This window comes from Paenibacillus sp. HB172176 (assembly GCF_011947265.1).
GTDB lineage: Bacteria > Bacillota > Bacilli > Paenibacillales > Paenibacillaceae > Pristimantibacillus.
Genome location: NZ_JAATHD010000015.1, coordinates 1 through 115,343, shown reverse-complemented (window position 1 = coordinate 115,343; position 115,343 = coordinate 1). Strand labels below are relative to the sequence as shown.

Sequence of the window (115,343 nt, the reverse complement as noted above, 5' to 3'; positions counted from 1 at the left end):
TTTCACCACAATCGGAATCAGCACTTGGCTGCTGCTTAATTTATCGGCATAGACAAGCTCAGAGAAGACAGAGTTCGGCAATATCCTTGTGACATAGGGGGCGTCAAACTGCGCTTTCCAAAAATCGTATGAATAGTCTTGGCTGACATAATAGCGTCCGAACATAACGTCCGCGTCAGCACCCCGCGATTTTTCCAAGGTAACGCCGCTTTTCTCGTAGTAGACAATCATGTTTTCAAGAAAGAGCGATTGGTTGGCCAGGAAAATCTGGAGCTCGTCCATCAACTGGCTGCCGGATGCATAATTAAATTCAGGTTTATTGAATTCCGTAACTTTTTCGTTTAAAGAGAAGGTCAGGACAGAGTTCTCGATGAGCTGAAAGGTGGCTTCATAATTTTCTGTCGTGTTTTTCAAGTTTGCGTTGTTATAGGTAATGAGCTCATTTTTAATATGACCTCTGAAGAATAAAACCGAATACAAAGTGAATGAAACGAGGAGCATCACGATGGTCATAAAGCTTAGTAGTAGCCAGAAGAACAAAGAATATGACTTTGCGCCGAACTTGGGTAGCTTCTTCAGCTTTGTGATCATCTCTATGCGAACAACTCACTTCCGTCAAGGTTTTAGTTGCAAAACCCGATTTAAATTATTTTATTATTCTAGTAGATTGTCCGCCGTCGAGCAATAGTCACATTTTAATAAGCTCACTACAATTTTGGGTACTGCAAATAAAATGAATGATAACAAATTCTGCTCGTTTCTTTGACGGAAGCGATTCGTTAAAGTATGGACAAGAAGCGAAAAAAGAATCGCTCTGAAGGGAGGGACGTCAATGATAAGAACCATTCGACCCCAAGAGATTGAACAATCGCTTAAGCTGACTCAGGTTGCGTTTGGGGTTCAGTTCTCGGACGAGCAAGAGAAAGAGCGCAGAGACCAAATGAATACGAATGAGTATTTGGGCTTTTTCGTCGACGGTTCTCTTGCATCACAGCTCGCGATTCTCCCGCTTCGCATTTATTTGCAGGGAGCCGTGCTGGAAATGGGCGGAATAGCACATGTCGCTTCCTATCCGGAATTGCGTAAGCAGGGAATGGCAGGAAAACTGCTAGCAAGCAGTTTAGAAAAAATGAAAACAAACGGGCAGTCTGTCTCCATGTTAAATCCGTTCTCATATGCGTTCTATCGCAAATATGGATGGGAATACTTTGCCGTCGAAAAGACGTATACGTTCGATATGTCGGTAATTCCGAAGCATATGTCGCCTGAAGGAGGAAGCGTCAAGCGAATGAAAGCATCGGATTGGCGAACGGCTAAAATAATCTATGACGCTTACGCCCTTCGTTATAACGGGATGCTTGTTCGCGACGAGCGTTGGTGGATAAGCCAGGTGTTCAAGCGTAAGCCGGGATATTTTACCGTCTACTATAATGTGAAAGGCGCTCCAATGGGTTATTTGCTGTTCGATATCAAAGCTACATTCATGAATATACATGAGATCGTATACTTGGATGAATCCGCCAGACGCGGATTATGGCAGTTTGTCGGCAATCACTCTCCGATTGTTAATCGCATTGGCTTTCATGCGCCGATCGACGATCCGTTTTTGTTTACAATGTCCGAACCAAAGCTTCAGCAAGAGCTTTCTCCTAAATGTATGGTCAGAATCGTCGATGTCGGCGCATTTATCGGTCAGTACCGCTTTGCTCACGAGAGAGCGCCTGCCAAGCTGACAATTCGCTTGAAGGATGAGCATGCGGAATGGAACCGAGGCTTATGGGATATCGTCATACACAGCGATGGAAGCGGAAGCGCCGCTCGCTGTGAGGATGACCGAAAAAGCGTGGTCAGCTGCGATATTCAGACCTTTTCGACGATGATGATCGGCTGTCAACGCCCGGAGCAGCTAGCTCTGCTCGGGAGCTTGCGCGGGAACGCCGAAGAAATCGGGAAATGGGAAAGGGCCATTCCGCGGCGAATTTCCTATTCGTCCGATTTGTTCTAAGCAAACGGAGGAGTGGGGAGCAAGCTTGTATTGCGAATCGAATTTTAATTAATAGGGGGATATATACATGGAAATTCATATTTCAATCGACGCGAAGCAATTGGGAATAAGGGCGGCCGAACACGCCGCCGGCATTTTGCAGGAGGCAATTAATCGGCAAGGAAGCGCCAGACTGCTTTTGTCAACCGGATCTTCTCAATTCGAGTTTTTTCAATCGTTCGTCAAGCAGCCTATTGAATGGGACAAGGTTGTCATGTTCCATTTGGATGAATACGCGGGCATAGCGGATTCGCATCCGGCAAGCTTTCAACTGTATTTGAAGGAGAGGTTCATTCGCCATATCACCACCCTGGGCGGCTATCATCTAATCGACGCTTCAGGCGATATTCAGGAAACGATCGTTCGATTGAATGCGGCGGTGACTGAAGCGCCTATAGATCTCGCGCTGATCGGCATCGGAGAAAACGCGCATATCGCGTTTAACGACCCTCCGGCGAACTTTACAACAGAGGAGCCCTATATCGTCGTCGATCTGGATCATGCTTGCAAGCTGCAGCAGGTTGGCGAGGGTTGGTTTAATAACGTAGACAATGTGCCCTTGCAGGCCGTTACAATGAGCGTTCGTCAGATTATGAAGAGCAAGGCCATTATTTCTTGTGTTCCGCATGCCGTGAAAGCGGATGCGATTAAGCGAACGCTCGAGAGTGACATCAATCCGCTCGTTCCTGCCTCGATGCTGAAGACGCATCCCAATTGGAAACTCTTTCTGGATCGGGATTCTGCCGCTCATGTGGTTAAAAAGAATGAATAGGAACACGGGGACGTTTCGTAGTCTGAATCAAGGTCCATTCACGATCCATCAAGACGAAGGATGGCGAACGTTAGCCGCAACAACGCCATCCAGAAATTATGCTCGTAATATTGGCTACGGTTTTATCGGATATACGTGGGAAGAGAACGGCCCTTCGCTAGCTGTGCGAAATGGCGAAGAAACGCTGGAGACACATGTGGAAAATGTGGCATCAATGAATATAACCGATGTTTTGTATATAAGATGCGATTGGCGAGACGTTCAGAAGCGTCCAGGAAGGCTGGATTTGCATCCCGTTTGGGAATTGACGATGGATGCGGCGCGAAGGCATGGATTGCGCGTCGCCTTTCGCGTTCAAATGTCCAGTCCGAATTTCCAACCGCAACGTCTGGCTTTGCCCGATTTCGTAGCGGATAAGGTTCCAATGGTTGATATTGGAAATCATGCCGGAAGTTCATTCGTGTATGTTGAGCCCAGGTACGATCATCCGAAATTTCAGTCTGCTTTTCGCGAGTTGAACGAGCTGTTGGCCGATCGCTTTGACAATCAACCGAATATGGAGTTCGTCGACCTGATGATGTACGGCTTTTGGGGAGAAGGCCATACAGGAGCCTTTCCTCATCCCTTCCCCGACTATTATACAGCTGAAACGACATGCCTTGCGATGGCGGAGCTGCAACTCGATATATGGCGCAAAGTTCCACTCGCCGTCAATACGCAGACCGATATTAATGGCGTCGGCAACGATGCCGTCAGGCAATTGGCTCTTGCTCAAGGCTGTTGGCTCCGCTCCGACAGCATTCTTATCGAGGAGCCTGAGCAGATCGGACAAATTGCGGGACGCCCGCCGGGAACTGCGGTGATTATGGAGGACGGCGATTTCCGCCATTATCGCATGGAGGATATTCCTGAAGATTCAGCCGGTATCAGCAGAATGGAAAACGCCATGCTTCATGTTCCCGATCTGGGAGCCAATTACTGGTCTTTATGGACGGAAGCGGCTCAGGTTCGCCGCTTCGCCGAGCATAATCCATACGGATTCCAGCGCTTGCGTGAGAGAATGGGGTACCGAATCAGACCTTCATGGATCTGGCAACGCAAGCGCCATGGCACAGACGAGATTATTGTCGCCATCGCCAACGATGGCGGATCAGGCATGCCGGGTGTGCTCTGGTTACAATTGGAGAGTGTGAATGGGAGGTTATGTATGACCGGCAGTATAGACAAAGGCCAGCCTTTTGGGGGCCAGCTTCGGCTTGCATCCTTTGTTCTGCCGCCCGATTTCGGCTGCAAGGAACTGCTGCTGCGCGCCATGCTGGAGACAAAGCCAGGCGTTCTTCATTCGGTTCAATGGAGCTGCGCACAGCTTCTGCAGTCTGATGGAGCATTCCCGATTCGCTTGGCCGGGCACGAGGGTGAGGGATGGCGCAAGGGGGTATAACCTAGGGGCCAAGGGCAGCCGATAAACGCGTAAAAAGGAGAATATCATACATGAGCCATCAGATTATTAGAGTCGGCATTATCGGATTAGGAAGAAGCGGTCGCGACATCCATGGGCAGTCCCTGTCCAGGCTGTCGCAGCAATTCCATATCGCTGCAGTTGCTGATTCCATTCCCGAGAGGCGTCTTCTGGCGGAGAAGGAATATGGATGCAAGGCTTATGCTTCCTGGCAAGAGATGGTGGAAAACGAGCAACTCGGCTTGGTCGTCAACGCGTCTCCCAGTCATCAGCATGTACCGATTTCATTGGCATTGTTAGCGATGGGCATGCATGTTCTTTGCGAGAAGCCTCTGGCGGGAAGCGTGGAAGAAGTTGATTTGTTAATAGAAGCTTCCGAGCGATTCGGCAAACAATTAGCCGTATTCCATCAGGCTCGTTATATGCCGGCTTATGTTCGCATTCGCGAAATTATCGAATCCGGTGTTCTGGGGCGCATTGTCCACATTCACTTCACTTCAGGCGTTTTCGCGCGCAGATGGGACTGGCAGACGCTGAAGCGAAATAACGGTGGAACCCTGCTAAATACAGGCTCACACATAGTCGATCAAGCGCTTCAATTATTCGGGACGGAGCTTATGCCTGATATTACATGCATCATGGATCAGGCAAATTCATTCGGGGATGCGGAAGACTTTGTAAAAATTCTTATGAGAGGCGGGGGACGCCCTGCCGTCGATCTGGAAGTATCTTCATGCAACGTATTTCCTGGCCCCATGTTCGCTATTCAAGGTACGAACGGCGGGTTGCAAGGCAGCAATGAACGGTTGGAGTGGAAATATTTCAAACCCGATGAGGCTCCTGCTCAACATTTAATTACACAGCCTTTGGTAGATCGTAAGGGTATGCCGTCCTATTGTCGCGAAACGCTAATTTGGCATACAGAGAATTGGAAACTGGACTTGCCGGAAGGGAAGAGCGAGTCCGAAGAAATGACTGAACAATTGTATGCCATGCTTTATCGTTCACTGGTTCACGGGGATGAATTAGCAATCAAGCCGCAACAGGTTCGGCAGCAATTAGCTCTCATAGAAGAGTGCAGACGTCAAAATCCGCATATTTATTGAAGGAATCACCTCTGCGGCATCTGGAAGAGCAACGGGAGCCTATCGGCAGAGAGCTGAAACAAGCAAACGCCGTGGCTGGCCAGAGGCGAGGATATAGCCGGATATTCATTCGATCATGTATAATGGCTAGTAGAATAACGGTTGGAGGAAGAAAGCGGCATATGGAGTCGCCCGAGAGGCTGCTGGAAAGCAGTATCGATCGGACATTCAAGTAGAAATTCGGCTGTTCGTTTGGGGAATATAGGAATTATGCGAATGTATGGCGAAGAGGCGGGAGTTAATCGTCTGCTGGCCCTAGTGAAGGGAGAGGATGTTATGACACGATATCAGGATATCCAAATGGAGCAAGAGCTGATCTTCGAGGATAAACTAGCCACCTTCACGGAGCATGACGTGCATTTGCATGATGCGCTTGAGATTAGCGTGCTGATTGAGAATGAGGCCATCTACCGTTTGTCGAAGGGAGATCTGGTCGGCGCCCCAGGAGATGTATTCCTGTTTCGTCCATTCGAGTCGCACTGGACTCTTGTAAGGGAGCAAGACCGACCCGCTCGTTGGATCATGATCTTGTTCATGCCCGGATTTGTTCGTCATGTACCCGATGGCTTTAAGCTGCTGGCGCCTTTCTACGCCATGGACGGCATCTCGCCGCTGCTCCCGGCATCGAGCCCTTATGCTCAGCGCATAAGGGCTCTTGCCCGGCAAGGCGTCGAGGAGACACGCTGCCGGGAGACAGGCTGGAAAGCAAGGCATCACGCCATCTTGATTGAGGTGCTGGTCGCCATTAACCGCTGGTATCGGGATGCGATTGCTAATCAGCAACGGGAAACGGAGCCTGGCGTCATCCGCGCAGTGGAGTATATGCTTCAGCATTACGGGCAGGACATCGCCTCAGGCGAACTGTTGGAGGTGTCAGGTATGAGAAAAACATGGTTCTACCGCAAATTCCATGAAGTGACAGCGTTATCGCCGCATGATTTCATTACCAGGCTGCGGCTTCAGCATGCTTCCTATCTGCTCCGAATTCGGGTTCCAATCGTTCCCGTCGCTGAAGACGGTGGAGCAATTCACCGAGGAGAGCGACCGCAACATCTTCACGCACGTGATGGAATCGCATCAGAAAAACCCCGGAGGCAACGGCAAGATTCTCCATGGCATCTCTGAAAATTTCTTGTATCCGAAGTCCTTCGATTCGCTGCTGTACGTCTCACAGCTGCTTCAAGCGGAGGCCATGCGCTACGGCGTCGAGCATTGGAGAAGAAATCGCGGGCGCTGCATGGGCTCCGTCTATTGGCAGCTTAATGATTGGCTGGCCGGTAGCTTCGTGGTCGAGCTTGGACTATTACGGCAGATGGAAGGCGCTTCATTACAGCGCCAAGCGCTTCTACGCGCCGCTGCTGATTTCGGCCGAAGAGGAAGGAACGAGCGTCGCGATAAGCGTAACGAACGATACGTTGGAGAAGGTAAGCGGGGCAATGGAATGGAAGCTGCGAGATCAATGATGATTTTGAATAAGGTTGCCGCACTTCCACAGAGGCATAAGCGTTATTATCAGCATAACAAATTCGATTGGAACTCGCTGTATATATTTTTACTCCAATATCAATTTGTCAAGCAGCTCAAAGCGTTGATGCGGTTACTTCCAATTAATTCTGTGTTTCGCCAATATCGAGGTCAGCGCATGAATCGCCGTCCGAACCCGTTCGGGATCGGTGGCGTTCGGCAAATACTTGTGCATATGAGGCTCGACAGACAAGAAGCCGCTGAAGCCGCGCTCGTTCAGCGCCACTATTAATTCCTCCACCTTGCCTTGACCGACTCCGGCAGGCACGAACTGCCTTGGCTCGCGTATCGCGTCTTTAATATGAACATAGCCGATATGCTCGGCAACGACCGGATAAGCTTCCCCCATGGGCTCGACATCCGACAGCACATAGTTGCCCGCATCAAAAGCGAATGTGACGGCAGGCGACTGACAATGCTCGATGATGTCCATACCGCCCTTATAGTTGCTGCCGTACATATCGTTGTCATTCTCGAGCAGCAGCGTAACGCCGCCCCGCTCGGCCGCTTCCGTAAGTCGTTTCATGCGATACAGAACTTCGTCGCGATAGGCTTCGCGCGGCTCATTCTCAGGCAGATAGCAAGAGAAAATGCGAATATTCGGCGTTTCGAGCGCATGCGCCGCAGCCATGGCTCGTTCCATCGCTTGGAGTTGAGGCTCGAAGGGTGAAGTAACCGGGTACTTGCCGATTGGAGAAGCGATGGAGGATACGGCAAAGCCTCTATCCTTCAGAATCCCTCCAAGCCGGGTCAACTCCTCCGAACTAAGCTCCAACACATTTTTATCCCAAAGCTTTCGAATTTCAAGATGGCGAAAGCCCTCTTGCTCCAGCACATCCAATTGTTCATTCAAGTCCGAAGAAATTTCATCTGCAAAGCAAGTTAATAGAAATGGGCTCATATCGCGCTCGCTCCTTCTAACCATTACTTCCGAAGGAAGCAGACAAATCGTCATTTCCTTCCATCGGCTTCACAGTTTTTTTGACATACTTCGAATTTGCGGCCAGTTCCTTGAGCGTGGCCTCGAACGCATCTGTATCGAATGGCACTGCGAGCGCTTGACCGGAGAAGGAAGACAGCATGATGCCATTAGCAAGTACAAGCGATCTTGGGCCTTCCCAGCCTTCTGCGACAAGTTTTTCTGTACCGCCCTTCAGTCGGTCGAAGAACCGGGAAGCGACATATTCATGCGGATTCGGCAGATTCTGCTCCAGCGGAATGGCGATTCGTTCCGGCTTCACCGTATTGAATTTTTGATCGGTTTCCCGCGAATGCTTCAGCATGGACTTTGGATTTTTGTGGAATACGAGTTCGCCTTCCTCCAGCACAAGCTTACCATGCTCGCCGATAATTTCCAGGCGATTCGTTCCCGGGATTTCCGCGGTCGTTACGATGAGATGCCCGATCATTCCGTTATCATGCTCGAAGTAGGCGGTCACCTCATCCTCCACCTCGATATCATGATATTTGCCGATATGGGCATGTCCCGAGATCAGCGTCGGCAGACCGAAGAGCCATTGGTACATATCGAGCGTATGCGGACATTGGTTCGTCAGAATGCCGCCGCCTTCCCCTGCCCAAGTGGCGCGCCAGTCGCCGCTGTCATAGTAGGTCTGGCTGCGGAACCATTTGGTATGAATCCATGTCGCTCGCGTGAGCTGCCCGAGCTCGCCGCTCTCGATCATCTCTTTGACCTTGCGGTAGCCGGGGTATGTACGTTCCTGAAACATCAAGCCGAACTGCAGGTCGGGATATTGCCGCTTGGCGTCCTCATAGGCGGCGAGCATCCGATTGGCATCATTCAGATGAACGGCGATTGGCTTCTCGCAGAGCACATGGATGCCTCGCCCGAACGCTTCGATTGCAACAGACGGATGATCGAAGTGGGGAACCGCGATAACGACGGCGTCCAGCTCCGCTTTCTCCAGAAGCTGCTTGTAATCGTAGTAGGCATCCGCACCGTATTCGGCAGCAATCGCATCCGCTTTGTCCTTCATCACGTCGCACACGCCGACCAACCGCACGCCTTCGGCAGTGTTAAGATACTTGGCATGAATGCCGCTTCCAATGCCGCCAAGGCCAACAAGTCCAATTTTAATTAATTTTGAGTTCATGATAAACCTCCTGTTTCGCTTTTTGTATGAAATGACTTCTATTCCTCCTCCTTCTTATTGTAAAATGATTAAATCACAACTTCTTGGTAATGTTTGCTCAAAATATTGGAATTATTGCTGTTTCGCCGAAGAGGAGGAGCCTTCCAGATGGAGCGTTATTTGCATGACATGAGTAAAAGCGTTAAGTATTCGCATATGACCAAAGCCGTGCATAATGTTGATTTTCATCTTCATGCGGGATGTGAAATTTATGTATTACTTCAAGGCGATGTGCGTTATTTTGTGGAAAAAACGGTGTATCCGCTGCAATATGGAGATTTGATTATTACGAACGAGCAAGAAATTCACAAGCCCTCCTTCAATTCCGATGAGCTGTACGAGAGGGTAACAATCGAGTTCAATCCTAATATGGCCAAGGCATTCGCGACTTCCGATTACAATCCGCTTGCTTGCTTCTATGATCGGAATAACGGCAAGGGCAACAAGCTGTCGCTTACCTCGAAGGAAATGTCGCAAATATTGGAGCTGTTCAAAAAGTACGAAAGCATTGACCGGATCAACGCGGACGGCGCGGCAGTGCTTAAGCTGGCTTGCATCATGGAGATACTGGTTGCGATCAACAATATCTACTATCGCCGAACTCATGAACATCATGAATTGGATATTCATCACAAGCTGACGCCGATCCTGGATTACATCGAGCTGCATCTGCATGAACCGCTGACACTCGAGCTGCTGCAGAACCGTTTCTTCATCAGCAAATATCATTTGCTTAGAGTGTTCAAGCAATATACGGGCAGCACGGTGCATGAATACATTGTGACTAAGCGAATTGCGATGGCCAAAAAATATTTGTCGGAGGGCATGAGCGTGCTCGATGCAAGCTTGCGATGCGGATTCAATGACTATACCAGCTTCCTTCGCATGTTCAAGAAAAAAATCGGAGTGCCTCCGAAGGAATATCAGCAGGGAGCTAGACTCGGGCAATCGGCACCACGCGACAGGTAAGCGGACCTGGTTAAGGAGAGCGCCGAGCCATGCTGCGTAGATATAACAATAATCCAGCTTTTCATTTCTTTTCTTCATGTACCCCCATGCGGCCGCGTTGTAAAGTAGAGGTAAATAAGCGGTTGCATGAAAACCATGAGGAGATGAAGACGATGGCAAAACCACGAATTATTGACACGGATGTCCATAACGCGATTGCCCATTCCAAGGATTTGCTTCCCTACTTGCCGCGTGTTTGGCATGAATATTGGAAGAAGGCGGGAGCTGGTTACGGCGGAGGCTGGCATTCCTCGGTGGGCGTAATGCGCTCCGACGCGGTGCCGGAAGACGGCGGCGTTCCCGGCAGCGATCCTCAGTTTATGCTGAAGCATCATTTCCAGAGGTACGGAATTGATTATGGCATTCTGACCGGCTCTGGCATTCTGGGCATCTCGATTAATCCGAATCCGGATTACGCGAATGTGGTGGCGAGCGCGTACAATGACTGGCTTGTAGAGACTTGGCTGAATGCGAGTCCGGTGTACAAAGGCTCGATTCTGATCAATCATTCCGACCCTGGGGCGGCGGCCAAAGAGATTGACCGCATGGCCGGCAACAAAAATATGGTGCAGGTCATTATGTGCAGCGGCTCGCGCATGCTGTACGGACAGCGCTTCTATCATCCGATCTACGAAGCGGCGGAACGAAACGGATTGCCGGTTGCCGTTCATCCCGGCACGGAAGGACGCGGCATTACGGGTCAGCCGACGCCGTCGGGCTATCCAACTTCCTATTTCGAATGGCATAATATTCTTCCGATTAACTATATGGCGCATGTCAACTCCTTGGTGTGCGAAGGCGTGTTCGAGAAGTTTCCGAAGCTGAAATTCGTTGCGATCGAGGGCGGCATCGCCTGGCTGCCTCATCTAATGTGGCGCATGGATAAAAATTATAAAGGGCTGCGCGATCTCGTGCCGTGGTTGAAGCGTCTGCCGTCCGAATACATTACGGAGCATATCCGCTTGACGACGCAGCCGATTGAGGAGCCTGCGAACGGCGAGTATTTGAATCAAATCCTGGATATGGTCGATGCGAGCAAAACGGTCATGTTCTCTTCCGATTATCCGCATTGGGATTTCGACAATCCGAAGATGGCGCTTGCGCCGATTCGCAAAGATTTGCGACAGCGCATCTTGGCCGACAACGCCATGGAGCTGTATGGCCTGCATGAAGCTCCGGCTGCTGCGAAGAAGGAGGCGTAGGCATATGGCAAAACTGGAGACGCGTTACGAGGTAGGCTCGGTGGAGGAACTGAGGCAGAAGGGCAGAATAATCGCAACGGTCAAAGGCATGGAGCTCGGCATATTCGCGGTTGGCGACGACTATTACGCCTGGCGGAATCTGTGTCCGCATGGAGGCGCCCCGGTGTGCGAAGGGGTCGTGTGCGGCACGAGGCTCCCGTCGCTTGTCTACGAATACAAGTATGGCAAGGATCGCGAGATTCTAAGATGTCCGTGGCATGGCTGGGAGTTCGATTTGCTGACGGGGCAGCATCTGGTCAATGACAAGGTGAAGCTCAGGGGATATGGGGTCGTAGAGGAAGACGGCCAATTATATGTAGTCGTATAAGGACAAAAGAGATAACGGAGGCAATTATACGTGTCTGGAAAATATAGCAAAGAGCAACCTGTAGATATTCTCATTATCGGGGGCGGGCCATCCGGCTTGTTCGCGGCGTTCTACGGCGGCATGCGGCAGGCTTCGGTGCTGCTTGTCGAGAGCATGCCGCAGCTCGGCGGCCAGCTTGCTGCCTTGTATCCCGAAAAGTACATTTACGATGTAGCGGGATTTCCGAAAGTGACGGCGCAGGAACTGGTCGATCGGCTGAAAGAGCAGCTTAGCCATTTCGATACCGACATCGCGCTCGAGGAGAAGGTGCTGAACGTCGTCAAGCTTGATGAGAGACTGTTCGAGGTGGCGACGGATAGAGCGGTTCATTATGCCAGGTCCGTTATTATTACGGGCGGCGTCGGAGCGTTCGAGCCAAGGCGGCTGGAGCTGATTGAAGCGCCGAGATTTGAGCGGAGCAACTTGCATTATTTCGTAAGCGATTTGCAGCAATTCAAAGGGCAGAAGGTGTTGATCAGCGGCGGCGGCGATTCGGCGGTGGACTGGTCGCTCATGCTCGAGGGGATCGCGGAGCAAGTCACGCTGATTCATCGCCGGGACAAATTCCGAGCTCATGAGCATAGCGTAGAAGCGCTGGGGCAGTCCAAAGTACAGGTGATTACGCCTGCTCAGCTGTCTGCGCTCCATGGGAACGAGCGAATCGAAGCGGTGACGCTCAGCGATATGAAGTCCGGGGCAGAGTTGCGGCTTGATGTCGATGCTGTCATTGTCAACTTCGGCTTCGTATCGTCGCTCGGTCCGATTGCGGAATGGGGCATTGACATTGAAGGCGGTTCAATTGTCGTCGACACCCGCATGGAGACGAGCGTGCCCGGCATTTTCGCCGCAGGCGATATTACAACATACCCCGGCAAGCTGAAGCTGATCGCGGTAGGGTTCGGGGAAGCGCCGACGGCAATCAACAATGCCAAGGTGTACGTCGATCCGACAGCGAAGCTGTCGCCCGGTCACAGCAGCAATATGAAGCGGGTTTAGCAAGAAGCGATTGTCGCCGTCAGAGCGATGATCGCTTCTTGCTTTCTTTCGTTTCAGGACGAATAGAATCACTATTTTATGATGTAAACGCTATATTCTGTGTTTACAAGAGAGAAACGATATGTTAAGATCTATTTGTAAAGTTGCTAAAACGATTTAGCTAAACGTTCTAGCATAACGATTTAGCAATCTGTGAAAAGATGACATGACATGAATGGCAAGGATTGGAGGGGGAAGACATAGCCAGTATTAAGGAAATAGCAGAGCTTGCGGGTGTATCAAAAAGCACGGTCTCGATTATACTCAACGGCAAGGCCAAGGAGTATCGCATATCCGAGGCGACGCAGGCGAAGGTGCATAAAGCTGCTCAGCAGCTTGACTACAAACCGAATATTTCGGCCAAGCGTCTTCGTACGAGCGGGGAGACGGTCAAGCCGATTATTGCGTTGTTCTGGACGGTTGACGCGCGGACACAGCTGATTAACCGATTTTTGAAAGCCATTCAACATACGCTTAACGAAAGTGGCAACGAGTATGAGCTGCTTATTCAACCTTATGTCGGATCGCGATTATGCGATGAAACAAGCTTGCTCACAGGAACAAGGTTTAACGGCGCCATTATTGCGAATGCTACTGTGGAAGACGAGTTATTTCTTGCAAACACGGACATCAGCGTGCCGACGGTGCTGTATTTGCGCGATTCCGACAAGTATTGCTGTGTCAACATCGATCATTACAAGGCGGGCAAGGAAGTGGCTGCTTTGTTCGCGGCAAGGGGGCATCGCCGGATCGGGGTAGTTATTCCATCTGTATCCTCCCATGCGATCGATTCCAGGGGAAGAGGATTTATGGACGGTTGTGCCGAGTTTGACCTCGATTTACCCGAAAATCGCATTGTGTATGACCAATATACGGAAGAAGGAGGATACCTCGCGGCCCGGACCTTAGCTGCCTGTTCAGAAAGGCCGTCGGCGGTATTTTTTCTAAGCGATCAGATGGCGATTGGCGGGTTGCATGGGTTTCATGAGCTTGGTATATCAATTCCGGGCGATATTGAGATTATTGGACACGACAACGAGAGCGCTTCTCGCTATTCTATTCCGTCGCTAACTACCATGCACTTGCCTGTCGAGGAAATGGCGTCCGCCTGTTTCAAGCTGATAGTTGACTTAATGGATCACAAGCTCATGTCGCCGCAATCGCAGAAATTTGATTACTATCTGGCCGTCAGGCAGAGCTGCGGGGCTGCTGTAGAACATTAAATAACAGAATATTCCGACTTTAAAGCAGGGGAGGATACGGGGATGGTTGAGAATAGTCGATGGTTGCATGCGCGCAGAAACATAATCAGAGGCAAGTATCTGTATTTAATGCTGCTTCTCCCTATCGGTTATTTCGCATTGTTCAAGTATGGACCGATGTACGGCGTTCTGATCGCGTTCAAGGACTTTAAGGTTTATGACGGAATCTGGGGCAGCAATTGGGTGGGTTTCAAATATTTCTCTCAATTTTTATCCGATCCGAACTTCTGGGTATTGGTGAAGAATACGATACTCCTTGGCTTGTATATGCTGTTGTTTGGGTTTCCTGCGCCAATCATCTTTGCGCTTCTGATCAATGAAATTCGACAGAAGTGGTACAAGAAGACCGTACAGACGATCAGTTATCTGCCGCATTTTATTTCCATGGTTGTTGTTTCGATGATTGTTACCTTCGTCAAGGAAGACGGGCTTATTAATCAGTTGACCGGAGTGTTCGGCGCAAAGCCGATTTCCTTTCTGCTGCACGCGGAATGGTTCCGATCTATCTTTGTGGCAAGCGAAATATGGCAAACGGTTGGATGGAGCTCAATTATTTATTTGGCGGCATTGTCCAATGTCAATCCGGAGGAAATTGAAGCATCGGTTATCGATGGCGCCAATCGTTTGCAGCAATTGCGATTTGTTACGCTGCCGGCTATTGCGCCGACTATTCTAATTATGTTTATTATGAACGTCGGCTCCATCCTGGACGTGTCGTTCGAGAAGGTGCTGCTGCTGCAAAATTCGTCGATTTACGAGACTGCCGACGTCATTTCGACTTATGTATTCCGAAAGGGTCTCGAAGGATTCCAGTACAGCTACGCTACGGCTGTCGGCCTGTTCAATTCCGTTGTTAATCTGATGTTCCTGGTTGCGGCCAATCAGTTGTCGCGCAAATTCGGAAGCACGAGTCTGTGGTAGAGGAGGGGGCGTTGTGAGTATACGCCAAAGCTGGACGGAAAAAACGTTTGAAGCGATAAACCTGTTGCTGATGCTGGGTATATCGATAGCAATGCTTTATCCTTTCTATTATATGTTCATTGTTTCCATAAGCGATAATGTGTCGGTTATGACCAATCAGGTTAAATGGCTGCCCGTCAATTGGTCTTTTAGGGCATACGCTGCCGTATTCAAGGACCCGTTGATCCTGAGAGGTTTCCTAAATTCGTTTACGTACATGATCGTGGGAACTGCGCTTAATATGTTAATGACCGCGCTTTGCGCTTATCCGCTGTCCCGACATGATTTATATGGTAGAAATATGTTTATGAAAATGATCGTATTTACGATGTTCTTCAGCGGAGGATTGATACCGCTGTTCCTGCTGGTGTCCAATCTCGGATTAATTAATTCGATCGGAGCCGTTGTGCTGCCGGGGGCAATCAGTGTCTTCAACATGATTATAATGCGTTCGTTCTTCCAGTCGATTCCATTTGCCTTGACGGAGTCGGCGCATATTGACGGAGCAAACGATGTCTACGTGTTCGCCAAAATCATTCTTCCGCTTTCCATGCCGATTGTGGCGACGCTTATTCTGTTCTATGCGGTCGCGCAGTGGAACGCCTTTCTCGGTCCGCTCATGTTTCTCACGGAAAAAGCCCATTATCCCATTCAACTCTTTGTCCGAAACATTGTCATTGAGGGACAAACAGCCGATATCGGAATGGCAATTAATGAGACGGCGGTCGCGGGCGCAACTGCAGAGAAGTCGATTAAGTACGCGATTATACTTGCCGCAGCCGCTCCTGTTATGCTTATTTACCCGTTCATTATCAAGTATTTCGAGAAGGGGGTGATGGTGGGATCGGTCAAGGGTTAACGCTTCATTCCTTTCAATTCTGACACTAGGGGGAGTTCAAATGAAAAGTTCGAAGTTGGCAAGCAAATGGATAATTACGGCTATGGCGGTTGTGTTGATCGCAAGTGGATGTTCTTCTAATAAAGGGAATTCTGGAAGCAATCCGTCAGCTTCAAATGGCGCGGCATCAAGTGCGCCGAGCGAAGCGGGAGAGAATGCGAGCGGCAAGCTGACTGACAAGGATGTCGAATTTACCATTGCCCTGAGCGAAAATGCGTTGCAGCCAATCAATGCGGATTCTCCGTCATTGCAAGTGATTTATGAGAAAACAGGCATAAAGCTGAAGCCGGTTGTTATTCCCGGCGCAGATTATGCTACGAAGATGAACACCCTGCTGGCGGGCGGCAAGCTGCCGGATTTCTTCCTGCTGTGGGGCGAACCGATGGAGATTTACGATTCGGGCGCGTTGCTGCCGATGCGAGAGCTGATTGAAAAGAATGCTCCCGAAATACAGAAGTATTATGATACGGTAGAAGGTCTCGACCGTACGATGATTATGAACGATATTTACACGCTTCCCATGATTAGAGCGGATGAAAACTATGAAAAAGGCACGTTGCCGATTATCCGTACCGACTTGCTCGAAGAGCAGGGCTTGGATATTCCAACAACTTGGGATGAATTATACGACGTATTGCTCAAGCTCCGCGATGCGTATCCAAATTCAATTCCATACGGCGCGCGCGGCGATAATCGTCTGTTGATCGACACGTTAAGTCCTCTTCGCAGCCTGGGCGCGCATTATGATCTGTATCCGAACACAGACGGAGTTTGGGAATTGGGACGAACGCAGGACTCCTATAAAGGCGCGCTTGAAATGTACAATAAAATGTACGAAAACAAAATTCTTGATAATGAATATTTGCTGGTAGACACACAATCCTGGCTTGAAGGCTTGTCGAGCGGAAAATATCTATTCTTCTATGATAATCCGGTATTTATTGACCGTGTCACACAACCGCTCAAGCAAATTCAGCCTAACGCCAAATTCGAGCCGCTGCCTATTCTGGCTAATGCTGACGGCGAACGCAAAAATTACAAGCAGCCTGATCATTATTTCAATCGTTGGGGCGTTAACAAAAAAGTCAGCGATCCCGAGCTGGCTGTGAAATTCTTGAACTGGCTCTACAGCGAAGAAGGCATGCTTGCCCTCAATTATGGGGAAGAAGGCGTTGATTACGAACTGGATAGTGAAGGCAAACCGCAATGGAAACAAGAAATCGTCGACAAATACAGCAGCGTTGAAAATGGATTCTATACCCTGCAATCGGATCTCGGCGTAGGCGAATTGTTCTTCTCGCCTGTATGGCTGTCTGCCGCTGCTGATTTGTTCCGTGCGCCAGCCGAGGACAGCATTAGTCCACTGTATGTGCATAATCTGTATAAGGACGATCCGGCTATTATTTCGATCCCGCAGCTGCCGCCGTTTACACAGGAAGAAGGCACGCGTCTGAAGGAAATTCGTCAAACGATCAACGATTATTCGCAAGTGCAATTGAACAAATTTGTGAGCGGTGAGAAGGATCTGTCGGAGTTTGAAAGCTTTGCTCAGGAAATCATGAGCAAGGGCGGCAAGGAGATGGAGGAAATTGCCAATGCTGCTGAACAAAGGTTCCAGGAAAATAGATAAGATAGCGGGAGGTTGAAGCGGTTTTGTTGAATCAATGGGGCATCATGATGAAGAACTATTCGTCCAGAAGTTATGTGCGGGGCAATAGAGCCGGCAAGTACGACGAAAAACCGGTGCATGCGGTCACATTTCCTCATGGCTTCCAACTGTCTGAACAGCCGATTACATTCGCCCAATATGAGAAGTTTCGACCTGGATTTCGGGATGAATTACGGAAGATTTTGAGATGGTCCGAGGAGAATTTGGCGGAGTATCCCGAATATAATGAAGATTTGCTTGGTGAACATGACCCGGTTGTAGGCGTTACGTGGTATGATGCAACAGCCTTCTGTGAATGGTTGAGCGGTCAAGCTGGCAAAGCATACCGTCTGCCGACGGAAGCAGAATGGGAATATGCCGCGCTTGTCGGGGAAGGAACCCATTCTGTCCTTCCCGGCGGAGAAGGGGCGAGCGTAGAGGAATGGTGTTTGGACTGGTACGGTCCTTATTTGGCCGAGGACCAATTCAATCCCGGCGGTTATGCGGAAGGCGTGACCAAGGTAACGCGCGGGGCTTGCGAATTGCAGCCTGCTTCATCGCGAACGATAACGAATCGCATGAGCTTTCTTCCCGGCGCTCGATATCCAAGGCTAGGCTTCCGCATTGCATCCGGAGAACAGCCCATTCTGCATGAGAAGCGTCAGCCGACGCCATTGCATGAAACGAATGTGGCGCAAAGCGAGGCGGATTGGAAGCCGGTTTCTGGCAAGCAGCCGGTATTTATTTCGCCGATATCCTTTGTTCGCATACCGAAGGATGCAATGGGCCCTGTATTCGCAAGCCATAATCACTTCCCGTCGATTACTTGGTGTCCCAACGGCGACCTGCTGGCTACCTGGTTTACCGATCCGGGAGCCAGTTATACAGGAGAAGAAGGCAGTCAACTCAATATCGCCGCAGCCAGACTGCGGCGAGGAGCCTCCGAGTGGGAAGAGGCGTCGTTGTTCTACTCGGCTGCGGATCGCAACGATCACTCCGCTTCGTTGTGGACGAATCGGGAGAACGGCCGCCTGTACCATTTTCAAGGAACAGGCAGCTTTCCGAAGCAGGGAAATCAGATATTATTCATGCGGCACAGCGATGACAGCGGCGCAAGCTGGTCCACTCCGCGAGTGATGAGCGACAAGCGTTCCATGTGGAATCCGCATGTGTTGATGAAGACAAGGGCTGGTCATATGATTTTAACCAGCGATTTCAACTTCGACCAGCCTATGTGGGGCCGCATTATCGTCAGTAAGGACGATGGGGAGACCTGGCATCAGCCCGCGGGCCGCATTGTTGGACAGCATCCCGGTATTGTCGAGCTCCGGGATGGCAGATGGCTTGCCATTGGGCGTGATAACTTGAATACGCAGCATGAAGCTGTTCAGGGAGTTGGTGTGCCGATCAGTATAACAGCCGATGAAGGAGAAACATGGACTTATCGACGTGAACCGGCGCTGGGTCTCGGCTTCAACTGGCGTCAGCGGCCTGTTCTGATTCGACTGGAGGAAGGCCCGCTTCTGTTTATCGGATTTACGGATAAATGGGGAACGCCGGATGCCGGGTTTGTGAACGGAGTCGAATTCGTGGATCAGGCGGGTGTAAGACGCAAGGGCTACGGGATGTTCGCGGCCTTGTCGGAAGATGAAGGCGAGACATGGACGGGCCACAAGCTGCTGACGCCTGGCTCCGAACGAAAGGAATATGACGGCGGCGGCAATACGGAATGGTTCGAGACCGATGCGTCGCATGCCGAGCCGGCGGGCTATATTCAGGCGATTCAATCGCCTGACGGCATGATTCATCTTATTTCAAGCAAGCTGCATTATCGCTTTAATTATGCCTGGCTCAGAATGCCGACTGTTGCCGAATAAGCCGATTGTCGAAGCGTTTCACAGCAAGAAATGAGTATGAAGGCAGACAAAAGCATTAAGAACAGGAATGGGGGCAACCGCAGAGATGAAGAAACTGCACGGAGTAACAACAGCTATGGTTACTCCCTTTGACGAGCACGGCTCAGTCAGTCTGGACAAGGTTGAAAGGCTGACGGATTACTTGATTGAAAGAGGTGTACATTGCTTGTACCCGCTTGGCACGACGGGTGAGATGGTCAGATTGTCGACGGAAGAGCGCAAGGCTGTTGCGGAAACGGTTGTGCGCCAGGCTGCGGGTCGGGTGACCGTCTATATTCATACAGGCGCGATTCGGCTGGAAGACGCGCTGGAACTGTCACGCCATGCGGCGGATATTGGGGCCGACGGCATTGGAGCGGTGACGCCGATTTTCCTTGGAGCGAACGCGCGCGAGATGGACTATTATTATACGGCCATCGCCTCCAGCGTGCCAGAGCAATTCCCGGTGTATCTGTATAATATTCCGCAATGTTCTGCCAATGATTTGTCGGCAGCGTCTGCGGAGGAACTGGCACAGCGTCATCCCAACGTGGTGGGCATCAAGTACAGCCTTGCCGACATGCTGCGCACCAGTGAATATCTTGCGGTGCGCAGTGGAGATTTCTCGGTCGTTCAAGGAACGGACCGCCTCTTCCTGGCTTCGCTTGCGATGGGTTGCGACGGGGTCGTATCCGGAGTTTCCTGCGTGTTTCCGGAACCTTTTGTGGCGATTTATGAAGCTTATCGCAGCGGGGATCTCCTTAAGGCGAGGATGTGGCAGCGTGTGGCTGTACAATACTGCGAAACGCTGCGCAACGGCAGCAACATGGCCTATTTCAAGGCGGCGCTGCGCTATCGCGGCGTTGACGCAGGGTATATGCGTCTGCCGCAGCTCGACTTGCCTGATAACGAAGCAGCGATTCTTGAGCGGCAACTCCAGGATCTTGATGCAGAATTTTTGGCTCCTTCGGCTTTTTGAAATGCAATCATCCGAATGAATAAATGGTATCTAGCAGAAAAGGACGAGAATCTCATAAATTCTCGTTCTTTTTTGTTGAGGAATAGTCCCGAAGAAAAGTTAACTCTGCCGGAAATAACGAGAAGTACTGAAGAGTCCCGTCCGTTAAGATGGAACTATCACCAACAACCACATTAACGGAGGAGAATTTCAATGACAAACCATGTGATTTCGGAAAGGGAAGTCGAGTTTTACAACAAAAACGGATATAAGCTTCATAAGAAACCGTTGTTCAGCGAGCAAAAAATGAAGGAGCTCAGCGGCATCTTCGAAGAGCAATGGGAGCTTGTCGGCAGAAAGCTGAACAGCGAGCTGGATACGCCGCATTTCCGCGACGAGCGCCTGCTTAAATTTCTGCTTAGCGACGAGGTGCTTGATTTGGTAGAGCCAATCATCGGACCGAATATCGGATTATGGTCCAGTCACTTCATCTGCAAGGAACCGCTGATTGGCAAGCAAACGCCGTGGCATGAAGATTCCGCTTATTGGAACGGACGGCTGAGCCGGTTCGACAAGATTGTTACCGTATGGCTCGCGATCGACCGCAGCTGGCAAGAGAATGGCTGCATGCGCGTCATTCCAGGCACGCATACAGGAGGATTCTCCGAGTATGAGAAAGTCGACGGCAAGGATAATATATTCGACTCGGAAATCAAAAATATGGATGCTTCCAACGCCGTTTACTTCGAGCTTGAGCCTGGGGAATGCTCTTTGCATGATTCTCGCATTATCCACGGTGCCGCTCCCAACAAGAGTCCGTATCGCCGCTGCGGCTATACGATGAGATATTTCTCGACCGAAGCGAAAGTGTTCGAGGAGAAAAATCCGAATCATAAGGTATGGCTGGCAAGAGGCAAGGATCTGGCTGGAAGTTCATTCGTTAATGTATAATGACTAGTAGAGGTTGTTCAAAAAGCCCAATTTCAATAACGATGCTAAACTGTGAGTAACTCGGCATCCCATATTGAATTCGGACTTTTTGAACACGCACTATTTGGCGGAGGAGGGAGAAGGATGAAAAACGAGTCGCCCGAGCGGCTGCTGGAGAGCAATTTCATGACCTTATCTTCCTCGTTCCGTATGTTCAAGCAAGTCGTTGCCGACAAAGTCGACATTCATTGGCATGATTTCTTCGAGATGGGCTGCATCGTCTCCGGCACGGGTCTCCATGTCGTGAACGGGCAATCCTACCGGCTTCAGCCGGGCATGGTGTTTCTGCTGACGAAGGCTGATTTCCACGAGCTGATTCCGGATGAAGGACAAACCATTGAGCTTTTCGACTTTGTATTTAACGATTCCCTGTTGCGTCCAGCTATCTATGAACCCTTATTCGGTCCTTCCGGCTTGCTTATTCATACCTTCGAAGGGGATCAGGCTCGGAGTATAACGTCGGAATTCGCGCTTCTATGGGAGGAGTCGCAGCATTGGCAATTCGGCAGCGAAATCATCGTGCAAGGCAGCTTTGAACGAATAGTAATCTCGCTTGCCAGACAGCTCGACGCAAAAAGGCCGAGCGGTCCCAACACGGGCATGGAAACGATGCATCCATCGATTCGAAAGGCGCTGCTTCATATTCAGCATCGGTTCCGGGAGCCCCTCTCTCTTGCGTCCGCCGCGAGTTACGCGGGGTTGTCCGCCAATTATTTCAGCGAATGCTTCAGCAAGCAGGTCGGTCTATCGTTCCAGGAGTATTTGAACGAAAGAAGATTGCAATTTGCATCCGCTATTCTCCGCAGCAGTACGCTGTCTGTTACGGAAGTCTGCTTCGCGGCGGGATTTAATACAATTCCCCATTTCGATCGGACGTTCAAGCTGAAATTCGGCTGTTCGCCAAGGGAGTACAGGAAACAAATCAATTGATTCAGGCGGGACGGCCAGCATGAGTGAAGACTAGCAAGATCGTTACTACGAAGGAGCGCTGCGAATCACAGCCGGCTTCAATTGTCTCTCGAGGGCGCTGTGACGAGCGGCTTTGCCGCCCTCGAAGGGCTATACCCTCTAACCTTTTTGAATTGTTTGCTGAAATAGTAGATGTTCTGGTAGTTCAGCGCTTCCGCCACCTCGCCCACTGTCATGCCGTGATGGCTTAATAGCAGCTCCGCGCGCTCAATCTTCTTCTCGATGATATAACTCTCAATGGTCTGTCCCATCACTTCCCTGAATTTCAAAGAGAAGTATCTCGGGGAGAGGAATGCCCGCTTGGCCAGTTCCGCGATCGTGCCGGACTTGGCAGGATTCTCCCGAATGGCGGCGGCAATCTTCATCACGGCTTCAAAATGAGGGTTTTGCCTGCTGCTCGAATCTTCCCCGCCGGACATAATCTCCCGCTCGAAGCCAATCATAAGGAGATGAAGCAGTATACTCGCTTCTTCAACATGTCGATGTTCCTTGAATGTCATAAGGTGAACGAATCGATCCAGATAGGCTTCGAAGGCAAGCGGCGAAGCAATATCGCAACGGGAAGGGAGTGAGTCGAGCCATGCGGAACCCTCACTCGCCTCGAAATGAATATAAGTGACGACTAGCGGCTGATGGGGATTATGCCACGCGTCCACTAAATCGCCGGGCCGAAACAGATAGCACTGGTTGTGGGCAAGGGAATGATTCACGCCGTTCAGATTAAGCTGCCCTTCTCCCCGCCATACATACCATAGATCATAATCCTGGAACGGAATGTCGCCGCGATTCCATTTCCACCCTCGTTCGCATTCGACCTTGCCATAAGATTCTCCCGGAATGAAAGTTGGAATATCCGTCATCCTCCGCCAAGCTCCTTTCTTCTATTCCATTCATCAAATTATATAAATCAATGATTCAAATATTACATTTAAATTTAAATATTATTACTTTATCATCGAAGTATGCGATATGCAAATAGTATAAATAGGCGGTGCGGGATATGAAGAAAACGGATTCTATGAGTACGCCCGAGGAAATTTCAGAACGACTCTATCGTTTTGATCGCATTTCGAAGACTTACGCGAATCTGGACCGGTTAGGGGAGAACGAGTGGAAGGAGTATAAGGCTGTCGGTTATTTGGCAGTCGATAAGGTCCTCGAACAGCAAGAGGTGCAAGAAGCGATTGATGCTTTGATGGAGATCATCTTCGAGGATGCGAAAGGAGCGTCAATCCAGTTTTCCAAGCCCTCAAGCGAACTGAAGACGAATGAAGAAAGAGAGCTCGCCGTGCGCAAGGTGCATCAATTCGTTGAACGGGATGATCGCCTTAAGCATGTCGCCTATCATCCGGACATTCTTCGAGCGGCCGAGTCGATCTTGGGCGAGAAACCGAAGCTCGCGCAGGACATGGCGCTGCTGAAGCCGCCGAATGGAGGCGGGGAGAAGCCTTGGCATCAAGATATGGCCTATGGCAATCTTGCTTACGACAAGCCGGTGGTTGGCGTATGGATTGCGCTCGACGAAGCGGCGCTGGACAACGGCTGCATGCATGTCTTGGCGGGATCGCATGGGGATGGGGCCACACCGCATTATGCCGTGCGCGATTGGCAATTATGCGATTCGCATGTCGCCGTCGAGAAGGATGTGGCGGTGCCGCTGCCTCCCGGAGGCTTAATGTTCTTCCACGGACTGCTGAAGCACGGGACGCCTTACAATTTGTCGCCGAAGCGGCGCCGCGCGCTGCAGTTCCATTACGTCGGCGAGTCTGCGGTCAAGCTCAGCCCGCAGGAATACAAGCGGACGTTCACGAACGAATTGTCCGGCGCCGAGTGCTGATTGCGATGAAGAGTATTCAAGCTGTTCATGTATCGCTTATCGGCACAGTGATCGTTCGAATAAGTCGATAATCGTCATACGCTCATTAACCGATCGTTCGTAGCGGGAGACGATTTGCGAGGCTGCGCCCGAAGCCGCGGAAAAGATTCGTACGGGTACAGACAAAAGAGCCGCCCGCTGAATTAACTTTCAACGGGCGGCATGCAGGAGCGACTCACTCAGCGCGAAGATCCGGTATTTTCGAGTGTACGAATAGAGTCCGATTTGAGATTCGTGATGCTTATTTGAACCGACGAGCGCGGACCATCATGTAAGAGGTTGGAATGGATGCAGCGGGCGCTCATCCTGTTTAAATATTTCAATGAAGTTACTCTACACCACGGCACCCTCCCGCTTGCTGAAAAACGATTTCAACGCGTTGTACACCTCGCCTTTCTCCTTGATGACGTAATACATGAAATGCTGCATGTTGATATGCTTGTAGGCGGACATGAGCGTGGAGGAGCGGTTGTACTGGTTCACCTCGCCGTAGCCGAACAGATTGGAGCGCTTCAGCAGCTCGCCAATCAGCTTCACGCAGCGTTCGTTGTCGCTCGTCAGATTGTCGCCGTCGGAGAAGTGGAACGGATAGATGTTGTACATGCTGGGGTTGAAGCGGGTATCGATAATTTCCAGCGCCTTCATATAGGCGGAGGAGCAGATGGTGCCGCCGCTCTCGCCGCGCGTGAAGAATTCCTCCTCGCTGACCTCCTTCGCTTCCGTATGATGCGCGATGAACACGATATCCACCTTCTCGTACTGATGCCGCAGGAAACGGGTCATCCAGAAGAAGAAGCTGCGCGCGACGTATTTCTCGAAGGAGCCCATGGAGCCGCTCGTGTCCATCATCGCCAGAATAACCGCATTCGATTGCGGCTTGATGACTTCCTCCCAGGTTTTGTACCTGAGATCGTCCGGAGAGATGCCGTGAATGCCGGGCTTGCCCGAGTTGGCGTTGCGTCGCAGGTTCTCCATGATCGTTTTCTTCTTGTCGATATTGGACATGATGCCTTTCTTGCGAATATCGTTGAACCGAACTTCCTTCGTTTCGAGCTGATCCTTGTCTTTGTTTTTCAGGAAAGGCAGCTCGAGCTCCTCGAACAGCATTGTCTCCAGCTCTGCGAGCGTTATCTCTGCCTCTACATAATCCTCGCCAGGCTGATCGCCCGCTCCTTCGCCCTTGCCGCCCTTCTTCGCCGCCTGCGGATCTACGCCGAGCACGTCGCCGACCTGGCTGTCGCCATCCCCTTGGCCGACATGCTTATTCTTGTTGTGATTATAAACAAAGCGGTATTCATCCAGGCTCCGAATCGGCACTTTGATAACCTGCTTGCCGTCAGACATGACAATGCTTTCCTCGGAGACGAGATCCGGCAAATTTTGCTTGATCGCTTCGCGGACCTTCTGTTGATGCCGCGCCTGATCCTGATATCCTTTGCGATGCAATGACCAATCCTCACGTGACACGATGAACATGCCGCTGTCTCCCGGACTCATATCCCAGCACCTCCCTGCTTGAATTCTTTGTTGTTATTCAATATATTCAAGCAATGAGCGGTTATGTGAACGAAATTCGTCCAATTCTAGCATTTGGTCAGATTAATTGATCCCTCTTCCTCAGCGCGCGATAGAGCATGATCGCTGTTGCAGAGCATAACAGCGCGCATAATCCGATGAAGATATAGCCGGCTTGCAGACCGGCGATCAACCCGGCGCGATTGTCGGAGGCATCCTCGAACAGATGCTTGATGCCATCTGTAATGACGCCGATGGCGAAGTTGCCGAGCACGCTGGCAATGCCCATCATCGTTACCGTGAACGTAATGGCAGTGGAGCTGTTGCCTGCGTAACGTCTCGCAAGCAGCGCCATGACGGTCGGGTAGATTGGAGCGATGCCGATTCCCGCCGCCGCGAACAAGAAGGCGCCGCCTTCACCGACGAGCACCGCGGCAATGGAGCAGATGCCCGAGAACGCCGATAGAACGATGAGCGACAGCGTATAGCCGATGCGATCCGTGACCGGGCCAAGCAGCAGCCGCGCAAGCATGAAGCAGAAGAAGAAGGCCGACAGCATGCCGGAGGAGGCTTCGGTGCTCCAGTCATATGCCTTCTCTAGAAAATTGACCAGCCAGCCCCCGACGGCAAGCTCGCTGATAACGCCGAAGGAGAGCACGAGCACGATGAGCCAGGCCGTCTTGTCTCTGGCGAAGACGCGCAGCGGGGTCCGGCCTTCATAATGCTCTTCCTCCGGCGGCAGCTTCGCCGCGAGCGTCGGCAGCATAGGGAGCACGGATAAAGAGAGCATGAGCGCATACATGCCCCGCCAGCCCAGCTCCGTGCCGAAGAGCTCGACGCCCATTAGACCGGCGGCGATGAGCGGCGCAAACATCGAGCTGAGTCCATAGAAGAAATGGGCAAGATTCATCATGGCGCCCGTATTTCGGATGAATATTCTCGCCGCCAGCAGCGCCAAAGCGATTTCGAGCATTCCATTGCCGATGTACATGAAGAAATAAGCGGCGGACAGCGTTGTGTATGTGGCTGCGAGATAGATGAACAAGCCTGACAGCGCCATCGATCCGAAGGAAAGCAGCGTTGTCGCGCGGAGTCCGATTCTGCGGTCGAGCCAGCCCGTGAAGCCGCAAGCGAGCAAATATCCCAGGGAATTGAAGGAGAGCAGCAGCCCGATCTGGAATTCGTCAAGACGGAGATCCGCCTGCATGCGCGGCAGCGCGGGGCCCTTAATATTTTCCGAAAATCCGAAGATTAGAAAGCCGACGAAGACGACGGCGAATAACAGAATGCGGTTGCGGGGCGTGGAAGCCCGAGAAAAACGTGACAAGTTGTTCAAACCTCCGATGAATATTGTGTATGCCCTGTGCGAATCCATGTGTTCTAATAGACTACTCTAACTGGAATTCCGGCATATGACAACTTCATTCTCGCTTCTTGCAGGAAGCGCTGTAGCGACCTGATCGACGGGATGATAGAATAGAAGAACTGGAATAGAAGAACTGGGTTATGAGGAAGGATTGAGATGAGGGGGAACGAATCTTATGAAGCTGTTCCACACGGCCGATTGGCATTTGGGCAAGCTGGTGCAGGGAATCTATATGACGGAGGATCAGCGGCATGTGCTTGAGCAATTTCTGCAGGCCGTCGCCGATGAACGTCCCGATGCGATTATTATAGCAGGAGATTTGTATGATAGAGGCGTTCCGCCGACCGAAGCGGTCGAGTTGCTGGACGAGCTGCTTGAGCGAATGGTCATAGGGCTTGGCGTGCCGGTGCTTGCGATAGCGGGCAATCACGACAGTCCCGATCGGATTAACTTCGGTGCGAGGCTGATGGCGAATAGAGGCTTGCATTTGAGGGGGCATCTGAGCGGCGATTTGAAGCCGGTCGTATTAAGCGACGGGCACGGAGAAGTTCACTTTCATCTCGTTCCTTACGCGGATCCGGCCGCTGTTCGTCATGCGCTCGGCGATGATGCCATCCGTTCGCATGACGATGCGATGAGAGCGTTGACGGCGAGGTTGAAGGCCGGCATGGACGAAGCTGCCAGACATGTTCTGATCGGACACGCTTTCGTTACGCAGGGAGGACATCCGGAAGACAATACCAGCGATTCCGAGAGGCCGCTTGCCATCGGCGGCGCCGAATATGTCAACGCATCTTATTTTGACGGCTTCCATTATACGGCGCTCGGCCATCTGCATCAGGCGCATTATGTCGGCAAGGAAACGGTTCGCTACGCCGGCTCTCCGTTGAAATATTCGATCTCGGAGGAGAAGCACAGTAAGGGCTACCTGGTGGTGGAGCTGGACGGAACGGGAGCTGTCTCGGTGGAGAAGCGGGAGCTGAAGCCGCTGCGCGACATGAGAAGAATATCGGCTTACATCGAAGAGCTGGAGACTCATCCAGTCAATGAAGACTATGTCTATGTGACCCTGCTTAATGATAATCCGGTTCTATATCCAATGGAGAAGGTGCGAGCCGTCTATCCGAACGCGATGCATGTGGAGCGCAAGACGTTTCTGGGCCGTGAAGGCGGCGCAGCGCCTGGCGATGAGGCCGCACGCGATCGGAAGAGCAGGCAGGAAGCGGATCCGATCGCTCTGTTCGCGGCTTTCTATCAGGAAGTGAAGGGCGAGGAGCTGTCGCGGGAGAAGCAGGAGCTGTTCGCTGCCTCCGTGCAGGAGCTGCTGAAGGAGGAGGGCGAGGCGATATGAGACCGATTAAATTGACGATGACCGCATTCGGGCCTTATCGCGATGCGGAAACGATAGATTTCACAGAGCTGGGCGGGCAGCGGCTGTTCGTGATCTCCGGCAATACCGGAGCGGGCAAGACTTCGATCTTCGATGCGATCTGCTTCGCGATCTACGGCTCGGCAAGCGGCGAGGATCGCTACGATATTCGCATGCTGAGAAGCCATTATGCGGATGACGATACATACACTTCCGTCGAGCTGGATTTCGCGGTGGGCTCGCGAAGCTATCGCGTATTCAGGCAGATGAAGCATCGCAAGAGCGGGAACAAGAGCGAGACAGGTGAGAAATCGGAGCTGTACGAACTTGTCGGAGACGCTTGCGAGCCGATCGTGGATCGCTTCATCGCCACGGAGGTCAGCGCGAAGCTGCTGTCCATTGTCGGATTGACTAAGGAGCAGTTCGGTCAGATCGTCATGCTGCCGCAAGGCGAATTCCGTAAGCTTCTAACTTCGGATACGGATAATAAGGAAGAAATTCTGAGACGTATATTCCGCACCGAGCTCTTCGAGAAGCTCGAAGGGAGGTTTCAGCAGCAGAACCGCGAGCTGCAGGATGCTTTGAAATCGGCAAGAGCGGATTGCTTTGCCATTATGCGGCAGGCGGAGGAGGCTCTCCCCCGGCGGGAGGATGGTGTTCTGACCGCAACTTTCCAGCAGGAAAGCTACAACTCTTCCCAGGTTCGGGAAGGCCTTATGGGCGAGGCAGCTTATTATGAGGAGCAAGCGAAGGGAGCGGCCGAAGCGAAGGCGGAGTGGAACAAGAAGCTTGACGAGAGTCAGGAGAAGCTGAGAAACGCGCTCGCCGTCAACGAGCGCTTCGAGCTTCTGGAGCGAATGCGCGGACAACTGGAGCTCTGCAACGAACAGGAGCCTGCCATTCAAAGGCAGGAGAGGGAGCTCTCTCTTGCCGGCCGCGCAGCCGCCATAAGACCTTATGAGGATCAAGCGAACCGCGCGGAGCGCGCAAGCAAAGAAGCGGAAGCGGAGCTGACCCGCAAGCGCCATGAGCTGGACAGCATGAAGCAGCGGGCGGAGGCTGCGGAGAATGAATACAAGAAGGAAGCGGCGAGAGAGGAAGAACGCCGTTTGGCGGAGCTGGAGCTTCACCGATTGGGGGAACTCCTCCCGGTTGTGGAGTCGCTTGCGGAGCAACAGTCGGAAGTCGGGCGGCTGCAGCGTCAAGAGATCGACGCAAGCGGGAAACTGAGGGCAGCCGAGAGCGGTTTGCAAGCCGTGCGCAAGCAGCGCCAGCAGACGCAAGAAGCCGTGGCGAACTCCGAGAAAGCCTTTGTCGCTCTGCCTGTTAAGCAAGAGAGGCTGCGCGGCTTGGAGCGGCAAGGCAAAGGAGTCAAACGGCTGCTCGAGCTTGACGCAGAAATGCTGAGGAATGAAGAGCTGGAGCGCACAAGCAGCCTTCAGTTGGAACAGCTTAGGCGCGATTACGAACAGCTGGAGAAAAACTGGGTGGAAGGTCAAGCCAGCTTGCTTGCGCAGCATCTGCATGATGGCGAGAGCTGCCCGGTATGCGGCAGCTTGCAGCATCCCTTGAAAGCCGCAAGCAAAGCGAATATGCCCTCCAAAGAGCTGTTGCAGGAGCGAAAACAGCAATTGTCGGTGCTCGAAACCGAATTTCTGGGAGCTCGAGCGCAGACAGCCGCCGCTTCCAGCGCAGCCTCGCGAGAGAAAGCGGAGCTCTCCGAATCAGGTCTCGAGGAGCGGGTTGCGCCCGGCCAAACGCTCGACGGGCAGACGCTCGCCAAGCTTCAGTCGGAGCTCCGCTCGGAATGGAAGAAGCTGAAGGAAGAATGCGATCAACTCGCGATTGCGGCGAAAAAGCTGGATGAACACAGGAATACATGGAGTGAGCAGGAGAAGCGGGCGGAGTCTCTCGAAGCGGAGAAGGATTCGCTTCGAGGAGAGCTGCACAACATCCAGGTGGAACGCAATGCGCTGGAGCACAGTCTTCATAAGGAAATGGAACGAATTCCGGAAGAGCTCCGGACGGCATCCGCGTTGAGGCTTCGACTCGCTTCGCAATCGAAACGCCATGATGAATTGCAGAAGCGGTGGCAGCGAGCCCAAGAGGAGAGGCAGGACTGCTTGACGAAGCTTGCCGAGCTTGGAGCGATAGCGGAGCAAGCCGCGCTTCATGCGCAGGGCGCAGCCAAGGATGCCGAGGATCGCTTGGAGCAATTCCGAATGGAATGGAGCCAAGCTGGTTTCGCCTCTCTCGAAGCTTATGCGTCCGCGGCAAGAACCGAAGATGAGACGAGGCTGCTTCAAGAGAAGATTCAGAATTTCCGCACTTCGGTTGCGGCTTTGAAGGAGCAGCTAGCGGGCCTGGAGCTGGAGCTTGCGGGCAAGCTCCGAACGGATACGGAGGCGCTGCAGATCAGGCTGGCTCAGCTTCGCGAGGGACTCGAGGCTGCTATCGCGGCGGAGCAGTCTTCGATTGCCCGAAGTCTGGAGGCCGCAAGACTGGCAGAGTCGATTGCCCGTTCCTCCGAGCGGGAGAGCTCGCTCGAGCTGAAGCTTGGCCAGGTGCTGGATATTTATCAGATGCTCAAGGGAGACAACGCGCTCAAGATATCCTTTGAGAGATATATTCTCATCGAATATTTGGAGCAAATTTTAGCGATGGCGAATGTGAGGCTGAAGGAGCTCTCGAACGGGCAATTCGAGCTGGTTCGAAGCGATCGATTGGAAGCGAGAGGCAAGCAGAGCGGACTCGGGCTGGATGTATACGATGCCTATACCGGTCAGAATCGGGATGTAAAGTCTTTGTCGGGCGGAGAGAAATTCAATGCGTCGCTCTGTCTGGCGCTCGGGATGACCGATGTGATTCAAGCCCATCAGGGCGGCATTTCCATCGAGATGATGTTCATTGATGAAGGCTTCGGTTCGTTGGACGAAGAATCGCTGCAGCATGCCATTGCGGCATTGATCGATTTGCAGCGCGCGGGCAGAATGATCGGGGTCATCTCCCATGTGCAGGAGTTGAAAGAAGCCTTCCCTGCTTGCATTGAGGTTAGCAAGACGAAGGAAGGCTTCAGCCGAACGGCTGTTATTGTGAAATAAAACATCGCTTGACGGCCGCTCGTTCGCCGTTCAGGCCGAAAAGCTGGCCACAATCAATCCAAAGACAAAGAGTCCGACGGTTCCGAGAACGATCAAACCGTTCAGAACGACGCCGATTACGCCGAACAGCTTCCGGACATCTTTGACGACGACGCCGACGATGCCGAGAATAAGGCCGATAAACGCCAGTCCGACCGATGCGAATATAATAATGGCGGCGACCACGATATAGACCAGGGCGTCCTTTAATTGCTCGTCACTGTTAAGCCGGTCTTCGATAGTGGATTTGTCGCCGGCTTCATAATCCTCGGAGATGCTTTTGAGCTCCTCGATGAAGCTGTCGTTGCTTGAAATATCGCTCGCGAATATGGCCGCCAGAATGCCGGCGGCTATCATCATGAGCACGGCGATCAGCGCAATGACGAAGGAGGCGATGCCCAGCTTGCCATGCTTCAAGCCTTGAGGCTCCTCGGGGGTTTCAGATAGGTACGTTTCCATGTCCGATTCTCCATTTCCTTTTTATTTCTAATGAGTATACACAAAAAAGAAGGGATTGAACATCTCATGTTTCCAAAATATTTCATCATTGGCGCAATCAGCGCCGCTCTGGCTATTGCTTTCGGCGCTTTCGGAGCGCATGGCCTGGAGGATCGAATCAGCGAACATCTTCTGGATGTGTTCGAGACGGGAGTCCGCTATCAGATGTACAGCGCGCTTGGTCTGATGCTTGTTTCGCTGATGGTCAAGGTGGTCGGCGGCAATCGCAATGCCGAGAGGGGAGCGGCGTTCATCTTTGCGGGCATGATTATTTTCAGCGTGAGTCTCTATGTTCTTGCGCTAACAGACATATCCATCCTGGGGGCCATTACGCCTATTGGCGGGGTGGCGATGCTGATCGGCTGGGTCTATGTGATTGCAGGCGCGTGGAAGCTTGGCAAACAATAAGCATTTAGCTTTGATTTTGGCGGAATTCGAGCGTATTCGACAAAGAACGAGCGATTTCATATGATTTTCCCGTGATTTTAGCAAATATTTCTATGCCAAACCGTCTAGTTCGTATATAATAGACCTAGATTTCACTTGACTCGAAACAGAGGAAGGAAGTTTGTGTGTGGGGAAAGAGATGGATACATCGACGGAAACGCGAAAACAGCGGTTTATGCCGTTGTCCTTAAGAGAGCCTTGGCAAATTAACATTTTGCTGCTGGCTTTAGCATTTGCCTGGATCATAGTTTCTTTTGTATTCATTTCGAATGAGATGTATAGATGGAGTTCTCTTACGGTTGCCATCTGTTTGGCAGGCGCGGCTTTTGTTTTGTATGCTCGGCAATATCCATTCGCGAGCTTTCGCAAATATCATTCCGCAATCGTTAACACGCTTATGCAATCGGAGGCCGTTCCGCTTGCGGTGCTCGACGGCAATGGCATTCTGCTGGAGATGAACGAAGCCTGCAGCCGCATGCTGGGCTATCAACGAGACAATTTGCTCGGCTCGCCGATTATGCAGTTAATAGATCCAGCCAGCAGGCATTTGCTCGATGAAGCGATCGAGCAATCGAGGAACGGCGATACGATGCAGAGCAATATTACGATCGCGCATCGCTCCGGCTTCCCGCTTGAGCTGCAAATTGTGTGCGCGCCGATGAGTCAGGATGACGAGGTAATCGGAACGCTGCTTATCTGCCATGATCTCAGCGACCGCAAGCGTAACGTGGAACGAATACGCTACATGGCGTATTATGACGACATGACCGGGTTGCCTAATCGCACTTTGTTCCAAATGAAGCTGACCGAAAGCTTGTCTCGCGCCAAGGAGGACGAGGAGCTTATCGGTATTTGCTATCTCGATCTTGATCGATTCAAGCTTGTCAATGCGTCTTTCGGAAGAGAATTCGGCGATATGCTGCTGATGCAAGTTGCCGAGCGATTGAACAGGGGACTCGCCGAGCAAGATTATGTGGCAAGAATGGAAGGTGACGAATTCGCCCTGTTGCTGAATTCCATCGAAACGCAAGAGGATCTATTGGATAAATCGAAACAAATTCTAAAGTCGATTGAGGAACCGTACGAGTTGAAGGGGTTCCCCCTGCATATTACGGCCAGCATTGGACTTGTTACGAATATGAATATACAGGATGACGGGTATACCTTGTTCAAGAAGGCGGACATGGCTCTTGTCAAAGCGAAGGAAAGCGGCAAGAATGATTGTCTCCTCTATGATGATTCTTGGAGCAATTCATCCTTTGAGCGACTGAAGCTCCAGCACGAGATGTACCGCGCGATACAGCGCAGCGAATTCGTGCTTCATTATCAACCGCAATACGATTTGGTGAACGGCAGCATGGTGGGCGTTGAGGCGTTGGTGCGATGGATGCATCCGGTAAGAGGACTGCTTACGCCGGGCGATTTCATCCCTCTTGCCGAAGAAAGCGGCATGATTGTGCAAATTGGGGACTGGGTGCTTCTCGAGGCTTGCCGGCAAAATAAAGAATGGCAGGATGCGGGCTTCAAGCCAATGCCTGTCTCGGTTAATCTGTCCATTCGCCAATTTCTTCAGCATGATCTTGCCAGCCGAGTTTCCGAAGTGCTTGAACTCACCGGATTGGAGCCGCAATATCTGGATTTGGAAATTACGGAATCGATGACGATCGATGTTGGCCATATTTCCCGTTGTTTGTTGTCCATTACCGATTTGGGCGTAGGCATATCCGTCGATGATTTCGGAACGGGATACAGTTCCTTTCATTATTTGAAGAATTTCCCGATCGATCGGCTTAAGATTGATCGCTCCTTCGTGCGCGACATCCAGCAGGACCCGAACGACGCCGAGATTGTGGCGGCGATTATCGCTATGGCTCATAATTTGAACATACAAGTGATTGCGGAAGGTGTGGAGAACGAGGAGCAGATGAACTTCCTGCGCAGGCATCATTGCGACGAAATGCAAGGCTTCTTCTGGAGCCCGCCGGTGCCGAGCGACAGCATTGAACAAATTTTAAAAGCAGGCTGAAACATAGATAGAGAAAAGCTGTTTCAAGGACGCGATTCATCGCGGCCTTGAAACAGCTTTTTGCGTTAGAGGACAAAATCTTCGATTTCATTCAATCGGAATGTATAAACCTGCTTCTCGTCCACATGATATACCGTAATGAGCTGATCATTGTCATCGATGTTGATGATGCGGCACGGGATATTCATCTTCACGCCAAACCCTCTATTAACAATAAGTCGAATCAGCGAATTGTTCTTCATAAACGTTCGGATAGGGTCAAGGCTCTGGCTATCCCCTTGAGCTTTCGGCTCTTCAGGCGCCTTCGGTTCAGACATTGGCTTGGGGGGAGACGCGGTCTTTGTCTCAATCTTTGTTAAATGCTCTGTTGCGGCATCCTTCTCTATAGAAATGGGAACGGATTCATGCACTTCCGCGGCGTACAAGGCTCTCTCGATCTTCTCGCCTAGCTGAATGCCCGATGTGATGCGATAATCGGAAAAATCGTTGCTGTTTAGCTGATGAATCAGTTGCTCCAAGGCGGAAGTATGATGCTTCTCTTCTATTAATATTTCCACTTGAAACAAAAACGAAGAAGTGGATTTCGATTCTGGTTGAACCGGTTCATGGTGCTTGGTCATGAGCTTGCCTCCGTACATGCAGGATGAATCTAATATACCATTAATCGTACTATACACAAAGACCCATAATTGTGTAATTCCACACTGCGCGCGAAATATTTGCATATACTGTTCTTGCATACGTCGCTATGTTACCACGAGCCCGAAGGAGGTGGATGCGGTTATGTTGAGGATGGTGCCATTCGTGCTGGAAAGCGGGGAAACTGTTCTCGGAGTCGAAGTGAAATTGCCTAAAACAACGCTTTTATCGATATCAACGGACAAAGGCTATATTATGTGCGGCGCGCTCGACGTGTCGCTTCTTAATGAGATGCTTCGTGATCGGGAGATCATTGCAGGACGCGCGGTTGGGGTTCGTACTTTGGAGCAGTTGTTCGAGGCTCCGCTTGAATCTGTCACTCATACGGCTGAAGCCCTGGGCATTATGGTAGGCATGAAAGGCAGCGCTGCGCTCCAAAAGATGCTGTAATGCATGTCATAGCATGAAAGAGGCCCCGATTCAACTCGATTTCCGCAGGGGATAACCGCTGCTTATGAATGGACCGGGGCTTTCCGTTGCGATCAGGAGAACAGCTTGCGAAGATTTTCTTCGAATGGAGCTTCGATAATGCCTTTCTCGGTAATAATTGCGGTTACATATTCATGCGGCGTAATATCGAACGCCGGGTTGTATACTTTGATGTCCCGGGGCGCCGTACGTTTGCCGAAGCCTTCGGTAATTTCCTCGGCATTTCGCTCCTCGATCGGAATTTCGGCGCCCGTCGGCGTTTGCAAATCGATGGTCGAGAGCGGACAAGCCACGTAGAAGGGGATACCGTGCGCTTTCGCAAGGACGGCGACGCTGTAGGTTCCAATCTTGTTCGCGACATCGCCATTGGCGGCAACACGGTCCGTGCCGACGATAACGGCGTCGATCCAGCCCTTCGACATGACCATGCCAGCCATATTGTCGCATATCAAGGTAACGTCGACGCCGGCCTGCTGCAGCTCGAACGCCGTTAGACGGGCGCCTTGCAGAACGGGACGAGTCTCGTCGGCATAGATGCGGAGCGCAATCCCTTGCTCCAGCGCCAAGTAGAAGGGCGCAAGCGCCGTTCCGTACTTCGAGGTTGCCAGACCGCCGGCATTGCAATGCGTGAGCACTCCCATGTCGTTCTTCAGCAAGGACAAGGCATGCTCGCCGATTCTCCGATTCGTTTCCTCATCCTGCTGCTGGATAGCCGAAGCTTCCTTCGTCAGAGCAGACTTGCACTGATCAAGCGTCAATCCTTCGGCGGCCAACGTCTTGGCTGCCGCTTTCATGCGATCCAGCGCCCAGAATAGATTGACGGCTGTCGGCCTGGAGGTGGCGAGATAGGCGCATTGCTTCTTCACTGCTTCCAGCCAGTCGTTAATCGATTCCTCGTCGCGGCTGCCGAGAACAACGCCGTAAGCGGCAGCTATGCCGATCGCCGGCGCTCCGCGCACCTTCAGATGGCGGATGGCTTCCCACACATCCTCGGAGGTGGTTAATGGCAAGTAGGTAATTTCCTCGGGAAGCAGTCTTTGATCCAGCAAGTCCAATTTGTCCTCTTGCCAAATCAAGGGCTGCAGGCTTTTCGAGATTTCGTTCGTCATGATTGTCGCTCCTTATCTTGTACCCCTTATTCTTGCTGCGAAGCAGCGGCCGTCTCCACGATATCGATCAGTTCCTTAATGGAATCCGCCTCGCGGTTTCGCTTGATTAATTCGGTGCCTATCGCAAGGGCCAGAATTTGGGCGCGGTTGCGAGTCCGCTCGTCAGGAATGCGATCAATATCCGCAACATGGGCAAGTCCGACGATTCTGCGCACCATCTTGCACCCGGCGAAGCCGAATGTGTCTTGCAGAAGCTGCTTCATATAGTAGTCTTGGTAGCCGGAGGCTGTGTTCGCAAGCCGCTCAGCGCCTCTCTCGTTCCAAAGCTGCCTGAATTTCGATTCGAACAGCTGCCATACATCCTTAATGGTGGTCAGCAAATAGCTTTGGAACTCCCTTTGCGCTTCCGCATCATTGGCCCAATGCGCCTGCCCCGCGTAATTAAGCAGCAGATTGGCGATAACGGCGCCGATATCAAAGCCCATTGGACCGTAGAAGGCAAATTCAGGGTCGATAACTTTCGTGGACGTCGGCGTCGCGAATATGCTTCCCGTATGCAGATCCCCATGCAGCAACGCCTGCGCTTGAGTAAGGAATTTGTCGCGCAGGATCGCAACCTCCAGATGCAGTTGCTCATCCCTCCACAGCTCTCGGGCTGCGTCTGCGATGCCGGACTCGATATTATTGTTGGGAGAGTCGGTATAGGGATCGTCGAAGATGAGATCTTCGGTAATTTTGCATAATTCAGGATTTATGAACGCCTTCACCTGCAGCTTCTTCTCCTGTTGATTCATGCCGAGATCCGAAGTATGGAACAGCGTGTTCGCCATGAAGGTGGACACATGCTCGGCAAAAAGCGGGTAGCGGGTTCCGTCCATGAGACCTTGCCGCATAATGACATGATCGCTCAGATCCTCCATTATGGTAAGATACAGCTCTGGATCATAGCTGTATACTTGGGGCACCAGACCCGGAGCCAGCTTGCCTTCCAGCATTAATTTCTCGCTTTCGATTCTCGCTCTGTCGAGGGTGAGCGGCCAGGATTCGCCGACGACCTTCGCATAGGGAAGGGCTTGTTTCATAATTAAGCTCTTGCCGCTGATGCTATCCGTAATATGGAACACCAGATTCAAGTTTCCGTCACCGATTTCTTTGCATCTTAAATTCGCGTTCTCAGGAAAAAAATGATGAATCCCCTGCGCGATGTCAATCGCTTCTTGCTCGTTTAAGGGGTGATATGCGGACATATTCGTCAACCTCCGATTGTTATTTCATCAAAACCACTTGCCTCTTTGAACAACCTCTACTAGTATAATGGATATTATTTCGAGTTGGAATACCCGTCGGAGCAATCCCGATATTTCGGTAGCTCTTTTTTCACAGAATAGAATTCGAGGAATGGAGGAAGCGCAATGTTGGAATCAATGGAACGACAGCCCATCGCGCTTAAGGAATGGGCCGTGTCCGTGCAGGCGCTGCTTGAGGGAAGGCAGGCAATCGTGCTTCGGAAAGGAGGCATAAGGGAGGAAACGAGAGATTTCGAGGTTATTAGCCCGGACTTCTACCTCATGCCGGCGTACGAGCATCAGAAAAAGTCGCTGCTGAAGGACGAATATGCCGGCGAAATCGATCGAACATTGGAGGAATGGTCGCCGAATGCGGAGACGATCAAGCTTGAGGCGTACGCCGAGGTAGCCGATGATATCGAGATTTCGGACAATGAGACCTTGGACAGGCTTCGCGATATGCATATCTGGACGGACGGCTTTGCCGAGGAACGGTTGAAATGGAAAAAAACGAAGCCGCTGCATGTTCTCATTTTGCGAATCTACCGACTGAATGAAGCGATCTACGCCCCGATGCGTCCCGCTTATACCGGATGCAAGTCCTGGGCGAGGCTTGAGGATGCGCTTACATGTCCATCTATGACCCCGGTATTGTCCGAAGAGCGCTTTGAACGGGAGCGCGGCCGAATCAAGAACGCGATATCCCGCATTGATTTATAACGAAAACTATATTAAAATGATTATTGAGAATCACTGAGAATCAGCAATTCTATGAATGAAACCAACCTTGGAGGGATCAGTATAATATGGCGGCACATTTTGTCATCGAAGGCTTGAAAGCCAAGATTGAAGGAAAAGAAATATTGAAAGGCATCAACCTCGACATTAAAGGCGGGGAAATTCATGCGATCATGGGTCCTAACGGAACGGGCAAGAGTACGCTCGCATCCGCTCTGATGGGACATCCTAAATATGAGGTGACGGAAGGCAGCGCAACGCTTGACGGCGAGGATCTGCTCGAGATGGAAGTGGATGAGAGAGCTCGTGCGGGCTTGTTCCTCGCTATGCAATATCCAAGCGAAATTCCAGGCGTGACGAATTCCGATTTTCTTCGCAGCGCGATTAACGCAAGACGCGAGGAAGGCAGCGAAATTTCGCTGATCAAATTCATACGCCAAATGGAAGGCAAGATGAAAGAGCTCGAGATGAATCCGGAATTCGCGCACCGCTATTTGAACGAAGGCTTCTCCGGCGGGGAGAAGAAGCGTAATGAAATCCTGCAAATGATGCTGCTTGATCCGAAAATCGTTGTTCTTGACGAAATCGATTCCGGACTTGACATCGATGCATTGCGCATCGTCGCAAACGGCGTGAACGCCATGCGTTCCGAAGAGCGCGGCTTCCTGATTATTACGCATTACCAGCGTTTGCTTAACTATATTACACCTGACTTTGTTCACGTGATGATGCAAGGCCGCATCGTGAAATCCGGCGGCCCTGAGCTTGCCCAGCGTTTGGAGAACGAAGGCTATGATTGGGTGAAGGAAGAGCTTGGCATCGAAGATGAAACGGTCGGCCAGGTTTAATCGGAGAAGGGGGCATAACGAATGAGTACACAATTATCCACTCCGACCGATCGTCAGTCTGCGGAGAATCTTGCACGAAGCAAGGGCGAGCCCGATTGGTTGGTAGCCTTGCGCGGAGAGGCAGCCGAGCTGGCAGGCAGCTTGGCATGGCCGAAGCCGGAGAAGGTTCGCATTGAACGTTGGAATTTGACAGCGGTCGGCGAGTACAGCGCAGCTTCCGCTGCGGAGACGCTGACTGAATTGCCCGGTCACATCCAGGAGTTGATTGCGCAAGGCACGGAAAACTTGCTGATTCAACGCAATTCAGGCGCTGTCTGGCGTCAACTGTCGCCCGAGCTGGCGAGCAAAGGCGTCATATTCACGGATCTGGAGACGGCTTGCAAGGAGCATGGCGAGCTGGTACAGCAATATTTGTTCCAAGCGGTGAAGAAGGATGAAGACAAGCTTACCGCACTGAACGCTGCAATATGGAACGGCGGCGTATTCGTATACGTTCCGAAGAATGTCGAAGTTGAGCTGCCGCTTCAGGCCGTACTGTTCAATGATCAAGGCGAGGCGTCATTCGCTCCGCATATTCTGATCGTCGCGGATACCAATAGCCGGGTAACCTATGTGGATACGGTTGTTTCGAGCAAGTCGGAGGTGGAGGGCGCTTTCGTACATCCTTCGATTATTGAAGTGTTCGTGAATGCCGGCGCCGAAGTTCGCTTCGGATCCGTACATTCCATGGCGGAGTCGGGCGTGGACATGAGCTTGCGTCGCGCCGTTATCGGCAACGACGCTCGTATGGAATGGATCATCGGCGATTTGAACGACGGGCATACCTTGTCCGATACGAAATCGATTCTGAAGGGCCAGGGCTCCACTTCCGACGCGAAGGTGATCAGCGTAGGCAAGAACTCGCAGCAGATGAGCCTCACAACGCAGGCCGTTCACTTCGGCAAGAGCTCGGACAGCAACATGGTAACTCGCGCCGTGATGAAGGATTCAGCTTCGGCGATCATTAACGGTATTACGAAAATCGAGCATGGAGCGACCAAAGCAAACGGCGTTCAGACGGAGAAGGTTCTCATGCTCAGCTCGAAGGCCCGCGGAGACGCCAATCCGATTCTGTTGATCGACGAAGACGATGTAACGGCGGGACATGCGGCTAGCGTCGGCCAGGTGAATCCTGAGCAAGTCTACTACTTGATGTCTCGCGGCATATCAAAGCAGGACGCTGAACGATTAATTATCCACGGCTTTATTGCTCCGGTCGTATCGGAAATTCCAGTAGAGGCGGTACGAGAGCAGCTTCAGCGTTTGCTCGAGAGGAAGCTTGAGGGATGAATATACATGCGATTCGGGAACAATTTCTGATTCTGCATCAAGAGATAAACGGGCATAAGCTCGTTTATCTGGATAGCGCGGCATCTTCCCAGAAGCCGCGTTCTGTCATTGATGCGGTTAGTCGATATTATGAGCTTGATAACGCGAATGTGCATCGAGGCGTTCATACGCTGGGCTCCAGAGCGACCGACGCTTACGAAGGCGCAAGAGCGAAGGTTGCCGCGTTCCTGAATGCGGAGACGCCGGAGCAAATTGTTTTCACGCGAGGCACTACGACTGCGTTGAATTTGGTTGCTTCAAGCTATGCCAGGGAAGCATGCGGTCCCGGGGACGAGATCGTCATTACGCCGATGGAGCATCACAGCAATCTGATTCCTTGGCAGCAGGCCGCGAAAGCGACGGGAGCGACCTTGAAATATATTCCGCTGCAGTCCGATGGAAGTCTCTCTCTGGACGATGTCGAAGCGACCATAACGGAGCGCACAAAAGTCGTTTCTGTCGCCCATGTGTCTAATGTGCTTGGCGTCATAAATCCGATTAAGGAAATCGCCGAGATTGCACATCGAAATGGCGCGGTCATGGTCGTGGACGGAGCGCAGAGCACGCCGCATATGAAGGTGGATGTTCAACAGCTTGGCGTGGATTTCTTCGCTTTCTCCGGCCACAAGATGTGCGGACCTACGGGAATCGGCGCGTTATACGGCAAAGCGGAGCTGCTGAACCGAATGGAGCCGATTGAATTCGGCGGCGAGATGATTGATTTCGTCGAGCTGTACGATTCGACCTGGAAGGAGATTCCTTATCGGTTTGAGGGGGGCACGCCTCTGATTGCGGGAGCTGTCGGACTCGGCGCAGCTATCGATTTTCTCGAGAGCATCGGCATGGATGAGATTGAGAATCATGAGAAGCAATTGGCTGCATATGCTTACGATAAGCTTAAAGCTATTGACGGCATTGCGATATATGGACCCGAGACCAATCGCTCAGGTCTGATTACCTTCAATCTGGACGATGTGCATCCTCATGATGTCGCAACCGTCCTCGATTCCATGGGCGTTGCCGTTCGCGCGGGACATCATTGCTGCCAGCCGCTTATGCGGTGGCTGAATGTATCGGCAACGGCAAGGGCAAGCTTCTACCTATACAATACCGAAGAGGACATCGATCGTTTAGCCGATGCATTACTACAAACAAAGGAGTTCTTCGGCCATGCAATTGGATGATTTGTATCGTAGAGTCATAATGGATCATTATAAGAACCCGCGAAACCGCGGAACCTTGAATGAAGAATCGGTTACGATTAACTTGAATAACCCTACGTGCGGAGATCGCATCTCCTTGCAGCTGCAAGTTGTCGACGGCAAGGTGGAGGATGCCAAATTCACCGGGGAAGGCTGCTCGATCTCCATGAGCTCGGCCTCCATGATGACTGAGGCGGTAAAGGGACATTCCTTCGAAGAGGCGCTTGAAATGGCGGATAAATTCTCGCAATTGATGAAGGGCGAAGAAGTGGAATTCGATGAATTAGAGGATATTGAGGCCTTGTCAGGCGTCAATAAATTCCCGGCTCGGATCAAATGCGCGACTCTTGCCTGGAACGCGCTGCGCAAGGGTATTGGGGAAGAGAATCAAAAAAATTAAAGGAGAGTGGCTGACATGGCAAAATCGATGCCGGAAATGGAAGAGTACAAATATGGCTTTCGCGATGAGCATAAAGCGATATTCCAGTCAGGAAAAGGCCTGACGCCCGAGATTGTTCGCACAATCTCCCAAATGAAGAACGAGCCGGAGTGGATGCTGGACTTTCGTTTGAAATCCTTGGAGCAGTTTTACAAAATGGCTATGCCGCGTTGGGGCGGAAATCTGGATGATCTGGATTTTAACGACATTCAATATTATGTCAAGCCTTCTGAAGGCCAAGGGAAAACTTGGGAAGAGGTTCCGCAAGAAATTAAGGAAACCTTCGATAAACTCGGTATTCCGGAAGCGGAGCAGAAGTTCCTTGCGGGCGTGTCCGCGCAATATGAATCCGAGGTTGTCTATCACAGCATGCAAGAGGAGCTTGAGAAGCAAGGCGTTATCTTCACGGATACCGATACCGCGCTTCGCGAATATCCCGAGCTGATGAAGGAATATTTCGGCACGATCATTCCTCCGAGCGATAATAAGTTCGCGGCGCTTAACAGCGCGGTATGGTCTGGAGGCAGCTTCATCTATGTACCGAAGGGCGTTCAATGCGAGGTTCCGCTGCAAGCCTACTTCCGAATCAACTCGGAGAACATGGGTCAATTCGAACGCACCTTGATTATTGCGGACGAAGGAGCATCCGTTCATTATGTCGAGGGCTGTACGGCACCGATCTACAGCACGAACTCTTTGCACAGCGCTGTTGTTGAAATCTTGTGCAAGAAGGATTCGCGCGTTCGTTACACGACGATTCAGAACTGGGCTCCGAATATTTACAACCTGGTTACGAAGCGCGCCGTCGCGGATGAGAACGCGACAATGGAATGGGTAGACGGCAATATCGGATCCAAGCTGACGATGAAATATCCTGCGGTTGTGCTGCGCGGCCGCGGCGCGAAAGGCATGGTATTGTCGATTGCGGTTGCGGGCAAAGGACAGCATCAGGATGCCGGCGCGAAGATGACACATCTGGCTCCGGATACAAGCTCCACAATTGTATCGAAGTCGATCTCGAAGCATGGCGGCAAGGTGACTTATCGCGGACTTGCTTCCTTCGGCAGAAATTCGGATGGAGCCAAAGCTAACATCAAATGCGATACGCTCATCATGGATAATGAATCGACATCGGATACGATTCCTTACAATGAAATTCTTAACGACAACATTACGCTTGAGCATGAGGCTACCGTATCCAAGGTATCCGAGGATCAGCTGTTCTATCTCATGAGCCGCGGTCTTACCGAGGACGAAGCGACGCAAATGATTGTCATGGGCTTTATCGAACCGTTCACGAAGGAGCTCCCGATGGAGTACGCGGTAGAGATGAATCGTCTGATTAAATTCGAAATGGAAGGCAGCATCGGTTAAGAATGGTTGCCCCGTTCCAATTAGAAACGCGCATCCCGTTCAGGGATGCGCGTTTTCACAGGTTTCGGGAATCATTGCCGCCGTTAAGCCGCTATAGGTACACATGCTCGATTTCATAATGACGTTCCTGCGTTAGATCGACGAATCGATCGCCGATTTGAACGAGCGGACTGAAAAATTCAGTAGGATGAGTCATGATAATAATGCCGATCTCCTCTGTGTTAAGCCGAACGCGTTTGCCGATAAAATTAGGAATCATATGTTTGATGAACGTGTGAGTAGTGACAGGATCGATCTCATTGAAGCTCAATCGGTACAGCTCTCTGAGCACGAACAATAAATCCCGTTCCTTCTGATATACCCGAGCGGAAATCATGGCGCTGTAAATGTCAGCAACAGCAATGATTTTCGCAAGTGGATGAATTTCATCTCCGGTTATTCCCTCAGGATATCCGCCGCCATTCATTCGCTCATGATGCTGCAGCGCTGACATGGCAAGCTCCTCGTCTTGAAAGGAATCCATAATAATCTCATAGCCGTAGATCGTATGGCGTTTGACCTCTTCGAATTCCTCCGAATTTAATCTGCCCGGCTTGTTCAAGATGGAATCGTCAATTCGGCATTTGCCAATGTCATGCAAGAAGCCCGCTTTGCCGATATAGCTTGCTTCTTCCGTTGAATAATTAAGCCATGTAGCCAAATAATACGAAAGCATGCCAACTTGCACGGAATGCTGATAAGTATAGCTGTCTTGTGTGTTCATAAGCAGAATCATGGAGACGACATCGCGTTCCAGCTTTAGATTATCCAGGAGAGGCTGCATAACCTCGGTTACTGCTTCGCCATTAACTTTGCCGGTATTCAAAGCATCGGCAAAAAATCGTTCGAAGCTTTTGACAGCGTTCTCGTAAATCGGCTTGACTGTCGGGAGCCACTTCACATTGACGGTGGATTCCAAAGTTCGATTCGTTTGATTGTCGGCCGGAGCAGCGGATTCAGCCATTCTCGCCGTAATGTCAACGTATTCGATTTGATGCTGCAGCAGTCTGGATACCTCGCGACTGAACAGCTTCGTTCCTTTGGAAAGAACATGCAGTCCGTAATTATTAAAGATATCATGGCTTAGCTCGTCCCCGTCTATTAAATCCGAAACATGAATCCTCATAGAGACACCTCTAATAATTAATAAATGATATATGTTGTTAAGGCAAAGTGCTTATACTGTAGCTAATGATAGCAATGTATACTCGAATTGGCAATATGAGGATGCGACAGTTCCGACTATATACCTAATAATTCGGCATAAATCGACCTTGCTTTCACGTTGTCATCGGTCTCTTGAACGATAGCTCCCCCCGTCCTGTTATAAAACAAAGGTCATAGTATCGCTCATAACGGGATATGTATTTATTCTTGAATATGGCCAAGTGGATTCCATGAGCCAAGCTGATGTCCCTTCCATTCCGATCCGTCTTCCCATATCTCCTGCTTCCAGATGGGCACGATCTGCTTCAATCTCTCAATAGCATAGCGGCTTGCTTCATAGCATGCTGCCCGATGCGGGGAAGAGACGGCGATAACGACGCTTGTTTCCGCCAGCTCGACAATCCCGACTCGGTGGCTGATCGCGCATAATGCTCCTTCCCAGCGCGCGGCGATTTCATCTCCGATCTGCTTCATGGTTGCAATGGCCATGGGATCATAAGCTTCATAGCTCAGCTTGACGGTTCGTTTGCCCTCTGTGAATTCTCGAGTCGTTCCGACGAAAGCGAGCGAAGCTCCGTTCTCTTTCACAATAACTTTCGCCAACACTTCGTCCGCGATAATGGCATGAGGCGTTATGACGTATCTCTCAGGCTCTTGTTCTTTGGCAGCGGCTCTCTTGGACGGGGCTTCTTCGCCGCCCGATACAGGGGGCAGCATGGCAAGCTCGTCTTCGCTGGAGAGTGTCTCTTCGTCAGGCGCATAGGCATGATTTTGCGCCAGGAAGCAGATTTGCAGCAGGTTTGCATGCTCCGGATACTGCAGGATAATTGCGGACTTTAAGGCATTGGCGGTCATTTGCCCTGCTTCTGACTCTACTATGATTTGGCTGGTTCCGAGCCTTTCCGGGAGGCCGGCGAACAGCTTGATTTTCCATGTGTGCAGCATATGGGATCCCTCTCGCATTCTTTGTTTTGAACTGGTTATAGAATACCATAAATCCTTAATAAATGTTATGATATTAGCTATCGGAGGAAGTTCAAATCGTTCGTTTTTCAACATCGAGAAAATTGTGATCAAAAATGGATTTTTTGAGCATCAGCTAGAGAGGAAGGATGTGGCTGACCTATGCGAGAAGCTGTGCAAGCCCTGACGGACCGCTACGGACGCGTGCATGATTATTTGCGCATATCGGTTACGGATCAATGCAATCTGCGATGTTTATACTGCATGCCGGAGGAGGGCATGGAATTCGCCGAATCCGCATCTTTGCTTACCTACGACCAGATTGTCGAGGTGGTGGAGGCCGGCGCGCTGCTTGGCATCTCCAAGCTTAGAATTACGGGAGGAGAGCCGCTCATTAGACCGAGGCTTGATAAGCTGATTGCGCGTCTATCGGCGATTCCCGGCATCGATGATATCGCTCTGACAACGAACGGCATCTTCCTTGCGAAGCAAGCGAAAGCGCTGAAGGCGGCCGGGCTCAAACGCGTCAATATTAGCCTCGATACGCTTGATCCTGCCCGGTTTCGTTTTATCGCCCGGACGGGCGAGCTGCGCAAGGTAATGGAGGGCATACAAGCGGCGGCAGAGGCTGGATTCGCTCCGATCAAGCTGAATTGCGTGTTGCTGAAGGATGTTAATGAAGATGAAATCGCGCAGTTTTTGAAGCTTGCTTATGAGCAGCCTCTGCATGTGCGCTTTATTGAATATATGCCGATCGGCCATGCCGACGAGAATTGGAAGAAGCATTATTTGCCGCTTCGGCGAGTCCTGGATATCGCGAGGGATGAGGGTTACGCGATTTCCCGAAGAGAGAACGTGCATGGCAACGGACCTTCCGAGGATTGGTCGATTGCTGGAGGTCAAGGATCATTCGGACTTATCCACCCCATCAGCGATCATTTCTGCAAAAACTGCAACCGGCTTCGCCTTACCTCGGACGGAAGCATGAAGCCTTGTCTGTATTGGGTGGACGAGTTGAACGTGAAGGGGGCGCTCGGCGAGCCCGACAAGATGCGCAAGCTGTTCTTCAAGGCGATGGACATTAAGCCGGAAAACCATGAAATGGCGGCCAAGCTCGCAGACGAAGAGCAATCCCATGTGCCCACGGAGAGAAGAATGTCGCAGATCGGCGGTTGACGGACAGCGCCGCCGCTGCCCTATTGAAGCGATGAGGAGGCTTGTTATAGCTTGAGAAATTCAACAGACGATCATCTTGTGCTGTTTCATAGCAATGATATTCACAGCCGCCTCGAGAATGCCGCTCGCATATCTGCAATTATTAACGAGGAGAGGAATCGAATCGGGGAGGATCGCGTAATCGCCGTCGATTGCGGCGATCATATGGATCGGATGCGCATGGAGACGGAAGGCAGCGACGGCAAGGTGAATGTTGCGCTTCTGGAGGAGCTTCGCTATGACGCGATAACGCTGGGAAACAACGAAGGTTTGACTTATTCCCGGGATGTGCTGAACGCATTGTACGACGGCGAGCATGCATTCAAGGTGATCTGCGCCAATTTGTACGAAGAGAAGACAGGGCAACGTCCGACATGGATGCTGCCCTCCGCGGTTATAACCAGGAACGGTATTCGAATAGCGCTTATCGCGGCGACTGCCAATTTCGCCAATTTCTACCTTCAACTGGGCTGGAGGTCGACAGATCCCATCCACGCGATAAGCAAGCAACTGGGGCTTGTTAGAGATAAGGCGGATATCGTCATCGTCATGTCGCATCTCGGCATTCATTTCGACCGCAGAATGGCCGAAGAGCTGGATGGAATCGATCTCATTGTTGGCGGCCACACGCATCATTTGCTCGAGGAGCCCTTGTTCATAAAAGGCGCCATGCTGTGCGCAGCCGGTAAATTCGGCGATTATGTCGGCCGAGTTGTGATTGGGAGAGACGAGGCGACTGGCCAAATTGGCGTACTGAGCGCAGAAGTCATTCCTACCGGCGCATTCGAGCTTCGTTCCGAGGCCGATACCATTATCCGCAGATTCGCCTCTATTGCCGGCGAGCGCTTGGGCAGGAGGATTGCTTCTCTAGGCGTAGCGATGCCTTCGAGTCCCGATCGAGAGTCTCCGCTCAGCAATTTGTTGGCTGCGGGTCTCCGGGAGTGGATGGCGGCCGATATCGGCGTTGTGAACGCGGGACAACTGCTTGGAGGACTGCCGCAAGGAGAAGTAACCGCGGGCAAGCTGCATTCCTTATGCCCTTCTCCGATTAATCCTTGCTTGATGGAGCTGAGCGGAGCAAATCTGCGAACCGCTCTTGAGCAATCGCTGCTTGACGAATACAGAGGAAAGCCGATTAAGGGCTACGGCTTTCGGGGAGAGGTTCTGGGCATGCTCGCGGTAGACGGACTCAGCATAACCTATGATTCCGCTCGTCCCGCAATGGAGCGTATTGCATCCGTCAAGGTGAATGGCATTCCCCTCGACGACAGCAAGCTGTATGCGGTCGGATCGATTGACATGTTCAGCTTCAAGATCGGTTACGAATCTCTGGCATTGGCGCAAAGCTTTCATTTCTTCATGCCGGAATTCATCAGAGACGTGCTCGAAAGAGAGCTTGCGAATGAAGGAGCGATAACGGCCAGCTTCAAGTCGAGATGGCATAGCTTGAGCGAATTTGATTGAAAAAAAGCGATAATTGGCAGTTTATGTCGAATAATTAGGATAAAATGGTTGCGAAATTTCGTGTTTTCACGTAAATTAACATTACGGGCTGAAAGTTCCGATGAATAGAGTATCAGACACAGAAGGGGAATGGCCGAGAAGATGCGATTGCTACCGATTTCGCAATGTGTACCTGGCATGAAGCTTGCCAAAAAAATATATTCCGAAGATGGCATCGTCCTGCTCGGTGATCATATGGAGCTTACTTCGCGATTGATTCTTAGACTTGAACAATGCGGAATTCAGTATGTTTATGTCGAAGATGCCCGAACCGAGGATGTCGAACCTCCTTCATTGATCAGCGAAGAAACCTTTCGGGTGGCAATTAAGGAAATCCGTACAAATTTCCGCGAGATGATGGACCGGCCCAAGATTAAGAAAGGCGTTGCTTATCCTTATATCGCACAGCCGTTCAAGCAAATGATGAATCTGATCATTGACGATTTGTCCAATCATAAAGACGCTATGATCATGCTTATGGGCATGGGAACCGTGGATCATTATTTGTTCCAGCATTCACTCAATGTATGCGTGTATACAACCCTTCTTGGACTATCAAGCGGCTATTCTCGGGAAGAAGTCATGACGCTTGGAATGGGAGCCCTTCTCCATGATATCGGCAAGACCCAGATTCCGCATGCGGTGCTGAAGAAGCCGGGGAGATTGTCCAACGACGAATTCGCGGATATGAAGCGGCATGCGCAGCTTGGCTATGAGCTGCTGAAGAATGAACCGAATCTGCCTCTTCTCGTCGCGCATTGCGCTTTCCAGCATCATGAGAGATTGGACGGGAGCGGATATCCTCGCGGCATCAAGGGAGACGAGATTCACGATTATGCGAAGTGGATCGGACTCGTGGATTCCTACGACGCGATGACAACCAACCGCGTCTATCGCGCGCCGATGCTGCCTCATGACGCGATGGAGCGACTCTACGCCGGCACGGGCACCTTGTACGAGCAACGGATGCTTCAGCAATTCCGGGATCGCGTGGCGATCTATCCTATCGGCATTTCGGTGAAGCTGCACACGGGCGAGAGCGGCGTCGTGGTCGACTTGAACCACAGCTATCCGCATAGACCCATTGTTCGGGTGCTTCAGAACGAGGTTGACGAACCGCTTGCCGTCCCCTTCGAGATTGATCTCTCCAAACAATTGACAGTAATGATAACCGGCGTGAACGGCGAAGAACGGGACGCGGAGCTGGTTGCAGGCATATAGGAAGGGAGGAGCGATTTGCGGCCTCTCTTTTTTTTCGTGACAGGGTTTGCTTACTCCTCTCTCTCCCATTACAATATAGGAAGCGTGAAACGACAAAGATTATAAAGTCAGGTGCTGAATTCATGAACGCAATTAACCACATTCAAGCTTTGCATGCCGGGAGCGACCCATGGGATCCCATGCGGTCTCTGCAGAAATACAGGAGGCATCGCTTGACAAGCGTCGAAATGACGATTTCCAACTTATGCAATATGAGATGCGAGCATTGCGCGGTGGGAGACACGCTGGTGCTTCGCGAACCGGATAAGATCCCCCTGGAGCAGATGCTCCAAAGACTGGATGAGGTTCAGCATCTGGAGACAATCAGCATTACGGGCGGAGAGCCGACCTTCTCGGAACGAACCGTGAACGAATACATGGTTCCCCTTCTGCAATATGCAAGAAAACGCGGCGTTTATTCCCAGATCAATTCAAATGTCACCCTGCCTTACAGCCGTTATGAAGCGCTGGCTCCTTTTCTGGACGTTATGCATATCTCATTCAATTATTTGAACGCGGATGATTTTCACGCCATTGGGTTCGCGAAGGCGGGTCACTCCGTGCCCCGGCAAGCTGCGGTCAAGCTCTACGATCAGATGATTGGAAATGCCCGCAGACTTAGCGAAGCCGGCGTTCTTGTATCCGCAGAGTCGATGATCAATTATCGAACACATGATAAAATCGATGACATTCATCGCTTAATCGTCGAAATGGGCTGTACCAGGCATGAAGTGCATCCGATGTACCCTAGCTCCTTCGCCAAGGATTTGCCTATGATCACGAGGGAGCAGATGAGAACGGCGATCGAGCGCCTGCTCGACAATCGGGATCCTGGCGTCTGGATGCTGTTCGGAACCTTGCCGTTCTATCATTGCAGCGAAAATCCGCAGGAGCGGAGGCTGCTTCGGCGACTCGCGGCGGAGCCCAACGTGACCGTGCGCAACGATCCCGACGGCCGCAACCGCCTGAATGTGAATTTGTTCACGGGAGAGGTATTCGTAACAGATTTCTCCGACGTAGCCGCGTTCGGCAATATGAAGCATTCCAGGCTGGATGAATTGTTCGAGGGCTGGCTGGAGCATCCGCTTGCACAAAGCGTGAATTGCCACTGCGCAGAGGCTGCCTGCTGCGGTCCGAATTTGCTGGTGAAGGATATGTATTACAAGAACGTTAATTTCCATGAGAGAAAAGCTATACTCGACTAGTACATAAGAGAGAGAAGGAAGTTCCCATGTCGATACGATCGATCGTGTTGATCGCGGTCGGCCTGCTGCTGATCTACCTGATGTTCACGGCAGGCTCGCCCTTTCTGTTGGCTCTGATTGTCGCAATCTTCCTAGAGCCGCTTAATTCCTTGTTCATTCGGAGATTCCGCATGAATCGATTGGCTGCATCGGCTGTGTCGAGCGCCTTGTTCACGGTGTTGCTGCTAGGTTTGGTTGTCCTGCTTGGCATTAAAGTCGTTGCGGAGGTTATTGCATTCCTTGGCAATCTTCCTGATTATTTCGAGAATGCCAGCGATTTCATCGATAATCTTGTTCAAGATGCCAAAGGCACTTACGCCAATCTGCCTCCCGATACGATTAATACGCTGGAATCTTATCTGACCGATCTGACAAGCGCTTTAACGAAAATGGTTGGTTCGCTTTACAAGACCGTGCTTTCCTTCGCATCGGCGCTGCCGGGCATATTCATCTTCTTCATCGTGTTCCTGGTCGCGGTATTCATGTTCAGCTATTCCTTGAACACGATGAAGAATACGGTCCTGTCCTTCTTCGAGGAATCGTCTCGTCCTCAAGTGGATCAGGTGCTGGGCAATTTGCGGAAATCAATATTCGGATTTCTGCGTTCGCAAATCATTCTGAGCGCTATGACTTATGTACTATCGCTGATCGGTCTTCTTATTCTGCATATCAAATATCCGATGGCGATTGCATTGCTTATCATCGTAGTCGACGTGCTGCCGATTCTTGGAACCGGCTCCGTGCTTGTTCCGTGGGCGGGCTATCTCATATTGACTGGCGATGTATACACCGGAAGCGGGTTAATCGTTCTGTTTCTGGTCATTACGGTGTTCCGCAGAATCGTGGAGCCGAAGGTGCTGGGAGATTCGATCGGCATCGGGGCGCTGCCTGCGCTGATCTCGCTCTATGTGGGCTTCAAGCTTGTCGGCGTTATCGGCGTCTTCATCGGACCGCTTATCGTCATTATTTATATGGCGGCAAGGCAGGCAGGTCTTTTCCAAAACAAAATCAAGCTATAGAATGCGGCCTTTCCTGTAAAATCGAATGTCATTTGTTGACAGACTCCGGGCAATCGCGTTATAGTCTATCTAGGAAATCCGCTAGGGGCGCCGTAAGGCTGAGATAAAGCAATCGCTTTGGTCCCTTTGAACCTGATCTGGGTCATGCCAGCGTAGGAAAGCGGGACAAATGAAACGAACAGCGATTGTATTCGCCGTTATTTTTGGCGCTCCGACTCCAGCGATCTGCGACATTATTTTGCTGCATGGACGCCGAATGTCCTTTGCTTTTCATATTGAACTGCGTATGCCTCCAGATGGAATTCCATTATTCCAAACGGGAGGTTTTTTTGTGATGTCGACATGGACGAACGGGCTGCCGGGCAGCAGGAAGGTGTATGTAGAGGATGATGAACGGAAAATTCGCGTTCCAATGAGAGAGATCGCGCTGTCTCCAACGAAGTCAAACAGTGGGGAGGAATGCGAGAATCCGCCGATCAGATTGTATGATACAAGCGGTTTGTATACGGATGAGGAGGCGTCGGTCAATATCAATATTCGCGAAGGCTTGCCGAAGCTTCGGGAAGCGTGGATCAGGGAGCGAGGCGATGTGGAGGCTTATGCGGGCAGATCGATCAGGCCGGAGGATAACGGCTTCTCATCGATGGAGAATGCGGCAAGACTCGGCGTCGAGAAATTTCCGGTCGACGGGGATGAACCGCTGCGAGCGAAAGAGGGCCGCAATGTTACGCAGCTGCATTACGCGCGAAGAGGAATCATAACGCCGGAGATGGCCTTTATCGCCATTCGCGAAGGCCTGAGCGAGGCTTTTGTCATGGGGGAGGTTGCGTCGGGGCGGGCAATTATACCGTCGAATATCAATCACCCCGAAAGCGAGCCGATGATTATCGGCAGCGCCTTCCATGTGAAGATCAATGCCAATATCGGGAATTCGGCCGTGGCTTCCTCCGTCGACGAGGAGGTGGAGAAGATGGTATGGGCGACAAGATGGGGAGCCGATACCATCATGGACTTGTCCACGGGAAGGAATATCCATACGACGCGGGAATGGATTGTTCGGAATTCTCCTGTTCCCATCGGAACGGTTCCCATCTATCAGGCGTTGGAGAAGGTCAACGGCAATGCGGAGGAGCTGAGCTGGGAGGTGTTCCGCGACACCTTGATCGAGCAGGCGGAGCAAGGCGTCGATTATTTCACGATTCATGCCGGAGTCCTGCTTCGTTATATTCCGTTGACCGCGGCGAGGATGACCGGCATCGTGTCGAGAGGCGGGGCGATAATGGCGGCATGGTGCCTTGCGCATCATCGGGAAAATTTTCTTTATACGCATTTTGAAGAGATCTGCTCGATCATGAAGCAATATGATGTGGCGATCTCATTGGGCGACGGCTTAAGACCCGGCTCTATCGCGGACGCCAACGACGAAGCGCAGTTCGCGGAGCTGGAAACGCTCGGAGAGCTTACCCGCATAGCGTGGAAGCATGATGTTCAAGTGATGATCGAAGGGCCCGGGCATGTGCCGATGCATCTGATCAAGGAAAATATGGATCGGCAGATCGAGGCGTGCGGAGGAGCGCCTTTCTACACGCTTGGACCGCTCACAACCGATATTGCCCCCGGCTATGATCATATCACTTCGGCGATTGGAGCGGCGATGATCGGCTGGTTCGGCACGGCTATGCTGTGTTATGTGACGCCGAAGGAGCATCTGGGACTGCCGAATAAAGATGATGTGAAGGAAGGCGTGATTGCATACAAGATTGCCGCGCATGCGGCTGATCTGGCCAAGGGGCATCCCCGCGCGAAGCAGAGAGATGACGCATTGTCGAAGGCGAGATTCGATTTCCGATGGAAGGACCAATTCCATTTATCGCTCGATCCCCAGCGGGCGATAGCCTATCATGACGAGACGCTTCCTGCCGAAGCGGCGAAATCGGCGCATTTCTGCTCCATGTGCGGTCCAAAATTTTGCAGTATGAGAATTACTCAGGATATTCGCGAATATGCGGAGAAGAATAATCTGAATTCCGTTGAAGCCATTGAAGCCGGAATGAAAGAAAAGGCGGAGCTCTTCAAAAAATCGGGAGGTTCGATCTATACGTCATAGGGAAAAATAGGGAAAAACCCCAAGCCTCTGCGCGAAACCTTCATATACTGATCTAGTGAGAAGGATCTGAACCCGCGGAGGTGTGAAGAATATGATCGCCCATATTCCCAATGAAGATTTGCTGGACAAGGATGGAGTGGTCTCCAGGGTGAGAAATGCGCTGGCCTCGAATTCGCCGTTCTCTCTGGTACGAATCGGAGATGGAGAAAATTTCGTATTGTCGCAAGAATCGGTCTATACGATGGAGCAGACACTCGACACGCTTTGGGTGAAGGAAGCCAATAAGGGGCGGAAAGGAGTCAAGCTTCCGAATATTGAGCTGCGCGACCGCATAGTGACGGCAATTGCCGAAGCGAGTATTGTCGGCGTCCTTGCCCAGAACGATAAGGTAATCAGAGCTCATCCGAATCATAAAAGGGTGCTGACCAATCGGATATTCGACTATTTCCAGCTTCAGCCGAAGGAGCTTTGCAACGCGATTGTAAACCGCGAGCTCATCTATCATAAGCCCTTCTGGGAGATGCTCAAGGAGCAGGGAAGCCGCGTGCTGCTCATCTCCCGATGGTCAGGCAGCATGAGGCAGAGGCTCATCAGGCCTCCCTATGATCTGGAAGTGCCGCTTATTCTGAAATTCGAGCGTTACGAGATGATGGATGAAACATTGGAGAGCGTGGAGCAGAATCAGGATAAATTCGATATCGCTCTCGTTTCCTGCGGAGTCAATGCCGTCATCCTGGCGCATGAAATCGCGAAGCGAACAGGGAAAGCGGCGATTGATTTCGGCATTGGCGCCCAAATCATCTCATCCCTGCCGATCAAATAACGAAAATGAAAAGGGGCTGTCCCAAAAGTCATAAATGACAAGGGACAGCCTTTTATCTCAAAGAGACCACCTTAGAATAACGCCAGCTTGAGTCAAGCCTCCGCCGAAGCCGTAGAGGAGCAGCGTTTGCCCGGCAGCAACGCGATGATCCTTGACCCCCTCGTGAAGAGACAGCGGAATCGAAGCGGCAGATGTGTTGCCGTTCGTCCTGATCGTGGTCAGCACTTGCTCTTGACTGATTCCGGTTCTCTCGCATATCGCATCGATAATACGTCTGTTCGCGCTGTGCGGGAGGAACCAATCGATATGCTCAGGATCAAGACCGCCTCGGAGCAAAAGCTTGCGTACGCCTTCCGACACTTCGGACAAAGCCCAGCGGAACACTTCCTTCCCGTTCTGAACGAGATAATCGCTGCCGTTAACCTCTTGCCCCAAGATGGAAGTACCGATATTGTTCAAATAGAGATGATTCCCGCCTTTCCCATCAGTTTGGGAATAAGCGGCCATTAAATCGCCCTTCTCGTCAGAAATCGTCTCGAGCAGCACCGCGCCCGCGCCGTCTCCGAATAGAATGCAGGTCGTACGGTCGCTGTAATCCGTTATTTTAGACAAGGCATCGGCGCCTATTACCACTATTTTCTTATGGGAGCCGGACAATAACAAGCCGTTGGCAAGCTGCAGACCCGCCGCAAAGCCGGCGCAAGCCGCTTGAATATCCACGGCGCCGCATGATGGAATTCCGAATTGCGCCTGCACGCCAGCCGCCATGCTCGGGAAGATCGTATCCGGAGTCGAGGTTGCGACGATAATATAATCCACATCCTGCAGGTCGACGTCATAACGCTCGACCATGTCTTCGACGGCATGCCGAATCAAATCGCTTGTGAATTCGTTGTCCCCGGCAATGCGCCTCTCGGCAATGCCCGTGCGCGTCATTATCCATTCATCGCTGGTGTCGACAAGCTTCTCGAGATGGGCATTGGTCAAGACTCGCTGGGGCACATAGGAGCCGATTGCGGTAATTCTCGCTTGAGACTGCATGGCAGCACAACCTTCCTGTTGTATTATTCAAAATTAGTACCAAGTACTAATACCTAATGCTAATATAATGCAGCGATTTGAATTTGTCAATTGCCGCGCATACCATTGCGCATTGTTACGAACACTATTGCCATGGCGTACAACTTTGATTAGCAAGATCGGGAGGTTGGTTTATGCGACAATGGATACTGCTTGCCGCCGCCGGTTTGATTGCCGGTTCCATAGCGGGCGGCTGTGCAATGAATAATGACAAAGACAAAGTCAAACATAATTCAAGCTTGAATCAAATGGCGGACAGCTCGTTGCATGAAACGAATGTGAACGGCGTTGACAGAATCGAAAGCAATAATTGGCGAGGCTCCCATAAAAGCGCGACGATCAAGATGAGCATTGATGCGGGGGATGCAGTTGCGGCAATCGACGCGATCAAAACCGCATATGTGATGTTGTCGGATCGCAATGCGTATGTGGCCGTGTCGCTCGAGGATACGGGGCTCAAGCCGCACTCGAACGGCATAGCGCGATCGGATATCGGACGCATGAGAGGACTGTCGACGGGATATAACAAATTGACGACGGAGCTTCGCAGTCAAATCGAAGCGAAAGTCAAGGACGCGAAGCCGTCTGTGGAACATGTGTATATATCCGCAAGTCCCGAATTCGTAACCAGGCTTCATGCTTATTCCACGGAGATGCATCGCGGAGCGGATATCCAAAATTATTTGGCCGAATTCAACGCGATGGCGGAACGATTATTCCCCGCAGTTGCGGACGGAGACGAAGGCAAGGTACGGAATGACACCAACAATATTATTCAGGGCAACGCCAGAAGAATGGGCGGCAGAATGCTAGAATAAGCTTTATACCTTCAAAGGAAGGCCGGACAAGCGATGAGCTTGGCCGGCCTTTCATGCTTGATTGGAGACAATAGCCGTTTGCTGACGCTTCCGGCATATTCGTCCATTCCACGCGAGACGACTCGTCATATAGTATTCTAGCTGTTTTTTCTTATAAAGCTGGAAAGTAGGCGAGAGAAACCATCATGAACATGCAGCAATTTCTGGAAAGTGAATCAAACGAGCGTATTGTGGCCATTCTGGGCTTAGGCTATGTGGGCTTGCCTCTTGCGCTTCTGTTCGTGAGGAAGGGCTTCCGGGTTATCGGCATTGATCCGAACGCGGGCAAAATCGACGAGCTTCACAAAGGGCGCAGCTATATTCATGAAATTGGACATGAAGAGGTGAAAGCGGCTCTGCAGACGCTGCGCTTTCTTCCAACGAGCCAGCATAGCGCCATTCAAGCGGCTGAAGCCGTTATTATTTGCGTGCCTACTCCGCTTACCGCATACGGTACGCCCGATTTGAGCTATCTGACCGAAGTCGCCGCGCAAATCGGCGATCTCGTCAAGCCGGGACAGCTCATTGTGCTGGAGAGCTCTACTTATCCAGGAACGACGCGAGAGGTGCTGCAGCCGCTCCTGGAGAGGTCGGGACTGAAAGCGGGCCGAGACATCCATGTCGCCTATTCGCCAGAACGAGTGGATCCCGGCAATAAGCAGTTTCCGTTAGAGCGTATTCCCAAGATCGTAAGCGGAGCGACTCCAGTCTGTCTTGAACGGGTGACAGAGCTGTACTGCGAGGTGTTCCCCGAGATTCATCCCGTCACGACTACCGATGCGGCAGAGATGGCCAAAATTTTGGAAAACGCTTATCGGCTCGTCAATATATCCTTCGTCAACGAGCTTGCCGTCATATGCGATAAACTCGAACTTGATCTATGGGAGGTCATCGAAGCCGCGAACACGAAACCGTTCGGATTCAAAGCGTTCTACCCCGGCCCCGGCATCGGAGGACACTGCATTCCGGTGGATCCGTCCTATTTGCAATGGAAAATCAAGCAATTCGATATGAGTTCGGAATTCATCGGTATGTCGAGCGCGGTGAATCATAGAATGCCCATGTATATCGTGCAGCAGCTGAAGGCCGCGATTTCGCCAAAAGAGATGGCCGGCGCCAATATTCTGGTCTACGGGGCAGCCTACAAGCCGGACATCGCCGATTATCGGGAATCAGCGTCAATCGATTTGATCGAGCTTCTGAGACTCGAAGGCGTGAATGTCTATTATCATGATCCGTATATTCCGAAGCTTGCACTTAGGGACGCGACTTTAACTCACTCGGAGCTTTCCGAGCAGATGCTTCGCGGGATGGATGTCGTTGTTATCGCGACAAATCACAGCGCTATGCCCCTTGACATGCTTCTTCAGCATGCCTCGATTATCTACGATTCTCGCAATGTAACGAAAGGCAAGAATGGGAATGCCAAAGTCATTCGACTTGGAGCGGCGAACAGTCATGGGAAGAAATGAGCCGGAGCTATAGGCTGCAGGAGGTGTTGAAATGAAAATTTGCATGCTTATCCGCAAGCATTCGTTCCTTGATGTTCGCGTATTCCAGCGACAAGCGAAATCCCTTGCCGCTTTGGGGCATCAGGTTGTCGTGATGGCGCCTCGCTATAACGGCCAACTGCTGAACATTAACAAGAAGCCGGTTCAAGCAGCCGGCTTCGGCGGATCCGCCTTCGAGCTGGACGGAGTCAGCTTCGCAAGCTATCCTGCAAGACAGCCGAACGCGTATCAAATCGCCAATGTGCAGAAGACAATGCTTCGGGTGACGCAGCAGAGGCAGCCGCTCTACGGCTTCGACGGCCTGCTTCGAAGAGCGCTCTTCACGGATGCGGATGTCTATCATGTGCATGAACCCGATTTGCTGTTCGAAGCGGTTCAACTAAAGCGATTGTTCCAGCAATTGGGCAAGCGTGTAAGCATTGTGTACGACGCCCATGAGCTTGAAGTGGACGCGCCGCTGATGCGCGAGCTGATGCTTGAAGCGGATCATCTCATTACTGTATCGGACAGTATCGCTGCCATATATGAGAAGCGGCATCCCTCGATTCCGATTTCTATTATCTATAATTCTCCGAAAGGGGCGGACAGAAGGTCTCACGCGGAAAGAGATGCTTCCCGTAATCCGCAGCGATTCACGATCGCATACGAGGGCATGCTGACGCTTGACAAGGGAGATCCAAGACGCATTCAATCGATCGTGAACGCTTTGACGGAAGCGGGCGTGGAGGTTCGATTCAAAATCTTCGGTCAATTGAAAATGCCTGCATCCATGGCCCAGAAGAGAATGGAGAATTGGCTACGCCGGGATGGACGCGTCAGTTGTCAATGGGTCGATTACGAGCAGCTTCACAATCAATGGAGAGAAGTGGATATCGGATATATTTATTACGATCTGAGGGCGCCGAACAGGAAGTTTGCGCTTCCAAACAAATTTTTCAGCATGATGAACAACGGCATTCCGATCATCGTGAACGGCGCAAGAGAGATGAGTGATATTGTTCTCTCTCGCGAATGCGGGATCGTGCTCGAGGAAGGCAAGGACTCAGCCGCTCAATATGCGGAGCAACTGCTTCAATTAAGCGGCAACCGCCCGCTGCTCGAGCAGATGGGAGCAAATGCCGTTCGCGCGATGAACGAGAAGTACGGATGGGAGAGAATGGAGGCGAAGCTGAAGGAGATTTATGCCAAGCTCTAAGTTCTCGCAGCGGACATACGCGGACTGTCAGGCGCAGTTAGCTGAACGTCCCGCAACAAGCGGCATCTCGCTCGGTTGAGCGATCATGCCGCTTTGCTGTCCCCTGGGTTCATTGCATCGTGAGCATGTATGCCTCGATAAGCTTCCGAATTCTGCTGGCGGTATTGCCGTCTCCGTACAGGCTTGGAGCTGCAGCCGGCCGCGAGAGAGCAGCGTACGCATCCTGTATGGCTAAGCTTTCTGCGGGCAGGAGTCGGTTCCAGCCCGCGTCAATGGTTTCCACCCACTCTGTTTCTTTGCGAATGGTCAGGCATGGCACGCCAAGCAAGTAAGCCTCCTTCTGCAGTCCGCCTGAATCCGTAATAATAGCCTTGGCATGATGGCATAGACGCAGCATATCCAGATACGGCAGCGGATCGCAAACCCGGATGAAGCCTTTTCGCCCAAGCTGCGCCGTCAGCTTCCATTTCTCAAGGCAGGAAGCGGTTCGTGGATGAAGAGGCAGGATGACAGTATCGCCAAGGCTCGACAATCCTTTTAGAATTTGCTCCATCGCATGAGGAGAGTCCGTATTCTCCGCCCGATGAATCGTGGCGACGCAGTAGCTTCTCGGGGCAAGCTGCATAGTCTCCAGAATGCTGGATTGCTTCAGAGCGATGCCAAGGTTTGCCTGTACGCCGTCAACCATGATATCGCCGACGAGATGGACGCCTTGCTCGATGCCCTCGGCCTTCAATTGGCGAAGGGCTTGGTCTGTAGGACAGAATAAGAGCGAGGAGAGATGGTCGGTCACGACGCGGTTGATCTCCTCCGGCATGGCTCGATTATAGCTTCGCAGACCGGATTCGACATGGGCAATCGGAATATGAAGCTTCGAGGCCGCGAGACTTCCCGCCACGGTGGAATTCGTGTCGCCGTAGACGAGAACGATATCCGGCTTCGCCTGAAGCAGAATCTCTTCTATGCCTTCGAGCATTCTGGCCGTCTGTCGACCGTGGGTCGCAGAGCCTGCGGCGAGCTGGAAGTCGGGGAGGGGCAGTCCGAGCTGCTGGAAGAAGACATCGGACATGCCGCGATCATAATGCTGGCCGGTATGAATAAGAATTTCGCGATGCTTCTCTCTCAGAGTCTTGCTGAGCGGCGCAGCTTTGATGAATTGAGGTCTGGCGCCGACGATCGTGGCTATCTTCATTGCTTGTCAATCTCCTTTCTAATCATCATTAGCATATTCCCGAGCTTATGGTATGGCTCGATACAGTTGTCTATTTCCGACTTTTCCTGGTCTTAACACAGCCTTCGTCCATATCCATCCGCCGCTCACGATCATATACTGATATACAAGATTGCATGATTGGAAGCATAGGATCAAGCCGAAGGGAGACGCGATATGTACCCGCTTAGAATCGCGATAGTCGGATGCGGCTATATCGCCAGGAAGCATATACACGCCTTGCTGCAGCTCGAAGGAGCGGCGACGGTCTCGGCTTTGTGCGATATCGACAAAAACCGAATGGCCAGGTTTGCGGCAGAAAACTGCGAAACGCAATTCCCCGGCGTCCGAATGGTTGAATCCGTGGAAGCGTTGCTTGACGATCCGAATGTGGAGCTGATCGCCATTACGACAAGCAGCGATTCCCACTCAGACCTCGCTGTTCGTGCGTTGAAAGCCGGCAAGCATGTCCTCGTGGAGAAGCCGCTTGCTCTGTCGATCGAGGAGGGGAGGGCGGCAAGAGACTTGGCCGCTGAGACGAACCGCATACTCGCGGTTTCGTTCCAGGCTCGTTATGCGCCCGCTATTCAGGCGATGAAACGCGCGGCGGAGCTTGGCAGGTTCGGCGCGCTCTCGCATGGCGCTGTGTCGATGCGCTGGAATCGCAACGAGTCGTATTATCGGGAAAGCCCCTGGCGCGAGGATTGGAGCAAGGGCGGGGGATTGTTCATGAATCAATGCATTCATTATATCGATCTGCTCAGGTGGCTGATGGGACCTGTCCGTTCCGTATATGCCCAGGGAGAAAGTATCGGGCAATCGATTCGAATCGAGAATACGGGCGCGGTCCAGCTTGGCTTTCAGAGCGGAGCAATCGGCATTATCGAAGCCTCTACCTGCATTTATCCGAGAACGCTCGACACTTCGATTTCGTTATTCGGACAGCGGGGCTCGGCTGTTGTAGGCGGTCCGCAATTAAGTGAGCGGCGGGTATGGCAATTCGAGTCGGAGCAGGATGCGGAGAGCTCGAGCCGGACGGAGAGCGTACAATTGTCGCATGTGCCGCTGTACGAGGATATCCTGGCATGTATACGCACGGGAGGCAAACCTCTGACCGCTGTTGATCTGACGCTGGATACGCATGAAATCGTGCTGGCGGTCTATCAGTCGATGCTGAGCGGCAAAGCCGTGGAGCTTCCCCTTGAGAAATTCGAGATGAATAAGATGAATCGGAGGCATTCAGAGTGAACAAAATCCCCTTAATCGATCTCGGCGCGCAATACAACGAGCTGAAGACGGAAATCAATGAAGCGCTGCGCAGAGTGCTGGAAAGCGGCGTCTATATTGCCGGTCCGGAGGTTGAGGCGCTTGAGCGGGAGATTGCCGTGCTGACGGAGGCCAGATACGCGGTTTCCGTCGCGAACGGAACGGACGCTCTTCTGCTTGCGCTGGAAGCGGCAGGGATCGGTCCCGGCGATGAGGTGATCACAACCGCATATACGTTCTTCGCGACGGCGGAAGCGATAGCGAGAAGAGGGGCAACTCCGGTGTTCGCGGATATTGATGAGAATAGCTATAACCTAAGCCCGGAAGCGGCCGCCGCCAAAATAACGCCAAAAACGAAAGCGATTATTCCCGTTCATCTCTTCGGCCATCCCGCGGATATGGATGCATTCCAAAAGCTTGCCTTGCTGCACAATTTGACAATCATCGAAGACGCTTGCCAAGCGATCGGAGCAACGTACAACAATCGACCGCTTGGAGCGATTGGCGATATGGGCTGCTTCTCTGTCTTCCCGACCAAGAATCTGGGAGGCTTCGGAGACGGAGGCATCGTCGTCACGAATAACGAGAAGCATGCCGAACGGGTGCGTCTGCTCGCCCGCCACGGAAGCAGGAAAAAATATTTTCACGAAACGATTGGCTGCAATTCAAGAATGGACCCCCTTCAAGCTGCTGCGATCAGGGTGAAGCTTGCAAAGCTGCATGAGTGGAATGCGAGAAGAAGGGACGCGGCGTCGTACTATAACCAGGAATTAGCGGGAGCTGCTTTGAAGCTGCCCGCTGCAGCCAGCCATGTGCAGCATGTGTATCATCTGTACGTCTTGCAGCATGATAATCGGGGCAGGCTTGCTGCCGATCTGCGAAAGGAAGGCATAGCGACGGGCCATTATTATCCATGCCCGCTGCATTTGCAGGCCGCTTTCTCGTATCTGGGATACAAGGAAGGAGATTTGCCTGTAACGGAGAGGGCTTGCAAGCTGGCCATCGCTCTACCGTTGTCGCCGCATATGACAAGAAGGCAGCAAAGCTATATTGTCGAGAAGGTGAAGCAATATGGGTAATCGAATAGCGAATACCGCCGTCATCGGTCCAGGCGTGCAGCTTGGCAAGCATGTGACGATCGGCCATTATGCCGTAATACACGAGAATACGCGGATTGGAGACCATGTGACGATTCATGAGCATGCCGTCGTCGGCAAGCTGCCGATGAAAGCCAGTAATTCGGCAACGACAAGGAGCCCCGGCAATCTTCCTGAGGCTGTCATCGGCCCCGGAAGCATCATCGGCACGGGCTCGATCGTCTATCGGGGCGCTTGGCTCGGAAGCGAAGTGTTCGTGGCGGATCTCGCAACCGTTCGCGAGAGAGTAACGGTCGGCGAGCGAACCATCGTAGGCAGAGGCGCCGCGATAGAGAATGATTGCAGCATCGGGGCTCGGTGCAAGCTGGAAACGAACAGCTATATTTGCGCGTTCTCCGAGATTGGAGACGATGTGTTCATCGCGCCTTATGTCGTCACGACGAACGATAATTATTTGGCGCGTTCGAAAGCGAGATTCGGACAGTTCAAAGGCGTGACGATCAAACGGGGCGGAAGAGTCGGCGCCGGCGCAACGATATTGCCGGGGAGAACGATCTTCGAGGACGGCGTTGCCGCTGCAGGCAGCGTGGTGGTCTCGGATGTGCCTCGTCGCATGTTGGTTGTCGGGGTGCCTGCCAGAGTGAAGAGCGAGGTTCCGAAGGAGCAATGGCTGGAGAATCAATAAAATCTAACGACCTAAGGGAGCAGAGCTGTGGAGAAACCGCTAAAGCTGTTAATACTCGCTAAGCGATTTGCCGATACGATGCCGAAGCATCAGCATAAATTCGATATGCTGACCGCGATCGAGCAAGCTGCCGACGTGAGTTATTGGCATAGGGATGGCGATATTCTTGAAATATTGAATGGGCTGGACTTCGAACCCGATGCCATCTTTCATTATGATATTGAATGGCGGAACGCCTTCGCGCCGCAAATTCGAAATCTAGACAAGTGCAAGCTGCTCAAAGCCTGCTTCGTGCTCGACGTTCACTTCGAGCCGGATACGCGCCTTCGGTATTTCAATAGGGACGCGAAGCCGGATATGATCTTCTCCGCGAGCAAATACCCTTTCCTGAACGCGTTCCAGGAATGCGCCTCGCGGTTTCATTGGCTGCCCTTCGGCATTAATCCGTCTGTAATAAGGGATTATCGGGAAGAGAAGAGTATCCGATATTCGCTTACGGGGCTTCTTGAGGAGAAATATCCTTTCCGGCAGGCGGTGCTGAACCGGATGAAGGGCGTGGATGGCTTTGTCCATTTCAAGCATCCCGGTCACCGAACGGCCAGCCGGCCCGGTTTATTCGTGAATGAGAATTACACAAGAGCAATCAACCGATCTCGAATTTCCTTCACCTGCGGCAGCGTATTGCAAATTCCGGTAGCGAAATTTTTCGAAATTCCCGGCTGCCGCAGCTTGATGCTGGCCGAGACGAATCCGGATATCGAGGAGCTCGGTTTTAAAGACGAAGAGCATTTCATCGCATGCGACCGCTCGGACTTCTACGAAAAAGCGTTGCGTTACGACGCGGATGAGGAGGCCCGCGCGAGCTTGACCGATAAAGGCTACGCCTTCATTCAATCAAAGCACACGAATGAAATTCGGGCCGCCGCGTTCATCGACGCGGTCAGAAAGGAACTGTCTCTTCGCGCATAAACGAGGAAGAAGCTCAACCGGCGTCATTTTGCGATGTCCGATGAGCTTCTTTCTCGTTCAATCACATGTCCATTTCTCGTACAGCTCTTCATGGGAGAATAACATAATATCATTGCAGCCCTTATCCTGCTCGAAGAAGGCGGCGGCGCTGCTCAGCAGCGGCGGCCGTAAGCGAGTCAGGCTGCCTTGCTCATCCGGTGCAAAAATGAGAAAACGAGCATGCAGGAAGTCGAGAAAAGCGTCAAGATCAATGCCCTTCGAGCGCAAATAGGCCATATTGAATTCGATGCAGCCGATTGACGATTTGCAATGGTTCAACATACGAGACATGCCTGACAGCGCATTCCATTCGAAGCCTTCGACATCCAGCTTGAATAACAGAACGTCTCTATCGAGCGTTCGTCCGTCCAGAAGCGAATCGATCGTCAGACTCGGAACCTGAATGCGGCGGGAAGCACGATCTCCGAGCGGAAAGCCTGATGAATTGCCAGAGCGCAGAATATCGATGTAGAAAACCGTATCGGGGCTGACGACATCGGATACAAAACCGTGGACGAGCTTAACCTGCTTGCCGTTCGGATGCTTGGCCAGCGATCTTTTCACATACGGAGCCAGCTCCTGATTCGCGTCGATTGCGATGATTTCGGTATGGGGGGGATATGCGGCGGACAACAGGATTTCGCCGTAATTGACGCCGCCGTCAATGATGAGCGTGGGGTGATAGAGTGCCGCTGCTCTTTGCCAGAAACGGACAACCCTGGGTTGGGATAATCCTTTCCGCATAATCAAGCTTCTGCCTTTCTGGTCGTGGGGATTAATGAACATGGAATGTCCGGTTCCCGGTATGATTAGTTCCAGCATGTTAAACCTCCTTGTTTTCTCCTAGTTTATTCGAGCCGCGACCGCTATGAAACGGATGCATATCCATTTTCCATGCAATCGGTTCGGCGCCGCATGGCGCGATTGGCATTGACCTGGGAAGCCGCATTCGATAAAGTGAATATGTATTGAATTACCTGCGGATGAAGGGGATTGTTAAGACGATGAAAATAGTTGGCAAGGTGAAACGGCTGCTGCCGTCCACTGGCGGCGCTGCGCTGCGGATCGCTCTTGTACTGTGCGCGCTACTGATGACCGGATCGGGCTATGCGGCATCCGCAGTGTCGGCAGCGGGAAACCTGCTGTCGAACGGTGATTTCGAGCAGACATCAAGCGGCGTGCCTGCAGGGTGGACGACAGAGAGATGGTATGCGGATAACGGCGTCACTTCCTTCTCCGTGGAGCAAGGCAACGACTACTCAGGCAAGCAATCGGCCGTTATAGACAATCATTCGGATAATCACGCAAGGCTGTTGCAGAAGATTACCGTTAATGGGAACAGCATTTACCGCATTTCGGGATACATACGAACTGAGGGCATTGACAATAGCGGGGAAGGCGCGCATCTTTCCGTGGAAGGCGTGGCCGCCTATTATCCGCAAGTGTACGATACGCAGGGCGAGTGGGCGTATTCCGTATTCTATGGCAAAACAGGCAAGGATCAGAAGGAAATGACGATAGCGCTCAACGTGGGCGGATACGGAAGCTTGAACGCGGGTAAAGCCTGGTTCGATTCCGTCGCTGCGGAGCAGGTTGACAGCGCGCCGGAAGGCGTCGAGGTCATTCCGCTGACTCTCTCGACCGTTGGAAACGCTTCGAGCGACGAGGCGCCGCATAAGGTTTCGATTCTTACTATGCTCATCATGCTGAGCTTGTTCTCGCTTCTCTATCTCATTGCGCATCGCTACCTGTTCAGGGATCGGGAATGGCTGAAGCGGGATAAGTCGGCGCTTCCGCTTATGCTTGCGCTTGCCATCCTGGCGGGACTCGGAATACGTCTTTGGCTTGCAATTACGCATGGGGGCTACAAGACGGATATTAATCTGTTCATCTATTGGTCCGAACGCGCGGTGGACGGAGGACTTCGCAACTTCTATCACTCCGATTTCTTCGTGGATTATCCGCCGGGTTATATCTATATTCTCTATGTTCTTGGCGCGATCAAATCGTGGCTGGACTGGGGAGCGCAGGAGGGGCATACGATTCTGCTGTACAAGCTGCCCGCGATCGTCGCCGATATGATCGCGGCCGGCGTTCTTTTCCGGGCAGCGAGCAAGAAGCTGGGACCCGCCATCGGACTTGGAGCCGCAGCGCTCTATCTCTTCAATCCGGCAGTCATAATGGATTCCGCCTCATGGGGACAGGTCGACGGCATATTCGCATTGATGCTCGTGCTGTCCATAACCGCGCTGGCGGATCGAAGGATCGCGGGCGCTTCGATCTGGTTTGCGATCGCGGTGCTCATTAAGCCTCAAGCGTTCATCTTCATGCCGGTGCTGCTGCTTGCCCTGCTTCATCTCAGAAGCTGGAGGCAGGTCGCGGTCAGCGCGTTTTACGGCTTTGCGACCTTCTTTCTGCTTGCGCTGCCGTTCTTCTGGGGAAGCGGAGGACTTGGCGGACTGTACGACCTCTATAAGGGGACGCTCTCCTCTTATCCATACGCAACGTTGAACGCCTTCAATCTGTATGCGCTTCTTGGAGCCAATTGGAGCGTGATCGAGACGCGCTGGCTGTTCATGAGCTATCAGGCTTGGGGATACTTGTTCGTAGCCGCTGCGACGGGACTGTCTGTCTTGTACTCGCTCATTCGAAGCCGGGAGGGCGGCAAGCCTAATGGCCAGGGAACAGGCGGGACGGATCGCTCCTTCTTCATCGCGGCGCTGCTCATCAGCTTTGTGTTCATCTGCGTGACGAAGATGCATGAACGCTATATGTTTCCCGTGCTGCTCCTCTCCCTGTTTGCTTTTCTGCAAACAGCGGACCGCAGGCTGCTGCGAGTGTTCTACGGCTTCACGATTACGAATTTCATCAATATGGGCTATGTGCTTGCCTTCAGCGAGTTCACGACCGATGTGAAGGGCGACGGGGTGGTGTTCCTCTGCGCAATTGCCAATATAGGTCTGCTGCTCTATATGATTTATCTCGGATTCGACCTCTACGCGAGGGGACGCCGGCAGTCGCTTAGCGTCATATTGCCGGAGGATAAGAGGGCGGAGGACGAGAGGAGGCTTGCGGACTTTGCTGTTCGCGACAACCTTGAGGAGAGACCGCGATTCATTCGATTGTCGCGCAAGGAATGGACGCTGCTTGGCTCCATCATACTTGTCTATTCGATTGTCGCGATTTACCATCTGGGCTCCATGAAAGAACCGGTGACGGATTGGCAGCCTTCCTCCAGCGGCGACAGCTTCTATGTCGATCTCGGCGAGGTGAAATCACTTGACCGGATTACAAGCTACGGGGGAGTCGGGACCGGGAAGTTCAAATATGAATTCGGGCTCTCTCCGGGTCAGTGGACGGATCCCGTTGAGATCGACAGCAATCATGTAGCCGTATTTTCCTGGAAGGCTCAGGATGTAAGCGTTCAGGCGAGGTATGTGAAGCTGACGGTCCAGCAGAGAGGCTTCTCGATTAACGAGCTTGGCATTTACGAGGCCGGCAGCAAGACGCCTTTGCCAATCAAGGAGATTGTGACGAACGAGAAGAACGAGCCGACCAGAGGAACCGTCGACAACGTGTTCGATGAACAGAATTTGATGCAATATCAGCAATCCTATACGCATGGCAGCTATTTCGACGAGATCTATCACGCGCGCACCGCCTACGAGAATATCGAAGGCATTGTCGCGTACGAGAATACGCATCCGCCGCTCGGCAAGCTGATCATCGCGCTTGGCATCAAGCTGTTCGGTCTGAATCCATTCGGCTGGCGCATCGCGGGAACCGTGTTCGGCATCGTCATGCTGCCGATAATGTACATGATGGCGCGAAGAATGTTCGGCCAGCCGAAATACGCTCTTTTCGCTACGGGATTGCTCGCCGTTGATTTCATGCATTTCGCGCAGACGCGCATTGCGACGATTGATGTTTATGGTGTTTTCTTCATCATGTTAATGTTCTATTTCATGCATAAATATGTATCGATGAGCTTCTACCGCGAGAAGCTAACGACAACGCTGATTCCGCTCGGGATGGCAGGGCTGTTCTTCGGCCTGGGAGCCGCATCGAAGTGGATTGCCATCTACGGCGGGGCGGGGCTGGCGGTCATGCTGTTCTGGTCGCTCGGCCAGCGGTACATGGAATATCGCGCAGCCAAGAGATGGCTGAGGCTGGAGGATGATGTCAGGGAGCGAATGGACGAGGAGGCGCTCCACCGCATGGTAAGGACATTTCCGAAGCATGCTGTCTCCACCTTGGCAGCCTGTCTGCTCTTCTATATCGCCATTCCCGGCTCCATCTACGCGCTCGCCTATATTCCGATATTGTCGGTGATGGACGGAGGATATTCGTGGAAGGCGCTCGTCGATTATCAAGTGCATATGTACGAATACCACGCCAACCTGGTGGCGACGCATCCGTTCGCCTCCTCCTGGTGGGAATGGCCGTTCATGAAACGACCCGTCTGGTACTATTCCGGGAAGGAATTGGCGTCCGGCATGAAATCGACGATTGTGGCGATGGGCAATCCGCTCATTTGGTGGACGGGGATATTCACGCTGCTGGCTTCCCTCGTCATTAGCCTGAAGCGCAGAGACAAGGGAGTCTACATGCTGTGGATCGCTTATTTCTCGCAATATATTCCTTGGATGCTGGTGCCCAGGGAAACGTTCCTGTATCATTATTTTGCAATGGTGCCGTTCATGATCTTGAGCATCGTGTATATCTTCAAATGCATGGAGGACGTTAATCCGAAATACGCCAGATTGCGATATCTCTATATGACAGTCGCGACACTCATGTTCGTCCTGTTCTATCCGGCAATCTCCGGCTTCGAGGTGCCGGCGCGATATGTGAATATCGTCTTAAGATGGTTCCCGAGCTGGGTATTCTAGGTATTCTAATGAATCAGAAGGAGATCATTCATGACAGCTTCCATAAAGTACAGCGTTATTGTTCCGATGTATAACGAAGAAGCGGTGATCGAGCATACCTATGACCGGCTCAAGCAGGTGATGGATTGCACGGAAGCCGGCTACGAGCTCATATTCGTCAATGACGGCAGCAAGGATCGGACAGTCGAGCTTGTGACGATGATAGCCGACTTCGATCCCCATGTTCGCCTGCTCGATTTCTCGCGCAACTTCGGCCATCAGATTGCGATTTCCGCAGGAATGGATTATGCGGGGGGAGAAGCGATTATCGTTATTGACGCGGATCTTCAGGACCCTCCCGAGGTTATTCTCGCCATGATTGAGAAATGGAAGGAAGGCTTCGAGGTCGTATACGGGCGCAGACTCGAGCGCAAGGGCGAGACGATCTTCAAGAAAGTGACGGCCAAAGCGTTCTATCGCGTGCTGAGAAGCATGACTACAATCGATATTCCGCTGGATACGGGAGACTTCCGCTTGATCGACCGCAAGGTATGCGATGTGCTGCGCGGGCTGAAGGAGAAAAATAGGTTCGTGAGGGGACTTATCAGCTGGATCGGCTTCAAGCAGACGAGCGTGGAATATGTGAGGGAGGAGCGCTTCGCCGGCGAGACGAAGTATCCGCTGAAGAAAATGGTCGGCTTCGCGCTCGACGGCATTACCTCCTTCTCCTACAAGCCGCTGAAAATCGCGGGATATCTCGGCTTCTTCCTGTCCTTCGGAAGCTTTATATACTTGCTTGTCGTCTTATTCCAGCGCTTGTTCACGGATACGACGAAAGCCGGCTGGGCCTCGATGATGGCGATTATTCTGTTGTTCAACGGCATCATACTGCTGCTGCTCGGCGTTATCGGCGAATATATCGGAAGAATCTATGATGAATCCAAGGATCGGCCGCTCTATATCCTTCGCGAGACGAAGGGCTACCCCATCGACGGGGAAGATGCGGCAAGAGAAGGAGACGGCAGCAACCCACACAACGGAGAGAAGAGAGAGAAGACGAAGCAGGATCGGAAATATGTCTAGCATGCGAAATCGACCCCATTTGCTTCAATTTATCGCGTTCGGTTTCATAGGCGTCTTGAATACAAGCGTTGATTTTACTGTTTTCGCATTGCTCAATTGGCTTTCCGTGCATTATGCTGTTGCTCAGGTTTGCGGATACAGCGCCGGCATGCTGAACAGTTATCTGCTCAATAGCAGCATCACGTTCCGAAGGAAGGTCGCAAAGGACGTTGTTTCGGTCAAGCGGAGATCGATGGATTATAAGCAGGCGCTGCGTTTCTTGCTCTGGAATCTGATGATGCTGGCATTATCCGTGGCGCTGCTGGCGGCAGTCGCTCAGTGGCTTGCTATTCGGCCGCTTCTTGCCAAGGCCGTCATTACGGTTCTTATCGTATTCGTTAATTTCTATGGAAGCAAGAAGTGGGTATTCGCTGGCGGAAAAGCAGTGGAAACGGGGGGAGTGGAATGAGAAAAGCGATAGCTGTTGTATTGGTGGTTGCAGGCATTATGATTTTGGCCTATCCGAAGCTGAACGCTTGGCATAACGAGCGAGAGCAGGCGAAGCTTCTGTCGGCTTGGGACGAGGAAATGTCGGGCAGTCTCGCGGAGCAGGAGGCGCTCGATCAGTACGAGGGATTAACGAACCTGTTCGAGGATGAAGCGGCGGCCGGGAGTGACGCGTGGGGCGAAGACGCTTTGACGCCGTCCGTGACAGAGCCGGCAGGCTCGCCTTCGCCCCAGGCTTCGGCTCCTGCTCCGACGAACACGGTCGCGAAGCCGAGCGCGATAGCCTCGCTGAAAATTCCCAAGATCGATCTGACGCTGCCCGTTCTCGAGGGAGCGACCGCCTCGAATATGAACCATGCCGCCGTGCATCTATCGGAGACGGCTGCGATTGGCAAAGTCGGCAATACGGCGATCGCCGCGCATCGAATGAAGAAGCGCGGCAGTCTGTTCAATCGCTTGAACGAGGTTGAAGTCGGCGATTCCATTACGCTCGAGACGAAGAAAGGCAAGTTTACTTATACGGTGTATGAAGTATTGATTGTCGATCCGACTGACGTGTCCGTGTTGAATTACAACAAGACCGACAAGCTCTTGACGCTCATTACATGCGATCCGCTAGTCAATCCGACGCATCGCCTCATCGTACATGCGGAGATGGATGAATAAATGAAGCGGAATTCGGTCTAATGTGCCCAAATTCCGCATAGACAGCACCACTTGCTCCCCCCCTTCATATGATAAGTTGACTGTATCCCTAGACCTTGTTATACCATAAAAACCCGAGCAAGGAGGGGTGACAAACTTTGAAGGGAAGCGACCATAAGAGCAAGTTTTTATTGACGCATCGTGAACGAGAGGTATTCGAGCTGTTGGTGCAGGATAAAACAACAAGAGATATTGCTGGACAGCTATTTATCAGCGAGAAAACCGTTCGCAACCATATTTCGAATGTAATGCAAAAACTGAACGTCAAAGGTCGTTCGCAAGCGGTTGTCGAGCTAATTAAGCTTGGGGAGTTGCAAATTTAACCCAATCAACCGGATGCCAAGCCGGATTTTCATTCCTGATTGTCAGGGTGACAGCCTTTTACATGCAAGAAAGATGGATTGTATGAAGACAGCATGTTATGATGCTGTCTTTTTCGTCGATATTGTAGAATTCATCGCGTATATAATCAAAACAGACCGAAGTGATTTTGCCCAACATCGCTTGGTCTGTTTTTAAATTTGACCTTCAAGGTTTCAAAACTCATCTTAGACTACCTCAATTGATTACCGGAACCGTCAGTATCCGTCCGTCGAATGCCCCAGTTCCTCGGCGGCCTCCATACCCTGGTTGGCGGCAGGGGTGCCCACATGCTCCATGGGAGAGGATTCCGACATGGCCCGAAGATCCTCCGACACTCGCTTCCCATAATCCGAATCGGCTTCCGTGAAATACTGCACCATCTTATCTTGAATATACGAGGTGCAGGTTGCCAAGGCTTCGACCAGATTGGAGATGAGCTCGTCTCGCTCCCATGCTTCCAGCTGCCGATAGGTCTCTCCAGCCTGCTTGAAATTGTTCTGACGCTCGATCGGTGCGCGAGTCAGCTTGGCGTGATACTGAGGTTCATAGGCTGTCCCAGAAGGTAAGGCCTCGCTCAAGCCGCCAAGCGAAGAGGGCTCATAGTTGACATGCGGATTCTGACCGTCGGCGATATCGATTCTGTAGGCCATGTTGCCGTCGCGTTGATTGGTGTTCACCTTCGTCTTCGGCGCGTTGATCGGCAGCTGCAGATAGTTGCTTCCAACGCGGTAACGCTGCGTGTCGGAATAGGAAAGGGTGCGGCCCTGAAGCATTTTGTCATCGGAGAAATCGAGTCCGTCAACCAAGACGCCCGTCCCGAAAGCGGCTTGCTCGACCTCGGCGAAGTAATTGTCGGGATTCCTGTCGAGCACCATCTTGCCAACGGGATACATGGGGAAACGATCTTCCGGCCAAAGCTTGGTGTCGTCCAGCGGATCGAAATCGAGCTCAGGATGCTCATCGTCGCTCATCCATTGCACCTGAAGCTCCCATGCCGGAAAATCTCCCTTCTCAATCGCTTCATATAAATCCTGAGTCGCGTGATTGAAATTTTTCGCTTGAAGCTGTTCGGCTTCCCTTTGCGTCAGATTGCGAATGCCTTGCAGCGGCTCCCAGTGGTATTTCACTAGTATCGCCTTGCCGTCAGCATTCACCCACTTGTAGGTATTCACGCCAGAGCCTTGCATCTGCCGATAATTCGCGGGAATTCCCCACGGCGAGAACAGGAACGTAATCATATGCGTCGCTTCAGGAGACTGGGACACGAAGTCGAAGAAGCGCTTCATGCTTTGCACGTTCGTGACGGGATCGGGCTTGAACGCATGCACCATATCCGGGAATTTCATGGCGTCCCGAATGAAAAAGATTTTCAGGTTATTGCCCACCAAATCCCAATTGCCGTCCTCTGTGTAAAACTTGGTCGCGAAGCCTCGCGGATCCCGTAACGTTTCGGGGGAATGCGTCCCGTGAATAACGGTGGAGAACCTCACGAATACCGGCGTGCGCTTGCCCTTCTCCTGAAAGAGCTTCGCCCTGGTGTAAGCGGAAATCGGCTCGCCGCCCAGCTCTCCGTAGGCTTCGAAGTAACCGTGCGCTCCGGCTCCTCGGCCGTGAACGACTCTCTCCGGCACTCTCTCGCGGTCGAAATGCGATATTTTCTCAATGAAATGATAATTTTCCAGCGTGGACGGCCCTCGGCTGCCTACTGTCCGAATATTCTGGTTATCGGTTACGGGGTGGCCCTGGCGAGTAGTCAAGCTTGCTGAGGAGGAGTTCTTGGTGTGTTTATCCGAATTCATGGAATAACGCTCCTTTGTGCGATTTTGGCAAAGATCTCACGTTATTATGATCAATTTCCAAATTAATCATGCTACAATGGAAGAAAGACAGAGAAAGAAACAATTGTAATCATGGAGGAATTTATGCTTAAATTCGGTATCTTGTTTTTGATTCTGAACAGGCTGCTCGGCAATCCCATTCTGGCGATTATTGTCGTGCTTGTCCTGCTGTATGTGCTTGATCGGCGGTTTGTCGGGCTCACCCCAAGCATCTTGAAGCCGCTCAAAAAAGGAAAACGGATTCGCGCGCTGAAGGACCAAATCGAGAATTCGCCCAATCTCGTATCCGCCAAGCAGGAGCTTGCGCGCCTGCTCATTGAGCGCAAGAAGTTTAAGGAAGCGCTGAAGCTGCTGGAGCCGCTGCAAGAGGTGCTGGAGGATTCGGCGGAATTCTGGGATGATCTGGGGCATTGCTGCTGGAAGCTTGGCGACAGGGATCGCGGCAATCGCTTCATGCTTCGAGCGTTGGAGCTCAATCCGAGAGTGAAATACGGCGAGCCGTATTTGCGACTGGCAGTGATGCACGCGCAGAAGGACAAAGAACTGGCGCTGACGTATTTGAGCGCCTTCCAAGAGCTGCAATCCTCTTCCTGCGAAGCCTATTACAGGCTGGCCGACATTTATAAATCAATGCAAAGAGAGCAGGAAGCGAAAGCCGCGGCTGAAGAGGGATTGCGCATGTACCGAAGTCTTCCCCGTTACAGGAAGCGCGCCGAGAGAGGCTGGGCGCTCCGGCTTCTGCTTCGCAAATAGCAGATGGACTCTTGCGCTTCTGTTTGATCAATGACTTACGCCCGAATCGATTCGTCGTTTGGGCCTTTTTTTGATATACTAGTCATTATGCGATTTTCTTCGGAAGGGAAGCGGGTGAAGGTGAGCATGCGTCTTATGGAGAAGCTGCAAAGCACGCTTGAACAGCAGATCGGCGAACAGATTTCCAGCACGATCGTGAAGCGTGGATGGAATTATTATCGGAACGGCAATGTTCAGAAGGCGGAGGCGACCATGCATCATACGCTTACGGGCATTGTGCGCGGTTCGGATGTCTATGCGATTGTCATTGATGCGGAGCATTTCAAATTTAGCCATTGCACATGTCCGTTCGGCGGCTTCTGCAAGCATATGGCTGCGGTGTTCTTCCAATATTGCGACAATTATGAGGGCGGTTTTGCGCAAGCGGAACGCGCCTACTTTCGTATATTAGGTCTCCTTCCGGCGAGCGAGCTGATGAATCGGGGCGCGAAGGAGGCTGCGGCGCAGGAACAAGCAGAGGAGCAAGGAACTGGCTCAGGAGACGGCGCCGAGCAATGGCTGAGCTGGATGGAAGCCGAATATGGAGACAGCTGGAAGAAATGCCGCCATTCGCTGCATGCGCTGCAGCCGGTCCTATCCAGCTTGAAGGGATTATCAAGGGATTGGGACAAGAGACTGCAGCGGCTGCACTGGATAACGGGAATCTTATTCGTGCTTGAGCAGGCCGAGCATGCGATCAACTCCGTCGACAGCTTCAGCCGCTATTATCATGAAATTTCGTTCCAGAGAATGGCGGAGCCATGGCTGGAGCATGCGATTACACTCGTGAATGAGCTGGAGCCCGAGGGAATGGAAGAACTCGAACTGAGCGCTGTTCCTGCCATTACCGCATTCGCCAAGAGAAGAGCTCTGCTGTCTGACAAACAGCTCTTCGAATGGGGAGAAATCTATATCGCGTTATGCGAGAAGCTGTCCAGCAACAAAGCGTGGTTCGAGAATGAACGGAGTCAATTGAATGAGGAATATCGCGAAGCGAGAAGCGAGGAACGGGACGCTTCTTTTTATACAATTGTGCTTGCTATGCTAAGCTTCTACGACGAGCGTGATTTGGATGCGATACGCTTCTTCTCCGATTGTCCCTTCGATCGCTGCCAGCGATTGATCTATCCCTGTGCCGCGCAGCGGATGGAAGAGGGAAAGTGGGCGCTCGCAGAGCAGTGGATGAGCTTCCTGTACGAGCGCGTTTACGCCAACCGAAATTTTCGGAATATCGGTCCGTTTATGGCGCTTTGCCGCAAAGCCGACGAGGATAAGGGGGAACAGCCCGTATGGATGACATATATGACAGAGCTCCTGCCTTACTCGTATTCGGAGCTCTCCGAGCATTGGCTTTCCAAGAAGCAATATCCGCAGTGGGCGGATTTGCAATTGCTAATCGGCATTAAGCCGGAGGATATTCAAGCAACCGAGCTTCGCGAGGCGGCCAAAGCCGCTCCGCACGCTTTGATGCCGCTCTATCATCAAGCCGTTGAAGCGGCGATTCAATCGCGCAACAGGCAGGGCTACCGTATGGCGGTGAAGCATCTGAAGAAGCTGGAGAAGCTCTATAAGACCGCGAAGGAAACGCATAAATGGCAGGTCTATCTTAATGGACTGACGGTGAAACATCAGCGTCTTAGAGCGTTGCAGGAAGAGCTGTGGAAAGGGAAGCTGGTCACATGAGGGGATTAACGAACATTCGAAGTCTCAAGGTAGACGGACATTGGTCGCAGGAGGAGAATCGTTCCTGCCTGGTCTTGTTCGGGGACGATCAGTCAGAGCTGTCCGAAGGCAGACTTCGTTCTTTGCTGTTCGGCTGGCATAAAGCCAGTTGGTACGGAACGGAGGTAGAGGAGGATCGAAGAGGGGGCGTCAGCTTTCTTAGGCTGACGCCTCTGCAAGCCGTTGACTATATGTGGAGTCCAGCGCATGTTCAGCTATTGCAGATCAAATGGTCCGAAAGATTATCCGTGCTCATGCGGGCGGCGGCGATCATGCGGGCGGCAATGATAGAAGGCTGGTTCTTGCCTGATTGGAGCAAATGGTCAGAGGAGGAGCGCGGCTGGAAGCTTGCGTTCCCGAAGGAGCGGGAGGAGCTCTCCGAGCAGTGGGAGACTGTGCTTCTGGCGGCGAGGGAGCACGGAGACGCGAATATCGATGCATGGCTCGGCGCTGCGATCGAAGAGATCATGAGCGTCAATCCGGACGCTGCGAAGGCTTGGCAGGCGATAGGCGCCAAGGCTGGAGATGGCGTGCTCAGACATAAGGGCGGGGATGAAGAGGAGTGGCTGATCGCCATTGGCCTCGAGAAGGATACGCTGCCGTTCCGTATCGCGCTGCAATTAACCGAGCCTCAGGAAGAGACGGGCTGGGAGCTGCACAGGGCCATTCAAGACCGGGAAGGCGGAAGCTGGATGCGGCTGCAGCAGCGACAAGAGGACGAAGCTTTCTTCTTGCTGGAGAAGAGCGGGGAGGAAGCGGCCGCGATTCCCGAGGGCTGGCAGCCGCTGCTTCCAGAGAAGCTCCAGAAGGAAACGGCGAAATGGCTGCTGCTGCTCCCTCATTTGGAAGACGGTCCTCAGCACAAGCAACTGAGGGAGAAGCTCACCGAGCAAGAGGCTTGGGAGTTTCTCGAGAAGGGAAGCATCAAGCTTCTCGAAGCAGGCAGCGCCGTGCTGCTTCCCGCGTGGTGGGAAGCCGTTCGTTCCCGCAAGCTGCGGTTGAAGGCGAAGCTGAAATCATCCGTGGGCTCATCGGCTCAGCCGATGTTCGGTTTAAACCAGATCATGCAATTCGACTGGAAGCTTGCCCTTGGCAATCTGGATTTGACGGAGTCGCAATTTCTTCAGATGGCGGAGGAGAACAAGCGCCTCTTCCGAGTCGGGGAGGAATGGGTGCATCTGGACCCGAAGGATGTGGCCCAAATCAAGGAATGGATGAAGCGCGTTGGGAAGCGGAAAGGCTTGTCCTTCCGCGATGTGCTGGAGATGCATCTGCGGGGAGGCTCCGAGCTTGATATAAGCGGAGATCTCGATGCGGATCTGCAAGCGGAGGTCGAGCTTAACGAGCATTTGACGGCTTGGCTCCAGAAGCTGCAGCATATCTCGCAAATTCCGCTGATCGATCCGCCGGCCAGCTTTCTCGGAGAACTGCGTCCCTATCAGCAGCAAGGGCTGTCATGGATGCTGTTCCTCAGACAATTCGGCCTCGGCGGCGTGCTGGCCGATGACATGGGGCTCGGCAAGACGATTCAATTCATGGCTTATCTCATCTGCATGAAGGAAGCGTGCTTGGAAGAAGGTCCGTCTCTGCTGATCTGCCCAACCTCAGTCATCGGGAACTGGGAGAAGGAGCTGGCGAAATTCGCGCCCAGCTTGAAGGTTCTGCTGCATTATGGAAGCAAGCGCCTGAAGGGAGAAGAGCTTCGCGACGACGTGCAGCCATACGATCTAGTCATTACCTCGTATTCGCTCGCTCAGCTTGACGAGGAGGATCTCTGCGCGATCGATTGGAACGCCTTATGTTTGGATGAAGCCCAGAATATTAAAAATGTGTATACGAAGCAATCGGGCGCGATCCGAAGATTATCCGCGAAGCACAGACTTGCCTTGACGGGCACGCCGATGGAGAACAGACTGACGGAGCTATGGTCGATCTATGATTTTATCAATCCGGGCTATCTGGGAAGCTTGCATGATTTCCGCAAGGCGGTCGTCGCGCCGATCGAGCGATCCCGAGACGAGAAGCTGATACAAGGGTTGCAGAGCTGGGTCAAGCCGTTCATGCTGCGAAGGGTGAAGAAGGATCCTGCGATACAACTGTCCCTACCTGACAAGATCGAGTCGAAGAGCTATATGAATCTAACGGCTGAGCAAGGCGCATTATATGAGAATACGGTCTCGGATTTGATGGAGAAGCTGGACACGCTGGGAGCGATGCAGAGAAGAGGCCTGATCCTGGCGACCTTGACCAAGCTGAAGCAGCTTTGCGATCATCCCGCGCTAATGCTCCATGAGGACGATGCCGCCTCTTGGACTCTGGACAGATCGGGCAAGATGGCCAGATTGCTGGAGATGTGCGAGGAAATCGCGGCGGAAGGCGAGCGCTGCCTGATCTTCACGCAATATGTGGAGATGGGGAGCAGACTTCAGGCGATGCTGGAGCGGGAATTGGGCATGCCCGTTCCCTATCTGCATGGAGGTGTTCCGAAGGGCAAGAGGGATGAGATGATCACTCGCTTTCAGTCCGAGGCGGAGCCATGCCCGGCCTTCGTGCTCTCGCTTAAGGCTGGCGGCACGGGGCTTAATCTTACCGCCGCCAATCACGTCTTCCACTTCGACCGTTGGTGGAATCCGGCTGTCGAGAATCAAGCCACCGATCGTGCGTTCCGCATCGGGCAGACGAAGCAGGTGCAGGTGCATAAGTTCATCACGCTTGGCACTCTGGAAGAGAAGATCGACGAGATGATCGAAAGCAAGCAATCGCTCAATGAACAGGTTGTCGGCCAATCCGACAACTGGATTACGGAGCTGAATACAGATGAGCTGAGAGAGCTGTTCGCGCTGCGGGACGGCTGGCTGAAAGGATGATTGCCGCATGACAGAGTTTAATGCAAAATCACAGTCAAATCCGTTGCAGGATCGATCCCATCGCATCAAGGAGAAGCTGTCCGGGGAGACCATTGCGGAGAAGGAAGGCGCCGCCAGGAACGCGAATGACGAATGGAAACAATGGTATGCGATCATAAGCGAAACGACAAAGAAGCTCAGAGGATAAGGATGACTCGGCCCGCCCCGTGCTTCTGCACAGGCGGGTTCCCGCATGTCTGCCCGCAGAAATAAGAGAATAGTATCCCTCTTCATTGTTTTTTCTACCTCCTTCCTTGAGGTGGAAAGCAGATATAATTAGAGTTACATAGACTTATGGCGAGCGAGCTGTAAGCGACGGCAAAGGGGCTGTCTATTCATGAAGAACGCCTGCATTCTGATCGTCATGCTGCTGACGTCGATGATGTGCGCTGCCGCTTGCGGCTTCATCGGTTCGAATTCCGAGCGCTCAAGCGGCGAGGAGAATTACAAGGAAGTAACCTTGTCGCTCCGGCATACGCAGATTAAGGAAACAAGCCAAACCCGGCTTAAGGTGCTTGAGGATGTTGTCGCCAAGACGGAGGAAGAGAACAAAGGACTGTCCTTCAAGCTCGAAGGCATCGACGAGATCGTCAATCGTGACACAAAGCTGAAGCAGGAGATGGTCGTTGGCAATCCGCCGGATATATTCGAAGTGTTCGGAGGAGCCGACCTGAAGCTCTATGTGAAGGCGAGCCGCATGCTCGATTTGACTCCGATACTCGAGGAGCTGGAGCTGACCGATCAATTCGAAAGCCTGGACGAATTCACGATTGACGGCAGAGTCTACGGCGTGCCTTACGGCGGTTATAGCGAAGGCATCTTCTACAACAAGAAGATGTTTCGGGAGCTGGGAATTTCGATTCCGAAAACATGGAGCGAGCTTCTCCAGGCGGCAGACAGAATCAAGGAAGCGGGCTTTGTGCCCTTTGGGCTTGCAGCCAAGGACGCCTGGGTCATGGGCATGATGTGGAACACGATTATGGAACGGTACGTCGGCATCGATGCGTTCAACGAGCTGCTGACAGGCGAGGCGAAATGGACAGATCCGAATTTCATCAAGGGCTTCGAGGCTTATGCAGACTTGATGAAACGGGATTATTTCACGAAAGGCGCGCTTGGTCTTCCTTATGCGGATCAAGGCTCCCAATTGCTGCTTGGCAAGGCTGCCATGGTGTTCACCGGCACTTGGGACATGAATCATTTCACAAGCACGGATGCGGGCGGACAGCAGGTCGAGATCGGATTTTTTGCGTTTCCATCCATTCCGGGAGGTCAAGGCGATCAGCAATCCATCAACGCTTCTTATTCCAATGGCTTCGGCTTCTCCTCAGATCTGTCCGCGGATCAGATTCAGGCCGTTAAGGCGTTCATTGCGAATTTCTTCAACGAGAATGTTCAAAAGCGCGCGATGCTGGAGGATAAGCTGCTGCCGTCCATGAAGCTGAGGGATCTGTCCGACATCGATCCGCTTATGAACGAGGTGTTGCATGCGATGGCAGGCGCAACGAGCAAATGGCCCGCATTCGACGCCATTGTTCAACCGGTCGTAACCTCCGAGATCGGGATCGGATTGCAAGAGCTGATCGGCAATCTTTCCTCGCCGCAAGAAGTGGCGGCCCGTCTTCAATCCGTGCAGGATAAAGCCAACACCGCTGGAGCCAAGCCGGCCGCGCTTACGCCGTATTCGACCCAGGAATTGAAATAGGAGGCAGGCTCATGAATCTTAGACCGAAATTGATGCTTGCCTTTCTAACGCTTATTATTATACCGATGATTGGTCTTGGCATCTTCTCCTTCATCAGCTCCGAAAACTTGCAGGAGAAGAAATACAGCGAGCAGACGGAAATTACGCTGAAGGCGATCGGCGGCAACATTTCGTACTTTTTCCGTGAGCTGGATCAGCTGTCGAACGGCAATGTCATCAGCGCCGAGGTGCAGGATACGCTGAAGCAAAGCGATCTGCCGATCGATGATCCCGGAGCGCTTATTCGGATCAATCAGGCGGAGAAGGATATGAGCCGCATTCTGTTCCAGCATCCGGCCGTAAGCTTCGTCGTGCTCTACGCGAGCAACGGGACGATGTTCCGTTCCTACCGCAATGATCCGACGACGTTCCGTCCGATCTCGTTCGCGGATCTGCGGAAGCATGCCTTGTACGATGATGTGATCAGCCTTGGCGGCAAACCGCTCTGGATCGGTCCGTACGAGCAGAAAGAGCTGACCGGCGTCGAACCGCCGCTGTTCACGATGATGAGAGTCGTGAAGGACATGGAATCCTTCAACGATCTGGGCATTATGGTGATGCAGTACAAGACGGAGGAAGTCAGCTCCATGCTCAAGGCATTTCAGAATCCGGAGGCCGAATCTCCCGGAGCGCGGTATTTTATCCTGAATTCGGAAGGCTTGATCATGCTCGACAGCAACAAGGAATGGGACGGCAACAGCATTAATAGCTATACCTCCTCGACGCCGCAAAGCACGCAAAATTACGAAAGCTCGAGAATGAAATTCGGCGGCGTGGATTCGCTTGTCTCATCCTATCAACTGGATCGGGGCGGCTGGATACTCTTATCCGTGCAATCCTGGAATTCGCTTACGAACGAGAATGTGCGCCTCGTGCAATGGATCGGCATGATTACGTTGTTCGGACTTCTATCCGCGATTCTGTTCAATGTGTTCTTCGTGAACCGCGTAGCGAAATCGATTATAAAAGTCGTTCGCAAGATGAGATTGGTTGAGCAAGGCTTGCTCGACATACGGATAACCGCGCAGGGCAAAGACGAGACGGTGCTGCTCGCAAGCAGCTTCAACAGCATGGTGGAGCGGATCGGCGGTCTGCTCACGGAGGTTCGCAGAGAGCAGGAGCGCAAGCAGCATGCGGAGCTTATGCTGATGCAGGCGCAGATCAAGCCCCATTTCCTATTCAATACGCTGGAATCGATCAACGCGCTTGCCGCTCAGAATGAAGGCGGCAAAATCATGCTGATGGTGCGCCGGCTCAGCAATTTGCTTCGTACCTCTATGCATCATTCCGAGGAAATCGGCATCTATCAGGAAATCGAGCATGTCCGAAGCTATCTGGAAATTCAGAAATATCGCTTCGAAGAGTTGTTTTCTTATGAAATCGAGGTCGAGGAAAGCGTACTGTCATACAACATTCTGAAGCTGACCCTTCAGCCGCTCGTCGAGAACAGCATTCAACACGGCTTCGACGGTTATGAGGATGGACAGGGCATTATTTCCATCAAGGTGTTCACGGAAGCCCATCATATTGTTCTTATGGTGAGCGACAATGGAATCGGGATGAGTACGGATACGCTGCAGCGGCTGAATGAAGGATACAGCCCTTCGCGTAAGGCAGGGAACGAGGCGGAGCTCGGCGAACGTAGGGGGCTGGGCTTGCGCAATGTCGCCGATCGGCTCCGCATCCATTACGGCCCCGGCTTCGGCATGATGATCTGCAGCAGCGAAGGATATGGAACTGTAATCAGATGCGCCATAGGGAAGAGAAGAGGTGATAGCGATGACGGACAAAGTGCTGTTAGTGGATGATGAAGCCCATATCACGCGAAATTTGGAAAAGGTGATTCCCTGGGATATGCTTGGTCTGACGGTCGCCGGGGTGGCGAAAAACGGCGTAGAAGCTCTCCAGGTGATGGAAGAGCATTCAATTCAGCTTCTTCTGTGCGATATCCGCATGCCGGTCATGGACGGTCTCGAGCTTGTGCGCCATATTCGGGACAAGGAGATGCCCTGCGACATCATTATGCTCAGCGGTTATCAGGATTTCGCTTATACCCGGGCAGCCATTCAATACGGCGTGAACGATTACGTGCTGAAGCCGATTCCCTATGACGAGCTGACGGGTGTTATCGCCCGCATCATGTCCAGTCAGAGAAGCAAGCAGAGGCAACAGATTGAGGAGCAGCAGAAGCTTGGACGCATGATTGATCTGGCAAGCGAGAAAATACTGTATGACATCATTATGGATTACACGGATGTCTCCTCCGATCATTGGCTGTTCTCCGGCGATGAATGGGATCTGCGGCAGCAATTCGTCATGATCGTGCTGAACCTGGACATCGGCGCGGCAGAGACGAAGGATTGGCGCGATTGGCCGGACAAGGAGCGCAAGCTTTGGAATTTCGCCGTCTGCAACGTGCTGCGCGAGAAGCTGCAGAGGGCAGGCTTGCATCACGCGGTTTTGCAGACGAGAGACGGCGAATGGTGCGTGCTGATTGAAGGGAAGCAGCTAAGTAGCTTCGACAGGGAGCAGATCAAGGCTTGGGCGGATATGCTCCTGTCGGCGGTCAAGTCGCATGTGAAGCTGTCGCTTAATGCTGGCATTTATCGTCAATTCGCCGAGGTTGGCGGGCTGGCCGGCGCGTTCAAGGACGTGCAGCGAGGCGTACAGCTCACGCAGAACGACGAGACGATTTGCTTCTATCCGCTGGATGTGATGAAAGTCTCGCCGGCGGATCACGAATTCTGGGTTACGGCGGAAAGATTGATTCAAGCGGTAAAGCGAGGCGACATCAACGCCGCGGATCTGGAGCTGGAGCGGATGACGGCGCAGCTTCACGCGGCGGGCGAACAGAACAACGCCAGCGTTAAGCCGCTTCTTCACTTCTTCGTTCTGCATCTCATGCGGGAGATGAAGGAGATGTCCGCGTTCACGAGAGAGCAGGAGGATTCGCTGTGGAGGCGGCTCGACAGTCCGTTTGTGATCAAGGATTTGTTGATGTTCATTCGCCAATTGACGCTGGGGGTCGCGGAGCGTTCCGTGGATAAGAGGAAGCAATCCGAGCATTCTCTTGCAGAAGCGAAGGCGTTCATCGATCGGAATCTGAATCGCGATCTTAGCGTCGAGGAAGCTGCTACCCATGTATCGTTAAGCACTTCGTATTTCAGCTTGCTGTTCAAGCAGGCTTTCGGTGAAACGTTCATCGAATACATGACAAGACAACGCATGGAGCTTGCGAAGCAAATGCTGTCTCAAACAGGGAAGAGTATCTCCGCGATTGCCAAGGAAGTCGGTTATGCGGAACGCAGATATTTCACGAAAGTGTTCATGAAATATACAGGAGATAATCCCAGCGATTATCGAAGCAAGCATGGGCAAGACGGAGCTTCACAGCAACGATCAGTCAACCTAGAGGAGGATGAAGCAAGATGACACAGAAGGTGAATGAAAGCAAAGGTGGAAATAGCGGAAGGAACGCGACAGCAAAAGGGAATGGACATGGACATAAGGATGCACGCGCGGTTAAAAACAAGAAGTGGAATAAGGATTGGAGCGGTTGGAGCTTGAAGGAAAAGCTGGCCCAGCTCTTCGTCATCGGCTTCCACGGCTTTGAAGCTTCCGAGGAAATCAAGCATTTTATCCGCGAATACGGCGTCGGCGGTACGGTCTATTTCTCACGCAATGTAAAAGATGCTGAGCAGGTGCATGCTTTATCCAGTGAATTCGAGCGTCTCGCCGAGGATGCGGGCCGACCTCCGGTCGTTATCGCCATCGACCAAGAGGGCGGCATGGTGGCCAGGCTGGTGGATGGCGTCACGCTCATGCCGGGCAATATGGCGCTGGGAGCAACGGGCAATCCCGAGGCGGCTCGGGAGACGGCGGCGATATGCGCGGAGGAGCTCCGGCTTCTCGGCATAACGAACAATTACGCGCCTTGCATCGATGTGAACAATAATCCGAACAATCCGGTCATCAACGTAAGGTCGTACAGCGATCGGCCGGATGTGGTGTCGAGCTTCGGAGCGCTGGCGGTGCAAGGGTATCAGAGCGGAGGGGTAGCCGCAACGGTGAAGCATTTTCCGGGACACGGCGATACTTCGGTTGATTCGCATCACGCGCTGCCCGTGCTTCCCCACACGCGCGAACGTCTGGATGAAATCGAGCTGAAGCCGTTTCGAGCGGCGATCGCCGCCGGCACGGATTGCATCATGTCCGCTCATGTGAATATCCCGGCGCTCGAGCCGAGCGGCTTGCCGTGCACCTTGTCGAAGCGCGTTCTGACCGGACTGCTCCGCGATGAGCTCGGCTATGAGGGAGTGGTTGTGACCGACTGCATGGAGATGAGCGCGATTGACGAGAATTACGGCCCGGAGGCCGGCGCGGTGAAGGCGATCGGGGCAGGCGCGGATATGGTGCTGATCAGCCACACGCATACGAAGCAGCTTGCTGCGCTTGAAGCGCTGGCAGCAGCGGTGGAAAGCGGCGAGCTGTCGCTCGCGAGAGTGGAGGAGTCGCTGCAGCGCGTGCTTGCCTTGAAGGAGAAGCTGGGCCTTGGCGAGCTGATTCTGCCATGGGAGCAAGTGAAGCCGGCCATCGGCACGGAGACGAACAAGGCTGTCGCCCGCAAATGGAGCGAGGCTTCCGTCACCCTTGTCAAGAATGAAGCCGCGTTGCTTCCCCTTCGTCCAGGCGAGAAGACTCTGGTTCTGTGGCCGGATATCGTACCTGTATCGGTAGCGGACGAAATGCTGGAAGGCGACGGTACACTTGGCGATTATTTGAAGCGTTCCGGGGTCGATGTGACGGAGCGGAGGATGAACAGCGAGCATCCGCTTGCGGATGGAGACAGCTTCGATAAAATTATTGTCGTTACGTATGACGCGTCAAAGCACGAGCTGGAGCGGGAGATTGCGCGCAAAGCCGTGAAAAGCTATCGCAACAAGGTCATTGCGGTCTCTGTGCGGAACCCGCTCGATTTGTTGCATTATGAGGAAGTGTCGGCGTATCTCGCCGTATACGAATGCAGGCCGCTTGCGCTTGCTTCGGCGGCGAAGGTTCTGACCGGAGGGCTGGTGCCAGAGGGCAAGCTTCCGCTCGATCTGTCCGAAGCGTATCCGTTCGGCTGGGGCCTGAAGTTGTAGTACGTTTTGATGCTCATCAAACATAAGAATTAGCAACAAAACCGAACAGCACTCTCCTTAACTGCTTGAAGGGGTGCTGTTTCGCTTGTCGTGGGAGAGAGACTCGGCTGAAGCAAAGTGAGAGAGGTGCTGCAGGTGTAAAAAGTAACTCTGGAGAGTCGGAACGGAGGCTCACGCCTCCGAAAAAGAGCCCTCCGCTCACCCCACAAAGTTGTCGTATGTCAGATCATGCAAAATGTAAGCGAGGAAAAAGATGACGCAGGGATGCTCGTAATGATGCTGAATGTGGATGAGCTGCTCGTAATATTTCTTCGCATAATGCGGATTATTGCGCATCTCGAGATTGCTCTTCACCAGCGCGTCGATCTTGTCCGCGATGTCCACAAGCTCGCCCTCGTACGTGTCATCCTTCGCATGCGCCAGAAAATCGGTCATATCCGCATGGAAGAAGGAAGGCAGCTTGGCGATCATATCATGAGCGACCTCTTTCTCGTATCGCTCGAAAGCTTCTCTGACCGCTTTCGACGATTTCTTGATCGGCGAGGCGACATCGCCGCTTACGCCTTCCACGACATCATGCATGATAGCCTTGCCGAGCAGCCGGTACAGATCGATGGAGCCCTTGCCGAACCTCTCGCGCTCGAGCAAGCCGTTGAAAAGCGACATCGCCGCCACTCGGAACGAATGGGTCGCATCGTTGTCAGGGATGAGATTGAAGCTTCCGCCCCAGCGTTCGATCAGGTCCAAATTAAGAATATGCTCCAGAAAAGAACCGACGCCTTCATCCTCTTTATCGTCCAGCGCCGTTAGCAGCCAGCGAATGGAAGGACATGGCGACGATGCGAGAGAATCCCGAAGCTGCTCGTATTTCTCCTGGAAATACAGATTGGCGTCCAGTCTGTATTCCCTGCCGCAGAACAGCATCGCGTCGAAGGAATCGATGTCTCTAACGAGCTGCCCGATATAGGTGTCGTCCTCTGCAAGCACGATATAGTCATGGAAGTGAGGCTGAAGCGACCGGGACAGCTGGGATACGATTTCCTTGCTCACCTCGGCTTCGAGCCGACTGATATGCTCCGCCACATGCTGATCCTTTTTCGTCACATATTTGATCGATCCCGTCACGGTTTCGTTCAGATCATGAAGCAGTGCTTTCGCTGCCAGCGCGAGTTTATCCAGTTCTTTCCCGTACACCTGCTCCTCGATGATTCCGGCAAGAATCGCGATCGCGCCGCAGCGAAAGCTGTGGCTGGCCGCATTGTCCTTATATCTCGGGCTGTACTCCATCCATCTTGACACATATTGCATCTGAGTGGCCGCCTTGGCAAATCGACTGTTGTTCATGCTCATCACCTTCCTTGTATGCTATTATAAAGCTTAAAGAAGCCAACTAGAAGGGATCGCAGAGATTATGAGGGATTGCAGTTGAAACTTAATGAAATCGGATTGACGTTTAACAAATTTGTAGAGAGATGGATGTTTCTGATCGTGCCGGGCTGTCTCTTGCTCGGCTTTGTTTTCTCGGAGTCGCTGCAGCCTTACGTGGAAGCCGTTCCGTACATGTTCGGCTTTGTGACGCTGACGATGGCGCTGGATTGCGGAATCAGACAGCTCGGACAAGCTTTCCGAAGACCAAGCATCATGATTTTGACCTTTACCATCGCTCATATCGTCTCGCCTCTGATCGCTTACGGCATCGGCACGCTCGCGTTCGGCTATCATTCTCCATACGTAATCGGGCTTGTGCTGTTCACAATTATTCCTCTCGGAGTGTCGACCGTGCTGTGGGTTGGAATGTCCGGCGGAAGCGTGGCGCTGATCCTGGCCATGGTTGTGCTGGATTCTCTATTAAGTCCAATTATCGTTCCTGCGGGCGTTCATTTGTTCTTCCAGACCTCGACCGCCATCGATGCCGGGCCGCTAATGCTGGATTTGACGATTCTAATCGTATTGCCGACGATTATCGGCATCGGCTTGCATGATTGGTCCAGAGGACGCATTCAAGGCTATGTGAAGCCGTATACGGCTCCAATCTCGAAGCTTTGCTTTGTGTCCGTGGTCGGACTCAACGCCTCGGCTATCGCGCCTTACATGAATCAGCTTAAAGGCGATATTGTGCCCCTCGTCGCAATTGTGGTTGTCATGGTCGGCCTCTGCTATGCGCTCGGCTTTTTCAGTTCAAGCCTCTTTCGCGACCAGCAGGTACAGACTACCGTGTCCTACGCCACGGGGATGCGCAACATATCGCTGGGCATCGTGCTCGCGCTCGGTTATTTCAGCCCACTGGCGGCGGTGCCCGTCGTGCTGTCGATTTTGATTCAACAGCCTTTCGCGACGATCCATCATTATGTTTTACAAAAACTTAACAAAAAAAGCGCTGGCGTAAAAAAGGCATCGCATGTACGATAAAGCTTGGCTATTGGCTTGCGGCATTTGCCATAAAGGCCTATAGGGCAAGCCCGGATCTGCCGCTTGACGCGTCAAATCAGCCGAGACGTTATACCAGCCGGGAGAAGACAGAAGGAGGAGCGCCATGAACAGCTTTCGCACAAGGCTGACCCTGATCATTATTATCATGATCGCATTGTCAGTCAGCGCCTCGGGATTTCTAATGATGAAAACCTTCAAGGAAAACCATATCGACGCTCTGGAGGATAATATGGTGCGGGAGATGCGGGTTATCGCGGCCCGAGAGGATTGGCGCACCGGTAATCTGGACGATATGATCGATTATTATACCGAGCAGGCGCATGAGCTTCGGGAGCTGGCGGACGCAAGGGTGACGTTCATTCGCAATGACGGCGTTGTGCTGGGAGACTCCGACAACGATGTGCGAAGCCTGGATAATCATCTGCATCGTCAAGAGGTGCAGGACGCTCTGAAGAAAGGCGTGGGAAGATCGCTGCGCAACAGCGACACCATGCATCAATCCATGCTGTATGTCGCCACTCCGGTGGAGGTCGTGCCTGGTGAGGAGCCCTATATTATCAGATTGGCGATGAGCCTCGACGCCGTCGATCAGAGCATCGCGAGGTTGACCGCGGTTCTCATCGCCGGCTTGCTCATCCTGTTCGTTGCCGCCGCGCTGATCAGCTATCGCATTGCGCAAGGCCTCACGAAGCCGCTGGAGAAGATCACGAGAGTAGCCAAGCGGATTAAGAATATGGATTACCGGGCAAGGGTGGAAGTGACGAAGCAGGATGAGATTGGCGAGTTGGGTACGGCGATCAACGCCATGGCCGACAGTCTGCAGGTTCAGATGTCGCGGATCAAGCAGAATGAGAGCCAGCTTGAGAGCGTGCTCGACAATATGATTAACGGCATTGTGATGATTGACGCGAACGGCGTTATTCTGCTTATGAACCGCAGAGCGGAGGATGTGCTCGGATTTTCCGCGCGCGAGCTTGTGGGCAGGCATTTCACGGATGCCAAGCAGCAATATGAGCTCTCCCAGCTCATACAGGAAGCGCTCGATACGAAGGAGCATCTGAAAGAAGAGACAACCTTCTACTTTCCGGAGGAGAGACTGCTCGAGCTCAATCTTGTGCCGGTCAGCGCAGGACCTGGCGGAGGCTTCGGCGGGGTGCTGCTCGTGCTGCAGGATGTGTCGGCCATCAGACGTCTAGAGCGAATGCGAAGCGAATTCGTGGCGAATGTGTCCCATGAGCTGAAAACCCCGATCGCGGCGGTGAAAGGTTTTGCGGAGACGCTGCTGAGCGGAGCGGTTCAAGACAAAGAAACGACGAATTCCTTCCTGCAGATCATCTACGACGAGAGCGACCGCTTAAATAGGCTGATTGGCGACATACTAGAACTGTCGAAGATCGAATCGCGAAGAGTGCCGCTGTTATTCTCGCCGGTCGATCTGGATGCTTTCGTCGGCAAGACGATTGCCTTGCTGGAGCCGGAGGCGGCCCGCAAGGATATTAAGCTGAGCCGGGACGTGGAGCAGGGATTGTTCATAGAAGCGGATGAGGACCGTCTGCGCCAAATCATGATGAATTTGTTGTCCAACGGCATTAATTACACCGGTGAGGGCGGCAAGGTTTCCGTGTCGATTCATGCGGCCGGAGAGGATTACATCCGCATCGAAATAAGCGACACCGGACTGGGCATTCCGAAGAAGGATTTGCCGCGCATCTTCGAGAGGTTCTATCGGGTCGATAAAGCGAGATCCCGCAGCTCTGGCGGAACCGGGCTGGGCTTATCCATCGTGAAGCATCTCGTCGAGCTGCACAAAGGAACGATCACCGTGTCCAGCAGCGTCGGAATCGGAACGACCTTCACGATCGAGCTTCCAGTGATTCAGTGAAAAAGCTTTACCGCTTCTTCATAAAAGCGTGGTACACTAGGAATAGCTGACGAAGAAAAAAACGCCGGACGGCGAAAGCCGTCTTCCGCAAGTTTTTAGGAGGTCAATATGGCGCATAAGGTGCTTGTCATTGAAGATGAACCGACGTTGTCCAGGCTGCTGTCTTACAATCTGACGCAGGAAGGGTACGAAACGACGGTAATCGATCATGGAGGAGAAGGGCTTCAGGCCGCATTGCAGAAGAGCTTCGATCTCATTATTCTGGATATTATGCTGCCCGGCATGAACGGCTTCGACGTTCTGAGCAGGCTGCGTCAGCAAGGCGTGAAGACGCCGGTTATCGTGCTGACGGCGCGGAATGCCGAGGAAGAGGTCGTGCAGGGCTTGAAGCATGGCGCGGATGATTATATCACGAAGCCGTTCGGTGTGGCTGAGCTGCTTGCGCGGGTCTCCGCCGTGCTGAGACGTACGCAATCCGAGGATTCGCAGCCGGCTGCCTCTAACGAGAAGGTGATAGCGATCGGCGAGCTGTCCATTTATCCCGAGAAATACGAAGTGAGCGTCGGCGGCGAAGCCATCTCGCTCAGACCGAAGGAATTCGAGGTGCTGCTCTATCTCGTTCAGCGTCCGGGAATGGTCATTACGAGAGACGATCTCATGAACATTGTGTGGGGATTCGATTATATCGGGGGGCAACGCACGGTGGACGTACATGTCAGCTCGCTCCGCAAGAAGCTTGAGCTGGGGCAGCAATCCGTCCAGATCGAATCGATAAGAGGTGTTGGCTACAAGCTGGTTATGCCGAAAAAGCTCGCAAACCCTAACACTTAGGGATCTGCGAGCTTTGTTGTTCATGAATGCCGCTTCCAGGTGAACATTCTGCTCTGGAATTGCTTTGGAGAGCAGTCATTGTATTTCTTGAACATTTTGTAGAAATGAGCCATGTTGGGCATTCCGATCTTCTCGCCGACTTCGGAGATGCTCAGATCCTTGGTCAGAAGAATGCGCTCAGCGCGCTTGATTTTCTGGTAATTCACATATTCCGTGAAGGAGAGTCCAATCGTTTTCTTGAAAAATTTTACGAAATAATAATAGCTCATGTTCGCGATTTTGCACGCATCCTCGACTTGTATCCGCTCCGTCAGATTGTCCTCAATATAGTCCAGAACCGGCTTCAGCCTGAATTTGTCGAAGTTATCCTGCGCAACCAGAAAACCTCTTGTATCGTTCCGAAGCAGAACCAACAAAATTTGCTTGATGAGAATGCTGACCGCCAGCTCGTAGCCGGTCTCTTTGTTCGTTGCCTCTTCAAGAATCCGGCTAATGCATGCAGCGGTCTCTTCCCTAACTTCAAGATTCTCTTGATAGATATAATTGATGCGCGAGAGGGGCAGATGCTTCTCCGAGAAAAAACGCATATAGGGAATGGAGCTATGGTCGAAGAAGGGCTCGAGATCGAACTGCAGCACAATGTAATCCAGAGCTGTCAAGCTGATATCGCGATGAAGCTCCGAGGTGCCGATCATGCATACGTCTCCAGAACCAAGGCGAATATGGCTATCGTTGAGATAAACATCAATCTCTCCGTCCAGAACGAGCAGCAGCTCCAATTGTTTATGATAATGCCAATCCGTATAGGAGGGAGGAGTCCGCTGGGACTTGAACACGCGTAAGGAAAGAAGGGGATTATCATACGGTACTTTCTCGTTAAATGCCTCCATGCCTTGCCGCCTCCTTTCCTTTCGCCGAACGGCGAATCCACTGATTGACAACCTCGGCGAACACCAGTCCGAAAGCGATGGCGCCCGAAATCATGAACGCCTGCATCGCCAGCTGCACGGCGTCGTTATATTGATCCAGAACAACATGCTTCATCGCATCGTAAGCAAGGCCGCCGGGCACGAGAGGAATAACGCCGGCAACGCTGAATACGATGATCGGCGTACGATACAGCTTCGCGAACAACTGACTCACGATGCTGACGGCAAACGCGGCGATGCAGGTAGCCGGAATCACCTCCATCTTCAACGTTGTGCTTATGTAATAGACCATCCAGCCTATCATGCCGACGATTCCGCTTTGAAGCAGCAGACGCCTTGGCGAGTTGAATATAATTCCGAATGCGGCGGTCGCGATGAAGCTGGCCGCAAGCTGAACGAGCAACGTCATAGGGGAAAACTCCTTTGAGGTTAGTAGAAGGAAAGCACGGCGGCAATGCCCGCGCCGATGGCGAAGGCGGTCAGGAACGCCTCGGCGCCCTTCGACAAGCCCGAAACGAGATGGCCAGCCATCAAATCGCGCACGGCATTCGTAATAGGCAAGCCCGGAACGAGCGGCATAACCGCGCCGATGATAATAATGTCCAGGTCACGCGCAGCGCCGACCTGCACGGCGACAATTGAAAGCGTCCCAATCGCGATCGCGGCAAGAAACTCGGCGAGAAAGATGACAGAAACAATTCGTCTAGCCGAGATGTAGCAGAGGAAGCCGAGTCCGCCGATGATGAATACGGGGACGAAATCATGCCAGCTTCCCTGGAACATAAGCAGGAAGCAAGCGCTTGCGACAGCGGCCGCCAATATTTTGGACCCGCTTCGATATTCGCGCAGGCTTGTCTCTACTTGTCTTAACTCCAAGAGAGCCGCTTCCGCAGTCAGCTCCCCGCTGCTGATTCGCCGCGAAATATCGTTCACGAGCGATACCTTGATCAGGTTGGTGGAGCGAGCGGATATGCGGATGAGCTTCGTGAGCTGCGAGGAGCCGTCGATCGTGAACAGCAAGCCCGTCGGCGTCACGTAGCTATGCGTATTCTCTCTGCCGTAAGCGGCGGCGATTCGGGTCATCGTATCCTCTACCCGATAGGTTTCCCCGCCGTTCTGCAATATTATTTGGCCCGCGAGCAAGCAGACTTTCGCAATGAGCACCGTCTCATCTTTCTCATCTTGCTTCTTAGAATACAGGCTTCCATCGGCTGTCGTCATCGTCTTATCCTTTGTTTGAATGTTTTCGTTTTCATACAGTATACCATATTGAACGCCTTCGACATTCGTACCGACATTTAACATTCTCTTTACAAGAAAATGGTTTTGGGATAATCCTTTTGTCCTATAGTGAAGCCAGATATCACGACCGCGGGAGGGCTTAAGCATGACCATGAACATGTTGACATGCACTAATACGATACGAAAGCCGGAGAAGCCTGCAGAGATGAAAGCAAAAAGCGCAATCATAGAAGAAACGCTGCGTGACGCGCCAACCGTTGACGAGCGAATGACCTGCAAGGAAGTGATTTCGGTGTTCAAATCGCGAGAGGACAGCGAATGCGTAGTCGTATGCAGTCCGCTCGGCGAGCCGAGGGGGCTCATGATGAGGCATCGTTTCTTCTTGAAGCTGGGGCATCGCTACAGTGCCGATTTGTTCTACGACAAGCCCATATCGAGCATGATGGACGAGTCACCGCTCATGATCGATATCGGCAGCGAGCCGCAGCGGCTTATCGACAAAGCGCTCGGACGACATGAAAGCGTGCTGTACGATTGCGTACTGATTACGAACGGAAGGGCATTATGCGGAATTCTTACCATTGCCGACTTGCTTCAAATTTCAAGCCGTTTGCAGAAGGAAGCGAAGGAATCGCGAATGCAGACCATCGCCTCCGTCGAGCAAAGAGTGAAGGAGATCGTATCAGCGGTCGCCGGGGTGCGCGAATCCTCCGCTTCCGGAGAAGAGTTGTCAGCCACAATGGTCGACAAAACGCTGGAGGGCAGAAATATGCTGATGACTGTCGAGGAAACCTTCGAGGTCTTCACGAATACTTCCGAGCAGCAGGAGAGGAAGATGCTGGAGCTGCAGGTCGAGGCAAGCTCGATCAGCAAGGTTTCCGTCATGATCAGAGAGCTTGCCGATCTGAGCAATTTGCTCGCGCTGAACGCATCCATAGAAGCGGCAAGGGCCGGAGAGCATGGCAAGGGCTTCGCCGTGGTGGCCGGTGAGGTGATGAATCTCGCGAGCCGCACGAAAAGCTCCGCCAACGAGATAACGGCGCTGACGGCCTCCATCCTGAGCGCGATTGAGCATTCGGCCACGCTAGCCCAGCAGGCCAGAAGCAACACCGTGGATAGCCGCAATCAGCTGCGGAGAGCGGGAGAGGCGTTTCAAGCTCTGTTTCAGGCCGCTGCCGAGAATCGATCGACCGCCAAGCAAATCGACGTGTTGACTCAGGAGGCTCACGGGCAGGCCGCGCAGGTTGCGGAAGAGCTTCGTCAGCTTCGGGGGGTTCATTTTACAATGCGTTAACATAAATAGAGCATCGGCTTAACAATCCCGTAGTATGATACATAGCGTCATCCTTATGGATGTTCCTAAGGGGGAAGAGATATGGAAGACTTAATCGACATCAAGAAGCTGAACTTATATTATGGCTCGTTCCACGCGCTGAAGGATGTATCGCTGGCCATTCCGGAGAAAGCAATCACTGCGTTCATCGGCCCTTCCGGCTGCGGCAAATCCACGCTCCTGCGCACGCTGAACCGAATGAATGATATGATCGGCGGGACTCGAATAGAAGGTCAAATCAGGATTGACGGCAAGGATATTTACTCCAGCGAGGTAGAGGTGGAGGCCTTGCGCAGAAGAGTGGGAATGGTGTTCCAGCAGCCGAATCCGTTCCCGAAATCGATCTACGACAACGTCGCGTACGGCCCGAGATTGCATGGAACGAGCAGCAAAAAGGAGCTCGACGAGATCGTGGAAGCCAGCCTTCGTTCCTCGGCACTCTGGGATGAGGTGAAGGATAAGCTGAAAACCTCTGCGCTCGGGTTGTCCGGCGGACAGCAGCAGCGCTTGTGCATTGCCCGCGCGATCGCGGTGAATCCCGATATTCTGCTCATGGACGAAGCGACCTCCGCTCTCGATCCAATCTCCACGCTCAAGATTGAGGAGCTGGCACAGGAGCTGAAGGACAAGTATACGATCGTCATGGTTACGCACAACATGCATCAGGCGGCCAGGGTATCGTATCAAACCGCCTTCTTCTTAAACGGCGAGGTCGTCGAATGCACGCAAACGGAGGAGCTGTTCTCCAATCCGACGGATCAACGCACGGAGGATTATATATCGGGACGCTTCGGATAATTGACGGATTTAACAGATAGGGGAGGAAGATCCATAATGATGACGACAAGAAGAGAATTCGATCAAGGCCTCGAGAAGCTGCATAATCTGATAATCGAGATGGGAAGCTTTGTGGAAGGCGCGCTGGTCAACGCCATGTCCGCTTTGGGCAATCTGGATGTGGAACGCGCGAAGCAGGTAATCGCGCAGGACCCGAATCTGAATCAGATGGAGGAGAAGATAACGGAAATCGGCTCCAAGCTGATCGCCACGCAGCAGCCGGTGGCCAAGGATCTTCGGCGCATTCTGTCCTCGTTCAAGATTGCAAGTGATCTGGAACGGATGGGCGATCTGTCGGTAGACATTGCGAAGGTTGTGCTGCGTCTAGACGGACAAGAGCTGATCAAGCCCTTGATCGATCTGCCGCGCATGGCAGAGATTGTGCAACAGATGACCTATGAGTCGATTCAATCCTTCGTTCAGGAGAATGTGGATCTGGCTTACAAAATGGCGAAGGACGACGATCAGGTCGATGCGCTTTACGGCCAAATCACAAGAGAGCTGTACGCGCTCATGATGGAGAATCCGCGCAATATTACGCAGTCCTCGCTGCTGAGCTTTGTCGGCCGTTATCTGGAGCGATACGGCGATCATGCCACGAATATCGGCGAGAGCGTCGTATATCTGGTAACGGGCAACCGTCCGGATCTGAACGTATAGAAGCAGCCCGGCAAGGGCTGCGCCGAAAACCGAAAACCGAAAACCGAAAACCGTTAACCGTCAATGCGTTCTGCATGGACGGTTTTTTTGTCGCGTGCAGAGCGCTCATTGCCCGTGATGTCGGACCCTTCGGCGGCAAAGATGGATATACAGGAATATCTCCAGTACATTTGGCTGTTCTGGTCTTCACAGTCGATTAAAGTGGAAAAGCTCCAGCATAAATTAAGCAACACTGTTATATTTGAAGATCTTCACGATAAGAACAGGAGAAATTCCAGCATAACCCTCAATATCAAGTTAGTTTAGTGAAATAAGAGGGAGAAATTCCAGCTTAGGAAGAAGCAAGCGCGGCAACAACCCGAGCCATTAGCTCGCCGTCCCAGTAGGCGGCGCGCCATCTTGCAATAAGCTCCCACTTGGGGGCATCTCCAGCAAGAGGCAGAAAAGTCCAGCCCGCTTCGTCCTCGGGAAGTACATTTGCGGGCAAGATCGCAACCGCTCCCAGCGATTGAACAGCCTTGAGCAGCAGGTCCACCGTTCCAAACGAAGCGGCGGGAGGGGATTGACGCGCCCAGCGGCGGATGGAGGCTTGGAGCGAGTCGTCATTCAATTCAAGCCTGTCGCGATCATGGAGTTCTTGCGGAGCGATCGCGGACATAGCTGCAAGCGGATGATCTGTTGGAGCGGCAAGCCTTAGCTCGGATGTCAGGACTGCTTGCTCCCGATAGGAGGCGGAGTCGGGCAGCTGCCTGTCCGAGGAGCCGGCGAGCAACAAATCGATCGTGCCCGCATGAAGCCGTCTTAGAAGCTCCTCTTCTTCTCCGAGCGTTATAGACACCGAGACGCCGCTCGAAATTGCCGCTAATTGCCGGAGAATGGCGGATTGCGACGCGTATGCCGCTGCGCTTGCCGTGCAGCCGACGACGAATCGTTCCTTCTGCTGCCGCGAGGCCGCGCCCAGCTTGGCTTCGGCCTCCGTATAAAGCTGATCGATCTGGGAGGCGTAATGCAGCAGCAGCTTGCCGTGCTTCGTCAGCAGCACCTTGCCCATACGCGATTCGAACAGCTTCACGCCCCATTCTTCCTCCATTTTCTTCATATGAAAGCTGACTGTAGGCTGCTTGATCTGCAGCGCGTTCGCGACAGCCGTGATTTGTTTGTATCGTTCCATGAGGACTATCAACTTCATTTTTAACAAACTCATTATGTACCTCCATGCATACTAGATTATATCTATATTATATGGAGTATCATAGAAAAATTCTATGAGAATTAATTATAAATTTTACAAAGTGAAAACATTAGGTTAATGACGGGCATCTACAATGAATCTTGTAAACAAAAACAAATTGGATCGCGAGAGGGGAAAAAAAGGAAATGAAGAAATCGCTGATGATGATCATGGCAATCGTACTTACCTTCACACTGGCAGCATGCGGAAACAACAATAACAACGGAGGGAACAACAACACTCCTGCGACAAATAATACGGGCGCAGCGACAGCTACTGCCGATCCGACTGCTGAACCGACGAAAGAACCTGCGGCATTGAAGGGCTCCATCCTGGCAACCGGCTCTTCAGCGCTTCAACCGCTTGTTGACGAAGCTTCGAAATTGTTCATGAACGACAATAAAGACGTAACGATTCAAGTACAAGGCGGCGGCAGCGGCACCGGCCTCGCGCAAATCGCCGAGAAGCAGAATGATATCGGCAACTCCGATGTGTTCGCGGCCGAGAAGCTTGATGCGGATAAAGCAGCTCCTCTTGTCGACCATCAAGTAGCGGTTGTAGCCATGGCTACCGTTGTTAACCCTAAGGTTACCATCGATGATCTGACAAAGCAGCAGCTCGTTGACATCTTCACAGGCAAAGTAACGAACTGGAAAGATGTAGGCGGCGCGGACGAGAAAATCGTCATCATCAACCGTCCTTCAAGCTCCGGCACACGCGCTACTTTCGAGAAATACGCTCTTGGGCAAAAGACGGAAGATCTTCAAGGCTCCATTCAAGAGGATTCCTCGGGCACAGTTAAGAAATTGGTTGCTGAAACGCCGGGCGCTATTGGTTATCTTGCCCTGTCTTACCTGGACGATTCCATCAAAACAGTGAAATACGAAAGCGTTGAAGCGACAGAAGAGAACGTGACAACAGGCGAATATCCGGTATGGGCTTACGAGCACATGTACACGAACGGCGAGCCAAACGAAGTTGTCGGCGCATTCCTCGATTACATGTTGAACGACGACGCGATTCAAGGCGAGAAGGGGCTTGTCGTAGAGCTTGGCTACATCCCTGCAAGCAAAATGAAGATCGTTCGCGACATCGACGGCAACATTTCGAACAAGTAAACCTAAAGGCTTCCATTTCCGAGTAACGAAGAGGCGGATATCCATCTGCCTCTTTCGAGCTCCGCAGAGGAGATTACTATGGCGCAAACAATAGTTAAAGAGAAAGCTCAAAATAATCATTTCGTTGAAGAATGGGCAGGGAAAATCTATACGGGAATTTGCGTCCTCATTCTTGTCGTCACGATTGTGGCGATGGTTTATTTTGTAGCATCCAAGGGTCTGGGCACGTTCTTCAAGGATCATGTCAATGTCATCAAATTAATTACCGGATTGAAATGGGCGCCGGAGGCCGAGGTTCCATCATTCGGAGCTTTTCCGTTCATCTTCGGATCGTTCAGCACATCCATCTTGGCCGCTGTCATCGCAGCGCCGCTCAGCTTCTGTGCTTCCTTATTCATGATAGAGATTACGCCGCGTCTCGGACGCAAATATTTGCAGCCGGTCATCGAGCTGCTCGCCGGCATTCCATCCGTTGTATACGGCTTTGTCGGACTTACGATTATCGTTCCCTTCTTTCGCGATATTTTCCCCGGCCAAGGCGTGGGAATCGCGGCGGGAGCATTGGTGCTTTCGATTATGATATTACCGACTATGACTACAGTTGCCACGGATGCGCTTGCTTCTCTTCCAGCAGGGCTGAAGGAGGGGTCTTACGCGCTTGGCGCTACCCGCTGGCAAACGATATATCGCGTCGTGCTTCCGACGACGCTGCCGGCGCTTATGACCGGCGTTGTTCTCGGAATCGCAAGAGCGTTCGGCGAAGCGCTCGCCGTGCAGATGGTAATCGGTAACGCGCCGTTCGTGCCGCATTCCCTGTTCGAATCCGCTTCGACTTTGACAAGCGCCATTACGCTCAGCATGGGCAACACCGTTACCGGTTCGCCGCATAATAACGCGCTATGGTCTCTGGCCCTCATCTTGATGCTGATGACCTTCGTGTTCGTCTTTATCGTACGTCTTCTGGAAAGGGGGTCGAAATTAAGATGATGAAACCAAAAACAGTAGATAAAATCGCAACCGCAGTTATTATCGGAGTCTCGGCGCTCATCGTTCTGCTGCTGATCGGTTTGCTTGGATTCATTCTTGTGAGGGGCCTCGGCCACATCTCTTATGATTTCTTAACCTCACCGCCGGAATCGATTCGCGCGGGCGGAGGTATCGGACCGCAATTGTTCAATTCGATCTTCTTGCTCGTGCTGACGATGATCATTACCATCCCGCTTGGCATCGGGGCGGGCATCTATATGAGCGAATACGCAAAGGACAATAAGGTGACGGATTTCATTCGTCTCGTCGTCGAGGTGCTGTCCTCGTTCCCGTCCATCGTCGTCGGACTGTTCGGTTTGCTGCTTCTTGTCAATTTCTTCGGCCTGGGCTTCTCCTTATTCGCGGGGGCGCTTGCACTCACGATATTCAATCTGCCGCTCATGGTGCGGATTACCGAGCAAGGGCTCAAGAGTGTGCCGCGCGAGCAGAAGGAAGCCAGCCTTGCGCTCGGAATGACCAAATGGAAGACGATCTCCTCCACGATGCTTCCGATCGCGCTTCCGATTATTATGTCGGGAACGATTCTTGCCGCCGGACGCGTCTTCGGCGAAGCCGCAGCCTTGTTGTTCACGGCAGGCATGAGCTCGCCTAGACTTGATTTCACGAATTGGAATCCATTCGATCCCGTATCGCCGCTTAATCCGTTCCGGCCGGCGGAGACGCTTGCCGTTCATATCTGGAAGATCAATTCGGAGGGCCTGGCGCCGGATGCCGCGGAGATTGCGGCCGCTGCTTCGGCCATGCTCGTTATTACCGTGCTCCTGTTCAATCTGCTCGCGAGATGGATCGGACGCTTGATGTACCGCAAGTTTACCGCTACCAAATAGGAGGGTCCAGCTTATGACGACAGCAACAGTAACCACGAAAGCGACCGCGAACAGTTCCAATCAAGATGCGGGCATTTCTGTACGCGATCTCAGCGTCTTCTACGGCGATCACAAAGCCGTGAAGAATGTGACCATGTCCTTCGAGAAGAAGCAAGTGACGGCGCTCATCGGTCCGTCGGGCTGCGGGAAATCAACCTTCCTTCGCACCTTGAACCGGATGAACGACCTTATTCCGAACGCGCGAATGACGGGCGAGATCTGGATTGGCGACGAGGATATCAATTCGCCGAAGACGGATGTGGTCCTGCTTCGCAGACGTATCGGCATGGTATGGCAACGCCCGAATCCATTCCACAAATCGATCTACGAGAATATCGCGTTCGGACCGCGATATCATGGCCTCAAGGACAAGAAGAAGCTTGACCAGCTGGTCGAGGAATCGCTTCGCAAGGCGGCGTTATGGGAGGAGACGAAGGATCGTCTGCATACCTCCGCGCTCAAGCTGTCCGGCGGTCAGCAACAACGTCTGTGCATCGCGAGATCGATTGCCGTCAAGCCGGATATTATCCTGATGGATGAGCCGGCGTCGGCGCTCGATCCGGTCTCCACCGCGAAGGTCGAGGAACTGATCTCCGAGCTGAAGCAGGAGTATTGCATCGTTGTGGTGACCCACAATATGCATCAGGCTGCTCGAATCTCCTCCAGAACGGCTTTCTTCCTGTCCGGAGAACTGATTGAATTCGATCAGACGGAAGCGATGTTCACCAATCCGAAGAAGATGGAGACCAGCGATTATATCTCGGGACGATTCGGCTGAGTACCGGACACTTTATGCATTATGGGCTTACAGGCAGGTCCTTTTAAGACAATTTTCATGAGCTGCCTCGCGGCTAGAAATTGTCTTTTTCTATACATAGACGAATACAGGTTCTAATCAAAATGACGCTCTTCAGGGTTAAGGGGATCTTCTATGGAGAAGACGGGAAAGGGATTGTTTCATCCGAATTTGATTGAAGCGTTGAAGTCGCGCTGCCGCAGCGGCGGAGCGGCCGTTATCTATCTTCATCTGCAGGATTCGCGCGCTGCCGCGAGCGACTCGCTCGCATCGTGGGAGCAGCGGGTCAGGGGCTTGTTCTGGAAGCAAAGTCTCGGACGCGACTGCTTCTATTTCTTCGGATTCGAGGATGGCAGAGAGCCTGCTCCCGAAGTGGCGGCGCTTGCCGCAAGACAGCTTGTGCATGCGCTTAAGTCGGGAGGAGCCGGGGAAGACAATCGATCTGGCGGCTTCCAAACGGGCAGCTCTTATATCGCGTCATGCGATCATGACTCGGCGGAGGAGGCATTGTACCGGAGCATGCTGGACGCAATGGAGCAAAGCGCGTATAACGGCCATGCGGAGAGCAGCAAAAAGAAGACGGGCAGAGAGAACGGCTCCCCGGATCGGATCGCTCCCATACCGCAAGGGCAGCAGCATTACACAATCGGCATGCTGGCTTCTCCGGTATTCGACTTCGAGCCCGACGCAAGAGTATCCGAAGTGTCCTACTTGTTCGATACGCATCCCAAAGCGCAAGGAGCCGTCATTGCCAAGAATGGACGTCCCCTGGGTCTTCTCATGAAGGAGAAGCTCCATCAAATGCTTGCCGGACAATTCGGGTTGCCGCTTTACTGGCATCGCTCCGTGGAACGGATTATGGATAATCAGCCGCTCGTCGTGGATGAAGCTGTTCCCGTGGAAGAGGTCTCGCAGCTCGCCATGGCAAGGGATTATTCGCAGTTGTACGACATCGTGCTCATTACGAGGGAAGAGAAGTTGATTGGAGCCGCGTCGATTCGTTCGATTCTGGAATGCATGACGACGCTCCGCACCGAGGAGGCTCGTTCCGCGAATCCGCTCACGGGACTTCCGGGGAATGCGGGCATTCAATCCGAGCTTAAGCGGAGAATTGTGGCGAGAGAGCCGATGGCGGTGCTCTATATCGATCTGGATTATTTCAAATGGTTCAATGATCGCTTCGGCTTCTCGCTCGGAGATGAATTAATACGATTCCTTGCGCAGCTGCTGGAGGAGACGATTATGCATGGAGAGGCGACGGGCAATTTCATCGGGCATATCGGCGGAGATGATTTCATCGCGATCGTGAACGATCGAGACGCGGAAGCCATTTGTCTGACGGCAATCGAAGCGTTCGACGCCGGCGTTATCCCTTTCTACGGCGGCATGGATGTATCGACGGTAGAGGATCGGTCGGGAAGACTCGTGCGGCAGGATGGCGTTACCTTGTCGCTCTCTGTGCTGCAATGGGACGGGCAATCCCAGCTGACGCCGGAAGAGGTGTCCAAGCTGGCGGCTTTGCTGAAGAAGCGGGCCAAGGCTCATAGGGGCAGCGTGTACGTAATGGAGCAAGTGACGGCTATGTATCTAGGAGAGGGACGAAGGGGATCGTGAGACATCTGGGAGCGAATAACGGAAGCAACAATCAAATGAACGGATCCGCCGGAAGCTGCGGCATGATCTATCTGTCATGGTCCTCGCGTTCAAAGACGCCGGGAGAGGGCAATGGAGAGACGCTTCAGCAGCTTTGGAAGAGCTTTGCGAGCCGAGAGACGGAGACTTGGTTTCAATCGAACCTGTTTCAAGCAGAGAAGCAATGGATCAGCAATGATCTGTTCATAACTGTCAGCTTGCCTGAAGGCGAGCTAGCGAGGCTTGAGGATTGGCTGCTCGAGCTTGCCTATCAGGAAACAAAAAGTTGGGAGAATCAATTGCTTCGCCTTCAGGAGGGATTGCTTCAGAATGACAGGGCTGTCGGTCGATTGCATGTCGGAGTATCCGTGGTCGTTCGCGAAGAGTTCCGGGACGGGGAGAATATGTGGTACGAAGCGTCCAAGCGGGCGATTCTGCACGGCCAATCCGCGGACGCGATGGAGCGAAGCCTGCGGCAGAAATCGTTCGAGCGTCTGCTTGCGATGAAAGGAAGCATATACCCCGTATATCAGCCAATCATCTCCTTATCCGAGGGACATGTATTCGGGTATGAAGCGTTGACCCGCTTTCATGACCGGAGCTGGTTCGAAGGCCCGCAGCAGCTGTTTCAATTCGCGGAAAGCGCGGGGCAGCTGTACGCTTTGGATCGGCTTGCGAGAGAGAATGCCATCGATCATTGTTCCGGACTCGAGAGGGATCAGAAGCTGTTCATAAACGTGATGGCGCAAATTATGGAGGATCCGGGCTTCTCGCCGGGACAGACGATATCGCTTCTGGAGGAGCATCGGCTGAAGCCTCACACGATCGTATTCGAAATTACGGAAAGAAGCTCCATCGCCGATTATCCGGCCGTGAAGAAGGTGCTGGAGCATTATCGCAGCCAAGGCTATCAGATCGCCATCGACGACGTGGGGGCGGGCTATTCCTCCCTGCAATCGATCGTGGAGCTGCGACCGGATTTCATCAAGGTGGATCGTTCCATCATTCAGAATATTCACGAGGACGATATGAAGCGGCATGTGCTCCATACGCTGATGGAGATTGGAGCGAAGATGAACGTATCGCTCATTGCCGAAGGGATAGAAACGAATGAAGAATTGACGCTGCTGAAAAAGATGGGGGTCGATTACGCGCAGGGCTATCTGCTTGGCAAACCGGCGGCATTCCGCCAGGATTGAATGCAATGGGCTTTTCCCGAGCCGACGCTTGGGAAAAGCCCATTTTGTGGTATAGTAGAAAGTGAATTTATTAGAATTGAGGTGCTGACCAACCCTATGGATAAATGGATGTTGATTGACGGCAACAGCATTACCTATCGCGCCTTTTTCGCTATGCCGCCGCTGACGAATTCGGCCGGCCAGCATACGAACGCGATCTTCGGCTTCACGACCATGCTGCTTAAATTGCTCGAAGAGCATAAGCCGACCCATGTGCTGGTCGCCTTCGACGCAGGCAAAATTACGTTCAGACATGAGGGCTACAGTGAATATAAAGGCGGCCGCCAGAAAACGCCTCCGGAATTGTCGGAGCAATTCCCCGTGCTTAAGGAGCTGATTACGGCTTTCGGTATTCAGCAATTCGAAATTTCCGGTTACGAAGCGGATGATATCATAGGCACGCTTACGAAGATGGCGGACGAGAACGGCGTGCAGACCATCGTCGTCACCGGCGACAAGGACATGCTCCAGCTGGCTTCCGAAGGCGTTACGGTTGCGGTCACGCGCAAAGGCGTCAGCGAGGTCGAGCTCTATACGCCGGAGGCGATCGGCGAGCGCTATGGTCTCGAGCCGCTGCAAATCATCGATCTGAAGGGACTCATGGGCGATACCTCGGATAATATACCGGGCGTTCCGGGAGTGGGCGAGAAAACGGCGCTTAAGCTGCTTCACGAGTTTGAGAGCGTGGAGAATGTCATTGCCAATCTCGACAAGCTGAAGGGCAAGCTGAAGGATAACGTGGAGAAGCACCGGGAGGACGCCCTCATGAGCAAGAAGCTCGCTACGATCTTCCGCGAGGTTCCTATGGAGCAGGGCGTCGAAGAGCTTCGTTACAGCGGCTATGACAGCAGCGAACTTGGCGCAGCGCTGCGCAAGCTGGAATTCAAATCTCTGCTCGAGCGGCTGGAGCTTCAAGCGGACAACGGCGCTTCGGAGGAGGATGCCAAGACGGCTGCCGCGGAGCTGAAGGTTGCGATTATTGCTTCGGACAACGATGCGCAGCAGCTTGAGCGGCTGACAGAACGATTGGCGGCTGAGGCGGACAAGCCTGGTCTATACATTGAAGCTATCGGAGAGAATCCGCATCAAGCCGAGCTGCTTGGCATGTCGATCGCGTTCGAGGATGAAGTATTCGTGCTGGGGATTGCTGCGGTGAAGCTGCCTTTCGCGGATAAGCTGAGAAATTGGCTTGCGGACGAGAATAGCGAGAAATTCGGCTTCGATCTTCACAAGGCCGAGCTTGCGATGAATTGGGCGGACTTGAAGCTTGGAGGGACCGCCTTCGACGTGCAACTCGCCTCCTATCTGCTTGATCCGACCGAGGGCTCGCTGACGCTCAGCGCAATCAACGAGAAGCAAGGACTGAGCGGCTTGCCGTCCGACGAAGCAGTGTACGGCAAGGGAGCGAAATTCAAGGTTCCGGACGACGAAAGCTTGTTCCGGCATCTCGCCTTGAAGGCGGATGCGGTCCGCAAGCTGACCCCAATCTTGACATCGGAGCTCGAACGCACGGACATGAGCAAGCTGTATTTCGAGCTGGAGCAGCCGATTTCCCGCGTGCTTGCGGGGATGGAGCATCAAGGCATCAAGGTGGAGAAGGAGGAGCTGCAGAAGCTGGGAAGCGCTCTGGAGGGTCGCCTCGCCGCGATTATGAGAGATATCTACGGACAAGCGGGAGTCGAGTTCAATATTAATTCACCGAAGCAGCTGGGCGAGATTCTATTTGAGAAGCTGGGCTTGCCGGCCAAGAAGAAGACGAAGACGGGTTATTCGACCGACGCGGAGGTGCTTGAGGAGCTTGCGCCTTATCATGGGATTATTCCGCAGATTCTCCTGTATCGTCAGCTCTCTAAGCTGCAGTCCACTTATGTGGAGGGGCTTCTCAAGGAGATTCGCGGCGAAACCGGCAAGGTGCATACGTATTATCGGCAGACGATTGCGGCAACGGGGCGGCTCAGCAGCCAATTCCCGAACCTGCAGAACATCCCGATTCGGCTGGAGGAAGGCCGTCAAATTCGGAAAGCGTTCGTTCCCTCGGAGCCCGGCTGGTCGATTCTCGCGGCCGACTATTCGCAGATCGAGCTCCGTGTGCTGGCGCATATATCCGACGATGAGAACTTGAAGGAAGCATTCATTCACGACATGGACATTCATACGAAGACCGCGATGGACGTGTTTGGCGTATCTGCGGAGGAAGTGGATTCGAACATGCGCCGCTCGGCGAAGGCCGTCAACTTCGGAATCGTATACGGCATCAGCGACTTCGGCCTGTCGCAAAATCTTGGCATTACGCGCAAGGACGCCTCGAGGTTCATCGAGCAATATTTTGCCGTATTCAAGGGCGTTCGGAAGTATATGGACGATATCGTCGCCAAAGCGAAGGAGGACGGCTATGTGACGACGCTGCTCGGTCGCAGACGTTATCTGCCGGAGATCAAAGCCTCCAATTTCAATCTGCGCTCCTTCGCGGAACGGACGGCGATGAACACGCCGATTCAAGGGACGGCCGCGGATATTATCAAGCTGGCGATGGTGCAGATGGACGAAGCGCTTCGGGAACGCGAATTGAAGAGCCGCATGCTGCTTCAGGTGCATGATGAATTAGTGTTCGAGGTGCCTGAGGACGAGCTTGAGATCATGAAGAAGCTCCTGCCGGAGGTCATGTCGGGCGCGCTTAAGCTCGATGTTCCGTTGAAGGCGGATGTGAGCTTTGGCAGCAATTGGTATGAAGCGAAGTAAAGGAATGGGGAAGCCATTATACGGGGATTTCAAGTATAATGGAAGCTGAGGTGAAGCGGATATGCCGGAATTGCCGGAGGTAGAGACAGTTAGAAGAACATTAATCGAGCTTGTAGCGGGGAAGCGGATCGAGAAGGTGACCGTGAAGCTTCCGCGAATTATACAGAGACCGGCGGAGCCCGAGCAATTCGCGGACGCTCTGGCCGGCCATACGATACAGACGGTGGAGCGCAGAGGGAAGTTTCTGCGGATTATATTGGACGGCCTTGTGCTTGTTTCGCATTTGAGAATGGAAGGACGATACGGGGTGTTCGGCTCCGACGAGCCTGTCGAGCTTCATACGCATGTGATCTTCCACTTCGATGACGGCACGGATCTTCGGTATAAGGATGTGAGGCAATTCGGAACGATGCATCTGTTCTTGCCGGGAGAGGATCTGGTGTCGCTTCCGCTTGGGAAGCTGGGCATGGAGCCGCTGGAGCCTGCGTTCACACTGGAGGCGCTGCGCGAGCGCTTGCAGAAGAGAGCGACACGCATCAAGCCGCTCTTGCTGAATCAGGAGCATCTGGTCGGGCTCGGCAATATCTACGTCGACGAAGCGCTGTTTCAGGCGCGCATCCATCCCGAGCGCAATGCCGACAGCCTGACGGCTGCGGAATGGCGCAGATTGCATGATTCAATTCGCTCGACGCTCGAGCGCGCTGTCGAGGCGGGAGGCTCTTCAATCAAGTCCTACGTGAACGGACAGGGCGAGATGGGCATGTTCCAGCATCAGCTGCTGGTCTACGGCAAGAGGGACATGCCGTGCCCAAGCTGCTCGAAGCCGATCGAGAAGCTTGTTGTCGGGGGAAGAGGCACGCATATTTGCAAAGCGTGCCAGCCTCTGAAGAAGAGAGTGAAGCGTTAAGCGGTTTGTTTCAATTGTGCACGAGAAAGCGATCTCCGCATATGATGATGTTACGAATCATAGGCGAATGCCTTAGTTCTGGCCAGCGCAGCGGCTGCGCGCCAAGCAGGCATTCGCCCGCGGAGAGGAGCTTTTGAGAGTGGTTGCACATGTATTGTCTCTGATGGTGCTTGCTTTCGCCGTCAGCGTAGACGGATTTGGCGTTGGCGTTACGTATGGGCTGAGAAAGATTAGAATCCCGGTTCTGTCCGTTGCCATTATCGCTTGTTGCTCCGGTCTCATTATCTGGTTGTCGATGCAGGCTGGCGCATGGCTGAGTGTTTGGATCAGCGCCTCGGCCGCCAAATGGATCGGAGCTTTCATCCTGATCCTGATCGGCTGTTGGGCGCTGTTCCAGCTTGCCAGAAGCAAGCGGGATAATAACGGGCCGGACAACAAGTGCGAAGCGGATTCTTCGAATAGAGAAGCGCGGCTCGCCGACGACACAACAACCGAGACCCTGTCAGTCATCAAGCTGGAGCTGAAGAGTCTGGGACTGGTTATTCAAATTCTGCGGACGCCGCAAGCGGCGGATGTGGACCGTTCCGGCGTTATATCGCCGGGAGAAGCGTTCATGCTGGGCGTCGCGCTGTCCCTCGACGCGTTCGGAGCGGGACTCGGCGCTGCACTGCTCGGTTTGCCAGCGCTGCTGACGGCGATTGTCATCGCGGTATCCAGCGCGTTGTTCCTCATAAGCGGCACGCAAATTGGCCTTCGCTTCGCGACAACCCGCACCATGAACGCCTTGTCCGTGCTGCCCGGCATACTATTGATTATGATTGGAATCATGAAGCTGTTGTAGAGGAAGATCAGAAAGGCATACAATTTTCGCAAGAAGTCGAGGTGAGAGCAATGAGGATAGGTCTGACGGGAGGGATCGCGAGCGGCAAGAGCACGGTGGCCAGGCTGCTGGTCGAGCTTGGAGCCTATCTGGTTGACGCCGACGAAGTGGCGAGAGAGGTCGTGCTGCCCGGGGAGCCCGCGCTCGCCGCGGTTGCTTCCCGGTTCGGACAAGCCGTCCTCCGAGAGGATGGTTCGTTGGACCGCAAGAAGCTTGGCGGCATCGTATTCCAGGACAGGGCTGCGCTGCAGGAGCTGGAAGCCATTCTGCATCCCGCAATACGTCAGGAGATGCAGAAGAGAATGCGGGCAGAAGACGAACAACATCCGAACGGACTGGTTGTGGCGGACGTGCCCTTGTTATACGAAACAAAGCAAGAGAAGCTTTATGAAGGCATTCTGGTGAGCTATGTACCGGCGTATATGCAAGCGGAGAGGCTGATGCAGCGAGAGGCGATGGGTCATGAGGAAGCAGAGCGCCGCGTAGCCTTGCAGATGGATATCGAAGAGAAGCGAAAGCATGCCGACTGGGTTATTGATAATAGCGGTTCTCTGGAAGAGACCAGATCTCAGGTGCTGGCGTTCTGGAAGAGCCAAGGGCTGCCATGAAGAAAAATCGGGGCAGAATGAGAAGACGGCTGTTATTGCTCATCATCGCAGGTATACTCGCAATTCTCTTTCTGAAATCGGAATGGCTGGCGAATTGGATGTACCCGATTCACTTCAAGGATGATATTCGCGCCTCCGCGGCAAACTATGATCTGGAGCCGCATCTCGTCGCAGCGGTCATACGTGCGGAGTCCAATTACGAGACAGGCAAGGAGTCGAAGAAGGGCGCGTTGGGACTTATGCAGCTGATGCCGGATACGGCGGACTGGGTTGTGGACAAGGCGGGATTCACGGAAGTCGATGAAGAGATGCTTCGCCATCGCGCGGATGTGAGCATCGAGGTAGGCTCTTGGTACCTAAGCTCGCTGAGCGAGCAATTCGATCATAATGTGGTGGCAGCGGTCGCTGCATATAATGCCGGTCCGGGCAATGTGCGGAAATGGCTCGATTCGGGAGAATGGGACGGACAGATGGAAACGGTGAAAAAAATACCGTTTGGAGAAACAAGACATTATGTACAACGGGTTATTTATTATTATAATAAATACAAAGATTTGTATCCTGTCTTCTAAGGATAGAAACCAAGAAGGGCCGCCGCTTCGGGACGACCGCTTCAAGGTACCGTTATTCTTACAACTGCGATGAATCATTATTTGTGACCGGCCAGGGATTGTTCGGCAATTTGAACCAGGCGTTTGGTGATGGAACCACCGATCGAACCTGCATCCTTCGTTGCCATGTTTCCGTAATAGCCATCTTGCGGAATCGCGATGCCCAGCTCTTGTGCGACCTCAAACTTCATTTGGTCCAGAGCTGCTGTCGCTTGCGGCACTACCAGGTTGTTGCTGCTGCTCATTGTTGTTCACCTCCTTGCGGTTGGTAACTGTATTATGTGCGAAATTTCGATCTTCATTACAGGAAACGTCTGGAAATGAAAAATAATTTGGATGAAGGAAGCTTTGAAGCTTACATTGGGAGGAGAAAGGAGGCATTATCACAATGAAATGTCCTTATTGCGACTATGGCGGCACCAAGGTGCTTGATTCAAGGCCTGCCAATGAGAACAAATCCATCCGCCGCAGACGCGAATGCGAAGGCTGCAGCCGCCGCTTCACTACCTTCGAGATGATTGAGGAAACACCGCTGATCGTCATCAAGAAGGATGGCAGTCGGGAGGAATTTTCGAGGGACAAGATTCTTAGAGGACTTATTCGCGCTTGCGAGAAGCGTCCGGTAGCGATGGAGCAGCTTGAGGTTATCGTATCCGAGGTGGAGAAGGAGCTGCGCACGACCGCCCATGCGGAAGTGGATAGCAGCGATATCGGCGGCATCGTCATGACGCAGCTCTATCCCGTCGATGAAGTCGCTTATGTGCGATTCGCTTCGGTCTATCGTCAGTTCAAGGATATCGACATGTTCATGAAGGAGCTTAACAGCCTGCTGTCCAAGCCCTCGGATGATCGCAAATAGGTTATCAAATAGCAAGCGCGGAAGCAGTGGATGCTTCCGCGCTTGTCTTATTGGGACGATCTTGTTCGGTTTAACGCTTGCTGTAATTGTCCCAGAAGGCTTGACCGACGGGATGCCTGTCATCTCCCGATGCTTCTCTGTGAAACTGTAAGCGAGTTCGAAGATGGTGTAATAGCGGTTTATGCTCTTCGTTATCGGCTAAATTTGCCTTCTCGGAAGGATCCCCGTTCAGATCGAACAGCTGCGTTGCTTGCATGGATGCCGTGCTGTACTCGATGAGCTTATAGCGGTCATTCTTCACTGCTCGAACGCAATCGCCGTATGCGAGATAGAGTTCATCGCGGGTTGGAGCGTCGGGATCGGACATGGCTTGGAGCAGGCTGATTCCTTCCACGCTGGAGGGGATGTCAATTTCCGATAATTCACATAAGGTCGGGAAAATATCCAGCAAATAAACATACTGATTTCTGCGCTCATTAGCAGGCAGTCCAAGTCCCGAGAATAGCAGCGGGACTCTCACGCTATGCTCATAAGAGCTTTGTTTGCCCATCAGGCCATGTTGTCCGAGCGCAAGTCCGTTGTCTCCCGCAAATACAATGATGGTATCCTCGTATACGCCCCTCCTCTTCAGGCAATCGACCACCTTGCCCAGCTCATGATCGAGATGCGAGATCATACCGTAATACTCCGCGAGATGTTCTTTCATCTCCTCCTGCTTGCGCGGTTGCGCTGCCAGCACCTCGTCCCGAATGCCGCTGACGCCGAAGTCGAAGGGATGCTCAGCGAGAAAGTTGTCGGGAAGCTCGATTTGATCTGGGTCGTACATCGCTTTGAAACGCTCCGGCATGCTTCTCGGATCATGCGGCGCCATAAAGGCAAGATAGAGGAAGAAGGGCCGAGCATCTGCCGGGTCAGCTTGCTCGAGCCAGCTTATGGCGCAATCGCTGAACAGCTCGCTGGAATGCTTGCCGGGATGAATATGGTCGCAAATATTTTCCCTGCTGATATGACGCTCGTAGAACGGATTGTCGATAATGCGTCTTCTGTTCGGATAAGCGCCGGAAGGGTCGTAATGATTCGCCGGCACATTCCAATGATCGGCCATCCCGCCGAAGAAAATCTCGTCGCCCTCCTCAAAGCTTCTATTAAACGCTTCGGGGCCGTTATGCCACTTGCCCGTTCCGAAGGTTCGATATCCGGCTTCCCGGAACGTCTCGCCCATTAAGGCATGCTCCTCCGGAATGACAGAGCCGTCCCTCTCGAGGTGAAACAGCGTTCTTCCGGTATGAAGCATCGCTCTGCTCGGCATGCATACCGCGCCTACCGTGCCTCCAGGAATATGGGCTTGTGTGAAGGAAACGCCTCTGCGGACAAGCTCATCCATATTTGGGGTATGAATAGCAGAGTTGCCAAGCGCGGCAATCGTATCGAAGCGCTGATCGTCCGTGAAGAAGAATAATATATTTTTCTTTTTTGTCAAAAGAGTCACTCTCCGTTCATTCAGATCTATGAGTGGTTATCTCATTTCTTTTTTGATAATATGGGTTTGAGGGATATTATACAATGTCAAAATCGGATGGGGATGTCAAAAAGAGACATGAGGCATGCTGGAGCGGCAGATCGACTCAAGGAATTGTTGAACGGCATTCCATTCGAAAAGCATTTTCGAATTCATAAGATGTTTGACTTGACAGTCGGCCCTTCCTGGCAGATTGAGAAGGATCGGCGCAATGCGGATTTGCATCTTCTCTATGTGAAGAGCGGACGGGGGAGCTATTGGCTCGAGGGAGTGGAGGAGGAGCTCTGCGCGGGTAAAGTCATTTTCGTGAGCAACGGTTTCGGACATAGCTCAAGCGCCAATGGGGAAGATCTGCCTGCCATTATGCCTATCCGGTTCGGCATATACAGCAATGCGAGCATGAAGGAGGTTCCGCTGAGCGAGGAGCCCTTCTGCTTGATTTTAGAGCCAGATTCGGCCTATGGGTTCCGCGAGAAGTTCGAGCGGTTGTATGCCTACTTCATGAAGCCGGAGGCAGAGGGGCGGGACAGGATATGTTCATCCGTGCTGTTCGAAATTCTGATGGATCTTCTCCATTCGCAGCTCGGGAATGGAGGCAGGGGGAAGGAAAGAAGGATAGAGAGGATTCGCGAGCTAATGGTCAGATTCCCGGAGCGGCGGCAATCGGTGAAGGAGTTGGCCTCTCTGTCTCAATTGTCGTCCAAGCAATTCTCCCGATTATTCCAGCGCTATTATGGCGTTACGCCAAAGCAATTCCAAATTCACGCTTCCATTCGGAAAGCGCAATATCTGCTGAGCGACACGAGTTTATCCCTTAGCGAAATTGCGGAGCAACTGGGCTATCCCGATGCGTATTCCTTCTCCAAGCAATTCAAACAGGTGACGGGACATTCTCCGAAATTTCATCGGTAGCGCGCTACTATTTCGGGGAATATTTCGATTGACATACTCTATACGGACATGGTATTATCTATCTTGTCGCCAAATTGACAAACGGGGCCTTAGCTCAGCTGGGAGAGCGCATCGCTGGCAGCGATGAGGTCAGGGGTTCGATCCCCCTAGGCTCCACCACTACCGAAATCACACCCTCTCTTGAGGGTTTTTATTTTGTCTTTTTTAGGATTCCGACACTTGAATAAATACATTAATTATAATTTTAAAGCCCATAGGTGGAATATTTCTTTTATGTTATAATGGATAAATAAGAAACAATCTGCTTGTGAGGTGGAAAGCATGACAACAGCCAAAATGAAAAAGTACATCCGTGACATGGATGAGTACATTAAAAAAATAAGTGCGGAGCCGCGCAGAGACTCCTTGGAGTTCTTACAAAAGGCAGGTATCGTGGATAAGGATGGCAAGCTTTCTCCACACTATCAAGAGAAATGATGTATTCTAATTTACCAAATTTTGTACTCGGCTTTCATGGCTGCGATAAAGCTGTCGCTGAAAGAATATTGCTTCACGACGATAAAATGCGTTCCAGCGACAATGATTATGACTGGCTCGGTCCCGGTATTTATTTTTGGGAAAACAACCACCAGCGTGCCGTTGATTATGCTCAAATGCTAAGGGATTATCCCAATAGGTCAAGAAAGCCGATCCAACAGCCTGCTTCACTTGGAGCTATAATTGATTTAGGTCATTGCTTGAATTTATTGGAGCAAAGCTCATTGGAGGTTCTAAGAAGAGGCTACGAGATACTGAAGATTAAATTCAAAAACTTGGATACGCCAATGCCTGAGAATAAGTATGGCTTCGGTAACGAGAGTAAAGATCTGCTAAGACGTTATTTGGATTGTGCCGTGATCCAAGCTGTACATGAGTATAATAAGGAAACTGGACAAAAACCTTATGATTCAGTAAGAGGAGTATTCTTTGAGGGTAGAGAGTTATATCCAGGTGCGGGTTTCAAGGAGATGAATCATATCCAAATCTGCGTCATCAATTCGAATTGTATTAAGGGATACTTCAAGCCGATGGAACCTGTAGAAGGATTCGATATTCCATAAACTGACGAAAAGCCACTTCTGATGAAATGGCTTTTTTGCTTATAAGTTGCTTTCACGATAAAATGTTCATGAATTTTTTTTATTAACTCAACTTTCGCAGCTTGAAATAGGTAGGTAGGCCTTGATGTAGCTGGGCAAAGCGGCGATCCAGTGTTGGAGTTGACGCTGAATCAAAGTCG

The 115,343-nt window shown here is 52.3% G+C and carries 98 protein-coding genes, 1 tRNA gene, 3 pseudogenes and 1 riboswitch (1 of these 103 running past the window's edge); of the genes and pseudogenes, 79 read left to right on the top strand and 23 right to left on the bottom strand.

The window, feature by feature from the left end; genetic code table 11:
- A protein-coding gene (locus HFP08_RS18715) for a helix-turn-helix domain-containing protein (RefSeq protein ID WP_168122126.1) crosses the window boundary here: on the bottom strand, positions 1-513 show its beginning. The gene continues 1,662 nt to the left of window position 1, outside the view; 513 of the gene's 2,175 nt are visible here — the first part of the coding sequence; its start codon is at positions 511-513; its stop codon lies off the left edge, out of view.
- 319 nt (positions 514-832) lie between these two features.
- On the opposite strand from HFP08_RS18715, the gene HFP08_RS18710 reads away from it, so the two are divergent.
- From HFP08_RS18710 to HFP08_RS18690, 6 genes and pseudogenes are all read left to right on the top strand, one after another.
- Complete coding sequence (locus HFP08_RS18710; protein WP_168122125.1) at positions 833-2,005, top strand: GNAT family N-acetyltransferase; 1,173 nt, start codon at positions 833-835, stop codon at positions 2,003-2,005.
- A gap of 67 nt (positions 2,006-2,072) precedes the next feature.
- Positions 2,073-2,816: a 6-phosphogluconolactonase gene (locus HFP08_RS18705; RefSeq protein ID WP_168122124.1), complete on the top strand. Its 744-nt coding sequence runs from the start codon at positions 2,073-2,075 to the stop codon at positions 2,814-2,816.
- Complete coding sequence (locus HFP08_RS18700; RefSeq protein WP_168122123.1) at positions 2,809-4,257, top strand: hypothetical protein; 1,449 nt, start codon at positions 2,809-2,811, stop codon at positions 4,255-4,257. The genes HFP08_RS18705 and HFP08_RS18700 overlap by 8 nt, the downstream gene beginning before the upstream one ends.
- Before the next feature lie 50 nt (positions 4,258-4,307).
- The gene (locus tag HFP08_RS18695) at positions 4,308-5,381 is read left to right on the top strand and encodes a Gfo/Idh/MocA family protein (RefSeq protein ID WP_168122122.1); all 1,074 of its coding nucleotides are present in this window, start codon (positions 4,308-4,310) and stop codon (positions 5,379-5,381) included.
- A gap of 249 nt (positions 5,382-5,630) precedes the next feature.
- Positions 5,631-6,074 (top strand): annotated as a pseudogene (locus HFP08_RS29615) (AraC family ligand binding domain-containing protein); the annotation flags it as partial.
- Positions 6,075-6,399: 325 nt separating this feature from the next.
- Positions 6,400-6,877: pseudogene (locus HFP08_RS18690) on the top strand (beta-mannosidase); the annotation flags it as partial.
- A gap of 140 nt (positions 6,878-7,017) precedes the next feature.
- Here the strand turns inward: HFP08_RS18690 and HFP08_RS18685 are convergent.
- Together HFP08_RS18685 and HFP08_RS18680 are read right to left on the bottom strand one after the other, a co-directional pair.
- Positions 7,018-7,845 (bottom strand): sugar phosphate isomerase/epimerase family protein, encoded by an 828-nt coding sequence (locus HFP08_RS18685; RefSeq protein WP_168122121.1) that lies wholly within the window; start codon positions 7,843-7,845, stop codon positions 7,018-7,020.
- 16 nt (positions 7,846-7,861) lie between these two features.
- Complete coding sequence (locus HFP08_RS18680) at positions 7,862-9,058, bottom strand: Gfo/Idh/MocA family protein (protein WP_168122120.1); 1,197 nt, start codon at positions 9,056-9,058, stop codon at positions 7,862-7,864.
- Positions 9,059-9,205: 147 nt separating this feature from the next.
- On the opposite strand from HFP08_RS18680, the gene HFP08_RS18675 reads away from it, so the two are divergent.
- The 12 genes from HFP08_RS18675 (at position 9,206) to HFP08_RS18620 (ending at position 22,289) form a co-directional block, all read left to right on the top strand.
- A complete protein-coding gene (locus HFP08_RS18675; protein ID WP_168122119.1) occupies positions 9,206-10,066 on the top strand; it encodes an AraC family transcriptional regulator in 861 nt (286 codons plus the stop codon).
- 143 nt (positions 10,067-10,209) lie between these two features.
- Positions 10,210-11,307 (top strand): amidohydrolase family protein, encoded by a 1,098-nt coding sequence (locus HFP08_RS18670; protein WP_481856586.1) that lies wholly within the window; start codon positions 10,210-10,212, stop codon positions 11,305-11,307.
- Between the two features lie 4 nt (positions 11,308-11,311).
- Positions 11,312-11,674 carry a Rieske (2Fe-2S) protein gene (locus HFP08_RS18665; RefSeq protein ID WP_240941571.1) on the top strand — a complete coding sequence of 121 codons (363 nt, stop codon included), beginning with the start codon at positions 11,312-11,314 and terminating at the stop codon, positions 11,672-11,674.
- A gap of 30 nt (positions 11,675-11,704) precedes the next feature.
- Complete coding sequence (locus HFP08_RS18660; RefSeq protein WP_168122116.1) at positions 11,705-12,709, top strand: NAD(P)/FAD-dependent oxidoreductase; 1,005 nt, start codon at positions 11,705-11,707, stop codon at positions 12,707-12,709.
- Between the two features lie 224 nt (positions 12,710-12,933).
- Positions 12,934-13,971 (top strand): LacI family DNA-binding transcriptional regulator, encoded by a 1,038-nt coding sequence (locus HFP08_RS18655; protein WP_240941567.1) that lies wholly within the window; start codon positions 12,934-12,936, stop codon positions 13,969-13,971.
- A 42-nt stretch (positions 13,972-14,013) separates the two neighbouring features.
- A complete protein-coding gene (locus HFP08_RS18650; protein ID WP_168122115.1) occupies positions 14,014-14,931 on the top strand; it encodes an ABC transporter permease in 918 nt (305 codons plus the stop codon).
- Positions 14,932-14,944: 13 nt separating this feature from the next.
- Positions 14,945-15,829: a carbohydrate ABC transporter permease gene (locus HFP08_RS18645; protein ID WP_240941566.1), complete on the top strand. Its 885-nt coding sequence runs from the start codon at positions 14,945-14,947 to the stop codon at positions 15,827-15,829.
- Between the two features lie 40 nt (positions 15,830-15,869).
- A complete protein-coding gene (locus tag HFP08_RS18640) occupies positions 15,870-17,498 on the top strand; it encodes an extracellular solute-binding protein (protein ID WP_168122114.1) in 1,629 nt (542 codons plus the stop codon).
- A gap of 23 nt (positions 17,499-17,521) precedes the next feature.
- Entirely contained in the window at positions 17,522-19,393 is a 1,872-nt protein-coding gene (locus HFP08_RS29335) for an SUMF1/EgtB/PvdO family nonheme iron enzyme (protein WP_168122113.1), read from the top strand.
- A gap of 85 nt (positions 19,394-19,478) precedes the next feature.
- A complete protein-coding gene (locus tag HFP08_RS18630; RefSeq protein ID WP_168122112.1) occupies positions 19,479-20,390 on the top strand; it encodes a dihydrodipicolinate synthase family protein in 912 nt (303 codons plus the stop codon).
- A gap of 192 nt (positions 20,391-20,582) precedes the next feature.
- Positions 20,583-21,320 (top strand): phytanoyl-CoA dioxygenase family protein, encoded by a 738-nt coding sequence (locus HFP08_RS18625; RefSeq protein WP_168122111.1) that lies wholly within the window; start codon positions 20,583-20,585, stop codon positions 21,318-21,320.
- Positions 21,321-21,443: 123 nt separating this feature from the next.
- On the top strand, positions 21,444-22,289 hold the full coding sequence (locus tag HFP08_RS18620; RefSeq protein ID WP_168122110.1) for a helix-turn-helix transcriptional regulator: 846 nt from the start codon (positions 21,444-21,446) through the stop codon (positions 22,287-22,289).
- Positions 22,290-22,366: 77 nt separating this feature from the next.
- On the opposite strand, the gene HFP08_RS18615 is transcribed toward HFP08_RS18620, so the two are convergent.
- The gene (locus HFP08_RS18615) at positions 22,367-23,188 is read right to left on the bottom strand and encodes a helix-turn-helix domain-containing protein (protein ID WP_168122109.1); all 822 of its coding nucleotides are present in this window, start codon (positions 23,186-23,188) and stop codon (positions 22,367-22,369) included.
- 140 nt (positions 23,189-23,328) lie between these two features.
- Between HFP08_RS18615 and HFP08_RS18610 the strand changes: the two genes are divergently transcribed.
- The gene (locus tag HFP08_RS18610) at positions 23,329-24,165 is read left to right on the top strand and encodes a phytanoyl-CoA dioxygenase family protein (RefSeq protein ID WP_168122108.1); all 837 of its coding nucleotides are present in this window, start codon (positions 23,329-23,331) and stop codon (positions 24,163-24,165) included.
- A 372-nt stretch (positions 24,166-24,537) separates the two neighbouring features.
- On the opposite strand, the gene yhbH is transcribed toward HFP08_RS18610, so the two are convergent.
- Entirely contained in the window at positions 24,538-25,701 is a 1,164-nt protein-coding gene (gene yhbH, locus HFP08_RS18605) for a sporulation protein YhbH (protein ID WP_206109283.1), read from the bottom strand.
- 97 nt (positions 25,702-25,798) lie between these two features.
- Complete coding sequence (locus tag HFP08_RS18600; protein ID WP_481856585.1) at positions 25,799-27,055, bottom strand: MFS transporter; 1,257 nt, start codon at positions 27,053-27,055, stop codon at positions 25,799-25,801.
- 205 nt (positions 27,056-27,260) lie between these two features.
- Between HFP08_RS18600 and HFP08_RS18595 the strand changes: the two genes are divergently transcribed.
- Positions 27,261-28,436, top strand: coding sequence for an exonuclease SbcCD subunit D (locus tag HFP08_RS18595; protein ID WP_168122106.1), 1,176 nt, complete (start codon positions 27,261-27,263; stop codon positions 28,434-28,436).
- On the top strand, positions 28,433-31,555 hold the full coding sequence (locus HFP08_RS18590; protein WP_168122105.1) for an AAA family ATPase: 3,123 nt from the start codon (positions 28,433-28,435) through the stop codon (positions 31,553-31,555). The genes HFP08_RS18595 and HFP08_RS18590 overlap by 4 nt, the downstream gene beginning before the upstream one ends.
- A 30-nt stretch (positions 31,556-31,585) precedes the next feature.
- Here HFP08_RS18590 and HFP08_RS18585 read toward each other — a convergent pair whose 3' ends face one another.
- Positions 31,586-32,053, bottom strand: coding sequence for a hypothetical protein (locus HFP08_RS18585; protein ID WP_168122104.1), 468 nt, complete (start codon positions 32,051-32,053; stop codon positions 31,586-31,588).
- Between the two features lie 66 nt (positions 32,054-32,119).
- Between HFP08_RS18585 and HFP08_RS18580 the strand changes: the two genes are divergently transcribed.
- Together HFP08_RS18580 and HFP08_RS18575 are read left to right on the top strand one after the other, a co-directional pair.
- Complete coding sequence (locus tag HFP08_RS18580; RefSeq protein WP_168122103.1) at positions 32,120-32,500, top strand: DUF423 domain-containing protein; 381 nt, start codon at positions 32,120-32,122, stop codon at positions 32,498-32,500.
- A gap of 166 nt (positions 32,501-32,666) precedes the next feature.
- Positions 32,667-34,565 (top strand): putative bifunctional diguanylate cyclase/phosphodiesterase, encoded by a 1,899-nt coding sequence (locus HFP08_RS18575; RefSeq protein WP_240941564.1) that lies wholly within the window; start codon positions 32,667-32,669, stop codon positions 34,563-34,565.
- Positions 34,566-34,630: 65 nt separating this feature from the next.
- Here the strand turns inward: HFP08_RS18575 and HFP08_RS18570 are convergent, their stop codons facing one another.
- Positions 34,631-35,185 (bottom strand): hypothetical protein, encoded by a 555-nt coding sequence (locus HFP08_RS18570; protein ID WP_168122102.1) that lies wholly within the window; start codon positions 35,183-35,185, stop codon positions 34,631-34,633.
- Positions 35,186-35,348: 163 nt separating this feature from the next.
- On the opposite strand from HFP08_RS18570, the gene HFP08_RS18565 reads away from it, so the two are divergent.
- Positions 35,349-35,654 (top strand): YunC family protein, encoded by a 306-nt coding sequence (locus HFP08_RS18565; protein WP_168122101.1) that lies wholly within the window; start codon positions 35,349-35,351, stop codon positions 35,652-35,654.
- Positions 35,655-35,746: 92 nt separating this feature from the next.
- On the opposite strand, the gene mtnA is transcribed toward HFP08_RS18565, so the two are convergent.
- Both mtnA and mtnK read right to left on the bottom strand, forming a co-directional pair.
- Positions 35,747-36,802: an S-methyl-5-thioribose-1-phosphate isomerase gene (mtnA, locus tag HFP08_RS18560; protein WP_168122100.1), complete on the bottom strand. Its 1,056-nt coding sequence runs from the start codon at positions 36,800-36,802 to the stop codon at positions 35,747-35,749.
- Between the two features lie 26 nt (positions 36,803-36,828).
- Positions 36,829-38,049 carry an S-methyl-5-thioribose kinase gene (mtnK, locus tag HFP08_RS18555; protein ID WP_168122099.1) on the bottom strand — a complete coding sequence of 407 codons (1,221 nt, stop codon included), beginning with the start codon at positions 38,047-38,049 and terminating at the stop codon, positions 36,829-36,831.
- Positions 38,050-38,214: 165 nt separating this feature from the next.
- Here mtnK and HFP08_RS18550 point away from each other — a divergent pair, with 165 nt between their 5' ends.
- The 6 genes from HFP08_RS18550 to sufB all read left to right on the top strand — a co-directional run bounded on the left by HFP08_RS18550 (position 38,215) and on the right by sufB (position 44,057).
- Entirely contained in the window at positions 38,215-38,808 is a 594-nt protein-coding gene (locus HFP08_RS18550) for a DUF1802 family protein (protein ID WP_240941563.1), read from the top strand.
- Between the two features lie 86 nt (positions 38,809-38,894).
- Positions 38,895-39,674, top strand: a complete 780-nt coding sequence (gene sufC / locus HFP08_RS18545; RefSeq protein WP_168122098.1) for a Fe-S cluster assembly ATPase SufC — start codon at positions 38,895-38,897, stop codon at positions 39,672-39,674.
- 21 nt (positions 39,675-39,695) lie between these two features.
- Complete coding sequence (gene sufD, locus HFP08_RS18540; protein WP_168122097.1) at positions 39,696-41,003, top strand: Fe-S cluster assembly protein SufD; 1,308 nt, start codon at positions 39,696-39,698, stop codon at positions 41,001-41,003.
- Positions 41,000-42,226, top strand: a complete 1,227-nt coding sequence (locus tag HFP08_RS18535) for a cysteine desulfurase (protein ID WP_168122096.1) — start codon at positions 41,000-41,002, stop codon at positions 42,224-42,226. The genes sufD and HFP08_RS18535 overlap by 4 nt, the downstream gene beginning before the upstream one ends.
- Positions 42,213-42,644, top strand: a complete 432-nt coding sequence (sufU, locus tag HFP08_RS18530) for a Fe-S cluster assembly sulfur transfer protein SufU (RefSeq protein WP_168122095.1) — start codon at positions 42,213-42,215, stop codon at positions 42,642-42,644. Before HFP08_RS18535 ends, sufU begins: the two co-directional genes overlap by 14 nt.
- Positions 42,645-42,659: 15 nt before the next feature.
- Positions 42,660-44,057: a Fe-S cluster assembly protein SufB gene (gene sufB, locus HFP08_RS18525; protein WP_168122094.1), complete on the top strand. Its 1,398-nt coding sequence runs from the start codon at positions 42,660-42,662 to the stop codon at positions 44,055-44,057.
- Between the two features lie 91 nt (positions 44,058-44,148).
- On the opposite strand, the gene HFP08_RS18520 is transcribed toward sufB, so the two are convergent.
- Both HFP08_RS18520 and HFP08_RS29530 read right to left on the bottom strand, forming a co-directional pair.
- Positions 44,149-45,222: an HD-GYP domain-containing protein gene (locus tag HFP08_RS18520; protein ID WP_168122093.1), complete on the bottom strand. Its 1,074-nt coding sequence runs from the start codon at positions 45,220-45,222 to the stop codon at positions 44,149-44,151.
- Between the two features lie 242 nt (positions 45,223-45,464).
- Positions 45,465-46,208, bottom strand: a complete 744-nt coding sequence (locus HFP08_RS29530; protein WP_168122092.1) for a molybdenum cofactor biosynthesis protein — start codon at positions 46,206-46,208, stop codon at positions 45,465-45,467.
- A gap of 180 nt (positions 46,209-46,388) precedes the next feature.
- Between HFP08_RS29530 and moaA the strand changes: the two genes are divergently transcribed.
- From moaA to HFP08_RS18480, 7 genes are all read left to right on the top strand, one after another.
- Positions 46,389-47,402, top strand: coding sequence for a GTP 3',8-cyclase MoaA (gene moaA, locus HFP08_RS18510; RefSeq protein ID WP_168122091.1), 1,014 nt, complete (start codon positions 46,389-46,391; stop codon positions 47,400-47,402).
- Between the two features lie 51 nt (positions 47,403-47,453).
- A complete protein-coding gene (locus tag HFP08_RS18505; RefSeq protein WP_168122090.1) occupies positions 47,454-48,905 on the top strand; it encodes a bifunctional metallophosphatase/5'-nucleotidase in 1,452 nt (483 codons plus the stop codon).
- A 141-nt stretch (positions 48,906-49,046) separates the two neighbouring features.
- Positions 49,047-50,165, top strand: a complete 1,119-nt coding sequence (locus HFP08_RS18500) for an HD-GYP domain-containing protein (protein ID WP_168122089.1) — start codon at positions 49,047-49,049, stop codon at positions 50,163-50,165.
- A gap of 122 nt (positions 50,166-50,287) precedes the next feature.
- Positions 50,288-51,409: a radical SAM/CxCxxxxC motif protein YfkAB gene (gene yfkAB / locus HFP08_RS18495; protein WP_168122088.1), complete on the top strand. Its 1,122-nt coding sequence runs from the start codon at positions 50,288-50,290 to the stop codon at positions 51,407-51,409.
- Between the two features lie 26 nt (positions 51,410-51,435).
- Complete coding sequence (gene ytvI, locus HFP08_RS18490; protein WP_168122087.1) at positions 51,436-52,467, top strand: sporulation integral membrane protein YtvI; 1,032 nt, start codon at positions 51,436-51,438, stop codon at positions 52,465-52,467.
- Between the two features lie 73 nt (positions 52,468-52,540).
- Positions 52,541-52,643: riboswitch (TPP riboswitch) on the top strand.
- A gap of 158 nt (positions 52,644-52,801) precedes the next feature.
- Complete coding sequence (thiC, locus tag HFP08_RS18485; protein ID WP_168122165.1) at positions 52,802-54,574, top strand: phosphomethylpyrimidine synthase ThiC; 1,773 nt, start codon at positions 52,802-52,804, stop codon at positions 54,572-54,574.
- Positions 54,575-54,665: 91 nt separating this feature from the next.
- Positions 54,666-55,397, top strand: coding sequence for a GT-D fold domain-containing glycosyltransferase (locus HFP08_RS18480; RefSeq protein WP_168122086.1), 732 nt, complete (start codon positions 54,666-54,668; stop codon positions 55,395-55,397).
- A 57-nt stretch (positions 55,398-55,454) separates the two neighbouring features.
- On the opposite strand, the gene HFP08_RS18475 is transcribed toward HFP08_RS18480, so the two are convergent.
- Positions 55,455-56,438, bottom strand: coding sequence for a ketoacyl-ACP synthase III (locus HFP08_RS18475; RefSeq protein WP_168122085.1), 984 nt, complete (start codon positions 56,436-56,438; stop codon positions 55,455-55,457).
- Positions 56,439-56,611: 173 nt separating this feature from the next.
- On the opposite strand from HFP08_RS18475, the gene HFP08_RS18470 reads away from it, so the two are divergent.
- From HFP08_RS18470 to HFP08_RS18460, 3 genes are all read left to right on the top strand, one after another.
- Positions 56,612-57,295: a YhcN/YlaJ family sporulation lipoprotein gene (locus HFP08_RS18470; protein WP_168122084.1), complete on the top strand. Its 684-nt coding sequence runs from the start codon at positions 56,612-56,614 to the stop codon at positions 57,293-57,295.
- Between the two features lie 185 nt (positions 57,296-57,480).
- A complete protein-coding gene (locus tag HFP08_RS18465) occupies positions 57,481-58,806 on the top strand; it encodes a nucleotide sugar dehydrogenase (protein ID WP_240941562.1) in 1,326 nt (441 codons plus the stop codon).
- 31 nt (positions 58,807-58,837) lie between these two features.
- The gene (locus HFP08_RS18460) at positions 58,838-60,040 is read left to right on the top strand and encodes a glycosyltransferase (protein ID WP_168122083.1); all 1,203 of its coding nucleotides are present in this window, start codon (positions 58,838-58,840) and stop codon (positions 60,038-60,040) included.
- A 109-nt stretch (positions 60,041-60,149) separates the two neighbouring features.
- Here HFP08_RS18460 and wecB read toward each other — a convergent pair whose 3' ends face one another.
- Entirely contained in the window at positions 60,150-61,232 is a 1,083-nt protein-coding gene (gene wecB / locus HFP08_RS18455) for a non-hydrolyzing UDP-N-acetylglucosamine 2-epimerase (RefSeq protein ID WP_168122082.1), read from the bottom strand.
- A gap of 195 nt (positions 61,233-61,427) precedes the next feature.
- Here wecB and HFP08_RS18450 point away from each other — a divergent pair, with 195 nt between their 5' ends.
- From HFP08_RS18450 to HFP08_RS18435, 4 genes are read left to right on the top strand one after another with little or no spacing between them, the layout of a single operon-like run.
- Positions 61,428-62,498, top strand: coding sequence for a Gfo/Idh/MocA family protein (locus tag HFP08_RS18450; RefSeq protein WP_168122081.1), 1,071 nt, complete (start codon positions 61,428-61,430; stop codon positions 62,496-62,498).
- Positions 62,495-63,595, top strand: coding sequence for a DegT/DnrJ/EryC1/StrS family aminotransferase (locus HFP08_RS18445; RefSeq protein WP_168122080.1), 1,101 nt, complete (start codon positions 62,495-62,497; stop codon positions 63,593-63,595). Before HFP08_RS18450 ends, HFP08_RS18445 begins: the two co-directional genes overlap by 4 nt.
- Positions 63,588-64,298, top strand: a complete 711-nt coding sequence (locus HFP08_RS18440; protein WP_168122079.1) for an acyltransferase — start codon at positions 63,588-63,590, stop codon at positions 64,296-64,298. Before HFP08_RS18445 ends, HFP08_RS18440 begins: the two co-directional genes overlap by 8 nt.
- A 27-nt stretch (positions 64,299-64,325) precedes the next feature.
- A complete protein-coding gene (locus HFP08_RS18435) occupies positions 64,326-65,267 on the top strand; it encodes a glycosyltransferase family protein (RefSeq protein WP_240941558.1) in 942 nt (313 codons plus the stop codon).
- Between the two features lie 57 nt (positions 65,268-65,324).
- On the opposite strand, the gene HFP08_RS18430 is transcribed toward HFP08_RS18435, so the two are convergent.
- A complete protein-coding gene (locus HFP08_RS18430) occupies positions 65,325-66,128 on the bottom strand; it encodes an FkbM family methyltransferase (RefSeq protein WP_168122078.1) in 804 nt (267 codons plus the stop codon).
- Between the two features lie 182 nt (positions 66,129-66,310).
- On the opposite strand from HFP08_RS18430, the gene HFP08_RS18425 reads away from it, so the two are divergent.
- From HFP08_RS18425 to HFP08_RS18405, 5 genes are all read left to right on the top strand, one after another.
- Positions 66,311-70,198, top strand: a complete 3,888-nt coding sequence (locus tag HFP08_RS18425) for a glycosyltransferase family 39 protein (RefSeq protein WP_240941556.1) — start codon at positions 66,311-66,313, stop codon at positions 70,196-70,198.
- Positions 70,199-70,228: 30 nt separating this feature from the next.
- The gene (locus HFP08_RS18420; RefSeq protein WP_168122077.1) at positions 70,229-71,260 is read left to right on the top strand and encodes a glycosyltransferase family 2 protein; all 1,032 of its coding nucleotides are present in this window, start codon (positions 70,229-70,231) and stop codon (positions 71,258-71,260) included.
- Positions 71,253-71,708, top strand: a complete 456-nt coding sequence (locus HFP08_RS18415) for a GtrA family protein (RefSeq protein WP_168122076.1) — start codon at positions 71,253-71,255, stop codon at positions 71,706-71,708. Before HFP08_RS18420 ends, HFP08_RS18415 begins: the two co-directional genes overlap by 8 nt.
- The gene (locus HFP08_RS18410; protein ID WP_168122075.1) at positions 71,705-72,412 is read left to right on the top strand and encodes a class D sortase; all 708 of its coding nucleotides are present in this window, start codon (positions 71,705-71,707) and stop codon (positions 72,410-72,412) included. The genes HFP08_RS18415 and HFP08_RS18410 overlap by 4 nt, the downstream gene beginning before the upstream one ends.
- A 137-nt stretch (positions 72,413-72,549) precedes the next feature.
- On the top strand, positions 72,550-72,774 hold the full coding sequence (locus HFP08_RS18405) for a helix-turn-helix domain-containing protein (protein WP_168122074.1): 225 nt from the start codon (positions 72,550-72,552) through the stop codon (positions 72,772-72,774).
- A 255-nt stretch (positions 72,775-73,029) separates the two neighbouring features.
- Here HFP08_RS18405 and HFP08_RS18400 read toward each other — a convergent pair.
- Positions 73,030-74,574 (bottom strand): annotated as a pseudogene (locus tag HFP08_RS18400) (catalase); the annotation flags it as partial.
- 162 nt (positions 74,575-74,736) lie between these two features.
- Here HFP08_RS18400 and HFP08_RS18395 point away from each other — a divergent pair.
- From HFP08_RS18395 to HFP08_RS18360, 8 genes are all read left to right on the top strand, one after another.
- Complete coding sequence (locus tag HFP08_RS18395; protein WP_168122072.1) at positions 74,737-75,405, top strand: tetratricopeptide repeat protein; 669 nt, start codon at positions 74,737-74,739, stop codon at positions 75,403-75,405.
- 114 nt (positions 75,406-75,519) lie between these two features.
- Complete coding sequence (locus HFP08_RS18390) at positions 75,520-77,127, top strand: SWIM zinc finger family protein (RefSeq protein ID WP_168122071.1); 1,608 nt, start codon at positions 75,520-75,522, stop codon at positions 77,125-77,127.
- Positions 77,124-80,033: a DEAD/DEAH box helicase gene (locus HFP08_RS18385; RefSeq protein WP_168122070.1), complete on the top strand. Its 2,910-nt coding sequence runs from the start codon at positions 77,124-77,126 to the stop codon at positions 80,031-80,033. The genes HFP08_RS18390 and HFP08_RS18385 overlap by 4 nt, the downstream gene beginning before the upstream one ends.
- Before the next feature lie 7 nt (positions 80,034-80,040).
- Positions 80,041-80,220: a hypothetical protein gene (locus HFP08_RS18380; RefSeq protein ID WP_168122069.1), complete on the top strand. Its 180-nt coding sequence runs from the start codon at positions 80,041-80,043 to the stop codon at positions 80,218-80,220.
- A gap of 189 nt (positions 80,221-80,409) precedes the next feature.
- Positions 80,410-81,777 carry an ABC transporter substrate-binding protein gene (locus tag HFP08_RS18375; RefSeq protein ID WP_168122068.1) on the top strand — a complete coding sequence of 456 codons (1,368 nt, stop codon included), beginning with the start codon at positions 80,410-80,412 and terminating at the stop codon, positions 81,775-81,777.
- 11 nt (positions 81,778-81,788) lie between these two features.
- Positions 81,789-83,624, top strand: a complete 1,836-nt coding sequence (locus HFP08_RS18370; RefSeq protein WP_168122067.1) for a cache domain-containing sensor histidine kinase — start codon at positions 81,789-81,791, stop codon at positions 83,622-83,624.
- Complete coding sequence (locus HFP08_RS18365; RefSeq protein WP_168122066.1) at positions 83,596-85,248, top strand: response regulator transcription factor; 1,653 nt, start codon at positions 83,596-83,598, stop codon at positions 85,246-85,248. The genes HFP08_RS18370 and HFP08_RS18365 overlap by 29 nt, the downstream gene beginning before the upstream one ends.
- A complete protein-coding gene (locus HFP08_RS18360; protein ID WP_168122065.1) occupies positions 85,245-86,957 on the top strand; it encodes a glycoside hydrolase family 3 protein in 1,713 nt (570 codons plus the stop codon). The genes HFP08_RS18365 and HFP08_RS18360 overlap by 4 nt, the downstream gene beginning before the upstream one ends.
- Positions 86,958-87,155: 198 nt before the next feature.
- Here the strand turns inward: HFP08_RS18360 and HFP08_RS18355 are convergent, their stop codons facing one another.
- Entirely contained in the window at positions 87,156-88,301 is a 1,146-nt protein-coding gene (locus HFP08_RS18355; RefSeq protein WP_168122064.1) for a YfbR-like 5'-deoxynucleotidase, read from the bottom strand.
- Positions 88,302-88,382: 81 nt separating this feature from the next.
- On the opposite strand from HFP08_RS18355, the gene HFP08_RS18350 reads away from it, so the two are divergent.
- The 3 genes from HFP08_RS18350 to HFP08_RS18340 all read left to right on the top strand — a co-directional run bounded on the left by HFP08_RS18350 (position 88,383) and on the right by HFP08_RS18340 (position 92,100).
- A complete protein-coding gene (locus HFP08_RS18350; protein ID WP_240941555.1) occupies positions 88,383-89,366 on the top strand; it encodes a bile acid:sodium symporter family protein in 984 nt (327 codons plus the stop codon).
- Between the two features lie 124 nt (positions 89,367-89,490).
- On the top strand, positions 89,491-91,269 hold the full coding sequence (gene pnpS, locus HFP08_RS18345) for a two-component system histidine kinase PnpS (protein WP_168122063.1): 1,779 nt from the start codon (positions 89,491-89,493) through the stop codon (positions 91,267-91,269).
- Positions 91,270-91,377: 108 nt separating this feature from the next.
- A complete protein-coding gene (locus HFP08_RS18340; protein WP_168122062.1) occupies positions 91,378-92,100 on the top strand; it encodes a response regulator transcription factor in 723 nt (240 codons plus the stop codon).
- Between the two features lie 20 nt (positions 92,101-92,120).
- Here the strand turns inward: HFP08_RS18340 and HFP08_RS18335 are convergent, their stop codons facing one another.
- Genes HFP08_RS18335 through HFP08_RS18325 form a run of 3 tightly spaced genes read right to left on the bottom strand, consistent with a single transcriptional unit; the run spans position 92,121 to position 94,250 of the window.
- Positions 92,121-92,990 (bottom strand): helix-turn-helix domain-containing protein, encoded by an 870-nt coding sequence (locus tag HFP08_RS18335; protein ID WP_168122061.1) that lies wholly within the window; start codon positions 92,988-92,990, stop codon positions 92,121-92,123.
- A complete protein-coding gene (locus HFP08_RS18330; protein WP_168122060.1) occupies positions 92,977-93,438 on the bottom strand; it encodes a threonine/serine exporter family protein in 462 nt (153 codons plus the stop codon). The genes HFP08_RS18335 and HFP08_RS18330 overlap by 14 nt, the downstream gene beginning before the upstream one ends.
- A 20-nt stretch (positions 93,439-93,458) precedes the next feature.
- Positions 93,459-94,250: a threonine/serine exporter family protein gene (locus HFP08_RS18325; protein ID WP_168122160.1), complete on the bottom strand. Its 792-nt coding sequence runs from the start codon at positions 94,248-94,250 to the stop codon at positions 93,459-93,461.
- Between the two features lie 166 nt (positions 94,251-94,416).
- Here HFP08_RS18325 and HFP08_RS18320 point away from each other — a divergent pair, with 166 nt between their 5' ends.
- From HFP08_RS18320 to phoU, 3 genes are all read left to right on the top strand, one after another.
- Positions 94,417-95,565, top strand: coding sequence for a methyl-accepting chemotaxis protein (locus HFP08_RS18320; RefSeq protein ID WP_206109282.1), 1,149 nt, complete (start codon positions 94,417-94,419; stop codon positions 95,563-95,565).
- Positions 95,566-95,646: 81 nt separating this feature from the next.
- Entirely contained in the window at positions 95,647-96,402 is a 756-nt protein-coding gene (pstB, locus tag HFP08_RS18315; protein ID WP_168122059.1) for a phosphate ABC transporter ATP-binding protein PstB, read from the top strand.
- A gap of 39 nt (positions 96,403-96,441) precedes the next feature.
- The gene (gene phoU, locus HFP08_RS18310) at positions 96,442-97,101 is read left to right on the top strand and encodes a phosphate signaling complex protein PhoU (protein WP_168122158.1); all 660 of its coding nucleotides are present in this window, start codon (positions 96,442-96,444) and stop codon (positions 97,099-97,101) included.
- 331 nt (positions 97,102-97,432) lie between these two features.
- Here phoU and HFP08_RS18305 read toward each other — a convergent pair whose 3' ends face one another.
- A complete protein-coding gene (locus HFP08_RS18305) occupies positions 97,433-98,305 on the bottom strand; it encodes a LysR family transcriptional regulator (protein ID WP_168122058.1) in 873 nt (290 codons plus the stop codon).
- Positions 98,306-98,478: 173 nt separating this feature from the next.
- Here HFP08_RS18305 and HFP08_RS18300 point away from each other — a divergent pair, with 173 nt between their 5' ends.
- The 11 genes from HFP08_RS18300 to HFP08_RS18250 all read left to right on the top strand — a co-directional run bounded on the left by HFP08_RS18300 (position 98,479) and on the right by HFP08_RS18250 (position 110,735).
- Positions 98,479-99,450 (top strand): phosphate ABC transporter substrate-binding protein, encoded by a 972-nt coding sequence (locus tag HFP08_RS18300; RefSeq protein WP_168122057.1) that lies wholly within the window; start codon positions 98,479-98,481, stop codon positions 99,448-99,450.
- 78 nt (positions 99,451-99,528) lie between these two features.
- Positions 99,529-100,437: a phosphate ABC transporter permease subunit PstC gene (gene pstC, locus HFP08_RS18295; protein WP_168122056.1), complete on the top strand. Its 909-nt coding sequence runs from the start codon at positions 99,529-99,531 to the stop codon at positions 100,435-100,437.
- Positions 100,437-101,324, top strand: coding sequence for a phosphate ABC transporter permease PstA (gene pstA / locus HFP08_RS18290; RefSeq protein WP_168122157.1), 888 nt, complete (start codon positions 100,437-100,439; stop codon positions 101,322-101,324). The genes pstC and pstA overlap by 1 nt, the downstream gene beginning before the upstream one ends.
- A 13-nt stretch (positions 101,325-101,337) precedes the next feature.
- On the top strand, positions 101,338-102,141 hold the full coding sequence (pstB, locus tag HFP08_RS18285; protein ID WP_168122055.1) for a phosphate ABC transporter ATP-binding protein PstB: 804 nt from the start codon (positions 101,338-101,340) through the stop codon (positions 102,139-102,141).
- Positions 102,142-102,294: 153 nt separating this feature from the next.
- A complete protein-coding gene (locus tag HFP08_RS18280; RefSeq protein ID WP_168122054.1) occupies positions 102,295-103,773 on the top strand; it encodes a GGDEF domain-containing protein in 1,479 nt (492 codons plus the stop codon).
- Positions 103,770-104,990, top strand: coding sequence for an EAL domain-containing protein (locus tag HFP08_RS18275; protein WP_168122053.1), 1,221 nt, complete (start codon positions 103,770-103,772; stop codon positions 104,988-104,990). The genes HFP08_RS18280 and HFP08_RS18275 overlap by 4 nt, the downstream gene beginning before the upstream one ends.
- A 96-nt stretch (positions 104,991-105,086) precedes the next feature.
- Positions 105,087-107,768, top strand: coding sequence for a DNA polymerase I (gene polA, locus HFP08_RS18270; RefSeq protein WP_168122052.1), 2,682 nt, complete (start codon positions 105,087-105,089; stop codon positions 107,766-107,768).
- A gap of 61 nt (positions 107,769-107,829) precedes the next feature.
- The gene (mutM, locus tag HFP08_RS18265) at positions 107,830-108,675 is read left to right on the top strand and encodes a DNA-formamidopyrimidine glycosylase (protein WP_168122051.1); all 846 of its coding nucleotides are present in this window, start codon (positions 107,830-107,832) and stop codon (positions 108,673-108,675) included.
- A gap of 139 nt (positions 108,676-108,814) precedes the next feature.
- On the top strand, positions 108,815-109,516 hold the full coding sequence (gene ytaF, locus HFP08_RS18260) for a sporulation membrane protein YtaF (RefSeq protein WP_168122050.1): 702 nt from the start codon (positions 108,815-108,817) through the stop codon (positions 109,514-109,516).
- Positions 109,517-109,566: 50 nt separating this feature from the next.
- A complete protein-coding gene (gene coaE / locus HFP08_RS18255) occupies positions 109,567-110,163 on the top strand; it encodes a dephospho-CoA kinase (RefSeq protein WP_168122049.1) in 597 nt (198 codons plus the stop codon).
- The gene (locus HFP08_RS18250) at positions 110,160-110,735 is read left to right on the top strand and encodes a lytic transglycosylase domain-containing protein (RefSeq protein ID WP_168122048.1); all 576 of its coding nucleotides are present in this window, start codon (positions 110,160-110,162) and stop codon (positions 110,733-110,735) included. Before coaE ends, HFP08_RS18250 begins: the two co-directional genes overlap by 4 nt.
- Before the next feature lie 77 nt (positions 110,736-110,812).
- Here the strand turns inward: HFP08_RS18250 and HFP08_RS18245 are convergent, their stop codons facing one another.
- Entirely contained in the window at positions 110,813-111,019 is a 207-nt protein-coding gene (locus HFP08_RS18245) for an alpha/beta-type small acid-soluble spore protein (RefSeq protein ID WP_168122047.1), read from the bottom strand.
- A 143-nt stretch (positions 111,020-111,162) separates the two neighbouring features.
- Here HFP08_RS18245 and nrdR point away from each other — a divergent pair, with 143 nt between their 5' ends.
- Positions 111,163-111,633: a transcriptional regulator NrdR gene (gene nrdR / locus HFP08_RS18240; protein WP_168122046.1), complete on the top strand. Its 471-nt coding sequence runs from the start codon at positions 111,163-111,165 to the stop codon at positions 111,631-111,633.
- Between the two features lie 70 nt (positions 111,634-111,703).
- On the opposite strand, the gene HFP08_RS18235 is transcribed toward nrdR, so the two are convergent.
- Positions 111,704-113,113: a sulfatase family protein gene (locus HFP08_RS18235; protein WP_168122045.1), complete on the bottom strand. Its 1,410-nt coding sequence runs from the start codon at positions 113,111-113,113 to the stop codon at positions 111,704-111,706.
- A 117-nt stretch (positions 113,114-113,230) separates the two neighbouring features.
- On the opposite strand from HFP08_RS18235, the gene HFP08_RS18230 reads away from it, so the two are divergent.
- The 4 genes from HFP08_RS18230 (at position 113,231) to HFP08_RS18215 (ending at position 115,164) form a co-directional block, all read left to right on the top strand.
- Complete coding sequence (locus HFP08_RS18230; RefSeq protein ID WP_168122044.1) at positions 113,231-114,064, top strand: AraC family transcriptional regulator; 834 nt, start codon at positions 113,231-113,233, stop codon at positions 114,062-114,064.
- Between the two features lie 83 nt (positions 114,065-114,147).
- Positions 114,148-114,223: transfer RNA gene (locus HFP08_RS18225), tRNA-Ala, on the top strand.
- 162 nt (positions 114,224-114,385) lie between these two features.
- Complete coding sequence (locus HFP08_RS18220) at positions 114,386-114,541, top strand: hypothetical protein (protein WP_168122043.1); 156 nt, start codon at positions 114,386-114,388, stop codon at positions 114,539-114,541.
- Positions 114,538-115,164, top strand: coding sequence for a hypothetical protein (locus tag HFP08_RS18215; protein WP_206109281.1), 627 nt, complete (start codon positions 114,538-114,540; stop codon positions 115,162-115,164). Before HFP08_RS18220 ends, HFP08_RS18215 begins: the two co-directional genes overlap by 4 nt.
- The last annotated feature ends 179 nt before the right edge of the window (positions 115,165-115,343 follow it).

Coding starts and splice junctions, on each gene's coding strand:
- HFP08_RS18710 (WP_168122125.1), top strand. CDS start 833: ATGATAAGAACCATTCGACCCCAAGAGATTGAACAATCGCTTAAGCTG.
- HFP08_RS18705 (WP_168122124.1), top strand. CDS start 2,073: ATGGAAATTCATATTTCAATCGACGCGAAGCAATTGGGAATAAGGGCG.
- HFP08_RS18700 (WP_168122123.1), top strand. CDS start 2,809: ATGAATAGGAACACGGGGACGTTTCGTAGTCTGAATCAAGGTCCATTC.
- HFP08_RS18695 (WP_168122122.1), top strand. CDS start 4,308: ATGAGCCATCAGATTATTAGAGTCGGCATTATCGGATTAGGAAGAAGC.
- HFP08_RS18685 (WP_168122121.1), bottom strand. CDS start 7,845: ATGAGCCCATTTCTATTAACTTGCTTTGCAGATGAAATTTCTTCGGAC.
- HFP08_RS18680 (WP_168122120.1), bottom strand. CDS start 9,058: ATGAACTCAAAATTAATTAAAATTGGACTTGTTGGCCTTGGCGGCATT.
- HFP08_RS18675 (WP_168122119.1), top strand. CDS start 9,206: ATGGAGCGTTATTTGCATGACATGAGTAAAAGCGTTAAGTATTCGCAT.
- HFP08_RS18670 (WP_481856586.1), top strand. CDS start 10,210: ATGAAGACGATGGCAAAACCACGAATTATTGACACGGATGTCCATAAC.
- HFP08_RS18665 (WP_240941571.1), top strand. CDS start 11,312: ATGGCAAAACTGGAGACGCGTTACGAGGTAGGCTCGGTGGAGGAACTG.
- HFP08_RS18650 (WP_168122115.1), top strand. CDS start 14,014: ATGGTTGAGAATAGTCGATGGTTGCATGCGCGCAGAAACATAATCAGA.
- HFP08_RS18640 (WP_168122114.1), top strand. CDS start 15,870: ATGAAAAGTTCGAAGTTGGCAAGCAAATGGATAATTACGGCTATGGCG.
- HFP08_RS18630 (WP_168122112.1), top strand. CDS start 19,479: ATGAAGAAACTGCACGGAGTAACAACAGCTATGGTTACTCCCTTTGAC.
- HFP08_RS18625 (WP_168122111.1), top strand. CDS start 20,583: ATGACAAACCATGTGATTTCGGAAAGGGAAGTCGAGTTTTACAACAAA.
- HFP08_RS18620 (WP_168122110.1), top strand. CDS start 21,444: ATGAAAAACGAGTCGCCCGAGCGGCTGCTGGAGAGCAATTTCATGACC.
- HFP08_RS18615 (WP_168122109.1), bottom strand. CDS start 23,188: ATGACGGATATTCCAACTTTCATTCCGGGAGAATCTTATGGCAAGGTC.
- HFP08_RS18610 (WP_168122108.1), top strand. CDS start 23,329: ATGAAGAAAACGGATTCTATGAGTACGCCCGAGGAAATTTCAGAACGA.
- yhbH (WP_206109283.1), bottom strand. CDS start 25,701: ATGAGTCCGGGAGACAGCGGCATGTTCATCGTGTCACGTGAGGATTGG.
- HFP08_RS18595 (WP_168122106.1), top strand. CDS start 27,261: ATGAAGCTGTTCCACACGGCCGATTGGCATTTGGGCAAGCTGGTGCAG.
- HFP08_RS18590 (WP_168122105.1), top strand. CDS start 28,433: ATGAGACCGATTAAATTGACGATGACCGCATTCGGGCCTTATCGCGAT.
- HFP08_RS18585 (WP_168122104.1), bottom strand. CDS start 32,053: ATGGAAACGTACCTATCTGAAACCCCCGAGGAGCCTCAAGGCTTGAAG.
- HFP08_RS18580 (WP_168122103.1), top strand. CDS start 32,120: ATGTTTCCAAAATATTTCATCATTGGCGCAATCAGCGCCGCTCTGGCT.
- HFP08_RS18570 (WP_168122102.1), bottom strand. CDS start 35,185: ATGACCAAGCACCATGAACCGGTTCAACCAGAATCGAAATCCACTTCT.
- HFP08_RS18565 (WP_168122101.1), top strand. CDS start 35,349: ATGTTGAGGATGGTGCCATTCGTGCTGGAAAGCGGGGAAACTGTTCTC.
- mtnA (WP_168122100.1), bottom strand. CDS start 36,802: ATGACGAACGAAATCTCGAAAAGCCTGCAGCCCTTGATTTGGCAAGAG.
- mtnK (WP_168122099.1), bottom strand. CDS start 38,049: ATGTCCGCATATCACCCCTTAAACGAGCAAGAAGCGATTGACATCGCG.
- HFP08_RS18550 (WP_240941563.1), top strand. CDS start 38,215: ATGTTGGAATCAATGGAACGACAGCCCATCGCGCTTAAGGAATGGGCC.
- sufC (WP_168122098.1), top strand. CDS start 38,895: ATGGCGGCACATTTTGTCATCGAAGGCTTGAAAGCCAAGATTGAAGGA.
- sufD (WP_168122097.1), top strand. CDS start 39,696: ATGAGTACACAATTATCCACTCCGACCGATCGTCAGTCTGCGGAGAAT.
- HFP08_RS18535 (WP_168122096.1), top strand. CDS start 41,000: ATGAATATACATGCGATTCGGGAACAATTTCTGATTCTGCATCAAGAG.
- sufU (WP_168122095.1), top strand. CDS start 42,213: ATGCAATTGGATGATTTGTATCGTAGAGTCATAATGGATCATTATAAG.
- sufB (WP_168122094.1), top strand. CDS start 42,660: ATGGCAAAATCGATGCCGGAAATGGAAGAGTACAAATATGGCTTTCGC.
- HFP08_RS18520 (WP_168122093.1), bottom strand. CDS start 45,222: ATGAGGATTCATGTTTCGGATTTAATAGACGGGGACGAGCTAAGCCAT.
- HFP08_RS29530 (WP_168122092.1), bottom strand. CDS start 46,208: ATGCTGCACACATGGAAAATCAAGCTGTTCGCCGGCCTCCCGGAAAGG.
- moaA (WP_168122091.1), top strand. CDS start 46,389: ATGCGAGAAGCTGTGCAAGCCCTGACGGACCGCTACGGACGCGTGCAT.
- HFP08_RS18500 (WP_168122089.1), top strand. CDS start 49,047: ATGCGATTGCTACCGATTTCGCAATGTGTACCTGGCATGAAGCTTGCC.
- yfkAB (WP_168122088.1), top strand. CDS start 50,288: ATGAACGCAATTAACCACATTCAAGCTTTGCATGCCGGGAGCGACCCA.
- ytvI (WP_168122087.1), top strand. CDS start 51,436: ATGTCGATACGATCGATCGTGTTGATCGCGGTCGGCCTGCTGCTGATC.
- thiC (WP_168122165.1), top strand. CDS start 52,802: ATGTCGACATGGACGAACGGGCTGCCGGGCAGCAGGAAGGTGTATGTA.
- HFP08_RS18480 (WP_168122086.1), top strand. CDS start 54,666: ATGATCGCCCATATTCCCAATGAAGATTTGCTGGACAAGGATGGAGTG.
- HFP08_RS18475 (WP_168122085.1), bottom strand. CDS start 56,438: ATGCAGTCTCAAGCGAGAATTACCGCAATCGGCTCCTATGTGCCCCAG.
- HFP08_RS18470 (WP_168122084.1), top strand. CDS start 56,612: ATGCGACAATGGATACTGCTTGCCGCCGCCGGTTTGATTGCCGGTTCC.
- HFP08_RS18465 (WP_240941562.1), top strand. CDS start 57,481: ATGAACATGCAGCAATTTCTGGAAAGTGAATCAAACGAGCGTATTGTG.
- HFP08_RS18460 (WP_168122083.1), top strand. CDS start 58,838: ATGAAAATTTGCATGCTTATCCGCAAGCATTCGTTCCTTGATGTTCGC.
- wecB (WP_168122082.1), bottom strand. CDS start 61,232: ATGAAGATAGCCACGATCGTCGGCGCCAGACCTCAATTCATCAAAGCT.
- HFP08_RS18450 (WP_168122081.1), top strand. CDS start 61,428: ATGTACCCGCTTAGAATCGCGATAGTCGGATGCGGCTATATCGCCAGG.
- HFP08_RS18440 (WP_168122079.1), top strand. CDS start 63,588: ATGGGTAATCGAATAGCGAATACCGCCGTCATCGGTCCAGGCGTGCAG.
- HFP08_RS18430 (WP_168122078.1), bottom strand. CDS start 66,128: ATGCTGGAACTAATCATACCGGGAACCGGACATTCCATGTTCATTAAT.
- HFP08_RS18425 (WP_240941556.1), top strand. CDS start 66,311: ATGAAAATAGTTGGCAAGGTGAAACGGCTGCTGCCGTCCACTGGCGGC.
- HFP08_RS18420 (WP_168122077.1), top strand. CDS start 70,229: ATGACAGCTTCCATAAAGTACAGCGTTATTGTTCCGATGTATAACGAA.
- HFP08_RS18415 (WP_168122076.1), top strand. CDS start 71,253: ATGTCTAGCATGCGAAATCGACCCCATTTGCTTCAATTTATCGCGTTC.
- HFP08_RS18410 (WP_168122075.1), top strand. CDS start 71,705: ATGAGAAAAGCGATAGCTGTTGTATTGGTGGTTGCAGGCATTATGATT.
- HFP08_RS18395 (WP_168122072.1), top strand. CDS start 74,737: ATGCTTAAATTCGGTATCTTGTTTTTGATTCTGAACAGGCTGCTCGGC.
- HFP08_RS18385 (WP_168122070.1), top strand. CDS start 77,124: ATGAGGGGATTAACGAACATTCGAAGTCTCAAGGTAGACGGACATTGG.
- HFP08_RS18380 (WP_168122069.1), top strand. CDS start 80,041: ATGACAGAGTTTAATGCAAAATCACAGTCAAATCCGTTGCAGGATCGA.
- HFP08_RS18375 (WP_168122068.1), top strand. CDS start 80,410: ATGAAGAACGCCTGCATTCTGATCGTCATGCTGCTGACGTCGATGATG.
- HFP08_RS18370 (WP_168122067.1), top strand. CDS start 81,789: ATGAATCTTAGACCGAAATTGATGCTTGCCTTTCTAACGCTTATTATT.
- HFP08_RS18365 (WP_168122066.1), top strand. CDS start 83,596: ATGACGGACAAAGTGCTGTTAGTGGATGATGAAGCCCATATCACGCGA.
- HFP08_RS18360 (WP_168122065.1), top strand. CDS start 85,245: ATGACACAGAAGGTGAATGAAAGCAAAGGTGGAAATAGCGGAAGGAAC.
- HFP08_RS18355 (WP_168122064.1), bottom strand. CDS start 88,301: ATGAACAACAGTCGATTTGCCAAGGCGGCCACTCAGATGCAATATGTG.
- pnpS (WP_168122063.1), top strand. CDS start 89,491: ATGAACAGCTTTCGCACAAGGCTGACCCTGATCATTATTATCATGATC.
- HFP08_RS18340 (WP_168122062.1), top strand. CDS start 91,378: ATGGCGCATAAGGTGCTTGTCATTGAAGATGAACCGACGTTGTCCAGG.
- HFP08_RS18335 (WP_168122061.1), bottom strand. CDS start 92,990: ATGGAGGCATTTAACGAGAAAGTACCGTATGATAATCCCCTTCTTTCC.
- HFP08_RS18330 (WP_168122060.1), bottom strand. CDS start 93,438: ATGACGTTGCTCGTTCAGCTTGCGGCCAGCTTCATCGCGACCGCCGCA.
- HFP08_RS18325 (WP_168122160.1), bottom strand. CDS start 94,250: ATGACGACAGCCGATGGAAGCCTGTATTCTAAGAAGCAAGATGAGAAA.
- HFP08_RS18320 (WP_206109282.1), top strand. CDS start 94,417: ATGACCATGAACATGTTGACATGCACTAATACGATACGAAAGCCGGAG.
- pstB (WP_168122059.1), top strand. CDS start 95,647: ATGGAAGACTTAATCGACATCAAGAAGCTGAACTTATATTATGGCTCG.
- phoU (WP_168122158.1), top strand. CDS start 96,442: ATGACGACAAGAAGAGAATTCGATCAAGGCCTCGAGAAGCTGCATAAT.
- HFP08_RS18305 (WP_168122058.1), bottom strand. CDS start 98,305: ATGAGTTTGTTAAAAATGAAGTTGATAGTCCTCATGGAACGATACAAA.
- HFP08_RS18300 (WP_168122057.1), top strand. CDS start 98,479: ATGAAGAAATCGCTGATGATGATCATGGCAATCGTACTTACCTTCACA.
- pstC (WP_168122056.1), top strand. CDS start 99,529: ATGGCGCAAACAATAGTTAAAGAGAAAGCTCAAAATAATCATTTCGTT.
- pstA (WP_168122157.1), top strand. CDS start 100,437: ATGAAACCAAAAACAGTAGATAAAATCGCAACCGCAGTTATTATCGGA.
- pstB (WP_168122055.1), top strand. CDS start 101,338: ATGACGACAGCAACAGTAACCACGAAAGCGACCGCGAACAGTTCCAAT.
- HFP08_RS18280 (WP_168122054.1), top strand. CDS start 102,295: ATGGAGAAGACGGGAAAGGGATTGTTTCATCCGAATTTGATTGAAGCG.
- polA (WP_168122052.1), top strand. CDS start 105,087: ATGGATAAATGGATGTTGATTGACGGCAACAGCATTACCTATCGCGCC.
- mutM (WP_168122051.1), top strand. CDS start 107,830: ATGCCGGAATTGCCGGAGGTAGAGACAGTTAGAAGAACATTAATCGAG.
- coaE (WP_168122049.1), top strand. CDS start 109,567: ATGAGGATAGGTCTGACGGGAGGGATCGCGAGCGGCAAGAGCACGGTG.
- HFP08_RS18250 (WP_168122048.1), top strand. CDS start 110,160: ATGAAGAAAAATCGGGGCAGAATGAGAAGACGGCTGTTATTGCTCATC.
- HFP08_RS18245 (WP_168122047.1), bottom strand. CDS start 111,019: ATGAGCAGCAGCAACAACCTGGTAGTGCCGCAAGCGACAGCAGCTCTG.
- nrdR (WP_168122046.1), top strand. CDS start 111,163: ATGAAATGTCCTTATTGCGACTATGGCGGCACCAAGGTGCTTGATTCA.
- HFP08_RS18230 (WP_168122044.1), top strand. CDS start 113,231: ATGAGGCATGCTGGAGCGGCAGATCGACTCAAGGAATTGTTGAACGGC.
- HFP08_RS18220 (WP_168122043.1), top strand. CDS start 114,386: ATGACAACAGCCAAAATGAAAAAGTACATCCGTGACATGGATGAGTAC.
- HFP08_RS18215 (WP_206109281.1), top strand. CDS start 114,538: ATGATGTATTCTAATTTACCAAATTTTGTACTCGGCTTTCATGGCTGC.